The organism is bacterium (assembly GCA_016708025.1).
Taxonomy (GTDB): Bacteria; Zixibacteria; MSB-5A5; order GN15; family FEB-12; genus FEB-12.
Map to the genome: position 1 here is coordinate 1,326,183 of JADJGQ010000001.1, position 115,343 is coordinate 1,441,525.

Below are 115,343 nucleotides of genomic sequence, written 5' to 3' on the forward strand. Positions count from 1 at the left end.
AGACCAATTTCACAGAAGACCTCCAAGGTGTGTATCGTTTCGTCGGATGGCAGGAAAAGTTCGCCGACCATCTAATCCAGCCTGCAATATAGCGTATATCGGCTAATTGTCAACGAGTTACAGCGACAACGGGACCAGAATTGTCCATTAAAAAGGCGCCGTGACAAGTCACGACGCCTTCGAAGTTAAGCCAGAGTCTGGCATCCGATTACGGATTGCCGCAGATGATCGTCGGCGAACTTACGAAGTATGCTATCAGGCGAGTCAGATCGGAAAGGTCGACTGTTCCCGAACAGTCCGTATCTCCGACTCGATACTCCGGTAAAGGAGCCGGAGCGCCAAGAATCATATAATTGATCATCCATGAAAGATCAGTTAGGTCGAGTTTGCCGTCCCAGTTCATGTCACCATGATATCGCCAGATACGTAAAGTAACCGGTATCTGCTGCGGACCGGCAGGGTCAAGCGGCGCACTGACCTGGAAAGTGTCAACATACGTACCGAGAGTCAGATCGTCGATCGCCATGATCGCCTGGAACGCACCGGGAGTACTTCCGGAAGGCGGTGCAGCAGCCATCCAATCGATTTCTTCATCCACGGTCCAGGGCATGCATCCCTGATTCTCGTTACTTACAAATACCGAAATCGCCACCGGTCCCGTCTGCTCCTGTCGCGGGATGACAATAGATGTGCGCGAGAGCGCCATTGTCGCCGGTGCATTCTCATCAATCCTAGTGTACTTGAGGATCACCGTTCGCGGAGAGTTGTACGTGAAATCCGCCCAGACAATGATCGTATCGTAGTAGGTGCCTGGGGCAAGACTACCTCGCAGATCGGTTACTGAAAACGTGCGTGGGATATTTCCCTGCGCAGGGGTTACGGTGGCAAGGTCAGACTCGAAGTCGACATTCGCCATCTTTGGAGCATCTCCACCTAAATTACTTACCACAAACGTGGCCGAGGCTACCGGCCACTCATCAGTCGCACATCCATATGACGTAATTGAAACCGTGTCTGTAGAGACATGCAGCACGGCTGGGTTTTCGATTATCTTGAAATGAAAGATCACCGGATAAGGAGAGTTGATCGCCTCCGGCGAACTGACCCAGAGAGTATCGAAATATTCGTCGCCGACCGCACCACCCAGGACCTTGAAAGTCAGATGCACTGAGTCGGGCGCAGAGCCGCTCAGCGGTGTTACCGTGAACAGTCGGGTTGATGTCTCAGACAGTGTATATGTCATGCTTCCAACACCGGCATTGCGGATATAGATCGAACGCGGCTGCGCATTGTCAGGTGCATCTACAATGATATGATTGACCTGAGAATCAACTGCGATCATGGGCAGACTGGAACCCAGGGACAATTTCACCGGGATTCTGACCGGATCATTGGTCGCCGCCGGATCACTTACGACAATTGTGTCATAGAAATCACCAACTCCGAGTGCTGAGATGTCAGTTGAGACAGTCACCAGCGTCGAATCAATGCCGTTCGACGGACTGACTGCAAGCCAGGGGCCGGCCCAGGTCGAAGTCCAGTTGAGTGTCCCGCCCCCCGTGTTTTTGATGATCATTGTCTGCGAAGGCGGATTTGATCCACCGGTCAATCCGACAAAATTGAAAGATGATTTGTTCGTGGCAATCACCGGAGCGGGAGCTGCGATCGTCAGCGTCACCTTTTCATACAGCGGTGAATTGAAAGCGCCAGCCGATTGGACGGCGATCGAATCGACATACACTCCGGGAGCGAGGCCGGTAATATTCATCGTGACTGTGATAGTCCGCGGCGTGATCCCAGAAGATGGGGTTTTGACTATCCAGGGAGCATTTTCTACCAAAGTAAAGGCAAGATTGTCCCCCTGACCATCGCCGGTTGACGAAACCACAAACGTCTGTGCTGGCGGCGTTGAGCCGCCTTCGATGGCGCCAAAGCCAAGTGAATCGACCGAGAGCTCCAGAGCCGGAGCGTAGATCTCAAAACAGTAACCCGAGCCGGCCCGTTCACCGCCAACACCAGGGGAGTATGGCTGACCGGGAAGCCCCTGGAACTGGGGGTAGAAATCAACCAGGTTCTGGCCGACCCAAACCCATGTACCGCCCTCGAACCAGAGCGCGGAATCAAGGCAGATATGCTTGCCGGCGGCGCTCAGATCGCCGTCAAACCATGCGGTGATGGCAAAGACCGAATCGTTCCAGGTCGTAGGCATCTGCCGAGTAGCACGAGTCGGATTTCCGGCGGCAAGAAAGCCCAAGGTATCATCGGATCCGTTGCAGTCGAATTCGTTGAAGGCGTATGTGATATCGAAGAACGGTAAGAAGTATGCAGAGACGTCGTCGCTGGGATCGCCCGGCGTGCCGCCATCATCATTCGGTCCGATCGAATCTATAGTGGTGCTATCCCACGTCGCTCCATCGGGCGAAGACAATTTGAATCCGTTGGAGACGTTGCACTTTTGTCCGGTGGTGTTATTGTAATTGATTATGAACCGGAGATTGGCGCCGGCCTGGACCTGCGTGCCGCTGATCAATCCGTCGACCTGTCGGATGGAGACCACGCCCTGCTGCGCTTCGGCAACTCCTGCAATTAGCGCTACGAGCGCAACGGACAGGAAGAGATTCTTCCATGAAAACCGCATGTGTGTCACTCCGTGGTTTGGGTGAAAAAGAAGTAGACCTTTGACGGGTACATCTTCGCTATTCGTCCTGAACGAATCTATCTGTAAATGTGACTGAACGAAGGGACAGAGGCCGCCAATCCAATTCGTCGATTTGCCAGGCAACAATCGAGCCGCAGAGAATTCGTTGGCTGTTGCCTAATCGAATCTGGTGTACGTGCAGGAACTGCCCCGCCGAATATCCTCTTAATGCGAGCATGCGATGTCCCCGGATACCTCAACATCGCTACGGAATTGTATGGAAATGCGAACCTTTTCTATGGCAGCAATATACAGGCGTTCACACGCGGCTGTCAAGCAAAATGCGGAGAGGGAAAACCGGATTAACCAGAAGCTAACGGAGAATCTTGTGGGGATCGAGCTACTTTTTCTTACGACGAGCTGCGGCGGCGGCGGCAGCACGAGGTTTTTGACGGGCCGCTCTTTTCTTGCGGGACCGTGCGATCTCGCGGGCGAAGATCTTCTCTAATGTGTAGGTTGAAGGCTGGAAGTCAAGTAGGCAGAGTTCAAAGAGTTCGTCGACTCGTTCGATAAAGACGAATTTGGTCTTCCGGATTATCTCTCTCGGAAGATCCTTGACATCTTTCTCATTCTCTTTCGGCATTGCGATCTCAAATATCCCGGCGCGATAGGCGGCCGAGATCTTTTCCTTGATTCCGGCAACCGGCAGGACACGACCCCGCAGGGTTACCTCCCCGGTCAGCGCGATATCGTTGCGAATCGGCCGCTCCGACATCACCGAAGCTATCACCAGACAGACTGTTACACCGGCGGAAGGACCGTCCTTGGGAATGGCGCCAGACGGAAAGTGAATGTGAATATCATATTCATTGAAATCGTTGGTATCTATTCCCAGGATATCGGCCTTGGAGCGAACGTATGAGTGGGCGGCCTGAATCGATTCGCGCATCACATCGCCGAGCGATCCAGTAGTGATGATCTGCCCCTCCCCTTTCATCTTGAGCCCTTCGATGAACATCAGCTCCCCGCCAGCGCCGGTCCAGGCTAGTCCCGCGGCCGTGCCGATCTCCGGTTCCTTCTCCGCCTTTTCAGGGATAAAGATCGGAGTCCCAAGATAGGTGTCGAGGTTCTTCTCGTTGATCACCCAGGCTTGTTTGCTTTTTTCCGCCTTTTCCAGGGCGATCTTGCGGCAGATCTTTTCGATCTGCTGGGAGAAAACAAGCAGTCCGGCCTCTTGAGTGTAGCTGGAAATGAGGCGGCCAAGTGTTTTCTCGTTCATCCGAACCTGAGATTTAAGCAAGCCATGTCGCTTGAGCAAACGCGGTATAATATAGCGCCGGGCGATAACGATCTTCTCCCGCTCGATATAGCCGGGAAATTCGACGATCTCAAGTCGCGGCACAAACTGCTCGGGCAGTTCTTCAAATGAACGGACAGAGCAGATAAAAAAGACTTTGCTCAGGTCGAACGGCACGCCAACATAACTGTCGAGAAACCGGTTGTTGCGCCGGTTATCGATCGCCTCGAGCAGCCCCATATTGACCGAGCTGTCATTCTCGACATTGAAATAATCCAGATCCTCTATCAGCACAACCGGATCGCTGGCTCCAACCTCGCGCAAGGTACGAATGATCCGACCAGGAGTTGCACCCGGCCAGGTACGCGCGGTACCTTTGAGATCCGTGACTTCCGATATCCCGCCGACAGAGATCCGAACGAACTGCTTTCCAAGTGCCCGTGCAATCGCCTTGGCAAGTGAAGCTTTACCGGTCCCCGGAGCACCGACAAGGCAAAGAGTCGGGCCTTCGTCCGCTCCGCCAAGCAGTTTGCGAACCGAGAGTCGTTGCATGATCTGCTCTTTAAGCGCAGTCGGGCCGTAGTAGTCTGTCGAGAGAATATGCTCCACCTCAGCCATGGTGTAGTTTTCAGGAGAGGTCTTCCCCCATGGTAAGGTCAACAGCCATTCCAGATAATTCTTGGTAGTTCCAAATTCGGCCGTTGCCGGTGAGAGTTCGCTCAGGCGATCGATCTCGATGCGCGCGCGCGCAACCACTTCGGGAGGAAGCTGCGACGCTGCTTTGAGCGCCTTGCGCAAACGAGCCGCTTCTTTCTCCTCGGTCAGATCCTCACCCAGTTGTCGCTTGATCTCGAACAATTGCTGTTTCAGGAAGTAGCGGTGCTGTTCTTCCTCGATCCGCTTGCGGGCATTTTCGTTGATATTCAATACTGTGGTGACACGATGCATTTCGCCATGCAGCAGATTCAACAGCCGATCATAGCGAATCTCCAGACCGATGCTTTCCAGCAAGTCCTGTTTTGCCTGCAGGGAGAAATGGAACGACGATGCGATCCGGTCTGCAAGTGCTGATGGATCCTCGAGATTCATTTTGAGGACATTGAGAAGTTCCGGAGAATAGATCGGGTCGAGATGGGTGATCTCGCCGACAATCGTGATCGCGGCATCCATGCGTGATTTGATATTCTTGAGAACGAAAGTCGGCTGATCAATTCCCGTCACCGTGCCGATCAAAAACGGTTGTTCTTTGATGATGGCGGAGATCGAGGCCCGCTTGAGTCCTTCCAAAGTGACCAGCATTGAGCCGCCCGGACCTTCTTTGTGATCGACCACGCGCGCGAAGACGCCAACCTGATGAATGGGGGATTCGGTATTGGTATCTACTTCGGCGTGAGCATACGAGGCGACGAAGTCGCGTTTGGACGCAACACATTCTTCGACCAACGCGCGATTCTCAGGTCGTCCGATCTGGACAGTCAACATCATCCCCGGAAACAGTACCCCCGTCATGAGGGGTAGAATCGGGTACTCGTCGGAGGAGTCAGTCGTTACGACTGGCAGTCGGTGTCGTGCTCGAATTATCATAGTCATGCCGGTTGTACCACCATTATCGGAGCAATCCGATGATTCTCTATTAAAAGACCGGCATTTTGCGCCCAGTGTCAAAGGCAATTTATAACTCTATGGGCGCCAAGGGCTCCCTCCCCTTAGCAGGGAAGGGAGTTGCCGGGCATCGCCGCGACCGGATTGGCGCATAACTGCTGAACCTCGAAATCGGGATAATGACGAAGGTTCTGGTAGTTGATGCTGATCGAGCGCGGATCAATATCGAGCCGATAGTAACCGAGTCGATTGTTCTCAAAGACCTGCCAGTTCGACGGGTAACCGGCACCGATCTCTGACTTGAGCCGATAGAGATAGCGCGCTTGATTAAAGCCGGCCTCAAGATCCTCCTTGAAGATCCAGCCACTATCCCGACCGACTCGCGACCAGGCAAGTTTGGTCAGATACTTGAATGACTTGCCGGTCAGACGGACTGGGAATCCATTGATCCTGACCAGGTAGCGGTCTCCCTCGTAGGTCCCATCGATCTCGATCTGGTGTGGAACCGTACCGACCGACCCGAGTCCCGGCATAGTTCCCTTGATCTCAGACTGTTGTCTCAACATGGTCAATTCCTCCTGAAAAAGCGTTCCCCTGTCTCCAGGGAGTGTGAGTTTTTGTATATCAGCATGGTCAGCATCGAGGAGATCACCCAGATGGGTGAAGCCGGCTTTATGGAGCGCCAGAAAATCCGGCCGTTTTAGCAGATGCCCGAACTGGTCGTTGATCTCTTTCATCTCAACCGGAAGCCCGTTCCTCAGACTGAAGGCATGGCCGTGGAGCAGTTCGATCGACGGGTGCCCCGCCTCGCGGGCCTCGAGCAACGAGGTCAGGCCATTCACCAGATGTGATGCATTCTCCGCGAGAGAGATCACCTGACCGAGATGCATCTGATAGCGTTCTTCGATCTGCTGGGCCGAGGCGAGTCGACACCAGTCATCCAGCAACAGGGCTGCTTTGAGTGCGGCCGCAGTGCGGTAATCCAGCGGCTCGCGACGATGATTCTCCGGCAAGAGGAACCCGACTTCATCGAGTCCAAAATCAAACCGCTGATAGAGCATCTTGACCGGCAGATTCTCCCGATACTCCAGACGGGTCAGGATACCGGGCGGAAGGTTCCAGTCGGATGAACTGAGCGCCAGGGCGGTCCAGCCGAAAAGCGACTGAGGTATGTTCAGATCGAGCTGTTGCAGGAAATGATCTGCTTCGGCAACCGTCAGACCGGCGCGCACCACCGCCTGACCGAGCGAGGTCGCCCAGAGATGATCGCCGGAATCAGCGCAATCGATCAGGCCGCGTTGATGCAGATGGCCAAGTGAAGGTTCAAGTTCTAGCCTGGCATCGGGATGACGGGTGAAATAGAAGTTCTGCTTGAGCGAGTGAGTCAATTGCTCCAGACTCTCCCCTAACTTTGCCACCACCAGATGAAGCAGCCAGTCCTCGAGCGGCAGAGTCTGAAAAGCAGATTCAAATGGCTCGGCCGTGTCGTTATTGATATAGGCATCCCAGAGGATGTCACCATCAAAGCCGGACTCGGCCAGCACAATGGCACGGGCCGGGCGGTGGGTCTGACAGCCAAGGCGACCTGCCCGTCCGGTGATATTATCAAACTCCGCGCGTGAGATCGGCACCAGGCGGGGACGTCCGCCATACGCACCAGTCGTATATTTGACCGTCTCCAGATAGACCGTGTCGGCGGGGAGGTTGATCCCGAGCGCCAAGGTGGTGGTGGTAAAAAGGACCGATACCTCGCGGCGACGGAAAGCTCGCTCTACGGCCAGCCGTTGATCCGAAGAGAGATCCGAATTATGAAAAGCAACACCCCGTCCCAGGGCCTGCTTGAGTGAACGGACCAGATAAGAAGGTTCTTCATCGGCAAGTGCATCGAGCGCTTGTGTTGCGGACGGCCAATGCGAGGTCGCGGCCAGTCGCAACGCCATATCCACCGTATCACGCCGGGATTTCATAAAGACCAGCGTAGAACCGGTATCTTCGCGCAGTGACTTGAGGAACGCGGTGCGGGCTTCGGGCCCCTGTTCCAGACGAATGAACGGAAGTTGCTGGTCTTCCCCGCTGTTGTAGGAGCGCAGCCGTAACGCACCATCGGCTGCGACTCCACGCATCAACTCCACCGGTCGGGCGGTCTCACAGACCAGATCCGCGTCGAGCCAGCGAGCTAATTCTGTCGATGCTTCCCGACCGATCACCGCCGAAAGCGCCAGCAGGGTCGGACGATACGATGATGCCCGCAGTTTGGTCAGCAACCGTTCGAGCATCGCGCCACGGAACGGCTCGGCCAGCATCTGCAGTTCATCGATCACCACCAGCCCGATCGAGCGAAGCGTATCAAGCTGGGTAGCGAGCAACAGATCGAATTTCTCGTAGATGGCGATCGCGAGATGGAAATCACCGTCGAGGAATTTCCGGTCATTTTCCGGATGGTCGCCGGTGACGATCAGACAGGAAAGACCGAGCGCGCGATAACAGCCGCCGATCTGACGATATTTTTCTTCGGCCAGCGCTTTGAGGGGAAACAGCATCACCACTTTCTGACGCAACATGAGCGCCCGGGCCGCTGCCAACTCCGCGCAGAACGATTTGCCGGACGAGGTCGGCGCCGTGACGATCAGGTTCGGCATCCGCTGATCGGACTGCCGGTCGCCCAACAGACCGTGCTGGATCGCCTGGCGCTGTACCGGGAGCAACCGCTCCCCCTGACGTTGCCGCCAGAGGTCGAGGATCCGTCGCGGGATCCGATGTCTTTCCAGATCGCTCAATTGCATAGCCTGATTCTCCCCTATTGATTGGTTGCCCGAAACCGCTCATCCGGTGGTTATTCTCCACAACTCCCGTAGCCGCATGATGGGCAGCTCATACAGGTTCCAAGCCGGACCATGCCGAGCCCGCAATCCGGGCAGGTCCCGGCATTGGAATACCGGCAACTATCGCCCGAACGGCCGGCATTGGATTGCCAGATATGGCCGACAAAATCCGACCAGGCGGAAGCTTCAAAAAGCGGAGCGCTGATGTCGAGACTGCTGAGGACAGCAGCGTTGGGTTGACTGACAAATTCAGAACCATTCATCGGGTATTCCCTCTGCTGTGTAGGTTGATTGCTGTGAAACGAGTATACTGCACATTTGTGCAGTTGTCAAGAGGGAGGACGGAAAAAAAACAAAAAAGCCGAGCTATGGTCACAACCGAAAGGGCATTCACTTCCGCAATCCATTACTTATCAATCGTTTACTACAAACAGCCGAAAAACACCAGAATTCCCCCAGGCCGCCTCTCCCCTGAATCGTCAGTCCACCAAAAGCCGAACAACGCGCTCGCAACCGATGCCGACACAACACCAACATGGGCTACTAAGCTCTATTTTGAATTGACTTATCAGGCATTCACCATATTTTAAAGTGTATCCGCCAAAGTCTCGCAAAGTTGCCGGCCAGTCCGGGTAACCAAATCAAGGATTGAGGTTCGCATGAAGTCGCTGTCGCGTACGACATTTATCTCCTATTGCTTGTTACTGCTGATCGCCATACCGGCAGTACAAGGAATACCGATCAGTATCCTCAAAGACTCAGTCGCCATGAGCCAGATCAAGCCGGGTGGACGAACGGAGTCACCGGTTGACGCCACTGCAATGCTGGGGGCAGCCGCACCCGACAGTACCTTCTCGCTTTGTCTCCAAAGTACGATCACGCCGGATCAGAATTTCGGTGGCACCGACTGCTGGGGATGGGAAGATGTTGATGGCAAGGAGTACGCTATCATGGGGGTCGCAACCGGGATCGTTTTTGTCGATGCGCAAACGATGCAGGTAAAGGACCTGATCCCGGGACCACAAACGGGCTGCGGGTCAATTCGGTGGCGAGATATCAAGAATTACGGCAAATACTGCTACGCCGTCTCAGAGTGTGCCGGAACCAACCAGGGCATGATGATCATGGATATGAGTTTCCTGCCGGACAGTGTCAGATATATCGGAAGCTTTTCTACCGTCAGCGATATCCGCTGCCACAATATCTCGATAGACACGGCCAAAGGATATGCCTATCTGGTCAAACAGAACTACTCCGGCTTCCGGATCGTCCGACTGACCAATCCGACCGCACCGGTTGAGATCGGCACGGTGGTGACCGGAGATTGTCATGATGTTTTCGCGCGCAATGACACCGTCTGGGTCGCCGAGGGAACAATGGGAAGCTGGGCGATGTACGATCTGGCCAACAAAAACAGCCCGCAACTGATCACGCGCGTGCATGTTCCGAATCCGGGATATGTCCATAATATCTGGCCGACCGAAGATGGAAAGTATGCCGGCACGACCGAAGAGACCGCCAGTAAGACAGTGAAATTCTGGGATATCGAGGACCCGCTGAATGTCTTTCTGGCAGGCGAGTACCTCGCGCCGAGCGGCCTGTGCCACAATGTACATATGCAGTCAGGAATGGCGTTTATGTCGCACTATGAATCAGGCGTGGCCGTTGTTGACATGACCGATCCTTCACTGGCCGATGAAACCGCTCTGTTCGATACCTATGCGACCAGTGAAGCGGCACAGTTCAACGGTGCCTGGGGGGTCTTCCCACACACGCGCACCGGCAAGGTATACGCTTCCAACCTCGACGGTCGACTGTTTGTGTTTCTCAGTAGGACTGAACAACTCCTGGATACGCTGGAGGTATCATCGGTCTCTACCAACCCGGGTGAGCAGATCACGGTCGATATCAGTGTTGAGAACGATGTCTCTGCGCACGGCTTCGTTTTGCCGATCGATTGGACCGGCCCCTATGGACTCAGTTTTGATTCTGCCTCGACGTTTGGACTGCGCACCAGCTATTTCGAGGATTTCAATTATCTGGGGTACGATCTCGCCAACTCACGTATTGCGGTTGAAATGAAGGCGTCGTCATTTGGGACCTCGCCCGACCTTCCGCCAGGCTCCGGGCCGGTGCTTCGCCTCTATTTCACGGTTCCGCCTGGTGCCGCCGGTGACAGTAACCTGGTCAGATTGGCTCCCTATGCGGCGCCAAACACGATCTATCCGTCAATGATGACCCAGTGTTTCAACCTGCAAGTCCCCTTGCATGCGGGAAATGTGACGCTCGGTACAGGAAGTGGCTGTTGTATCAATCGACGCGGAAACGCCAACGGCTCGATCGGCGATGGTGTTGATCTCTCGGATCTCAGCACGATCATCTCTTTCCTGACTGTCTCAGGTTCGGGGATCGTCTTTCCCTGTGGCGACGAGGCGAATGTCGATGGTTCTGTAAATGGGCTGGTCGATCTAACGGACCTCAGTCTGATGATCTCCTACCTGACCGTGACGCCGCAGCCGGTTTTGCCGCTCTGTCCATGATTTATGCTTGTCGATCAGAGCGAAAGAGCCACCCCCATCGGGTGGCTCTTCTGTTAGGAGAGAGTCTTATCGATCGACCTTGAAATCAACTTTGTAGGTAACCCAGCACTTGACCGGAATTCCGTTCTGGACGCCCGGACTAAAGACGTTTTTATAGGCAGCGCGAACCGCCGCTTCATCGAGAATGGATGATCCGGAACTGACCAGTACCCGAGCATCGATCACTTTCCCCTCCTGATCCAACAACGCCTTGATGACGACTCGTCCTGTAGTGCCGGTGGCACGAGCGATACTGGGATAGACGGGCGTCTCCATATGGATCATCTGCGGGTAAACCTCCAGAACAACAAACGAATCGATATCCGGCAGGTAATCGTCCCCAAACAACGCCGTGGTATCGATACCTGAGCCATCGAAACCGGTATCCCCGGCGATATTATAATCGCTAAGGTCGTTTCGGCTCGGCAGCACTTCCTCCGGCTGGTCGTCATTCCAGGACGAATCAACGACAGCCACTATCTGATTGGTGATTGTCTGCTGCGGCGGCGGGGCAACCGGCTGTTGCGGTGCACGTGGCTGCTCCAGCGGTGGCGGATTGGGGAGTCTGATGATCGTCACCACCTTCTCCTCTTCCGGTCCAACGGGCAGGACTACCATTGTCTGCCCGAAGAGGGCATCAAGTGCCAGCGGTAGAGTAAGCGCCAGCGTCACGATCATCAGCAATCCGAGATGGCCGATCATCATGTTCCGCTGATAATGCGCTTTCAGTTCGAACGCGCCGTACGGCATGTTCCGCGAGTGGTTCAGGGTAAACATTGCGCACCTCCCGAAGTTAAAGCTGCCTCTTCCCTTCTTACCGGGGAGCAGGCTGAATCTTCCCTGATCGATGCATCATGGTGTTGGATGGTCCTCTTAATAAGAGGACGAGGCCAAGGGGAAAGATGTGGAGCGATCTGCGCAAAAAAAGAAACGGCGATAGTCAGGTTTGACTACCGCCGTGATACTTACGAAACGTAAACGATCAACTGTCGGTCAGCTTAAAGTCCACTTTGTAGGAGACCCAGCAGGCGACCGGCTTGCCGTTCTGAATACCCGGTTTGAACTTGTTTTTGTACGCCGCTTTAACCGCTTCTTCGTCCAGAGATTGCGTCCCGGACGTTTTGGCGACCTTAGCCTGACGCACATTCCCTTCCTTGTCAACCAGAGCCTGAACCCAAACCGTACCGGTCAAACCGGCGGTTTTGGCCAGGCGGGGATATTCCGGCTGTTGCTGGAAGATCATTTCCGGGAGGATCTCAACTGGCACGAATTCATCCGCTCCCGGGAGATATTCGTCTTCGTTGATGTCCACCACGATATTCTGATCTCCGTCGCCAGCAGTGACATCAGGGGCGACGATCTCGGCCAGTTCCTCACGTGTAGCGAGCTGGACCTCTTCGTCCTGTACTTCTTCGTCAGCGACCGGCTTCGGGATACCGACTTTGGGGGCCGCGACATTCGGGTTCTGGATCTTCACTTCCGGCGGGCGCTTGACCACGGTCGGAGGCGGACCCAGTTCCGCGATCGTCTTGATACGGACCTCGGCAACAGCGACGACATCTTCGTCAGCAGTCACCATCTTCCAGATCTGGATGCCGAGAATGATCAGGACGATCAGGGCGACGACTGAGCCAGTACCGACCAGAATATTGCGCTGGTACTTGGCCTTTAATTCGTACGCACCATAGGGCGACCAGAGGGCGTTGTTGGAGTATGAAGCCATTATAACTGACCTCGTGCTTGGGCAGCGAGCTGAGCGTCTATCATGATCTTATCATCCCGCTCTTCCCACTTACCCGTGGCATATCGATACGAGAACTTCTTGTCTTTCGGCAAGTCTTTCACGTCCACTTTCAGTTCTCTGGCCGTATACGCGTTCCAGGAACGTTCCAATAGATCGATCTCGTCAAGGATGTTGACCAGATCCTCATAGTTCGCCTGCCTGTTGATGAGCACCAGCGTGTTCAGCTTCGGATTATCCTGGTTCAATTTACGAAGCAGGTTACGAAGCGAATCGCTGTTGACGATATACGCCACCGAATCCGGTTTTTTGTCGGTACTCGGGATCAACTGCGGCAGGTTGGTCGGAGACTCGATCTTGGTGTTCCACCAGAAGCGCCCTTCGCTGTCGACACGAACGGTCAACAGGTTGGACTCTTTGACGACCGTCGTATCGTCGTCCGGCGTATCATCCTTGGGCGGGAGGTTGATCTCCATCGCCTGCGGCATCGCGAACACCGTCGAGACCATATAAAAAATCAGCAACAGAAAGGCGATATCCACCATCGGCGTCATATCGATACGGATACCGATACGGCGCTTCGGGCGTCTTAACCCCTTGTGTTTGCCTTTTTTCTCTCGTTGTACAACGTCACCGGCCATTTGGCCTCTTCTCCTCTCGGCAGTCCGTCCAGGTTATGGTCGGACTGGTAAAGGTCGCCTGCGATCAGGTCGTTTCTTGTTCAGTAATGATCAGGAATCGGGTCATATCCTTTTCCTGCATGGCGTCCATCACATCCTGCATCAGGCCAAAACTGGCCCGCTTGTCCGCTTTGACCACAACGAGCGCCCTGATGTTCTTGGCGCGGGCCCGGACCAGTTCGTTGCCGACATCGGCTGAAGAAACGGTCATGACGCGGCGGACATTCGAGACGATATCCTGGCCATCGATGTTGATCGTGCCTTTCTCAACATAATCGACGTAGACAGAGTCGTACTTGGTTACCGTGACATTGATAATATCTTTGTCCGGCAGCTCGATCTGCGAGTGTGACGACGGCAGTTCGACCGCCCGGGCTTCCGGTGGTTTGAACTGAGTAGTCGCCATATAGAAGATCAACAACAGGAAGGCGATATCGACCATGGGGGTCATGTCGATACGTATGCCAACTCTGCGCTTGGACATTATCAGGCACCTTCCTTAGCGCGGATGATCTGCATCACTTCGAAGGTCGCTTCGTCAGTGGTGTAGTTAAACGCGTCTACCTTATTAACAAAGAAGTTGTAGTAGAAGATTCCAAGAATACCGGAAATAAGACCGCCGGCCGTATTGACCAGAGCCTCGGAAATACCGGTGGCGAGTGCGTTGGCGTCGATCACGCCGCCTTCGACGTTACCGGTCGCGGCGAACGCACGGATCATTCCGATCGTCGTACCAAGTAGCCCGATCATCGTGGCGATCGATGCGATGGTTGACATGGCGATCAGGTTACGCTCAAGCAGTGGTCCTTCAAGGGCGTTGGCCTCTTCAATGGCCGTCTGGGTGAGCTGGATGCGCTTTTCAGCATTTAGCGTCTTGTCGGCGCGAACTTCGCGATACCGCTCAATGCCGGCGCGCAGGACGTTGGCAGTGGTGCCACGCTGCTTGTCGCAAGCGGCCAGGGCGCCGTCAAAGTCGTCGGACTGCAACAAAGTGATCAGTTTCTTGAAGAAAACCTGAACCGAGCTTTTCCCCTTGGCGTTGCCGTACAGGGACATGTAGCGCTCGATCACGAACACGATCAGCATGCAGAGCACCATGATCAGGATAACGACCAGCGGTCCACCCTTGTAGACTGAGTGCATGATGGTGCCTTCCGGCGCCGGTTTGAACACTCCATAAAAAAGCCCCAAGCCGACAGCCAGTGCCACCAGCGAGTTCAGCGTTACGAACATTGTCTGTTTAACCACGAGAACACATCCTCCAGTTATGAATACGCAATCAGATTTCTATACCTTTGAGCGCCATCAAAACAAACGCGCCAACCGTCAACACCAGTCCATAGCTGAGGACCGAAATGAAAACGTCGGGACCATAGCTGGTTCCCAGATTGGCGTAGCTGCTCGCTGCGCTCGATCCGTATCCTCCGCCCAAAAACGAGACGACCAGGGCCGCGACAAACAGGATCACCGGGACCCAATTCAGTCGCAGCAGCTTTTTGAGCTCCAAGGCGGTCTGGTCATTCAGCGCCTTCACCTTGAAGAGATTAATTAACATGTAAATGGGAAGAGCAATTGCGGAGAGAGCGAACAGCAGACCGAACAACCCGGTCAGCATCAGTCCAAAACCGCCACTGAAGACGGTGCCAAGTGAACCGAACGAGCCGATCCCGGTGGTCGTCTCTGTAATCCGCTCAACTTTCTTGCGAGGTTGCGCGGCATGCAGTACTTCGCCCCGCTCGTCATCAGCCTTGGCCACGGATGCCGTCGAGGTGGACTCGACCACCTTTTCCTGGTAGACCGTGAACCACGGAAGGAAAAGCGAAACGAGAATAACCAGCGATGCCAGCACCAATACCCATCGCTCATACCCCGAGATACGCTCGATCATGAGCGAGCAGTGTTCGCGCAGCCGTTCGCCGCGGGACCGTCGAGCGACAAGGTTGTCGACCAACTTGGTCTTCTCGGCTTCGGAGCTGAACAGGTCTCCCGGTTTTCCGGGGAAGACATCGAATCCAATATAATGGAAGCGGTCATCCACCGAAATACGGCGTTGAGCGGCGGGTTGTTTATCTTGGTCAGCCATTAAAACCCCTTACCGGTCTTCTTCCCTACGCAGGGAAATTAGAATTCATAGCGCGTGTCATCCTGGCCCTTCTGGGCATCTTTGTTGCCGGGCTGACACTGCAATACCTTGCCATACCAATCAAACGCGTTCTTGAAATCCGCTTTGGATGCCGCCTTGTCGGCTTTGGCTCGCTCGGCACCACGCGTGTGGTAGGCCTGGGCGATCCAGAGCACCAGACTGGCATCCTTGCAACCTCCCTGCGACTTGGAGATACATTCGTACGCGTCCAGTAGGTAGTCAAGGCTTCTAGAGATATTCTTCGGGCAACCAACCTCGCCACCGGCGAAATAAGCATAACCCAAAGAGCGTTTTGCGATACAATCTGTCGGATCAAGCTGGAGCAAATGCTCAAACTGCTTGATCCCTTCGGTGCAGTTTTTCAGAGAGAAGAGATAGGCCGTGCCAAGCATCTGCACGACCTTGGCATCTGTCGTATTGTATTTCAGGTAGCTCTCGAAATAGTCGGCCGCCACCTGATTCCAGTTGATATTGGGGTCGAAACTGATAACCTCGGTGGAAGCATACTGCGGCGAGGCGGCGCTGTCGGTTGTGGCCGAAGCGGTCTCATCAGCGTTGCTGTTGCCAGCCAACGCGAGGGCGCAGAGTCCGGCATTTTTGTAAATGCTGGAACCGGCGGAATCGATCCCCATGGCGATCCGCTTCTGATAGTAAAACATAGCTGGCTGCAGGCTCTTCAGCATATGGAAGGCAAAGGCGACATTCTGCACCACGCGGCGCTGTGCCTGTGAAGAGTCGATCTTCAGCACTTCCATGTAGTTTTCAATTGCGTGGGCGTAGTCAGGGGGCTTCTGATAATAGTAAGTGTCTCCCATGAAGGAGTACATTTCGGCTGGCGTCTGGGTGCCGACATAATCCGGGCCCTGCTGCGTGACCCATTCCTGATGCTTCTTAAGCATCTCGGCGCCCTTGTCAAACTGCTTGGCACCCCAAAGCGCCTTGCCATAATTGTAGTAAATATCTTTCGGGACATACGGAATCCCGAGCACGTCTTCAAAGTACTTCACTGCTTCTTCGAATCCGCTCAGGTTGAGATACGACATGGCGAGTTCGAAATAGGCGCGCACGGTGGCTGAGTCAGCCTTGGCGCCTGAAAGTTCGAGGTATCGTTTATAAGAACCAATCGCGTCTTTGAAACGATTCGTCTTGTCTTCGCGACTCCCACCCGCACTCATCGCGGCTTTGAAATAAATGCCGCCGGCACGATTCCACGCGGATGCGTGGAGCGAGTCTTTCTGGAGTACAACTTTGAGCTTCTCGATCGCGCAGGGGTAGTCTCTCATTTCGAGACAGGCTTCGGCCCAGTTATAGTAAACTTCGGTCCCGGCCGTGTCCTTTTCCAGAGCTTTTTCATATTCAGAGACGGCCAGTGACGGGATTCCCTGGCGGAAATTGGCGTTGCCAAGATGGATGTGATAGAGGGGGTTGTCGCCATCGACGAGAAGGGCCTGGCGAAACGCGCGGTCAGCTTCCTGGTAGTTCTTCTTGGCCATCATGACCATACCATAGCCGTCCTCAAGCAACCCCTTTTCCTTGTCCTTGGCTTTTTTGCGACCTTCATCCAGCAGTTTTTCGGCTCGATCCAGTTCTCCCAACTCAACAAGAGTACGACCAAGCGCATAGACGACTTCCACGTCTTTTTTCTTCTTTTCGTATGCCAGTTCGAGGAAGCCCTTGGCCCGTTCATATTGACCGAGCTTGAAGTAGATCTGACCGAGCAAACTATAATAGAGATGATAGGTTTTGTCGATTTCGATCTCTTTGGTCAACTGCGTGATGGCATTGGTGGTATCACCACGATCCAATGCATCGCGAATAGACTGTTTGATCTCCTGGGCCTGGGTGGTTGACCCCACCAACAGGACAGCCAAAAGCACGACAAACAGAGTTGTCCTAAGAGCGGAGGAGGAAAGAATTTTGTTCATGTGCGCATCTCTTTCAAGAATAGGCCAAAATATGGTTCTGCCATACCTTGTCAAGAGCTAAATTCCCCGGCTCCTGACTCTAACATGTTAGCAGTGCGTTTCTTCGAACGCTCAGCTACCTTTTCAATCTGGACCAGCAGGATGATGATCACTACTGCTCCGACAGGAACCAGAATGAGTCGCGAGATCAGGTCGCTGAAGATCAGGTACAAGTAACCGGCTGTGAAGATGTTCATCGCAGCCGACAATGTGTCAAGCCACCAGATAATTCGAGTCATCTTCTGTTTCCTTTCACTTATACCGCCCAGTTGTCCAAATCTTTCAGCAGGTGAGAGATGAGCACACGCTATCAGGCAATAAGTAAGTCAACATATATGCCGGAAATAGGTCTGGTGACCGCTTCTGAACACTAACTTATTTTGACGCAATCAGATATGGCGCAGATTTTATCACAATCGCATGCGTTCGCCTTCAGACAAAACGCAAGAATTGCGCGTGGATTTGATCAGTCGACGAATAAGACAGTTAAGTTGTTGAATGGTAACGCTGATTGCCGGCTACTTCGACTCGACCGAGTTTAGCCACGGAAACGAAATTCGTACGCTTGACTCGCTCTCAGGCCGAATTTCCACCGAACACTCGAATCTTCTCGGGCGACCATCAAAACCCACCGCTGGGTAGAATCGGAGCTCTTTCTCCAGAGCGAGCGCAAACGTGTAGAGACCAGACTCATTGGTGGGCGAGAGATAGGTCGATACTGAACCATCATCCTCGATTCGAATGCGAACCGCCAACGCGCTATTCCTGTACTTTTGAGGAAGCTTTTGAGAAATGATGATCTGGCTACGCGAGATTGGCAGTGGAGGGATCATTATGCCGACCGTATCCACCAACATCCTCAGGGTCATCCGATCATGAAGATCTGCATTGAGCGCCGATTCCGGGGTCCACGGTTTAGTGGGATAGTGCGATGTCGGTATAAACGTAACCAATAAGTACCCGGATCTGATGGCCGTTGAGTCCGGAGTCCACCCCTCCTTATAGGATCCATACTGCATAGCAGAGAGAATCTGGTGAGCAAATGATGGAAAATTGGTTTTCACTAATTTTGATCCAGTCATTCGGCCGGTATCATCGTATGTCAACGCTGCAAGTACAAATGGAAGGACACGGATTGTGTCCTTGGCTTTGAAAGCCGCATGATACCAGGGGAATCGGGCAATTGAAGGCAGAACAGCCCCTGAATGTTCCAGATTCTCTTGATAGAGAAGATGTTCTTTGATTCTGCCGGTGGTGTCTGTCGGAAAATCGAGCATGATCTGGCTATCCGGCAAGGCCACCGTCAGCCTGACCAGGAGGTCCATGACAGACTTCTTCCCCTCCAGTGCTCCTGGATTGAACGTGATTCGGCGAAAATAGCTGTTCAGGCGGTTTTGCCAATCACTGGTCGTCATCTGGTTTGTGCTGACCGACTGCACTTTCCCCTTTTTGTCTATTTTCAGCGTGAGCAAGTGAATTGGCTGCATGAAGCCGGTGAACAGAGAGTCAGTCGCCAAAGGAGGAGTTATTGACTTGGGATACGGTAACCTGATGCCCACATGCCCGCGATTGGCAGCCACCGATTCACCCGTATCCACAAAGGCGAATAGCGCCAGCACAATCGTGCAATAGAGAAGTCGGCTCAAATGGTTCAGGGTCATCTCAGGTTAAACGTTGCTGTCTGTCGGCTCAAAGATTATACTCGCGGCGAACGAAATCAAAGGTTTTTCATCGTGTCGATAGCCCGTCAGTTTTTCAAGAACATCATCACGTCGTGGGTAGCCTACGTTATCCGGCTGGCGCTGGGGTTCCTCTTTGTTCCCTACATTGCCACCGTTTTCGGCTCCGAGCGATATGGCGTCTGGGTGATCATCTTCCAGGCGATCAGTTATATCACTCTCTTTGATTTTGGGTTTGAGCGAGCGGTCATCCGGTTTGTCGCCAAATACTGGGCACAAGGAGATGAAGAAGCGGTCCGGCGGACGCTCTCAACTTCGCAGGGGCTCTTCCTGATGCTCGCGCCGGTGGTCTTGCTAGTAGTCGTAGCGGTCGCACTGGTGCTGTTCGATTTCCTCAATATTAGCGACAGTTCGATCCGCTCCGAAGGAACCATCGCGCTGGGGATCATCGGCTTCCTGCTGGCCACGCGATTTGCCCTTGGCGCGATCAATCATGCCCTGGCCGGCCTGCAGCGATTTGACATTCTCAATACCATTGATATTGTCGAAGAGATCCTTCGCTTTGGGTCAATGGCCTTGTTGCTGAGCCTTGGGTACGGAATGATCGGACTGGCGATCGCCATCCTCGGGGTGAATCTGCTTCGCCTGGCGGCGGGATGGTATTGGCTTCGCCGGGTGGAACCATCCGTTACCTGGAATCCACGGGAGTTCGATCGCGAGCGCTTCAAAGAGCTATTTCGCTATTCGAAAATGTCTTTTGGGATCACGCTCGCCTGGCTAGTGATCTTCAATTCCGATGCCATCCTGCTAGGGATGATTGCTTCAGCTAGCGCCGCAGGGATATACGCTCCCGCCGCGCAACTCATGCTTTACATGCGACATATCGTTAATGGCATCGGCATCCCGCTCACTCCTGCGATCTCACACCTTGAAGCCAAAGGACGCGATGAGGGGGTGGCGCGGACCTACCTGACCGGACTTAAGTATGTTTCGTACATCTCGTTTTTTCTTTCGTGCGGGGTCATCGTCTTCGCGCGATCGTTTGTCGCGCTCTGGCTCCCAACAGAATTTGCGCTGACCGGTGAAGTGATGGTGATCCTGGCGGTTGGGTCGGCAGTTTTCCTGCCGCAAATCATTGGCAACTCAATCCTGTTTGGGATCGAAAAGCATCGCTACCTCTTTTACGTGTTGGTTTGTGAGGCGGCCATGAAGATCGGGCTATCGCTGGTATTGATCCCGACCTATGGTGCCAAAGGGATGGCGATCGCCGCGGCGGCGCCACAATTCATCCTCTACCTCACACTCTATCCATACTTCATGGCCAAAGTGCTGGGACGGCCAATGCTCCAGATACTGGGGATAGCCACCCGCCCGGCGGCATTGGCACTGATCGTGACGGGCATTACCGCACTGGCGATGCGTATGCTTCTCCCCCCTGCAACCTGGCCGACATTTGTCATCGATGTTCTGGTGACCGGCGCGGTGGCACTGGCCTTCGGCTGGAGCTTCGTGGTTGAACGGAGTGAACGGGATAGACTGCTGTCAGCGATCAAGAACCGTTTCGGCAAGAACTGATATCGCCGGGTCGTCCGAGTCTATTCATCAAGCTTTTCCAATAAAAGACACCTGCAAAGAATTTCGAAACCTCCTGTCTGGATTCTCGTTTTTCATTCCAAAAGATCATTACTAGTCCAAAGGGAGAGAGGCTTTCTCAATGTCAGAACAGAACAAACAGGTAGTGCGAAAGTATGTTGAGGCGTTCAACCGCGGCGATCTTGATGGCGTTTGCGCCACCTTTGCGCCTGATGCTATAGTCTACGGCGTACTTGGATCAGGGGGGTTGGATATCGCCCGAAGTATCTGGCAGGAACTGATCACCGCCAACGGTATGCAATTACATATTGAGGCGATGTCGGCAGAAGGAGACACTGTCGCTGTTCGTTATACCGAACGCGGGAAATCGATCGGCTCCTTCCGAGGTTTGCCCGTTACCGGCAAAACCTATGAGATTGTAGCGATGGAGTGGTTCGAGATCCGGGGTGGGAAGACACAGAAACGTTGGGGTGCGCGGGATGCGATGACGATCGCGAAGCAGCTCGGGCTGCCGCTGTCGGCATAGTTCGGCGGATTCAAGAGGACATTCCGACAAAGAAAAACCGCCGGCTTTTACCGGCGGATTTCGTTTCTATTCAATCAGAAGATCGTCTTAGTAATTGTCGTGCAGCTCTTCGATAGCCGCAACGATCTTCTCGACATTCGGCAAGCAAGCCATGTCACCGTCGACACCGTATGCCACGCGGGCATCAATAGCCGTCAGCAACTTGACCGGAGCCTCAAGTGAGAAGAGTCCCTCTCCCTGCGTGATGATGGCAGAGATAGTTGCCGCTGCGCCGCCATGGAAGCGATCTTCGGTTACCACCAACACTTTGCCACACTCTTTGGCGGTTTTGATGATCGCGGCTTCATCGATCGGCTTGACTGTGCGAAGATCAACGATCCTGACATGGACCCCCTTCTCGCGAAGGATCTCTGCGGCCTTGCGGCACATCTGGAAGGTCGCACCGTAGGTGATAATACCGATATCGGTCGCATCTTCGTAGTAGGTCTTCGCCACGCCGAACGGAATCAGCTCATCGATACCGGGAAGGTTAGCCTCCATCGGTACCCCTTCCCAATCGCGGCGGTTATACAACGCCACCGACTCACAGAAGAGGACGGGCGCATCCGTCGCCCAGGCAGTCTTGAGCAGTCCGGCAGCATCGTAGGCGTTCGAGGGAACCGCGATCATCAGGCCGGGGATATTCATCCAAGTGCCAAGGTTACCTTCAGAATGCCAGAATGCTCCGGCTCCCTGCTTATAACCGCCGTACGTGGTACGGATAACCATCGGCATACCGAACAGCCCGCCGGAACGCTGATAGGTAGTCGCGATCTTGTCCTTCAACATCTGATAGGACGGAGACATATAGTCAAGGAACTGAATTTCGGGCATTGGGCGACGCCCCTGGTAGCAGTGACCGGCGGCGCGACCAAGAATACCGACTTCATCGAGCGGCGAGTTGAAGCAACGGCTGTTGCCGAACTCACGCTGGAGATTCTTGGAGACGAGGAACACGCCCCCCTTCCCCTTCAACTTCAACTGCTTCTCTTTCTCCTCGATCATGTGACCGGAGAAATCGGCGACATCCTCACCAAACATCAGCACATCTTCCGTCAGGGTGAAGATATCAAACAGCGTGTAGTTGATGGCGAACCGCATGGTCATCGGGCCGACATTTTCCGGAAGTTCCGCTGTCGTGAAATAGCCCTTGTCGTGATACTCTTTGAATTTGGCAACGCGGTCATACTTGGCAGCGTCGCGATATTTCTTCCAGGTCGCTTGCGCCGCATCGAAGTCGTACGCGTGGACCAGTCCCTGCACGAATTCCTGCGTCTTCGGCACGAATGTCGCAACAGCCTTGGCCGAGGTCTCGGAGATCTCGCGATCCAGCTCGTCCCAGATCTCACCGATCTCTTTGGGCGAGATAATGCCATCCTCGATCAGCGTATTGCAGGTTTTGAGAATGCAGTCATTGTAGGTATGCCAGTCCTGTTCGACCGGGTCCATGTAGAAAGACTGGTCGTCGGAACCGGAGTGTGAACCCTCGCGGGTCACCTTGATATTCATCAGAACCGGCCCTTTGGTACGAGCATACTCTGCCGCTTCAGCGGCCGCGGCCAGAGCCAACTTGATGTCGGTGCCATCCACATGCATGATCTTCAGGCCGAATCGCTGGTAACCCTCATACGGCGTTGACGGGTCGCCTTCAGGGAACTGCTCTTCAACCGAGACTGAGATGGCCCATCCGCAATTGTAGATACCGTATATGATGCTCGATTTGTAAAAGACCGAGTAAAAGACCGCGCGCCCGAATTCTGCTTCCGAGGTCGAACCCTCGCCGATACAGCAAAGCGTGACGGCATCTGCCGGATATGCGCCACCAGGGATTGGGGCGAGCTGGGAGATCGGGGTCGGATTCTTAATCGCGTCGGCCAAGCCGGCAGCTTCGATGGCGTGTGAGCCTGTAGGCGAAGCCTGCGGCAGAATGGCCATATCGGGGTAGCCCGGATGCGCCGGGATCTGCTGCCCTTTGTTCCGGGAGCGAGAATCGCCGATCGCCTCGAGCATCTTATCCCACAGAGTTGAGCCGCGATGAATATCAAATGCTTTATTGCGATAGTAGCCAAGGAAGGGATCGTTGGGGCGGAGATTGGAGGCAAAGGCAACATCCATCAATTCTTTGCCGCCACAACCGATGAAGAACCGGTTGTAACCCTTGCGCAAGAGGAGCTTCTCTTCCCGCTCCACGCGTCGGGCCGTCAACATCGAGCGGAGCATCTGCCTCAGTTCCGCCGGTGTTTTTCCGGAGTAGGCTTCCAACGGTTCATTTTCGCGGTGCTTTTTGGACGGCACCTTACCGTCGTAATTTTTGATCTTGTCGATCAGCGCAAGGACTTCCAACTGAAAACCTCCTTAAAGGTCTGAACTTACTTACGTATCGGTCGTAATTGGGATTGGTAGACCTCTGATGTAAACTTTCCGAGGGGCCGAACCCGCAAACGTCCGCCAAGATATAGTGCATCCGTTTCAAAAGGCAAACTCATTTTTGGGCGCTAAGTTCCTCTTTTTTTAGGGAGTTAGCCAAAAAAGCCGCATGTGCCTTTTGTCACATGGCTGGTTTTGCTTTTTTCCTTTCGGAAAACCGTCGTGTCTGGTAGATTCCCGCTTAGTAGACAATTAGTTAGCCGAAAGGATCAGGCTTCCATGAAACGTCCCTCCAGCACACTCCGTCGCCCCATCACCGCCGACGATCTGTTCAAACTGAAAGTCCTCACCGGGCAGGCGATCTCTCCTGACGAAAAGCATGTCGCCTATACGGTGGAGCAGGCCGAACTCGAAACCAACAAATACTTCACGAATATTCATATGCTCGATCTCGCCAGTGGACGGTCCGAGCAATTCACGCATGGCCAGCATGGCGATGGCAAACCGGTTTGGTCGCTGGACGGGACCCGTATTGCGTTCACCTCGACACGAGAGAAAAAGTCCGGTATCTACATCATGCCGGCCACAGGCGGTGCAGAAAAGAAAGTGTTCGAGGCCGAAGCGATGATCGGCGAACCGACCTGGCACCCGGATGGGAAACATCTGGTGCTCTGTCTGCGCTACAAGGACTCGCATTTTATCGCCGATGAAAAGAAGAAAAACGAGCCGCCGGTCTTCCGCCACATTACGCGACTCTTTTATCGACTGGACGGCCTCGGCTTCATGCCGCTCGATCCCTGGCAGATCTACGTCCTGAATATCGAAACCGGTATCCTTCGCAAATTGACCTCCGGAAAACGGGACAACCACTCCCCTGCCCTATCGCCTGACGGTAAGACGGTGGCATTTGTGTCGAATCGGGCGAAAGACCCCGATATCGACGGTTTGATGGATGACCTCTTTGTTATCCCGTTTACGGGCGGCAAAGAGCGGAAGATCGTCACTCCGGCTGGTCCGATCACTGGTCCATCGTTCTCCCCCAACGGCAAACTAATCGGGTATATCGGTCATGCCAATCCGAACGATGCCTGGGGAGTGACCAATTTCCACGTTTGGGTGGTCGGTTTGAGCGGCACACCCAAAGCGCGCGACCTAATGCCGAAATTCGATCGAATGGCGTATGACCAGTCAATCGCCGATCTGGCGGATGTTCACGAAGCAGCTCAGTTGTTCTGGTCGGGCGACGGTAAGCGGCTCTTTTTCCTCTCTTCGGATACCGGCACGACTAACCTGTACTATATCCCTGTCTCGGGCGGCAAGCCGACACGAATTTTCAAAGGTAAGTGTCACATCAAAGGGGTCTCGATCAATGGCGCTGGGCGTGTCGCCGCTTTCACCTATGCGGACCTTGAAACTCCGTGCGAGTTGATGACCTGTCCAACTCAATTTGGTGCAGAAGCCAAGGCTAAGAAACATACCGACCTCAACCCGCAATTGCGCACAACCATCAGGCTGGGAAATACCCGCGATGTGATGTTCAAATCGTTTGATGGGACTCAGGTACAGGGATTTCTGGTGACGCCACCCGGATTCAAACCTGGACGAAAATACCCGGCGATCCTTGAAGTACACGGCGGCCCACGCGTCCAGTATGCCTACACGTTCTTCCATGAAATGCAGCTTCTGGCGGCCAGTGGCTATGTGGTGTTCTACACCAATCCCCGGGGTGGATCCGGTCGTGGCGAGACCTGGGCAGACGCTATCGCCGGTGGGTGGGGTGATCTCGATTACAAAGACTGTATGGCGGCGGCAGACTACATGGAGAAACTGAAGTTTGTCGACAAAAAGCGGATCGGTGTGACTGGCGGTTCTTATGGTGGCTGGATGACTAACTGGATAATCGGTCATACCAATCGCTTCAAAGCGGCGGTCACCCAGCGATCGGTCACCGACCTGATCGCCATGACCGGTTCATCGGACATCGGCTACGCCCTAAACCGTGAGTTCAACGGCTACCCGTGGACCAATTACGAGAATTATGTCAAATGTTCGCCGATGTATTACCTCGAAAAGGTCAAGACTCCCGTATTAATATTGCATAATGAAAAGGACCTGCGCTGTCATATCGAGCAGGCCGAGCAGATGTTTGTAAAGCTCAAGGTGCTCGGGAAGACGGTTGAATTCGTTCGTTTCCCGGATGAACCGCACGGTCTCTCGCGGCACGGACGCCCGGACCGTCGAAAAGCCAGATTAGAATGGATCCTGAAGTGGTTTGATCGCTACCTGCGCTAATACGCAGGCAGACGGCACTATTCATATTTTGGGGGGAAGGGAGGCGTATGCGACTCATGGGAAAGTTGGCGCTCTGGTCAATGATGATCGGGGTGATCGGTCTGGCGTGCAGTTCCGACACCCCAGTTCAGCCGAATAACCCGACAGTTCGCAAATGGGTTGTGCAGACATCGGGAACGACTTTCAGCTCTCTATGGGGGACGTCACCCGACACCCTTTTCGCCCTCGACCAGACGGGAACAGTACAACAGTACGATGGGTCCGGCTGGCACGACACGGGACTTCGATCACCCTACCTTGTAAGTGCTATCTGGGGGACCAGCGCTGATGATGTCTTTGTCGTTGGTGAGGGTGGTACAATTGCGCACTACGACGGATCGCATTGGACCATGATGACGAGCAACACATTGCAGTCGCTGCGTGCTGTTTGGGGAACCTCGCCGAATAATGTCTATGCCGTCGGTGATGGCGTGATACTCAGATACGACGGACAGGATTGGACGACGGCAGCATCCGGTCTCGGAGTGCTGTTGTACGGGATATGGGGAAGTTCTGCGAATAACATCTTTGCGGTGGGTTCGAGCGGTTCAATTTTCCGCTGGAATGGCGCGAACTGGCTGCCGCAATCATCACCGACGACCAGCTCGCTTCGCGCTTTATGGGGTAGCTCAGGAAGCAACATCTGGGCAGTCGGTATACAGGGGACGATCATTCACTTTGATGGAATGAACTGGGATACGACCGCGTCGCAAACATCTTCTACACTCATGACCATATGGGGATCCGATTCAACCAATGTCTGGGCTTCCGGAAGCGATGGGTGGATCAGTCACTTCGACGGACTCGAGTGGCAGACCACATCGACCGGATATACAACCTTATTCCGCAAGGTCTTCGGGTTTGGCACCGACCATCTCTATCTTGCCGGAATGCACCATCTCATCATCGAACGTATCGGCACTGACTGGGTGCCTATGACGGCCCCTGGAGCATGGCAGAAACTCAATGCGGTATGGGGAATCTCTGGCACTGACATCACCGCAGTCGGAGATTACCAGGCAATCCGCCACTATGATGGCGCAACATGGGAAGAAACACACAACGGATTGGATGACTCGGCGTTTTTCTACGGAATTTGGGGAAGCTCTACTTCGAACCTCTACCTTGCCGGTGAATACAGGTCGGTATGGGAAAATGCCGGTTCCGGATGGTCGCCGCTGCTGACGGGGACTTTTGACTCGGTCACGTTTACCGATATATGGGGTCTTCCGACCGGCGAGTTGTATGTGGTCGGGAGTGGCGGAGTAATCCGCAAATACTCCGGTGGCGTTTGGGCGCCGCAAGCGAGCGGGACAGCAGTGCCTCTCCACTCCATCTGGGGAACATCCGCTTCCGATCTGTACGCGGTGGGTGACAACATGGTCTTGCACTTTGACGGAATGCAATGGACCGTCCCGCCTGGAGCGCCGCTTGAGCAGTACCGGGCGGTCTGGGGATTCGATAGCGGACCGCTTTTCATAGTCGGCGACGGCGGGCTGATAGTGCGTTACAGCGGCGGTGCCTGGAGTACACTTCCCAGTGGTTCATCCATGGATCTCTATGACATATTCGGTCGGAGTGCGAGCGACCTCTATGCGGTCGGCGAACAAGGGACTATTCTCCATTTCAATGGAAGTGTCTGGTCACCAATGGAAAGCTATGTAACTATCAGCTTAAATGGCGTCTGGGGAGATGAAAACGGGAAAGTCTGGGTAGTGGGAGATAACGGTCTGATCCTGCATCTGCCGTAAATTTGATTGGCGGTTCTTGTTTCTACTTCGAGGGAGCGGCTTGATTCCGCTTGAGCAGCCAGTGGCTTTTCAAAAAGAGGGTAGCTTCTTCGGGCGTGCGAAAAGTCTGCGAGAGCTCTTTCTGCCCCCCGGCAGTGAACATCTCATGAAGCTGGCGGAAAGTGCTTGGGTTGTTGAGCACGTACAGCGCCATCGCCAGGTTGTGTTTGCGGCACCAGTCCATATGCTTCCCGATCACTTCAATTACTCCTGGATAGGATGTCTTCCAGTTGCTCAGATCGATCAACTTGGCCCAGGGTTGTTCCAGGATCGGGGCTATCTCTTCTTTGAAATCCTCATGGTAGCTTTCCGCCGTAGTCGGTTTCCAGATGCCGTGGATCTTGACATAGATCACCGCGCTTTTGACGTCAAGATCAAATGAGTATTCCAGACTCCAGCCGGACATGCAGAAAATCCTCTACGAATGTGTATGGTCAAAAAAGGTGGCTGCTTCGCACCTCCGTAGGGAACGAAGCGCCTAATTCGAGCGACAGACCGGGCTCGTCACGCGATAAACCCGGCTATCAGAAGTAGTGGCAATGTAAGACTATAATACCTAAGTTGTCCAGTATTTTTTCTCTGGTTTAACCATTAGCGAAGCTTGATCGCAAACTGGGCAACCAACCGACGGCCCGGAGTCGGGTAATCACCGTCGGTCGTGACAAAACCGAACTGATCAGGGCGGCGACGGTCGGTCAGGTCATACCCTGTCAGGCTGAAGGTCGCCTGCTTACTAATTGCGTAGGCAAGGGTCGCACCCAGTTCATATACAGCATCGATGGATTTGGCTTCTCCGCCGTACAGCATGATCTCCCGGTCGGATGTATAGGAGAGATTGAATCCGGCCGAAAGTCGCGGGAACACGGTTCCACCCCAATCAGCTCGCCACTTAAGATCCGGGACGTAGTATGCGTTTACGTAGTCGCCGGGCAATGTGGTCTGCCTTGCCTGTTGATAGACCATGCCAAGCGTGGCCCAGTAATCCGCCGGCAAACGATAAGTGATAGATGCATCAATCCCGGAACTCCTGAAGCGACTGATATTCTGGGGAACCGAGCGAAAAATATTGGGGTCATATTGATATTGAATCAGGGATCTGACCTGCTGTGCGAATCCACTCATGCGCAATGTCATATTGCCGTTCAGTGCGTCATATTCAATCGAACCAACTACTGAATGTGAAGTTTCCGGTTCCAGGTCGGCTCTCCCCTGCACGTAGATTTCGTCGGCGAATTGATCAGCGATCGAGGGTAACCGGAAGGCATAACCATAGCCAAGCTTGAACCGGAGATACGGTTTGCTTGAGAACATGATTCCGGCGTTAAATGACGGCTGGGCCTTTCGATTATGGACAAACTGAACGCGGCCAGAGAGATCGTATTGATACGCCGCGCTCGGCATGATAACGGCCGAGCCCCAGAAGTCGATCTGCTCCTGACCCCGTGACCAGAAATTGAAGTTGGAATAATCATACTGATACGGAGCAAATGGGCCGACAGTATTGGTGCCAAAACTGCGGTCATCCGAAGTCGCACGAAGCGAACCTGAGAGAATATCCATCCCCAGAGAGGCTGTGACGATTTTGAAATGGTGCTGATATCTCCCGCTCAAGCCGGCCGAGCGTTTGTTGTAGATCGACCGAGAGTGAACATCGACCGAATCGACATTCAGGACGGAATCCGCGCCTTCGGGGGTGTAATAGGAGAACTGGTAGTTGTAGAGCGAATGGTAGTCGAGATTCTTCTTCTCCCAGAAAAGATCGACCTGGAGTTCACTGGACGGGTTCGGCGAATATCGATAAGTGAGATCGGCGGAGTAATTGTCGTCTTGTTGATGGTCGTTCAAACTGGACGCGTCTCTGTTGCCATAGACCGGGATGGCGACAGGATCCGGTACTGGACCGGGAGCGCCGAGCGAGTCCTCGAAATAGCGAGCCGACATGGACACACGATGGATACCACTGTGGCTGAGATAGTCGCTTCGAAGGCCAAAGAGTATCCTCTCTGAGCCGGCATTTGGACGATTGTTTTCCGCTTTGCTGAACTCGGCGAATCCGCCGATACCGATCGTTCCAAGCAACTTTGAGGCATCCAGTCGGTACTGTCGAAGGTCATGTTCACCATAGCGAGTGACAACGTCTACTCTGTCAACAAGGGCATTTCGACTGATCAGATTAATTACGCCACCAATAGCGTCTGCCCCATAAAATGCGGACTGTGGCCCTTTGAGCAGTTCGATCCGCTCAAATTCATCGGCACTGAAATCGGAAAGGTTAAAGCCCCCCAGGGAATAATCACGAACGACTCTCCCGTTATACAGCAGGAGCATGTGACGATTAAACGTCCCCCAGTTGGACAGAGTGGCAATGGAGCCGACTCCGCTGGTTTGACGGAGGTCAAGTCCAAAGCGGCCATCGAGTGATTGCTGCAGCGAGACATCAGTTGACAGTGTCTGGCGTGACAATGCGGTGGCGGGCCAGATCGCCTGTTTGGGGGATTGACCAAATCGATTCGCGGTGACGACAATCGAGTCAGTCAGCTCGGTTGGATCGTTTGCGGTTTCGGCAACGGCGTGAGTTCCCAGCGCGCTCAGCCATGCCATCGTCGCAATTAGTAAAATGCGCCTCATGGCATTACTCCCAAGTACCATTGGCGCGTGATATCTCCCGACAGCCCACGCTGTGGTACTTCGTAATGGATATGACTTCGGCAGGTTTCCTGGCTCTGGCTTCAGACCCCATCAAGCGCCTTCCACGACTTGCGTCGCGTGGCATACTACCTGATGAGTAGCCGATACAGTAGCGGGGCTGCGACGGATTCGCACCGTCTTCCCTATTACCCGTCCGGATGGACGGCACCGAAGCGATGTACAGATAATAAGGCCAATCCATTCCTTTCTGTCAAGCTTCTTGCCAGGGATTAATCTATTGCGTACCCTACTGGGTCTAAAGAGGGCTAAACTGGAGAGCGCGGAAGAAAGATCGGCGATATGAAAAGACTCATTATAATTGTCATTATTCTGGCGGCCGTGGGCGGCGGAACCTATTGGTGGCTCAATCGAAACACCGAAACCAAAGTGACTTTTCGGAAGGATGTGGTCGATCGGGGCGACCTGGTCGTGTCGATCTCAGCCACTGGCACCCTTAACGCGGTCACGACAGTGACTGTCGGCTCACAGGTTTCTGGAACGATCGCCAAGCTGTATGCCGATTTCAATTCGCCGGTGAAAGAGGGACAGCTTCTGGCTCAGCTTGACCCGACTTTTCTGCAGGCTAGTGTCAACGAGCAGCGGGCCAATACAGACCGTGCCAAAGCGCAATTCAACGAGGCCAAGCGGAATTTCGATCGATCGACCGAGTTGTCATCGCGTGGCCTGATCTCCCAAGCAGAGCTTGATGCCGCCACTACTTCGCTGGAATCCAGCAAAGCATCACTGCAACAAGCTGAGGCGGCCCTGGATCGCGCACAGGTCAATCTTCGCTATGCGACCATTCGCGCCCCCATAAGCGGCGTGGTGGTCTCTCGGAATGTGGACGTTGGCCAGACGGTCGCGGCCAGCCTTCAGGCACCTACTCTATTTACGATCGCCGAAGATATGTCACGGATGAAAGTCGAAGCGAGTATAGACGAAGCGGACATTGGTTCAGTCAAAGAAGCACAGCGCGTCACTTTCACTGTGGACTCCTATCCGGAAGAGCAGTTTGAGGGTCGGGTAAGTCAGATCCGTTTGGCGCCGGTAGAGGCTCAGAATGTTGTCACTTACACAGTGATCATTGATGTCAGCAATCCGGAACAGAAGCTGATGCCCGGAATGACGGCGACTGTTTCGATAGAAGTCGCCCGTCGCGATGCAGTGTTGCGGGTACCGCTTCAGGCCCTGCGCTTCACTCCTCCGGGGATGACTGCGCCAACAAGTGGACCGGGACGTCGCGGAACCGAAGACAAACGCGATAGTAGTGGTAATTCGTCGCAAGGAGGGCTTCAGGCGGCCAATCCATCACCGGATACAACTCAGACACAGAATCAAGCAACACGAGGTGAGCGTCGCCGTCCTCGCCGCGAAATGGGCGGTGGATCCGGCGATTCCTCGGCTGCTCCGAAGGAAATGCGCAGAGAGAAGCCAAAAGGGTCACGCGGATTCGTCTGGATCATGGAAAACGGCACACCCAAACCAATCCCGGTCTGGCGAGGTATTCAGAATCAGCGATATGCTGAGATCATAGAAGCACCGCTCAACGAAGGCGACACGATACTGATCGGCACGGTCTCAAATAATGCCAATGCTGCAGCCTCGCAAACGCAGACCAACCCGTTCATGCCACGAATGCCCGGCGGTCCCGGTTCAGGTGGCGGGAGAGGGCGATAGGCTAGCCATATGCATTTCGTAGAGATCATAAGAGCGGCTGTGGATTCACTGGTCCGCCACAAAACTCGGGCGCTTTTGACCATGCTCGGGATTGTCATCGGCGGTGCGGCGGTTGTTGCCATGGTAGCGGTCGGCAATGGCGCCCAGATAGCCGTTGAGTCTTCTATTGCCAGTCTGGGGACAAATGTCTTGATGGTCTTCCCCGGAGCTGGGTTCCAGGGTCCGGTTAGTATGGGAGCCGGTCAGGCGCAAAATTTGACGTTGGAGGATGTCGCCGCTATCAAAGAGCAATGTCCCGCGGTCGGTTATGTCTCACCGTCGAATCGAACCAATCGTCAGGTAGTCGCCGGTAATCTCAACTGGGCTACACAGATCCAGGGAGGCACACCCGAGTTTTTTGATATCCGAGACTGGCCACTCCAATCGGGAATGATACATACGGAACAAGATGAACGTGCTGCTACCAAAGTCTGCGTGATCGGCCAGACGATCGCGGAGAACCTGTACCCTGATCAGGATCCGATCGGCCAGACGATCCGGATCGGGAAACTTCCATTCAAAGTCATCGGTGTCCTCTCCCCAAAGGGACAGAATGCGATGGGACAGGATCAGGACGATATCATCGTCGCTCCGTTCTCCACTGTGCAAAAGAAAGTCCAGGGCTCTGACCGCGTGTCGATGATCATCCTCTCTGCGGTGACACCGGAGCAAATATCAGAGGCGCAGTCACAGGTGAGTGATCTCTTCCGCATCCGTCACCGGATCAGTGCGGGGCAGTCGGATGACTTCACGATCCGGACACAATCTGAGATCGCCGCAACTGCCGGTCAAACGACCAAGATCATGTCGGTATTGCTTGGTTCGATCGCCTCAGTATCGCTGCTGGTAGGCGGGATCGGCATCATGAATATCATGCTGGTGTCAGTGACGGAACGTACTCGCGAAATTGGCGTCCGTCGCTCACTCGGCGCACGCAAACGGGATATCCTGCAGCAGTTTTTGGTGGAGGCAATTCTGCTCTCCGTGTTTGGAGGGATACTAGGAATTGCGCTGGGAGTATTCATCTCTTCGCTAATATCTAAATTCGCCGGATGGCCTGTTGCTGTGACGGCCGATTCGGTGGTAGTAGCGTTTGTCTTTTCTGCGGCGGTCGGGTTATTTTTCGGCTTTTATCCCGCACGAAAGGCGGCAGTACTCAACCCGATTGACGCATTAAGATACGAGTGAGGTTTGTCTTGGCTATTCCAGCCAGACGAACTTGAAGAGCAGGACCGAAGCGGTGATCATCACGACACAATAGGCGACCAGTCCCTGGATCTCGGTGTAGATTTCGGCCAGCGGCTTTCCATCAAACACTTTCGTACTTGCGCCTACCAGGAGCAGCAGCAGCACCACAAGCACGGGGAAAGAGAGCACCGCGAACAGCGCTCCTTTCACCGCCACTTTGGCAATGATCGCTGCAATAACGGTAGTTGCACCACACAATCCGATCACCCCAAGCAATAACACGATAGTGAATGCCAAGAGATTGCCGGTTGGTGCATCGGTGAAGATGAAAAACATCGGGGTAATGATCACAGTCATGATCGCCAGGAGGGTGAAATTGAAAATCAGCTTCCCCCAATAGATCGCATCAGGTTCGGCGCGAAGTTTTAACACGAGGGCGGTTCCGGCCTCTTCTTCGCGCACGAAAACATGCGACAAGCCGGACATGGCGGAGAAAAACATGATGATCCAGAAAAGCGCGGCCAGAAGTTTCGACGGAAGACCAGCTTGTCCCAGTGAAAAGGAGACTACAACGAGGGTCGTCACGCCAAACATCAGAATAGCGTTCAGCGCGTAGCGGGAGCGCAACTCCAGCCGAAGGTCCTTGGCATAGACGGCAAACGCCTTACTGACTAACCCGACAGAGCTTCTGGGCAAACCCCTGCTCCTCCTTCTCATTGGTCGCAATCAAAATGATCGTTTTCGCGCGATACTCTTCCACGATCTCAAAGACAATTTTCTTGCCGGCGTCATCCAGATTCGAGGTCGGTTCGTCCAGAAAGAGAAACGCCGGTTCATTTAACAAAGCGACCGCATATTTCAGGCGCTGTTTCATGCCGGATGAATAGGACCCGACCGCATCCGGCCCTCTCCCCTCAAGGCCGACTCGTGTCAGAAGCGCATTGATCTCTTTCCCGGTGATATTCCCGCCCGATACCGTGGAGAAAAAGACCAGATTCTCTTCTGCCGTTAGGTTGTCATACAGATTGAGGTAAGGAGAAACCAGCGAGGTACAGGAGCGGACTTCCGAATCGGTCAACAATCGATCATTTTCGAAGTAACCGATCTTTCCTTTAGTGGGATGAAGCGCCGCCAGAAGCAGCATCAGAAGGGTCGATTTACCTGAACCATTGGCACCGACAATGGCCATGGAATCACCGGTGGAGAGCTCGAAATTGATATCATTGAGCACCTTGCGGTCACCGAACCGTTTGAAGAGATGCTCGACTGCCAGCCTGTACATGGGCGGCAATAAACGTCCGGAGTGCTGAATTGCCAAACAAAAAAAAGCCCGGGAGCAAACCCAGGCTAAAGGTGGACTTTGGAGAGTTCTATTTGCCTGCTTGCCCCAGCATTGCGTTCGGATGGTAGAGCCGGAAAACCGGGATGGCGTATCGCGTCCGGCCATCGTCATTCAACTCAATAGTGAATGCCTCTTCAAACTCAGTTTCAATATACTCTTTGCGAACAATTACCTGCCCCTCAATGCTCTTACCAGCCTTAATGACTGTAGGAATGTTGATCTCGAAACTCTTGAAGCTTGAATCAACCACCTGGATATTCAGATCAAATGCCGTGAAATTGGTCAATTTGAATGTCCCTTTGCGACGTACCTTCTCGCCAAATTGGGATACATCGACCTTCACCGGCTCCATCACGAGCGGACGAGCAGTCTCGGGTTTGACCAGCACCTCAGCATAAAACTGAATGACAGCGTTCTCGTTGGATCCCTCGATTTTCACCGCCGGTCGCTTGGTCATGTATCCAACAAAGGCGCGGGAATGGAAAATCAGATCGAGCGCCACGGAGTCACCGGGAGCAATAGTGGAATCCAACAACATGACGTTCGTACAGCCGCAGTCGGGAATTACATGGGAAATCTTGATCGGCTTGGGAGCGGTCGATTTGATCCAGAACCGCTTATTGGCTACCGCATGCTGCGGGATCTTCCCGAAATTGTGTGTTCCGGGCGAGATCACCAGCGGAAGTTCTGCCAGGACCGGGCTGGAAGCCAGCGCCAATGTAACAAAGAATGTCGCGAAGAGTATACGCTTCATCGAATAACCCTAATTGATGACACTAAACAGTCTGCTCCAGCGGACCTTGTCGAAGAAGTGCCCTACATTGAACAGAAAGACACGCGGCACCGACAAGGGATCACTTAACGTGACCGGAGGGGATGGATACTCGGAATCATCCCACGACCAATGGACCATCATCGCCTCCCCAAGGACCAGGTCTTTATGCACGGTCCCCCAGAAGCGGGAGTCGGAGGAATTGTCGCGGTTGTCCCCCATCATGAAATAATTGTCTCGAGGTACGACGAACGGACCAAAGTTGTCACGTGAGTTTTGGCCACCCGGTTTTCGGGGCTCCACTTCCCTGCTCGTGAACTTGGAGAATTCCGGATTCGGAAACGGCTGGCCATTGACCAGAAGTACCTTGTCCTTAACGAGAATGGTATCACCCGGCAACCCGACACACCGCTTGATATACTTGGTGGTCATGTCTCCGGGCCAGATGAAGATCACAACATCGCCGCGCTGCGGATCGCTAATGGCCGGCATACGCCAGTTTACCATCGGAACGCGGGCGCCATAGACGAATTTGTTGGCCAGAAGGAAATCCCCCACCAGAAGGGTATCTTCCATAGACGAAGTAGGTATCTTATAAGCCTCTACTACCGAGGTCTTAATGACCAGCGCCAGAACGATAGCTATAAAGAACTGCTTAACGTTGTCCCAGACAGCATCGCCGCGACCGTGACGGCGGGGAGTATCGTGGGTGGGGCGGGTCATCTTTTTAGTCTCTGCCATTCAGACTCCTGTTGGACGAGAGCATGCATCCTCTGCCTTATACGTGAAAACCGGCCATAAGTGCCAGTTTAGAATCCCTTGAACATACGCATGATGTCGTTGTATGTCACGAGGATAATCAGGCCGAACAGGAAGACCATACCCACCTGTTGGGCGATCGCCCGGGCCTTGACCGACAACGGTTCCCCGCGAAGTTTCTCGATCAGCAAAAAGACCAGATGGCCGCCATCAAGGATCGGGATCGGCAGGACATTCAGGACCGCAAGATTAACCGAGAGCAGTGCCATGAAGAAGAAGAGGCTGGAAGCCCCTTTCTCTGCTTCCTTTCCGGACTGCTTGGCGATAAAGAGCGGTCCGCCGATCATCTTCGGAGAGACCTGTCCGGTGACAAATTTCTTGACGAATTTGACCGTCTCCCAAACAATAACATGGGACATGACAAAGCCGGACTTCACCGATTCGAAAACGCCGTAGCTTTCCCGGCGTATCACTTTCTGTGAAAAGCCAATGACACCGATCGAGTCGATATTTCCCGCTTCATCCATGATCGGCTCGGCCTTGGTGGTGATTTGCGCGGTAATGGTGTCCGTACCTCTTACCCAGGCGAGGGTCAGCGGCTCGGCGACACGCCGATTGATTCCCAGCCGCAGTGAGTCGAAGCTACTCACCGGAGTACCATCGATCGCGATGATCTGGTCCCCTTCTTTCATTCCGGCGGCTGCCGCAGGACCGTCTGAGGCGACATTTCCGACCAGTACCCGTTCAGTGTCAAAGACCGGCTTGCCGCCGATCAGGTAGATCCCGATCATGATGACGATCGCGAGCAGATAATTCATGAATGGTCCGGCAAAGATCACCGCCGCCCGCTGGCCGATCGTCTTGGACATGAATTCTTCGGATGATCCGGTCGTTTCATCATCCGGATTTTCACCGATCATCTTCACGTAGCCGCCAAGCGGAATGATGCCAATACAGTAGGTCGTATCTCCCCACTTCTTGGCAAAGATATTCGGCGGGAATCCGAGTGAGAATTTCTCGACCTTGATCCCAACTCGCTTGGCCACCAGGAAGTGACCCAGCTCGTGGATGAAGATCAGGATACCAAGAACAAAAACGAAAGAAAGAATTGTCAGCATCGAACGGTCTCCAGAGATTTTCGCGCTATGGTCCTGGCCTCGGAATCGGCGGCCAGGATGTCAGCGATCGTTGGGTCGGCAATCGGGGCCAGAGTAGCGACCGTGGCCGAGACTACCTCATATATGTCGGTAAAACCGATAGCTCTATTCAGAAACGCCTCAACGGCTATTTCGTTGGCTGCATTATATACGGCAGGATGGGTCGATCCGGTTCCGGCAACTTCATAAGCCAGCCGCAATAATGGAAATCGTTCAAAATCTGGCCTGTCAAAGGTCAGATTCATCACCTGGGACCAATCCAGACGACCAAACTCCGAATTCACCCGGTCGGGCCAGAACAGTGCGTAACTGATTGGCAGGCGCATATCGGGCCGAGATAACTGCGCGATGACCGATGAATCTACAAACTCGACCATTGAATGAACCACCGACTGCGGGTGAATAACAACTTTAATTTTGGACGCCGAAACGCCGAAAAGCGTGACCGCCTCGATTATCTCCAGCCCCTTGTTGAGCATGGTAGCAGAGTCGATAGTGATCTTTGGCCCCATATTCCAAGTCGGATGACAGAGCGCTTGCTCGACCGTGATCCCCTTAAACTGCTCGATGGGCAATTCGCGAAATGGCCCGCCGGAGGCAGTCAATATCAGGTTGCGCACTTCCTCCCGCTTCCCTGCGAGCAACGATTGCCAGATTGCGGAATGTTCGGAGTCAATCGGCAGGATTCGCGCCTGGCCGGATTCGATTAACGGGCGGAAGATCGGACCACCTGCGACCAACGATTCCTTGTTGGCCAGCGCCAGCGGTATATGGTGCGTGACCGCTTCAAGCGATGCCCGCAATCCGGCGGCGCCAACTATCGCATTAACCACTAAGTCAACATCGGGCAAGCCAGCCAGGCTGACAACGGCATCGGCACCGATCAAGATCCGCACCGGTTCGCCGGCCACTGCCGCGGCCAGTTGCTTCGATTTCGATTCATCGACAAGACAAAGATACTCCGGGCGGAACTGTCGGTACTGCTCGACAAGCAATTCGACATTGCTATATGCGACCAGCGCCTTGATCTGGAACTGGCCGGGGTGCGCCTTGATGACATCCAGGCAGGATCTCCCGATCGAGCCAGTTGAACCAAGAAGGGATAATTTGCGGGGTTTCATCTCTGCCTTTGTAACGAGTCTCTCCGGTCGGAGTTCCGATTCAGTTCGGCAACCGGCGGTTATGGCGCAAAAGAGAACAGGCAGGTGGACTTATCCCCTGCCTGCACCACGAAAATTCGAGCTCGAACAGACTACTTCTTTTCTTCTTTCGGCTCTTCCTTTTTCTCGGCCAACGGTTTCCCCTCAGCATCCGAGAGATAGGCCTTGATGATCTTTACATCCTGGAGCGGACGGGATTTTTCGCCACCCATCGGTTGCGGGCCGACCGGCACTTTGCCGAGCGCATGCAGAACCTTGGACCCGTTGACCAGATGGCCAAAGACGGTGTATCCCTTATCGAGACCGGCCGCACGTCCTAGACAGATGAAGAACTGACATGAGGCAGAATTGGGGTCGGATGATCTGGCCATGGAGAGGGTTCCATCCACATGCGGAAGATCGCTGAATTCTGCTTTCAGGGTATAGCCGGCGTTGCCTGTACCGGTACCAGTCGGGTCGCCCCCCTGGATCATGAAACCATCGATGATACGATGAAACTTCACGTTGTTGTAAAAACCCTTCTTGGTCAGCGAAGCAAACGAGTCGGCGTGAGCCGGCGCTACATCGCGGTAAAGTTCAAGGGTCATGTTCCCCATGGTGGTTTCAAGGGTGACGAACTGATTCGCTTCATTGCGGATCGGGGTCTCGGTTTTGGCCATTTGTGAGTATCCTGTTTCGGCAAAGATGAGTGCCGCAGTTGCGACAAGTACTGTTTTGAACACGTTAGTCTCCTCTATTTTCTTACTTCTGTTATGTCTCGAATATACACGCCTGGCGCCCGTCGCGTCAAGCAGGTCAATTCAGCGCTGACGCTGCAAATTCGGTAACGAACTAACGCCCGGGACTGCTTCGACCAGATGCACTTCAAACACTTCACGCGCAGATTCGCTGGCATCGGTTGTGGTATAGGCAGTCAGCCCGAGACCGGGCCAGAAATACCGATAGGCCGCAGGTGGAGTCGGATCAAGTTCGGGTATCACTGCCCCATATTCTGTCAAAAGCGTCTGGACGGTCGATCCAATTCCCCACCCACTCTGAGTGGTGCCGCTGTAAATAGTATTGAGAATGACCCCGATTATCGGCTCGCTGTCTTGCGATGAACTATCATGGTTCAGGTCCGCGACAATGCCGACCACGCCGAGCTGCGACTCATAGTCAACGTAGTTGATCCAGGAATTGGGATCGGGAGTGTCTGCAAGTGGGCTGCCATTCATCTCTTTCACCGCACCGAAGGTGTCGCCGTTCCTGATATACTGTCCCTGAAAATCGACTCCGGGTGCGATCGTCGATGCCCTGACGTATAGGCTGATCGTGTCGTAACCAGGCACCATCGCGCGAATCGTGGCGTGTCCCAGTGTACCGGAAAAGTCATAGGTCAGAAGTGAGTTGCCAGCGGGGGCCGTCTGCAGTGATTCCGCTGAGATTGAACCGTCGCCTTCGAGTAGTTGGAACTTCATCCAGACCTTATAGAGATTGGCCGCCTGAAAGTCCCTGACTCGAAGTCTCATCTGTGGATTCTGTATGCTGGAGCCAAATTCGCCCATGAAATAGCTCCGACCGTCAACTGTCTGGATAACATACGGGACCTCGATCCGCAGGTTGAGTTGCGCGGTATCCGACCCGTAATTGTTGTAAGCCACCATTGTCAGATTACCATTCTGCGGAGGCTCATACCAGACAGTCCCTCCGGTGGCTGGGAGCAGTTTGGGGCCACCATTAACCTTTACCGAGTCGGCGCGCAGCGCAATCCAGGTCAATTGGGTAGAATCACCAACCACCAGCGTATCTTCAACGGCGATCAACTGAGTGATCGACGGAACCACACTATTCATAGAAACCGAAACTGTCGCTGAATCCTGGCCACCGGCATTGTACGCTCTGAGCGTGTATGTGGTCACCGAAGTCGGCTTCACGTACAGGCTTCCGGTTGTGGCAATAGTCATCTTCTGACCTGATGGATAGAGCTTGAGAGAATCCGCACGAACTACCACATAGCTAAGCAATACGGAATCACCCGGGGCAACATCGGATGGCGCGCCGGTGAATGTAGTGATATCCGGTTTGGTGACCGACGGCTGGTTCGGCTTATCCGAACTGCAACCCGCCAGGCATGCCACCAAAATGCCGAGAGCGAACAGGGTCAACAATGTGCGTGAGGAGAAGCTGTGTCTCACCGGCTATATCCTTGTTAAGGTCTGACGTAATACCGAAGAGCGACACCGATATTCAGATAATGCGGACGCTCTGAGGTCGACATGAAGTCGTAGCGATTCATTGAAACCAGGCTGACCTGCGAACCATCGGCATTCTGCGACAAACGCAGATCGAATCCAAAATTGAGTCCGGCCAACGCTTTCAGTTCACTGTCGTACTCAAAGTTGTCTTCTTCAAATCGGGGGGACATCAGTCCTGCCGCCACGCCAAGTCCGACATAGGGGGCAAACGGTGAAGAAGCGACATCGGTCAGATAGTAATTGATATTCAGATCGACATCATACTGGTTAAACGAGAGCCCCTCGGTCCCAGTGAAAAACTCGTCGATATCATCACTGAGCTCCATTTTGGTGAATCGGAATCCGACTCCCCAGCCAAGATGACCGGCACGGACCTGACCCAGGCCAACCCCCATGAAATAGGTTGATCCATAGAGATCTTCAGTATCATAATTGTAGTCGGGGCCGATCACGTTGACGAATTCCACCTCACCCACCGGCTTGGCATGCCCGGCAAAAACCTCCAAATAGTTGAGGCTCCGGCCGACTCTGGAGATGGCATCAGCCTCCGGGGCAACCGTGGCGACCACCAGGGCGGCCATCAAAACGAGGGTCAGAAGTCTGGACATATTGTCTCCCAAAGCGTTACAGACTAGTCTCAGTATATACAGTTGAGGCTCGCCTGTCAACCGCTGCGCGGTTTGAGGTTAGCCATATCTTTCTACCCGCAAGTACAGAAATTGACTACTTTTCCCGTCATTCTCCACCTTAGTTCTTTATATAAATATGACTTGCACCGATACAGGAAATGCCTATATAGGGTAGGCGAAAAAATGTTTGTTACATATTTCACAATTATGGACTGAGCTATGGCGAAATCAAAAATAGTCGTAATCGGCGCCGGAGTGATGGGGCAAGGCCTCGCTGAAGCGATTGCCACCAACGGCCACGATGTTACTCTGGTTGACCGCACCACCAAACTGGCGGAAAAGGGAATCAAGGGGATCGGCGAATCGATGGATCGCGAGATCAAGCGCTGGGGACTGACCAAATCAGACAAAAAGGCCATCCTCGCACGAATCACCGCATCCAGCGACCTTTCGGTTGCTGAAGATGCCGAGATCGTGCTTGAAGCGATCTATGAAGACCGCGAGAAAAAACGCGCCCTCTTTGAAAAATTGGATGCTATCTGCGGCCCCGACACAGTCATGATAACCAATACCGGCGTGCTGTCGGTCTCTGAGATCGCCGCGGCCACCGAGCGCCCGTAAAAAGTGATCGGTATGCACTTCCTTAATCCGGTCACCAAGATCCCGCTGGTGGAGATCGTCAAAGGGCTGAAAACCGATGAATTAACCTTCAAAAAGGCAGTAGAGTTTGCTCAGAGCCTCGAGAAAAAGTGGATCACGGTCAATGAATATCCCGGTTATGTGACCACCCGCATTATTGTGCCGCTACTGAACGAAGCGATGCATGTTCTCATGGAGGGAGTCGCCTCGGCTGAAGATATCGATGAGGCCATGAAACTCGGCTTCGGCTTTAATGTCGGACCGCTGGCGCTTGCCGATATGATGGGCCTCGACGTGGTCATGTCCTGGGAGATGAATCTGCTCAATGAGCTCTCCGACCATAAGTACAACCCGTGCCCGATCCTTCGCAAAATGGTTCGCGCCGGGCATCTCGGAGTCAAATCCGGCAAAGGATTCTTTGCCTATGATGCTGAAGGTAACCGCATTAACGGCCATAAGACGGTCGTGGAGGTGACAAAGTGAAGATATTGATCCTCAACTGCGGTTCATCCTCGGTCAAATATCAGTTGATCGACACTGATTCGCAAATAGCGCTGGCCAAAGGTCTGGTCTCGCGTATTGGAATGTCCGAATCAGTTCTTACGCACAAACCGTGGGACCGTCCGGAGATCAAAGTCTCGGCAGAAATACTCGACCATATCGTCGCGGTTGAATATGTCGTTTCGATGCTCCTCTCCCCCAATCATGGCGTTATCAAAGATAAGAACGAGATCGACGCGATCGGTCACCGAGTGGTGCATGGCGGCGAAGAATTCACTGACTCAGTCCTGATCACACCGGACCTGATGTCTACCCTTCGTTCGTTGATTGAATTGGCACCGTTGCACAACCCGCACAATATCCGCGGTATCAACGCTTGTCTCAAAACTATGCCGAAAGTGCCGCAGGTGGCGGTGTTTGATACGGCTTTCCACTGGCGGATGCCCCCCCACGCGTACATTTATGGCATTCCGTACGTTTTCTACAAACGGTATGCCATCCGCAGATATGGGTTCCATGGAACCTCCCACAAGTATGTATGCACCCGTGCAGCGCATATGCTCGGGAAACCGCAGGAAGAACTGAAGCTGATCACAGCGCATTTGGGGAATGGCGCCTCAATGGCCGCAGTCGACAAAGGCATCTCGGTTGACACTTCGATGGGGTTCACCCCGCTCGAAGGTCTTCTGATGGGGACTCGTTCCGGAGATCTTGATCCGGCGATCATCCTGCATATCATGGCGCGCGAAGAGCTGTCGCTGCACGAAGGCAACACCATGCTGAACAAGCATTCCGGCTTGGTCGGCATATCGGGTGTCTCCTCGGATATGCGCGAGATCATAGCCGCGGCCGATGGCGGCAACAGTAATGCCAAGCTGGCGCTCGATATCTTTTGCTATCGCATCAAGAAGTATATCGGCTCCTACTGGGCGGTACTGGGCGATCTGGACGCCCTTATCTTCACCGCCGGTGTCGGCGAAAACTCCTCGGTGGTCCGCGCTCTCTCCTGCTCTGGTATGGAGCGGATGGGAATTAAGATCGACGAGGCCAAAAACAATGCGGTCGGCGGAAAAGAGATGGATATCTCGACTCCGGACTCAAAGGTCCGCGTGCTGGTGATCCCGACCAACGAAGAGTTGGTGATCGCGCAGGATACGCAGCGGATCGTCGAAGAGAAGCTGAAGAAGTGATTTTTTCACCCCGCCGGTTAGGGTGGGGTACGGTTTCGATACATCAAGGGCCCCGTTCGGGGCCCTTTTCATTTAGTGATTGTCGATTGGCTTCTTACTTCGTTCCCGGGTCCCCGCCCTGTTCCGGAAGGTCTTGCGCTCGCCCGACTTCACAAGCACCAATCTGTAATCTTGAATCGCCAGCGTGTGACCTGCCGGGGTGGACTAACTGCCCTACTTCATCCCAAATCGCTTTTTCCTGGCAGTCAGGTCAACAAATTCAGCGATTCGCTTGGTGCGGGTCTCCGGGCGCTTCGCGAGGGTGATCCAGCGGAAGCACATCTGGCGGTACTTTTCCGTGAGTTTCTTGAAGTTTTCCGCAGCTTCTTTGTTTTCGGCCAATGCCTTCTTCAAGTCCGCCGGAACTGGGATCGGCGGGAGGTTGCGAATGGTGCTTGTATAGGTCGGTGAGTCGTCCTTCAGTGCCGCCTTTCCGGCATCGGTCATCATCCCTGCCTTCTCCATCCTGGCGAACCGTTCGCGATTCGGCACAGACCAGACCGACCCTTTGCGGCGCGGAGTAAAGCGATGAGCAAAGGAATCTTCGTCGATCCGCCGGACAGTCGTATCTATCCATCCAAAGCAGATTGCTTCTTCGACCGCCTCATCATGCGTTATCGATGGCTTCCCGGTGTGTCGTTTGTAATAAGCGAGCCAGACATCGGGGGCAGTCGCATGGTTCTTTTTAAGCCATGCGCGCCACTTGGCGCGGGTCGGACAATAGATTGGATCGGTCAACTTGGGAGCGCTCACCGTTTGACTAATCTCCCCTCATCATCCCGGTCAGCTATCCCCCACTTGGTGAGATTCCCCTCCGTCCGGAGGACTGGCAAAGCGTTTAACTTGGCCGAGATTTTTTGAGTTACCTCATCGAACCGTTCAATGTCGCTTCGGATGCGAACTTCCTGAGTCGGGCCCATGAGGTGCAAGGTCCGCTTGCGCTCTTTCGCCTGAAGTATCTCAGTATAGACTAACCGCCCACCTCCGAATAGGGCATGTTGTTCGATATAGCCGTCGCCAACGATCACGCGATAGCGGAGAAGCTGCAGGGCACCGAAAACGGAGAGAGCTATGAACGCCAGACCGTAGAGAATAGTTGGTGTCTTGTCGCTAGTTATCCCTTCATAGAGCCTCAGCCCTCCAAGTACCATTATGACTGCAAACAGCAGCAGATTGAGCCACCTGCGGCCGGGAGAATAGGTGACGGAGAGTTCGGTTGGGTTGTTGTACATTTGCTTTTCAAGCGCCCTTTCTAATGAATTTCGTCGGTAGGTGGACGGGTCGATCTTCTGATCGTTTCTATCTGGTCAGCGATGACCAATGCGCGCGCTCGTTGGATGCGCAACCTGCTTAATAAAACCATTAAACCAATCGCCGCTAAGTTGATTCCAAGCGCATTTGGCATTTCGGTAGTCTCTGCAGAGACTCTCAAAGAAGTAATTCCGTCAAATCCGAATCCAAAAATCTGCACGTTGAATCCCTGCTTGAGGAATCCGACCCAGGCGATGAATGGAAAATAAACGGCGTACGAAATGTGAGGACCTAGAACGCAGATCAGCTGTAAGCTAAGTAGCCAATAGGTGAGCTTATAGCCGCGAGGTTCGAATCTCCAAAGGGATGGAGCAGCGAGGACGATCAAGACAACAATGACTGAAAGGAGAATTAGCGATGGGACACTCGCCACAAAGTCATCCGGAACGTAGCTATTGGTCATGAATCGAGCTATCGCTAACAGCACTCCGGCGACCTCCAGGCCGACGATCACACGGATTCCCCTCTCTGCAATGGACAAATCTCCGGATCTAATGCTTATGGAGTCTTTTTGCGAAAACAGATTTCCAGCCAAGTGGACCCCTCCATTGAATTGAAGGCGGGAGAACGCGCTCCCGCCTTCCAAACTGCATCGTCTACAGATTCTTGATGATCGCGCTGGCGAAGCCCGAAGTCGGGACTTTCGTCGCGCCGGTCATCTGGCGTTCCAGATCGTACGTCACGGTCTTCTGACCGATCGTCTTCTCCAGCGCCTTTTCAATCGCGTCCGCTGATTCGCCCCAGCCCATATATCTGAGCATCAGCACCGCCGACAACAACAACGAACCGGGGTTCGCCATATCTTTGTCAGTGTACTTGGGAGCGGAACCGTGGGTCGCTTCGAACAGACCGATGAAATCGCCGATATTGGCGCCCGGCGCCATGCCGAGTCCGCCAACCTGCGCCGCGCAGGCATCGGAGAGATAGTCACCGTTCAGGTTCGGCGTGGCGAGCACGTCGTATTCTTCTGGACGGAGCAGTGCCTGCTGGAACATCGAATCAGCAATACGATCTTTGATGACGATCTTGCCGTTCGGCACCTTGCCGCCGAATTTGTCGAACTGGTCGGCCTCGGTGATGAACTTATCACCGAATTCCTTCTTGGCGACTTCGTAGCCCCAATCACGGAATGCGCCTTCGGTGTACTTCATGATATTCCCTTTGTGCACCAGGGTCACCGACGCGCGATTGTTGTCGATCGCGTAGGTGAGCGCTTTGCGCACGAGGCGTTTCGAGCCAGTCGCCGAGATCGGCTTGATACCGATACCGGAATCCGGGCGGATCGATGTCTTCATGGTTTTGTTCAACCAACCGATCACCTTGGCGACGTCCTTGGAGCCTTTCTTCCACTCGATACCGGCGTAGACATCCTCGGTATTTTCGCGGAAGATCACGATGTTCATCTTTTCCGGATGAACCACCGGCGAACCGACACCGGGGAAATAGCGGACCGGACGGACGCAGGCATAAAGGTTCATCACCTGGCGAAGGGTCACGTTAATGGAGCGGAAACCGCCGCCGATCGGCGTGGTGAGCGGTCCCTTGAGCGCGACGACATACTTCTTGATAGCGTCAATCGTCTCTTTCGGCAGAACTTCGCCGTACAGCTCGATCGCCCGCTCGCCGGCATATACGTCCATCCAGTTGACCTGGCGCTTGCCGCCGTAAGATTTCTGGACAGCAGCGTCGACCACGCGACGGGTTGCTTTCATGATGTCGCGGCCGATACCGTCACCCTCGATCACCGGGATGATCGGGTCGTTCGGCACGACCATCTTTTTGTTCTTTACCGTGATAGCTGAGCCTTTCGGCACCACGATATGTTTGTATTTCGAAGCCATTGGCTCTCCTCTTAGTACTTCAATACCTGAAGATGTTCTTTATACGTGGCGGCAGATTTCTGCAGCGCCTCAAGTTCGTTCTTGTCGAGCTTCAGTTCAAGGATCTTTTCGATGCCGTTGGCGCCGAGGACAACCGGCACGCCAATGTAGATATCCTTGATGCCATACTGGCCGGTCAACATCGCGGAGGCTGCCAGGGTACGCTTTTCATCAGAGAATACGGCTTTGACCATATCGACCGAGGCCGCCGCCGGAGCGTAGAATGCCGAGCCGGTCTTGAGGAGACGAACGATCTCGCCGCCGCCGTCAGCGGTACGGGCGCAGATAGCGTCGATCTTCTCTTTCGGCATCAGTTCTGCGATCGGCACGCCGCCAACTGTGGTGTAGCGCGGAAGCGGAACCATCGTGTCGCCATGACCGCCCAGCACCATCGCCTGGACATCCGTGACTGCACAGCCGAGCTCCATCGCGATAAACGTGCGGAAGCGGATAGAATCCAGCACGCCAGCCTGACCGAATACTTTGTTGGTCTTGAAGCCGGTGACCTTGAACATATGGAAAGTCATCAGGTCGAGCGGATTCGAAACGACAAGCACAAACGCATTCGGCGCATACTTCTTGATGTTCTCTGCGGCCATGCCGACTATCTCGGCATTCTTGATCAACAGATCTTCGCGGGTCATGCCGGGTTTACGGGCAAGTCCGGCGGTCATGACAACGATGTCAGCGCCTTTGATATCAGCGTAGTCATTGGAACCGGTGACACGGCTGTTGTAGCCGCGAACCGGACCGGCCTGAGTCAAGTCAAGAGCTTTGCCTTGTGGAATACCTTCGACGATATCAACCAGCACGATATCCGCGAAATTCGCTTCCGCGAGATACAGTGCGCATGACGCACCGACGTTACCAGCGCCGATGACGGCGATCTTCTTGTTCATATTACCTTCTCTCTTGTTGAAGCAGTGGATTGTATAGTGTCATTTGTAGACAGGACAGTGTGAGCGGCGTCATGGACGACCGCCACACGGGAATTTCCATTAAGTTTGCCGCCAAGATATTCGGCTATATCATCAATTGGATGATAATACACTGTACTGACGACCGAATCCGGCAGCTCCGACTTGAGACAAACGCGAATGCGACGCTGGTGTAGTACCATCCGAGTCAGCTTGTGTGAGCCGAAGCGGTAGACGCCGTCACCGGGACGATTGTTTGCTGAGTCCCAGCGAGCCGCTTCATTAAAGAAGAAATCGGAGCCGATCCCCTCTCTGCAGGCGGCAATATTGAGCAGCAAGCCGCCATCAACCACAGCCGCATGGCAATTCTCGACCGCCTTCTGAACCTGGTACAGGTTGTTATCGATCGGCGGAAGTACCTCGCACAACACAGCGTCATATGGCTCGGTGATTCGGTGGGCGTACATCTTCTCCGCGATCTCGACCGCTCTCGTGAAACTCTTCTCAAGCTCACCAATACAAACAGCGCCGATACGGTGTGAAACATCCGCCACAAGTTGAATCGATAGGATCTTGAGGTTGCTGACCATCGGAAGCAGCGACTGAAGGTGTTCCGCCACCGGATTGCCTTCCAGTTTCAACGGAGCTGCTTCGAGTGAATTCGCCATGTTGTGGTTTCGTTCGGTGGTCGCAATATCGCACAAACCGGGGAATATCCCCTTCCGCCCGCCTGTATATCCTGCAAAGTAATGCGGCTCGACTGATCCGATCACCACAATTCTCTCAAAATCAAGAGCCAGCTTGTTCACCAAGACCGATTGATCAAACGAGTCAACACCTACCTGCACCATTGAAGCTCTGTCCGTTGCGACATGGAAATGGAGCCGGGGGCGGACACGTTCGAGGAAGCGTCCAAAGATGGTTCGGTAGTGATCTTCGGTCGGTGGTTTGTGCGTGCCGGTGGCGATCAGGAAATGGGCGTGATCGACCACACCCGGATGCCGCTGCTCTATCCAACCCAGAACTTGTTCGGTGGGGGTATGGCGGAAGCCATCATTGACAACGAACAACAACGAAGAAGCGGAGAGGAATTGCTCCGCTCCGCTTCTATCACATTCAGCAACAAATTCTGAGTAACCGACCGGGGACTTGACATACGCCGGGGCAAAACTATCCACCGTCACAGACTTAGGCAGTGTGACTTGCAGATGCGACCCTCCATATGCCAACTGAATCTCCATGATCCACGTCAACCCAACATCCTATGTGATCCTCTGCCCTCTTTTATGGTGGTGGGCAAGCCACGCCAAAACGCTACTTCAGATCCGGGAAAAAGAAGGCGATCTCAACTTTCGCATTGTCATCCGAATCCGAGGCATGCACGGAGTTCTTTTCGATGTTTAAACCGATCTCCCAGCGAAGTGTCCCGCAGGCAGCCTTTTCAGGATTGGTGGCGCCGATCAGAGCGCGCGTATCATCCACCGCGTTCTCTTTTTCGAGTACCATCGGAACAACCAGCCCGGAAGTCATGAAGGCCACCAGGTCATTAAGGAATGGCTTCCCTTCATGCACGGCATAAAAGCGGCGGGCATCAGCCTCGGTCAGACGAAGCATCCGCAGCGCCACCAGTTTGAAGCGGGCTTTTTCCAGACGATTGATCACATGACCGATCAGGTTTCTATCGGTCGCGTCCGGCTTAACCATCAACAAAGTTCTCGTTTTCAAACAGGTCACCTCAAAAACAGAGTTAGTTATTTCTTCAACTTCGCGGCTTCACGGAAGCCGATCTCGATCGCTTTGCGATTTTTGTCTTCGGTTCCTTTCGGAGCGCGAGACAACACCGCTTCGGTCAGGGCCGCCCGGGAAACGCACCCGGTCAGTTCACCGATCGCGGCCAGGGCGATCACGTTGGCCACCATCACATGTCCGGCCTCTTCGCGAGCCAGGCGAGTGAACGGCAGACCATAATAATTCTCAGTCGGAACGTGCGTCACCAGTGTCGTATCGACGACCAGTGTGCCACCTTCCTTCAGATCTTCGTAGTACTTGTCCATTGCCTCCTGCGTCATCGCGAGGAGCATGTCGAGCTTCATCGCCTTGGGATAGAATATCTCATTCGATGAAATGACGACATCGGACTTGGAGGCACCGCCGCGGGCTTCCGGACCATACGACTGGGTCTGGACGACATTTCGTCCGTCACCGCCGCCGATCGCTTCGCCGAGGATCACGGCCGCGAGGATCATCCCCTGTCCACCAGAACCGGAGAGACGGACCTCAAAGCGGTCCTGCGGAATCTCGATCTTATCAAGCAGTTTGGCCATGATTACTTCCTCCCTGCCATTGCATCGACCATCCGCTGATATTCATCGCAGAACTCGGTTTTGACATTGTCTTCGTGCAGTTCACCGGTGATGATCTTCCCGCGAAGTTCCTCGGGCGTCATCGTTTTTGCCTTCGTCACTGGCACAGCCAGCTCCTTGAACATCTTGATCATGGAAACCGCATCCCCCTGCTTGTTGAGACGTCCGTAATAGGTATGGCAGTTGGACATAGCTTCAACCAGCGAGAAGCCGTTGTGTTGAATCGCCTTCATGATCAATTTCTCGAGCTGCGGCGCATGATGCACCGTCTGGCGTCCGACAAACGAGGCTCCCGCAGCCTGAGCAAGGGCGCAGGCATCAAAGGCCTTTTCGGCGTTCCCATACGGTGTGGTCGTCGAGAACGAACCAGCCGGCGTGGTCGGCGAACCCTGGCCACCGGTCATGCCGTAGATGTAATTATTGATCAGAATGCAGGTGATATCAATGTTGCGACGGCAGGCATGAATGAAATGGTTGCCGCCGATCGCGAGCGCGTCGCCGTCACCGGTGATGACGATAACCTTCATTTTAGGCTGGGCGAATTTGGCGCCGGTCGCAAACGCCAGCGCTCGACCATGCGTCGTATGCAGTGAATTGAAATCAAGATAGACCGGCATACGGCTGGTACAGCCGATCCCGGAGACCATGATCACCTCGTCCTTGTTCAGGCCCAGGTTATCGATCGCGCGGATCAAGGCGCTCATGACGATCCCGTTGCCGCATCCTGCACACCAGACAGAAGGGAACTTCTTCCGGGGACGAAGATACGACAGGATGACATCTGACTTATGTTTTTCGACGATAGTTGCCATTACATCACCTCTTCCACTTTCTGGAGCAACTGAAGCGGCGTCAGGATCTCTCCATCATATCGTTGCACCGTGTGGATCTCAATATCGCGCGGCAGGATGCGACGAACCTCGTGCACGATCTGCCCCATATTCAGCTCTGCTACAATCACCTTGCGACAACGGGCGCAGAGTTCGATCAGCTGTTTGTCAGGGAATGGCCAGATCGTGTAGAGCTGGATCGAGCCAACTTTTGCTCCCGCCTTGCGGGCAATAGCCGCCGCCTGCATCGAAGTACGTGCTACCGTGCCATACGAAATGAAGGCGATTTCGGCATCATCCATCATCTCGACGCGCAGTTTAGTGATCTCGTCAGTGTAATTCTCGATCTTGTTTCTCAGCTTCTCCAGCTTCGGGAAAATTTCGTCTGCGCGGTTGGTCGAGAATCCCATGGTGTCATGAGTCAGACCGGTCACGTTGTAGCGGTATCCCTCGCCGTAGGCCGGCATCGGCGAGACCAGATTAGGGGTCATCGCAAACGGCTCGAACTGATCGGGCGGTGCGGTCGGCTTGATCCGATTGATCACCTGATACTCGCCCGGTTCCGGGATAGTGACCATTTCACGCATATGTCCAAGCACTTCATCCAGCAGAATCGTCACCGGGGTCCGGAAACGCTCCGCCAGATTGAAAGCGCGAATGGTCTCGGTCAGAGTGTCATTGACCGACGATGGCGCAACGGCGATCGCCGTATAGTCACCGTGCGTACCCCAGCGAGCCTGCATCGTATCCGACTGGCTCACTTTGGTCGGTAATCCGGTCGATGGTCCACCACGCTGTACATTGACGATAACGCAGGGTGTTTCCGTCATATACGCGTAGCCGATATTTTCAAGCATCAGCGAAAAGCCGGGTCCGGAGGTTGCGGTCATCGCTTTGTGGCCGGTTATCGAACCGGCGATCACCGCGGCGATCGACGCGATCTCATCTTCCATCTGGATGAATCGTCCGCCGATCTTGGGAAGTTCACGCGCACTCCCTTCGGCCAATTCGGTCGAAGGAGTGATCGGGTATCCGGCAAAGAAGCGCATACCGGAATAGATCGCCCCTTGAACGCAGGCGATATTCCCTTGCATCAATTTTCGTTTATGGTCTGCCACAACTCGCCTCACTTATAATTCGAGGTTATGGCGAAATCGGGGCAATGCTCCCAGCAGATCGCGCATTGAATACAATCGGCCGGACGGGCGAGCACTGGTTTGCCGTCGCGGTCGGGTTCAAATACCTGCGTGGGACAGAAAGCGATACAGATATTGCACGCCTTGCACCACGACAGATTGATATTGAGCGGAGCCGGACCGTCCGTATAATCGAACTTGTTCTTCACCGGCTTTTTACCGGCGGCCGGTGTCGCTCCGATTGGTTCATCAGCCATCTCGTTACCTCTAGCGATTCATTGTGCGTTACACAACTACGACTCTTTTCTCTACTATTTACGCTTTTTCGGCAGAAGCGCAACTCTTTTAGTCCCTTTTTTCACAATCTTCGTTTTCGACGCTGTTTTTTTCGTTTTCAGTGCCGTCTTCGCCGTTTTGGGAGCCGATTTCCCCTTTTTCATAGCAGGTTTCGTCGACTTTTTAGTACGTTTTTTCATCAATTCGGTAAGAAGAATCGGTATCTCCGTCGGCGAAAACGCCACCGGAATGCCAACCTTGTTTAGTGCTTCTATCTTCTCTTTTGCAGTGCCACTGCCGCCGGAAATGATAGCTCCGGCATGCCCCATCCGCTTGCCGGGCGGTGCTGTCTGACCGGCAATAAATGATACGACCGGCTTGGTCACTTTCTTCTTGATGAATTCCGCAGCCATCTCTTCATCGGAACCACCTATCTCACCGAGCATGACAATCGCCTTGGTCTCATTGTCCGCCTGGAAAGCCTCGAGGCAGTCGATGAAGTTAGTGCCGTTGACCTGGTCACCGCCAATTCCAACGCACGTTGTCTGTCCCATGCCGGCCTGGGTCAGCGCCCAGATCGCTTCATAGGTCAAGGTCCCTGAACGCGAGACTACGCCGACATTCCCCTTCTTTATGATATTACCTGGGAGAATACCAACTTTGCTCAACTCAGGCGAAATGAGACCGGGGCAGTTCGGTCCGATCAGGCGGACGCCTTTCTGGCGAAGGTACGGCAGGACCTTCATCATGTCATTGGCTGGAACACCTTCGGTGATGCAGACGATCAGCTTTACACCGGCATCGGCCGCTTCGAAGATCGCATCAACCGAGAACGCCGGCGGAACATAAATGACCGAGCAATTGGCGCCGGTCGCCTTGACTGCTTCTTCCATCGTATTGAAGACCGGAATAGATCCGATCTTGGTACCACCCTTGCCGGGAGTAACTCCGCCGACAACATCGGTACCGTACTTCTTCATCTGTTCCGCGTGGAAGGAACCATCACGGCCGGTGATCCCCTGGACCACCACTTTCGTCTTTTTGTCTATGAATATTGCCATGGTTGACTCCTTATGCCTCCACTCCGGCCAAATTGATCGCTTTTTTTACCACTCCGTCAAGCGTATCCGCGGTCGGGAGTTTGTAGCTGGCCAGGATCTTTTGTGCTTCCTTTTCATTGGTGCCGGTAAGTCGAATAACGATCGGCACGCGCGGCTTCAATTCATTCAGAGCGGCGACAATCCCGTTGGCGACATCGTCGCACCGAGTAATACCGCCAAAGATATTGAAGAGGATCGCCTTCACATTCGGGTCGCTCAGAATGATCTGCATCGCTGTCACTACCTTTTGCGGATTGGATGAGCCACCAATATCCAGGAAGTTCGCCGGCTCTCCGCCATATCGTTTGACCAGATCCATCGTCGCCATCGCCAGTCCTGCGCCGTTGACGATGCAGCCGATATTACCATCAAGCTTGACAAACGAAAGGTCTGCTTCGCGAGCCTTCACTTCCGCCGGGTCTTCCGCATCCAGATCGCGCATTTCTGCGATCCTCTTCTGGCGGAACAGCCCGTTGTCGTCAACATTGAGTTTAGCGTCCAGAGCGATCACATTACCACCGGCAGTGGTTATGAGCGGGTTGATCTCAACAAGCGATGCATCATACTTCCAGAACAGACCGTACAGCTTCATGATGATGTCCGCTGCCTGACGGACCTGATTGATATCACGGTAAAGTTTGTAGGCCAGATTGCGGGCCTCAAAGACCTGTAGCCCACGGACCGGATCGACATACAGCTTGTGGATCTTCTCAGGGGTCTTGGCGGCTACTTCTTCAATGTCCACGCCGCCTGCAGCGGAGACCATGATGACCGGTCGCTTGGTGACGCGGTCAAGAATGATGCCGACATATGATTCCGAGAGTATGTCCTCGGCAACTGTGACCAGAACCTTTTTCACAGTCAATCCCTTGATATCCATACCCAGGATCTTCTGGGCCAGTACTCGGGCAGCTTCGGCGTTTTCGGCGAACTTGACGCCGCCGGCCTTGCCGCGACCGCCGACATGGACCTGTGCCTTCACCATGACAGCTTTGTTGAACTTTTCAGCGATGCTGAATGCTTCGGCAGGGGTAGTCGCAATCGACCCGCCCGGCACCGGAATACCGGCATCAGCAAACAGCTCCTTGGCCTGATACTCGTGGATCTTCATTCGTTACTATCCTTATCATGAATTGAATCTACAGTCCCATCTATAAGCTTCTGAAAATAGTCGCGAGCATACTGTTCAAGTATCTCGCGCCGATTATCTTCCGGATTATCCAGCACTCGCTCCATCAGGTGATTCAGCACCATTCCGACCGGCGGGCTGGGAAGAATATTGAACATAGTCATAATGTCGTTGCCGGAGAGCGCGAGATCACCAAGCCCAAAGGGGGGCTTTTTGGCCAACTCAGACTTGATCTCCGATTCAAACTGGTCGACATCCTCGGTCCTTCCTCCCATCCCCTGCCCGGCCACATCGGCCCGTCGCAGGTCAAGGAGATCCCAGATCAGGTCTGTCCCGACCTTTTTCACCAACCGTCGAAGTCCCTTGTCGGAGACTGCGGTCGTAAACATATGCCGCTCGACTAGCGTCGATACTTCTTTCGTCAGGTCATTGGAGAAGCGAAGTCTCCGCATGATATCGCGAGCGGATTTCGCTCCACCGATCTCATGCCCATAAAACGTCGCACGGTCCCCTTCGTCGGAGACGCGTCGATGTTGTGGCTTTCGTATATCATGGAATAGCGCCGCCAATCGAAGTCGCAACGACGGCTTGGCGGCATCGAGAACGTGCAAAGTATGCTCGAATACATCGTACTTGTGGTATGGTCCCGGTTGCGAGACGCCAACACAGGCTTCCAACTCCGGCAGGATATGCTTGAGCAAACCGGTTGTCTGCATAATCCTGAATCCATCAGAAGGTTTCTCTGCGCGCTCCAGAAGTTTCGTCAGCTCGTCAGCGATCCGTTCGGCAGAGACTGTCTTTATCAATTCCGCATGCTCGCGAATCGCTCGAAACGTCTCCGGCTCGATCATGAAATTGAACCGTGCGGCAAACTGCACCGCCCGCAACATGCGAAGTGGATCTTCCACAAACGACTGCGGCGAAGTCATCCGAATAGTGCGATTCTGCAGGTCAACCTGACCATGCAGTGGATCGACCAATTGCTCGTTCTCTAGCGATAAAGCCATCGCATTGATCGTGAAATCTCGGCGAATCAGGTCATCTTCGACCGGAATGTCCGGGTCGAACGAGACCTCAAAATCCTTGTGTCCGACACCGGTGGAATGCTCGCGGCGCGGCAGCGCGATATCAAACGTGTACTGATTTCCTTGACGGAATTGGGTAAACTTGATAACGCCGAAAGAACGGCCAACCAGGTCGACTCGTCCGTATTGTTTGAGAATGGACGTGAGAGCGTCGTAATGAATGCCTGTCACCAGATAGTCGCGGTCCTTGACGACCGTGCCTGCTTGCAGGAATCGGTCGCGCACCGCGCCACCAACTTCATAAATGCGACCCGCGCGTAAGATATCGTCGATCGCGTCCTGTGACAGTCTACACATACTCAATCTGGTACGATCCGTGTTCCTGCCTCGCCGACAACTGCCTTGCGGGCATTGCGGAACGAGGTGATAGTCACCATCTCGCCGCCATCTTCAATGAACTTGATAGCGGCAAGTATCTTCGGCCCCATTGAACCGGCCGGGAAGTGACCATCGGCGTAATATTTCTTCAACTCCGAGAGCTTTACATGCTCCAGTATCTTCTGGTCCGGTTTGTTGAAATTGATCGCGACATTGTCCACCGAGGTAAGGATCGACAATATACCTGCTCCGATCTCTTTCGCGAGTACAGCCGAGCCAAGGTCTTTGTCGATCACCGCATCCATACCTTCGAGCAGCCCGCGTTTGTCGATGAAAACCGGAATGCCACCACCGCCTCCGGCGATGACTATGGTGCCGCTGTCGACAAGCGTCTTGATCGTTCCCGCCTCAATCGCGGTCTGCGGCATCGGTGACGGCACCACTCGGCGCCAGCCGCGATTTCCATCCTGCTTCATCTGCCAGTCGCGCGTCTCAGAGAATATTTTAGCGTCCTCTTCGGTGTAAAACTGGCCAATGTACTTAGTGGGGTTCTTAACCGCCGGGTCATGTTCATCCACCAACATCTGGGTGATGATAGTGACCACGGGACGGTTGATCCCCTCGAGTTTCAGTCGATTCTGCAACGACTGCTCGATCATATACCCCATCCCCCCTTCGGTGTCTGCCACCAGCACACCCAGCGGAAGGATAGGCGCTTTGCCTCTGGCCAGTTCAACTCTCAAGAGACAGTTGCCGACCTGTGGTCCATTGCCGTGAGTCACGACAAGATGGTAACCGTCACGCGCCAACTCGATTATCCCATCAAGGGATGATCGCGTGTTGGCGAACTGATTGGCGATGGTATCTTCCTGGCCCGGTAAGGTGATCGCGTTGCCGCCCAGCGCGATGACAGCAGTCCTGCTTTTCGATTGCTTCGAGTTCACTGGTTATACGCCTGGATGAGCGGGCAATGATTGACCATTGCCCGCATCCCACATCCGTGTTAGCGCTTTTTCCCTTTCGCGCCGGCCTTTTTCGTCTTGAACCCGAATTTCTGGCTGAGTACGGTCTCAAGATTCGGCGTACCGATCTCCTGCAGACTGTAGAAAACGCGGGCTGTCGGCTTATTGATCTTCACCAGACGGCTCAGATCGATCGGCGTGGCGATCAACACCAGGTCGCACTTGGAACGATTGATCGTCGTCTCCAGATCTTTGACCTGCTTGTCACCATAACCCATCGCCGGAAGCAGTGTCCCGATATTCGGATACTTCGTAAACGTATCAGAGATCGACTGCACCGTGAACGGCCGTGGGTCGACCAGTTCTGAAGCGCCGTACTTCTCGGCCGCCACGACGCCGGCGCCGTAGGTCATTTCACCGTGTGTCAGGGTCGGGCCATCCTCGACCACCAACACTCGCTTGCCACGGATCAGCTCTGGCTTGTCGACTTCGATCGGCGAGGCGCCATCGATAACGATCGCATCCGGATTGTATTTGCGGATCGTCTCGCGAAGATAGGAGACATTCTCCGGCTCGGCAGAATCGATCTTGTTAATGAGAATACAGTCAGCCATCAGCAGATTGTTCTGACCGGGATAATAGCTGGTCTCATGGCCGGGGCGATGCGGATCAACCACGGTGATGTGAAAATCCGGGACATAAAACGGCATATCGTTGTTGCCGCCATCCCAGAGGACCACGTCGGCTTCTTTTTCAGCTTTGCGAATGATCTGCTCGTAATCAACACCGGCATATACCGTGACACCATTGACGATATGCGGTTCGTACTCTTCGCGCTCTTCGATCGTGCATTTGTGCTTATCAAGATCCTTAAGCGAGGCAAACCGCTGGCACGCCTGAGCCGCCAGGTCACCGTACGGCATGGGGTGGCGGATCGCCACGACCTTCTTGCCCATCGCCTGCAATACTTCTGCCACCCTGCGAGTGGTCTGCGATTTGCCGGAACCGGTACGAATGGCGCAGACCGCCACCACCGGCTTGGAGGATTTGATCATTGTCGGACGGCCACCTTCGAGCGCAAACCGAGCGCCGGTCGCCATCACATACGCGGCTTTCTCCATGACATACTGATAGGAAACATCGGAATACGAGAAAATGACCTCGTCAATTCCATGCTTCTTCACCAGCCCAAGCAGTTCCTTTTCGTCGTGGATCGGGATTCCCTTGGGATAGAGCTTTCCGGCGAGTGCCGCCGGGTAGCGGCGCCCGTCGATATCCGGGATCTGGGTCGCGGTGAAAGCAACGACCTCAACCGAGTCATTATCTCGGTAGAGCGTGTTGAAGTTATGGAAGTCGCGTCCGGCGGCTCCCATGATGATGATCTTTCTCTTTTTCGTCAGCATACTACTACTCCTGCTACTGGCTAAACGTTACCAAACTGTCAGTGGTCGGTCGAACAAGGCTGAGCGACCTAGATCGATGACGACTGCCAGATGTAACGGATCAGGTAGCAGGGGATCTGATGGTGCGAAGCGCCGATCATATCATTCCCTCACAGCTCTGGTCCGATACCACGTTCCCTGTTCCTATCGTAATCCTCTGTTTCCCGAATCAGTCCGCGTTGTCGATCTGTGCACGCTGGATCGTTCCGGAGAAATCAACATAGATCGACTTCCACTCGGAAAAGACATCGAGCGCCGCAGTCGCCGCTTCACGATGACCGTTACCCGTCTCCTTTGTCCCACCAAACGGCAGGTGTGTCTCGGCGCCGATCGTCGGGGCGTTGACATAGAAGATCCCGGTATAGACATCGCGCATGGCCACGTAGGCTTTGTTGACATCGCGAGTATAGATCGAGGCCGACAAGCCATACGGCGTATCATTGGCCAATTCGATCGCTTCTTCAAATGTGCTGAACGTACCCATACCGAGCACCGGCCCGAAGATCTCTTCTTTCCAGATCCGCATATTGCGAGTCACCCCTGAGAAAACGGTCGGCTGGACAAAGTACCCTTTGTCATACGCGCCGCCCGTAAGGCGATTGCCGCCACATTCCAGCTTGGCGCCATCCGCTTTGCCGATCTCTACATATTTCAGCACAGTCTCTAGCTGAGACTGGTTAACCACCGGACCCATCTGAACGGAATCCTCGAGGCCATTTCCAACTTTGATCCCCTTGGCTTTTTCAACCAACATGGCAGTGAATTTGGCCGCAATGTCCTTATGCATGATGACACGGCTGGTCGCAGTGCAACGCTGGCCGGAAGTACCAAACGCACCCCACAGAACGCCTTCAGCCGCCAGGCTGAGATCGGCATCTTCCATGATGATGATGACGTTTTTACCGCCCATCTCCAGACAGAGATGCTTGAATTTCGGCGCACACGCCACGGAGACTTTGCGACCGATCTCGGTCGAACCGGTAAAGGAGACGATCCGCACCCTATCGTCGTTCATCAACGCATCGCCGACCGACCCACCCGGACCAGTGACCATGTTGACGACACCAGGCGGCACTCCTTCTTCCTCACACGCCTTCATCAGATTGACAACCGACATTGGCGTATCAGTTGCCGGTTTGATGACGATGGTATTACCGCAAATCAGAGCGGGCATCATCTTCCAGGACGGAATCGCCATGGGGAAATTCCACGGCGTAATGAAGCCGCAGACGCCCACAGGCTGGCGGACCGTCATGTTAAACTTATTAGGAAGCTCCGAGGGAGTCGTCATGCCGAACAGGCGACGGCCTTCGCCCGCCATGTAATAGGTCATGTCAATCGCTTCCTGAACATCGCCGCGAGTTTCGATCAGGATCTTCCCCATCTCGCGGGTCATATCGCGGGAGTATTGTTCTTTGTTGGCTGTCAGCCGTGCAGCCACACGATACAATATCTCACCGCGCTTCGGCGCGGGGACCAGACGCCATTTCTTGTAAGCCTCTGATGCGGCATCTACCGCCGCCTTAACATCGGCGGGAGTTGATTTCTGGAAAATGCCGATCACGTCATCATGATTGGCAGGATTGAGATTCTCAAATGTTTGCCCGGAAGATGAAGCAACCCAGGCGCCGTTAATGTAATTCTTGTAAACAGTGACGCTGCTCATGGCGCACACTCCTATGCATCAATGTGTCATGGCCGGACGCTGCGCGTTGTGAATAATTTCACAGCGAATCGGCGGAAGCGCTAATATACCGCTTAATCGGTCGTTGTCAACCGCTTTCGGGATTCGTCACCCCCCTCTTTCTTCTTGTGGTATAGTATGTTACATCAGGCGTGAAGACTCTCGTCATCCGCCCTTTCGATAATTCTTTGCACTCGTCAACCTGGTCCCGTTCGGCGAATTTCCGTCGCCCCTCTTTCTCACTCGCCGTAATTCGTTCGCGAACTTAAGACTGCATGATGAGCGGTGAGTCCATTGTGGACTGATGAAGTCGAATCCAGTCATTTCTAATGGGAGCGCGAAATACTAATTGATGGAAACCGTTCCGCGAACGTGTATATTAGTGAAGGAACAGGAGGCGAAGTGACATTCTTGCTATTGGTTGGCTGGTTGAGTTTGCCATTGGCGCCACTCAATCCGGTCGCACAGGATACGATCGCGGCAATGAATCTACACGTGACGGCTGGGATCACCAGCCCGAATGGCATTGTCTCGGCCAGCCCGGAAATCTCCTTCAAGTATGAATTCCGTCCCGCGCACCCCCTGATCGTGCGTTCCGAAGTCGATTTTCGGTTTGGATCGGTCGGAACCAGATTCTGGCCCGATGGCAAAGAGCAACCGGCGATGTATCTCGAGGGGAATTATCGCACTGCCCTGCTGGCGGCCGACCTGCTCTACTATCGAGGAACGGATCATCTCACGGCCTACCTCGGCGTGGGCATAGTCCAGTCATTCAACGAATTTGATGCCGACCAGCTTTCGCGAGATATCCTGAAAAGCCAATATGACATAGATAAGATCGATATGTCGCAGAAGATCGGCTACCGATTCACGCTCGGGCTCCGCTTCAATCGCTCATACGCGTTTGAAGTGGCGATCACTCAGATGGAGCCACACTTTGTGTTTGGCAGAGATTATGGTGACGGAACTTATTCCAAAGAAGAGGTCCCGACCCAGTTCAGTTCGTTTCGCTTCACCTTTGGCTACCTCTGGGAACTCAAGTCGCTTTAGCCACTGGTTCGTTGGCCAGCGATCGCCAGAGATACAGACAGGCCACCGTCCGATACGGTTTCCACCTGACCGCAAACTTATCAAGCCGTTGGAGATTTCGTTTCCCGTACAACCGCATAACCGCGGTCTGAATCCCCTTATCTCCGGCCGCGAAGATATCCGATCTTCCCAAAACAAACATCAAGTACATTTGCGCTGACCACGGACCTATTCCCTTCACCTGCACCAGGTGTTCGGACACGTCATCATCGCACATCGATTCTATTCGCTTGAACGATACCACCCGTCCACTGACTTTCGCCGCCAGGTCGCGGACCGAGTTGGTTTTCGCCTGTGAAAGCCCAACCGATCGAAGTTGACTGTCCGTTAACTTTGCGATCTCACCGGGAGTAATTTTCCCTCTCGTCAATTCCTGCAACCGCTCGTAGATCCGCGCCGCCACAATCGTTGAGAGCTGTTGACCGACAATGATCCGGGTCATTGAGGCGAATCCGTGAGGCATGGTCCTGACCAGGCCGGGGCCGTGTTGCTCGATCAGCAGTTTCATGACCGGGTCTGTTGAGGCGAGAGATCTCTCCGCCTCAGTATAGGTCGGGGTGTGTTGTTTCGGCATGCAACAATGTAATCGCTACGTAATTCATAAACATCACTTTTTGCAGTCCATAATCGAGAATCCCGGCGAACCAATAGCCGGTTCACGGCGTTACAACGGGAAACCTCATTCATGGAAGGGATTTCAATGCAGATCAACTACTGGGTAATGGCTTTGGGCGGATATATGATCATCATGGGCATACTCGGGTTCATCCGGACCGGTTCGCCTACCGCGCTTTATATCAACGGCGGTATCGCCCTGGTCACTGTATTGATTGGCTATTTCTGGGGACGCAATCTTGGGGGCGTTCTGGGACCGGTTGCGATCGGCTGGGTAGCGCTCAACAGCGTCCTGCTCGGTTATATGACATTCAAGCGGATCGCAGCACATGCTGAAACCCGCGCCGGCTCAGAATTCATTTTCGGGTCGATGGCGGTTTTTGCGGTAATTGTGCTGATTCTGCTTATTCGCCATCGATTCAGCAGCTGATATCGCCCGCTCTGCGATCTTGTAGCGATCGAAGAATTCGCGTCGGAACGTATCGAACCGATGCTCTTCGATCGCTTTCCGTATACCGCGCATCAGGTTTTGCAGGAAGTAGCTGTTGTGATAGGTCGCCAGCACGAATCCAGTGATCTCCCGCTGATTGTACAGATGGCGGATATAGGCGCGACTATATCGCTTACAGACCTTGCAGTCGCAGTATGGATCGAGCGGTGACTCATCCCTGGCAAATTCAGCGTTTCGATAGACGATCTGCCCTTCCGAGGTAAACACATTCCCGGTCCGGGCATTTCTGGTCGGAAGGACACAATCAAACATGTCCACCCCGTACGACACCGCCATCAGGATATCTTCAGGATACCCAACTCCCATCAAGTAGCGAGGCTTGTCTCCCGGAAGATACTGGATCGTGTGCGCCAGCATCTCTTCCATCTCCTGCTTGCTCTCCCCCACTGACAAACCGCCGATAGCATTGCCGGGGAAATCAAGACTGACAATCTGTTCGGCCGAGACAGTTCGAAGATCCCTATAAACCGACCCCTGCACTATTCCGAAAAGGCTGATCTGCCGTCCTGATCTGGCAAGCAGATCCTGATGTTCGTCTTTGCATCGCTTCGCCCAATCAAACGTCCGGCGAACCCCTAGCTCCGCCAGATCATGATCAGCCGGGAACGGAACACACTGGTCGAACGCCATGATGATATCCGGCCCGATCGCATGCTCGATCTGCATCACCTTCTCGGGTGAAAAGAAATGGCGTGAACCGTCAATGTGCGATTGGAACTCCACCCCTTCGTCGCTGATCTTGGCTATATCTCGCAGCGAAAAGACCTGAAAGCCACCGGAGTCGGTCAAGGTCGGCTTATTCCAACCATTGAATTTGGCCAACCCTCCCATCTGTTCGATGATATCTGTTCCCGGGCGCAGATAGAGATGATAGGTATTTCCCAGAATGATCTCAGCACCAATTGAATCAAGATCCTCGGAGGTCAAGGCCTTGACCGAGGCCGAGGTCCCAACCGGCATGAAAACCGGCGTCTGCACATCCCCATGTGCGGTGTGCAAGACTCCGCGACGAGCTGAGCCATCGGTAGTGACGACTTCGTGAATGGCGTTCTTATCCAATGGCGATATCCAGTGCGGCTTGAATATCGGAAACTCCGAAGATCTCAACCGTCGGTTCTTGCACTTGCGATCGATTCGTCTGCGGTACGATCATAGTAGTAAATCCAAGCTTGGCGGCCTCGCTGACCCTTCGGTCGATCTGCGTAATACCGCGCACTTCTCCGGAAAGTCCAACCTCACCGACGATCATTGTTTTAGGGCGGACGGGACGATTCTGTAATGATGAAGCGACCGCGGTCAAGACGGCCAGATCCAGGGCCGGTTCGCCGATCCGAAGACCGCCGGCCACCGATGCAAACACGTCGTGCGCAGATACCGGCATCTCAAGTCGCTTTTCGAGAATTGCCAGCAGAAGCGCCAGCTTCTTGCTGTCGAGCCCGGAGGCCACCCGCTGTGGGGCGGCATAGGTCGCCCGAGTGACCAGCGCCTGCACTTCGACCAGAAGCGGGCGGTTCCCTTCCATCACACCGCATACGACCGACCCAGAACGGTGAGTGATATTTTCGGTCGTGAGAAAGAGCGAACTTGGGTTTTTTACTTCTTCCAGTCCCTGTTGCCCCATCTCAAACAACCCTATCTCAGCTACAGAGCCAAATCTGTTTTTTGTCGCCCGAAGCATCCGATAGAGATGCGCGTTGTCACCCTCAAAGTACACGACCGTGTCAACCATATGCTCGAGCACTTTTGGTCCCGCCACAAATCCCTCTTTGGTGACATGGCCGACCAGGAACAGCGCATTCCCTCTCCCCTTGGTCTGCGAAACAAGTTGATTGGCGCATTCCCTGATCTGGCCGATGGTCCCCGGCGGCGAATCAAACTGCGGCGCGCTGACTGTCTGGATCGAATCAACTATCACCACCCCAAAGTTCCCGGTCTCAATCGTTTCAGTGATCTCTTCGAGAGTCATGGTATTGATGACGGTGATATTTTCGCCGGTCACCCCAAGCCGAGTGGCGCGAATTTTGATCTGTGACAGAGATTCTTCGCCGGTCGCATACAGAACTGGAATCCCCTGAACCGAATATGCCTGCGCGGCCTGGAGTAGCAGGGTCGACTTGCCGATCCCGGGTTCGCCTCCAAGCAGGACAACCATTCCCGGCAGGAGCTGTCCGCCGATCACCCGGTCGAACTCGCTGATACCTGATCGGTAACCGGACATTGTGGTGCTGGAGATCTCAGCGATAGTCTGCCGTTCGACCAGAGTCGGACCGCTCTTCGCTTTTTTCCGCTCGGGGACGCGCTCTTCGATCAAAGCGTTCCAGGAACCACACTCGCGACACTGCCCTTGCCAACGAGTATGCTCTGCCCCGCACTGGGAACAAAAATAGGCAGTCTTTATCTTTTTGCCGATCACCTACGCCACCCGTATCGGTCCCTGCGCGGAACCGGAAATGAACTGTTGCAGAATCGGATTCGGGGTGTTTCGCACTTGATCGGGGGTACCATCGAATTCCACTTTGCCGTGATACAACATCACGATCCGGTCGGCGATCTTAAAGGCAGACCGCATGTCATGCGTCACTGTGATCGAGGTCACGTGCAATTTCTGATTCAATTCAACTATCAGGTCGTCGATCACGTCTGAGGTAACCGGATCGAGCCCGGAGGTCGGCTCGTCATAGAGCATTACATCGGGATTGGTTGCGATGGCTCGGGCCAGACCTATCCGTTTTCGCATGCCGCCCGACAATTCTGCCGGAAGTTTCCCCTTGGTGGCGGACATTCCGACCATTTCCAACTTCTCATTGACTATTTCGTCGATCTGCTCGGGCGTGAACTGGCGCGACTCCAGCAAACCAAGTCCAACATTCTCGGCGACAGTCATCGAATCAAGCAAAGCGGCTCCCTGAAACAACATGCCGAACCGTCGACGCATCGTCACCAATTCATCGGAATCGAATTGCCCTATGTCATTTCCTTCGAAAAGGATTCTCCCTGAATCCGGCTCAATGAGGCGAATGAGATGTTTGAGCATGACAGATTTTCCACTGCCGGACAATCCGATAACGCAGATCGATTCCCCTGCCCGCACCTGGAGATCGACACCGTCAAGAACTCGCAGGTATCCGAACGACTTGACGACTTGCTCAAATTGTATAAGTACTTCGCTCATATCAGATCCGGAACAATAAGATCGTAAACAGGAAATCCAGTACCAGAACCAGGACCATTGAAATGACCACCGAACGTGTAGTTGCCTCTCCGACCCCCTCTGCACCACCCTTTGTCCTGAACCCTTCGAAACAGGCGACCAATCCGATCACCAGACCGAATACCCCTGCCTTGAATAGACCGTTTACCAGATCCATGACACGGAAGGAGCTGCGGAATCCGTTGAGGTAGGTTTCGGAGGAGACGTCGACTCCCACGACAGACACGATCAATCCGCCAATGATCGCCACAAAGTCGGCAAAAATAACCAGCAATGGCACCATCAGCATGCAGGAAAGTACGCGCGGCATCATCAGATAGCGATTTGGGCTGATCCCCATCGCATCCAGGGCATCGATCTGCTCGGTGACCTTCATGGTCCCGAGTTCAGCGGTTATACCCGCTCCGACGCGCCCCGCAAAAACTAGCGTCGACAACACCGGGCCCAATTCAATTATGACGGCCTTGCCAACTGCCTGCCCCAGATAACGCAGCGGTGCTCCAATGAACTTGAACTGATAGGCCGCCTGCCAGGCGGAGACTGCTCCAACGAAGATCGCGATGATAACGATCAGCGGGAGCGACATCACACCGATCGAGTACATCTGCTCGAACAGAACGCGCATGGAGCGCGGAATATCTTTGAGATGAATGATAAACCGGGCGAACAGGAGACTGATGCCGCCGATCCATGAAACGATCGTGACACTCCGTCGTCCGATCGTGATCAACCCTCTTTGCGGTTCCATCAGACCGATAACTCCCTAAAACGGTGTGTCGGAACCCTGCACAGGATCGACATCAGCCGGCAACTCCCTGTAGCCTGCGGCGAGGTTCTCAAACCGGGCAAACTCCTTAACAAAAGCCATCCGCGCAGTTCCGGTCGGACCGTTACGCTGCTTGGCGACAATGATTTCGGCCGTACCGATCTTGTCGGCGTTTTTGGGGTCGCGGCGCTCATCATCATTAAGATAGTACTCCGGACGATAAACGAACATCACAACGTCGGCATCCTGCTCGATCGCTCCGGATTCTCGAAGGTCCGCAAGCTGCGGGCGCTTGTCGCCGCCGCGATGCTCCACCATACGGGAAAGCTGCGAGCAAGCGATCACCGGCAATTGTAACTCTTTCGCCAGGGCCTTCATGCTTCGCGAAATGACCGAAATCTCCTGCTGCCGGTTCTCTGAGCGGCCCGAGGCATGCATCATCTGAATATAGTCTACAATGATCAACGAGAGGTGCGGGAATTGAGCCTTAAGCCGTCTGGCTTTGGCCCGCATTTGCAGCGAGGTCAACGAAGCGGAGTCATCAATAAAGATATCCATCTGCGACAGCGCGTTGCCGTGCTTTGTCAACTGGGCGAACTCGGCATCCGTGAGCTTGCGCGAGCGAAGTTTCTGCTGGCTGATCTTGGCGCGTCCGCACAGCATACGCAAAGCGAGTTGCTCCTTGGACATTTCGACCGAGAAGATCGCCACCCCCTTCTTGACCTTCTCGTTCGATGCAATACTTTCTGCGATGTTGACCGCGAGCGCCGATTTCCCCATGGACGGTCGCCCGGCGACCACAACGAAGTCACCGTTGTGCAAGCCCTGGGTCATCAGATCCAGCTCGGAGTAACCGGTCATCACTCCCTCGAGAGCGCCATCGTCGGACTGGAACCGTTCAATCTGCTCGAACGAATGGTGAACCAGTTGTTTGAGCGGGACAAAGCCCTGGCGGAGCCGGCTCTCGGAGATGCGGAAGATATTGGCTTCCGCCGCATCCAAGAGATCTTCCACCGGATTCTCGGAAACGTAAGCCGAACGGGATATCTCGTTGGATGTCTCTATCAATCGGCGGAGGAGCGATTTATCAAGGACGATCGTTGCATAAGCCAGGACATTCGCGGTCGAGGCCACCGATTCGGCAAGCTCCACAAGATAGACGCGACCACCTGCCTTCTCGAGCTGATTATCGCTCTGCATCACGTTGGCGACAGTCGTTATGTCGCACGGCTCGGAACGGTTGTACAGCTCCAGCATCGATTTGTAGATGATCCGGTGGCGCGGCGAATAAAAGTGCTCTTCTGAGTCGATCACTCCGATCACCTGGTGGATCGCTTCGTCATCCTTTAGGATCGAACCCAGCAGCGCCTGTTCGGCATCGCCCGATTGCGGCGGCTGAAGATGTTGTACGTCTTTATCTGGTCTGGCCTGAAATGCCATAGTGCTTACAGTTCCGGTTACAGTTGGTCGTACCTGGCCTTGAGCATTTTCATATCTTCCCATGTCTCCTTCTTGTACTCAGGGAAGCGAAGGAGCGCCGCCGGGTGATAGGTCACCAGCATCGGGATCCCATGATAATCTAGCCAGGATTTGCGCAATTTACTCAGTGGCGTCGTGGTCTGCAAGAGCGATTGCACAGCGATTCTGCCGAGGCAGCAGATCAGCTTCGGCTGAATAATACGAATTTGTTCGTGCAAGTAAGGCAAACACTCCGCTACTTCGTTCGGCTGGGGATCCCGGTTATTGGGTGGCCGACACTTGAGGATATTGGCGATATAGATCTCCTGACGCGACAACTGGATTGCTGCCAGGATCTTGTCGAGCAGCTTGCCGGCGGCCCCGACAAATGGCTCACCCTGTTGATCTTCCTGTGCTCCCGGGGCCTCACCGATAAACAGCAATTTCGCTTTCGGACTCCCCACGCCGTACACAAATTTGGTGCGCGTTTTTCCGAGCGGGCATTTCTGGCATCCATTGATCGCGTCATAGTGCTCGTCAATGGTCCCATATGAGGCAAGACCGAGCGGAATCGTTATATCATCACGGACGACTGTCTTGGCCATCCTGGCGTTTTCCTCCGTTGAAAGTAAAATCCGTTGTGGCAAGGCTTGGGCCACTTCACTTGCTTCGCTTGACTGTGCCACCAACGGAGGCGACACCGGGCTGATCGCACGACTGAGGATAATCTCTTTAGTGCCTAGTTCGATCTGCGCCTTAAACGCTCGTCGAACGAGTTCGAGTATCTCCTGGGGATTGTCAGCCACGCTGATTAGTCTTTGCCGAAGATGGTCCGACTGCAAGCAAGTCGGCGACTCGTGCGATTAGTCGCGCCGCAACCTCGAATTTAGGCATGATCGGCCAGATTTCCGGTGCCTGCTCGGGCGAAAGGATCATCACCTGATTAGTGTCATGATCAAAGCCTGCCCCTTCGGTCCGCGGATTGTTGACAACGATCAGATCAAGCTTTTTCTCAATCAGTTTCTTCAGTCCGTTCGCTTCGGCATTTTCTGTCTCGAGGGCAAAACCGATTACTTTCTGGTCGGACCGTCGCTTAGACGCGACCTCTTTCAGTATATCCGTGGTCGGAGTCAGGTTGATCTGGAGTTTCTCCCCCGTGCGCTTGATCTTCTGATCAGCCGCATCAGTCGGTGTAAAATCCGATGGCGCAGCCGCCATGATCAGGCAATCGGTCGATCCGAACTCACGCTTGACGGCATCGGCCATCTCTTTGGTCGTCTCAATAGAGATCGTGCGAATTCCGGCGGGAAGTGACATATGAGTGGGTCCGGAGATCAACGTGACCTCTGCGCCGGCATCGCGCGCGGCTTCGGCAATCGCATACCCCATCTTTCCTGATGAACGATTGGAAATGTATCGGACTGGGTCGATCGCTTCCCGGCAGGGACCCGCCGTCACCAGCACTTTTCTACCGGCCAAACTTCCAGAGCGTCGCTTCGCTTCGGATTCGAGAAAAAGTTTCACCTGCTCAAATATCTCGAGTGGCTCCAGCATGCGACCTATACCGAACTGCTTTTCGGCCATTTCGCCTTCAGCCGGGCCAATAAACTGATACCCGAGTTCCACTAACGCGCGCACATTTCGTTGAGTGATCGGATTGTGCCACATCCCGGGGTTCATTGCCGGAGCGATGATCACCGGCGCCGGTGTCGCACAAACGATAGTGGTCAGCAGATCATCAGATACTCCCGAAGCAGTCTTGCCGATGAAGTTGGCAGTTGCCGGAGCGATCACCATCAGGTCTGCCCAGCGAGCCAACTCAATATGGCGGGTGGCGATCTCATCACGCTCCGCCCACATATCGGTATAAACCGGATTCCGCGAAGTTGCCGCCAGTGTCATTGGCGTAACAAACTTGGTCGCATTGGCTGTCATAATGACCCGGACTTCCGCCCCAGCCTTGATCAGCGAGCGAACCAGGTATGGCACCTTATAGCAGGCAATGCCGCCGGTCATTCCGACGATAATTTTCTTGCCGGATAGTGACATGTCAGTTAATGGTCAGGGTTGGATCGATCTTTGGATCAAATAGTGCCAGCGATTCCATCTCGTTGAGCTCGTTGAACAGGACGGCCGCGGTCACCAGTTTTATCTGTTCCAGGTCAACGCGCTGAGGCGAGACAGAAAACGCCCGTTCAAGTACCGTCTCAAACTGCTCGTCATCAATAACCGAAAGCGCCACCAGCTTCACCAGGAAACCGTACGCTTCGGGGCTCAACTGCAACCGCTCGTATTGCGTCAAAACGCGATTGGAATGATGTTCTTCCGGGAATTGGGCGAAAAAGGGTTCGTCACTATGCTCAAAACGGTCGATCACCCAGGAGTAGGCGGACGAGATCTCAGTATCTGAATAGCCCATGCTCTGCAGATCTGGCGTGAGATCATCCATACTCGGAAGCATCCCCTGATTCTCCCGCATATGATCGATCAGATAAACGACAATTTCCAGAACTCTGTTACCCATCAGCCCTTCTCGTCTTTTCCCCCAACGGTGGTAAGATAGACGAGAAGTCTGGACCGGTCAATGACAGACTATCGTGGACAGCCAAATTTACCGGGGCCGCTTATTCCATAATTGGCCAGTCGGGGAGCTGAATTTCCGCGGCTGGTAAGTTGTTGTAGCCGGAGAAAATGCACTCCACGTCGATTTTTTCCGCCAATTTCATGAACAGCGCCTTGGGACGCGGAATATCATACTCATCCAGCAAGAGCTGGAATTGGGTACGAATCGTTACCATTTCTCTCCCCTGCTCGGAAGTCCTTCGCACCGTCATTTTGGCGGACAACTCACGTTTCACCCCGTGAATGTAAAACCATCCTCGGACCGTTCCACTATCTGACCTTCCATTTTCCAATCTGGCCAATCCATCAACTCGGGTTAGCTCAAAAAAGGCGAATGGGTACTTCTCGGTGTGCAAATGGCGCTCTCGCATGTGCTCATCGCGAGTGTCGATCCCGGTTTTGAGCGTGCGCAAATCCACTCTGAGAATTCCGATCATACTTGAGTCGAGACGTCCCGGATCACAGGAAAAGTAGCCGTCGATCGAAGCTGTCTTGCCTTCGATGAATTCCAGCTTGGCTGTAGACCGGAAATAGACCGAGTCCCCCCCGGCGGTCGCGTCGAGGCGAAAATCCGTTCCTTTGGCCGCAGATCCGGCCAGGAAACAGATTGACAGCATGACTATAAGTTTTTGCATTCTACCTGCCTTTGACAAGATTCGGGTACACTGTACCGGTCTTGCATCAATTGTCCGGCGCCCCGCCGTTGATCCAGTCGCGGATCTTCTCCTGATCGCTGGTTGGAACATAGGGCCCGCCCGGAGGCATCCTCAGTTCGAACTGCGGCGAACTGGTTGTCTTGAAGTACAGGCTGCTCGCCGCGGCATCCCCTGGCACGACAATCGGGCCATGCGAACCAGAACCGTGCAGCACCGCGTGGTATGTCGCTGATCCGAGATTCAGCCCCCCTTCAGCGGAAGTGCCACCGTGGCAACCGGCGATTGCACACCGCAAAACCAATACCGGCTGAATATCGGCAGCAAAACTAGGCACATCGTCGTTCTCGATCGTCCCGAGTGCGTTGCCATCGAAGAGCGCTCCATTAACCACATTGGATATCGTCACAGTGAATGTCTCTTCAGGTTCAAACAGGTTGTCCTCCACAGTTGGGACCTTGATAATGAGCTTGGTGGAACCGGGCAAGATCGTATCCTTCCCCGACTCCGCCACAAAGTCCGAGGTAGCCAGTGCGGTCCCACCGGAGACCGCATAATCAAGAATGAGTGGGAGTATGCCTGGCTTGTTCAAGACGACCTCGAACGAAGCTGTATCCCCTTCAACCACGCTGCTGTCGCGTACCAAAACAATGGGGACACCGTCATCATCAAGCACGAAACAAGACGCTTCCGCCTCGACGACAACTGCATTACTTGCACTCAGGATTCGGACCACGAATTGTTCGATCGGCTCGATCTGATCATCCTGGAGTAGTTCGATTCCGACATGAACATGATCTTCGTGATGCCCGGCTCCATCGGTGGCCTCGATAGTGACCGTATCTGTCCTGGCGATGAAATCCTGGCCGGCGGTTGCACTAGATCCGACAAAGGTGTATATGACCGTCACCGGCCGCGGCGCTTCAAAGCTCAGTTCGATCTCGCATTGTGCGATACCACCCTCAGTGGTAGTGTCACCATGAACAGACAGTTCCGGCACCGGTATCGCGGGCGGACTTCCCAGATCAGCGCAACCATACAGCAACGCCAGCCCCGCGCAAATGATCAATAGACACAGTTTTCTGTTCATTGCTCAATACCCGACATGGAATTGGACGAACACTTCGTCCTCGCCATCCCGCAACCCGCGTGTGTAATTGGTGTACGATGGCCGGATCTGGACGAACGGCACTGGATAGAAATCCACCGAAAACCGCAAAAACTCATCTACGCCGGTTTCGAGGCGACGGTTACCATCGAAGAAGTTATATTCACCGATCAGATAAAGCCCGTACTCCAACCGCGTGATCAGGCTTCCGTACACAACCACCTGATCGTTTCCCTTGCCAACGACATCAATCTCCCCCATCGCGGTGAAACGGTCATACGCAATACCGCCATATGCTGACTTGGCATGTGGATAGAGACCAAAACTGTCCGGGCCGATCTCATCGGTCAATCGGTATGACCCACCCATCAGATAGCTGAACGGACCAATTGTCCCCGGCCGATAGATGTTGAAATTGAACAGCTTCTGTTCGTTCGGATTAAACGCCTCAGCGATCAGATTTACCTCGGCGTACTCCGCCGATAGCGATACACCATCGAGGTACGTCTCCGGACCATTCCCGGTTTGGGAACGTATGAACGCATTGTGGTCATCCACATGCAGACCAAACGACGGAAGGAATGTTCCGAATTTCGCCGAGTACTTGTTATCCGCAAAAGTAGCCAGTGCGTAGTTCTCGGTGACGCCACTGGCGCCGAACCGAAGATGATAAAACATCCCCTTGATCGGCTCGACCGTCACGAATCCATCCGTCTGCATCCGAAATATCCGACCATCCTCAAGCGCCAGGTAGCGCATATCAAAACCGAGAACAAGCAATTCCCCCACCCGCGGCTTCCGATACTGTGCCGCCAGATGCTTCTTGGTACTCGGAAGCGTCAACTCATTGAATGCGGTTGTGAAATTCCCATACTCGGTCCTGGCTCCCCCACCGGCTGGCGAGAAATGGCAGTTTTTGCATGGCTCGGCATGCTCGACTGTCAGGCGCGGGTAGCTCCAAAGTGATGCTGCCGTCAACAGGATGAGGATCGACAATGGGATGGCGAATGGTCGTTTCATTGCAGCACTTTCAGTTGGCGGCGGACGGTTGGTTTAATGGTTCAGGCAATAGACAACCTGCCCGCATGCTATTACAGAGGAAACGCAGGCTGGGGTCGTACAGCCTGCGTCGATTTATTAACTGGAGAAATACCGAATTGATGACTGACAGGGTCAATGCTTGAAATGGCGTATCCCGGTGAAGACCATGGCAATTCCTAGCCGGTCGGCGGTGGCAATCACCTCGTCATCCCCTTTCGAACCACCCGGCTGGATCACTGCGGCGACTCCCGCCTCCGCCGCCACTTCGAGCCCATCCGGCATCGGGAAAAAGGCATCCGATGCCAGCACCGCCCCTTTGGCTCTCTCCCCCGCTCGTTTTACCGCCAGGAAGCTGGAATCGACCCGAGAGGTTTGCCCCATGCCTATCCCGACCGTGGCATTCTCTTTGGCGATCACGATAGCATTGGATTTGGTATGCTTCACTACGCGCCAGGCAAACAGCAACGAGGTCAACTGCGCCGGAGTTGGCGCCAATTTGGTCGCCGTCTGTAGAGTCTTGGGGTCGAGTTGGTGATCATCGGCGGTCTGCGCCAAAAGCCCACCCTGAATATATCGATAGCTGACCATCCCCTGCTTACGACCAGAGGCTATTTCCGGCAATGCCAACAGACGACGGGTCTTCTTTTTGACCAGAAGTTCCAACGCATCAGGAGCAAAGCCCGGCGCCAGCATACACTCAACAAACGGGGTCTCATGCAGCAGCTTGGCTGTCTCCAGATCAACGATCTTGTTCAGCCCGATGATCGATCCATAGGCCGAAAGCGGGTCCGATTCGTACGCCTTGGCGTACGCTTCTGTCAATGTTTTCGCCTGCGCCGCTCCACATGGATTGGCATGCTTGAGAATACAGGCAAACGGCTCACTAAACTCCAACAACAGATCAAGACAGGCGTCCAGATCACCGTAGTTGTTGTACGACAGCTCTTTCCCGGCCAGCACCTGGGCATGCAACAGGGTAGGCGCAGGATACGACGCATCGGAATATAGAGACGCTTCCTGATGCGGATTCTCACCATACCGAAGCGGCGATGCTTTTCGATATTCCAACTTTATCACATCGGGGAAATGCTCCGCATTTCGCTGAATCGGCGCCGTACTGTCGAGAGCGAACCAGTTGGCAACCGCTCGATCGTAGTCGGCCGTCAGCGCATAGGCGCGCCCGGCACAACGTCGACGGAATTCAAATGAAGTCGTCCCATCATTCTGCTTCATCTCTTCCAGCAGTTCACCATAATCCGTAGGATCAGCCACCACCGTCACCGAATCGAAATTCTTGGCCGCCGCACGGATCATCGAAGGACCGCCAATATCGATATTTTCGATGATCTCTTCCTCGGTCGCATTAGGCTTGGCTACGGTTTGCTTGAACGGGTAGAGATTGACCACTACCAGATCGATGCCGCGATAATCTGCCGCCTGCATCTGCTCCACATCTTCGACCACATGCCGACGGTACAGAATTCCGGCATGGATCTTGGGGTGTAGCGTTTTGACGCGCCCCCCCAGTATTTCCGGTGACCCGGTGAAGGTCGAAACTGAAATGGCATGGATCCCGGCGTCGCGAAGAGTCTTCAGCGTACCGCCGGTTGAAAGTATCTCAACTCCCAATTTATCGAGAGCCAAACCCAATTCAACAATGCCGGTTTTGTCGGAAACCGACACCAGCGCCCGCTTGATCTTAATTGTGTCCATTGCGTGTCTACTTGCCCGTCAGAAGACGTTGTGCCTCGCGATATCGCGCTGCCGATGCCCGCACGACTTCTTCGGGAAGCGAAGGCGCCGGCGGCTTTTTATTCCATCCAGTCGATTCGAGATAATCCCGGATCGGCTGCTTGTCAAACGATGGCTGGCTCTTTGCCAACCTCATACTTATCTACCGGCCAGAATCGGCTGGAATCCGGCGAGAGAACCTCGTCGATCAGGATAAACTTGTCGTTTTTGAACCCAAATTCAAACTTGGTGTCGGCGATAATGATCCCCTTGGTCAGGGCATAGTCAGCTGCGGTCTGATAAACCGCCAGCGACTTGTCGCGGCAGAGTGCCGCGGTATCTTTGCCAACAATCTCAATCATCTGCTCGTAGCTGATATTCTCATCATGCCCGTCGTCATTCTTTGACGATGGCGTAAAGAGCGGTTCGGGCAGTTTCTCCGATTCCCGGAGGGTCGGCGCAAACGTGAATCCATGCACGACATTCGATCCGGCTTTGCGGGCAGCCTGCAGCTCTTTCCACATCGAGCCGGAGATATAGCCGCGCACGATGCACTCCGCGTCGACCCGGTCCGCCTTGACGACGATCATAGAACGCCCTTCAAGCTGGTCGCGGTAAGGTCGGAGCTTCACCGGATATTCATCGACATTGGCGGTCACCAGATGGTTGTCGACGACATCTTTCAGCAGATCGAACCAGAATAGCGACGTCTGGTTCAGAACTTTTCCTTTGCCCGGAATACCGTTCTGCATGACCACATCAAAGGCCGAGATCCGGTCGGACGCGATAAAGAGAAGGGTCTCCCCCAGATCATAAATGTCGCGCACTTTGCCACGACGGATCAGCGGATACTCTTTGATATCGGTGGTCAATACCACGTTGTCGGCGGCGGCATTACTCATGAATGCTATACTCTCCTTTAATAAGTTTCTGTAACGCTTTCGGGTAAATGAGATGTTCCTGCTGCAAAACACGCGCAGCTAGTGTATCAGGTGTATCACCCTCCAGAACAGGGACCCGAACCTGCTCCAGAATGCGGCCGTGATCGTAGATCTCGTCGGCCAAATGAACAGTACAACCTGACTCTTTCTCTTTAGCGGCCAGGACCGCTTCGTGCACAAAGTGACCGTACATCCCCGGCCCACCGTATTGTGGGAGTATCCCCGGATGGATATTCACCACCCGATTGGGAAATGCCTTGAGGACGGCGCTCGGCATCAACTTGAGGTACCCGGCCATGACGACATAGTCTATCTGCCGCTTCTTCAGGTGCGCCACCAGATCGCCACCGGCTTCCGAGGGAGTCCCGTATTCTTTCGCATTGAATAACGAAGTATCGATCCCTTGCTCTTTCGCTCGGTCAAGCCCCAGCGCCTTCCTGGTATTCGAGACGACCCAGACCACATCAGCATCCAGCTCATTTCGCTTCGATGCATCAATGATCGCCTGCATATCCGATCCCTTGCCGGAGATGAAGACCGCAAGCCGCGCGCGTTTTGATTCCGGCATCAATTATCCAGCTTCTCTTTCAGCAATCGGTTGACCATTTCGGGATTCGCCTGACCCTTGGTCGCTTTCATCACCTGCCCGACAAAAAAGCCAAACACACTTGCTTTGCCGGCACGGTACTGTTTGACGCTATCCGGGCTCGATGCTATCACCTGCTCGATGATCGGAATGATCGCGGAATCATCGGAGATCTGCACTAATCCCTTTTCTTTGATAATAACCGATGGTGCCTGGCCCGTTTTCACCATCTCGGCAAAAACCGTCTTGGCGATCTTGCCCGAGATCTCTCCCGACGAAATCTTGTTCACCAGTTCGGCAAGCATATCGGGACGAATTCTGGTCGTGGCGATATCATCCCCCGACTCATTCAGCACTGCCAGCAGTTCCACTTGCAGCCAGTTGGCGGCACCAACACCATCTTTCGTGTGACGCATCATCTCTTCGTAATAATCTGCCAGTGCTCGGCTGTCGGTCAAGACCTGAGCATCGTATTCACGAATGCCGTACTGTGCGACCATCCGCCTTGCCTTGGCTTCCGCAAGTTCCGGCAGGTTCTTGCGAGTTTCGTCTATCCATGTATCGCTGATGATCAGATTGACCAGATCCGGCTCAGGGAAATAGCGGTAATCATGCGACTCCTCTTTGCCGCGCATCGCCTCAGCGGTTTGCTTCTTTTCGTTCCAAAGAAGTGTCTCCTGGACAACTTCGCCACCCGACTTGATCAATTTGATCTGACGGTCTATCTCATATTTCAGGGCCCGCTCAACCCCTTTGAAGCTGTTCATGTTTTTCAGCTCGGTGCGGGTACCGAATTTCTCCTGCCCGACCGGACGAACAGAGACATTCGCATCACAGCGCAAATGCCCCTTTTCCATATCGCCGGAACAGACGCCGAGATACTGCACGATCTGTTTCAGTTTGGTCAAATAGCCATACGCTTCTTCGGGAGAACGAATATCTGCGTGAGAGACGATTTCGATCAATGGTGTGCCGCACCGGTTGAGGTCGACCTTGGTATACGCGCTGCCATCTTCGGGATGCATCAATTTGCCGGCATCTTCTTCGAGATGTATGCGAATCAGGCGGACCGTCTTCTCTTCCCCTGAATCAAGCCGAAAGCTGATCACTCCACCCTCGCCGATTGGGCGGTCAAACTGCGAGATCTGGTACCCTTTGGGGAGGTCAGGATAGAAGTAATTCTTGCGGGCAAAGACCGAACGGTTCTGGACATTTCCGTCCGTGGCGAGGATCATCTTAATGGCAAATTCTGCCGCCCGTCTGTTCATCACCGGCAATGCGCCAGGGAGTCCAAGACAGACTGGGCAGGTCCGGCTATTCGGTTCTGCGCCGTATTCCACTTTGCAGGAACAGAAGATCTTGGATTCGGTCTGCAATTGCGCGTGAACCTCGAGTCCGATAACCGGCTCGAAGCCGTCGATGACTGCCACTCTGCTTCTTATCCTCCTGAAAGCCGGAAATATATCGGGTCGCACCCGGAGGTCAAGCGATTCCGGAACCCACTTAACTTATAATCAGAACCAGACTTGGAGCATGTGCAGCTCTTCTCGTAGTTGGCTGGCCGAACGGAAATGAATGAAGTGGATCCCCGACCGTTCTACTGCCTCGCGATATGCGACCGTATCGTCGATAAAGACGATCTCCTCCGCACGCATCCCACAGCGGTCTATCAACTTCTGGAAAATCGCCGGTTCCGGCTTCCGCGCCCCGAGCTCGTACGACATCAGGATGAAATCGAATAGATCCCGGTGGTGAAGTCGACTCTCCATATCATGTTCCCACTCGCAGTTATTGGAAAGCATCCCGAGCAAGTACTTCCCCTGGAGCTGTCGAACGATCCGCAGAGATTCGGGCATCGGATGAAACATCCCCACAAACATCTCGTGCAGATCGGCATCAGAATGCGCAATCCCACCCGCCAGTCGAAACGCCTCCCAATACTGAGACTCGCTAATCTCCCCGCGTTCGAACTCAGCTATGCGGGATTCCCACGCGGCCTCCGCCTTCTCTGGCGAAATACCGAGATGTGTGGAAAAGTGCTCCAGTGACTGACGATAATTGTAGGTATACAACACACCGCCGAAATCAATCACCACTGCCCGGATCGGGGTCGTTAGGCGCGGCATGTTGGTCAGTGCCCCAGACATAGCAGGAACGAATCGAGGTGATTGTCGAACAGAATGGGATCTTCGAGATTTATCAAGTGGCCGATATTGGGGAACTCGACCAGTCGCGATCCCGCAATATGCTTGTGTAAGACGTGAGAGAGGGGGACAAAAACCTTATCCAGCTCTCCGATCATGATACAGGTTGGCACGGTGATCTGATGAACATGGTCGGTGTCGACCTGAGTTCGGTACTTGCCGCGCATCGGGTCTTTCCAGATCTCCCCGGTGTGGTCATCGATCATCTGCCCAACCAGTTCCGCGACATGCGCACGCGGTCCCTTCAGCCACGAAAGTGTCATCTCTTTCCATGACTCCTTGGCCGCCTCAAGCGACACTTCGCGGGCCAATCGGTCGAATTTCTGGTACTTTCTCCCGATATCGTACCCCGAGGCCCCCGTGCTGATCAGCGAAAGCGACGCCAGCCTATCCTGATGTTCCAGCGCATATCCTATCGCGGTCGAGCCCCCCATCGAAAGTCCAACCAAGTGTATTCGATTGAGGCCCACAGCATCAAAGAACTTGTGAAGATCCTCCACCCGCTCGAAACGTCCATACCGGCCGGGCACAGCATCTGATTTCCCGTGGCCCAACGCGTCGACTAAGATCACGCGATAGTGTGTCTTGAAGAATTCCGCCTGGGCATACCAGGAGCGACGGTCCAGCGTGAAACCGTGCAGGAAGACAAGCGGATCTCCCTCGCCATACTCCTCGTAAAACATCCGGTAGCCGCCAAGGTCTGCGTATGGCATAAATTACTTCAACTTCTCCAGAATGTGTGCCGCTTGAAAGAGCGAGAGTTCATCCAGATAACGTCCCATAAATTGCACGCCGATCGGGCGTCCGTCTGAGGACATTCCGTGCGGCACCGATATCGCCGGGTGGCCGGTCAAACTTGCGGTGACCGTATAAACATCGGAAAGATACATCGCCAGCGGATCGCTCACCTTCTCCCCCAGTTTGAATGGCGGGGTCGGCGAGGTCGGACAGATGATCAAATCGCACCTCTCGAATGCGCGTTCAACTTCGCGGCGAAGCAGCTCTCTCACTTTGGAAGCTTTGATATAATACGCATCGTAATAGCCCGAGGAAAGCGTGTATGTCCCAAGCATGATCCGTCGTTTGACCTCACGTCCAAACCCTTTGGCACGCGTGTCGCTGTACATTTCGGCGAGTGACTTGTCGCCGGACTCGCGAATCCCGTATTTCACGCCATCAAAACGGGCAAGGTTGGCCGAGGCTTCGGCACATGCAACAACATAGTAGACCGCGATCCCTTTGTCGGTCGATGGCAGTGAGACATCGACAATCGTGTGCCCGGCTTTCTTGAGAGCGGTAATCGCATCCTGCACCACCTGATTGACCTCGCGGTCCAGACCCGCCGGGAAATACTCTTTGGGTATGCCGATCCGGAATTTCCTGTCGGACTTGATCATCTTTGGGTAATCGGGATGGTCAAACGCCACCGAAGTCGAATCGCGACGGTCTCGCCCTGCCACCGCCTGATAAACCAGCGCGATATCTTCTGCGTTGCGAGCTAGCGGTGAGATCTGGTCAGTCGACGAAGCAAACGCCACCAGTCCATATCGCGAGATACTTCCATAAGACGGCTTCAGGCCGAGAATCCCGCAGAACGAGGCCGGCTGTCTGACTGATCCGCCGGTCTCGGAGCCGAACGCAAGCGGGACTATCCCCTGCGCCACCGCGGCCGCCGATCCACCAGATGATCCACCCGGCGCAAGGTCTTTTCGCACTGGATTGTGCACCGGCCCGAAATAGCTGTTCTCATTGGATGACCCCATCGCGAACTCATCCATATTGGTTTTGCCGATAATCACAGCCCCTTCGGCGATCAGGCGTGTGACCAGGGTAGCATCGTATGGCGGCGTATATCCTTCGAGAATGTGCGACCCACAGGTGCACGGGTAGTCGGTGTAGGAAATATTATCCTTGATGGCAATCGGCACTCCCGCCAAACTCCCCACCGTCCGCTTGCTCATCACGCACGCATCTACTTCCGCCGCCTGTTTCAGCGCCTTTTCTTCGCAAATGGTGATAAAGGCGTTCAGCTCTTTCCCTTCGGTCTTGGCGAGACGGATCGCTTCCTTGGCGATCTCGACAGCACTGAGCTTTCCCGATGCAACCGAATTGGCTATCTCCGAAGCGGTGAGAGATTTGTAATCAGACATGGGGGGAATATAGGGATACGGATTGCAGAATCAAGCACCTATAGAAATGAAGCTTGGTGGTTCACCATTTCACTATCGTCCTAAACTCCTGTCGAATGAAGTAGCGGGAACTATCGAATCTCTCCCTGAACGAAGTGTAATGATACAAAGTGGGCACACTTACCTGCAACGGCAACGACGCATTCTGAATTGCGTCGTAGAAGACCGTATCAGTTGCGAAGGGCGTGCGGCTTGGAAAGATGATTAATCCCCAATCAGGTCGAAATACGGTAGGCAGGTCATCCATTTTCCGATCCGGGAAACGCTCGCCCGTCTGATCATTAAACTGGTCGAGCCCCAATATCTGCAAATAGTTTTGAGCGACAGACCCGACTCGCAGATAATCCACCGCGGAGTCGGTTGATTCAGTCCCCAGTTCGCCAAAGAAGACTCTTGTATTCAGTTCAGCAGCAGAGGCCCCACGGGGGATGAAGTAGCAATTCCGCCAAACCAGATCCCACGCGGGATGTGTCGGATTCATAGCCCCGTATCCACGAATGGACTTGAGCCTAATCGTGTCAGCTACGAGGCTGCCAATCTCGAACGTGTCAAGTATGTTGTTCGAAGCGTCTCGTCTCTCTACAAGCATCCACAAACCAAGTCCATAGTCTCGGCGTGAACTATTGAAAACCACGTAGTGTCTATTGCCCGTCGGTTCATCGAACCACTGCAGTTGGTCATTCGGTATCTTCTCCGCCCTGCTATAAAAATCCGTAGCAGCTAAAGGGCTGTCAGGGTGATTCAGGAACAGGGCTGAAAACAAAAGGGAACCATCTTCCGGACGTACAATTATTCTCTGCTCGAAGGCGCTAAGGTCCACTATCTTGTCATTAGGGCTAAGGTATCCAGGCTGCATAACATCGTAGATACGGCCTTCCGCATAATCAAAATCGCGGAAGTAAACAGTATCGATGAGTGTGTCGATCCCGTGTTCTACAATAGGGTTGTCGGAATCACAGGTCGGCAGCGTGCTCAGAAGACAAACGCACATCAAGACCGAAACAAGTACGCGGCGAGCCATGGGATATCCCCCAAGAGAAAGTTGATTATCCTGCGTTAATATACATCGAATAGTCCACTATTGCAATCACCGTTTCCTACAACAAAAAACAGGCCCCTCTCAGGGCCTGTCATTATCAATATCCGAATTGACTAATTACAGCATCTTCTGATACATATCAGTCTCGTACTGACTGACATGAATGCGATACTGATCCCATTCCATCTTTTTGTTCTCGATCAGCTTGTTGAACACATGCTCGCCAAGCGCTTCCTTGACCAGCTTCGATCCCTCAGCCAGCGCAATCGCCTGTTCGAGCGAACCCGGCAGAGTGTCGATCTTCAGCTTGTCCTTCTGAGCCTGAGTCATCTCGAAAATGTTCTCTTCGATCGGACCCGGCAGATTGTACTTCCCTTCGATCCCTTTCAGGCCAGCGGCCAGAATCAGGGCAAACGACAGGTACGGGTTGGCGGACGGATCCGGCGAGCGAAGCTCGATACGGGTGGCGCGCTCTTTGCCAACGCGGTACATCGGCACACGGACCAGACTCGAGCGGTTACGACGGCCCCAGCCGACATAAACCGGAGCTTCATATCCCGGCACTAACCGCTTGTAGGAGTTAACCCACTGGTTCAGGATGAGTGTGATCTCGCGGACATGGGTCAGCACACCGGCCATAAACTGGCGTGCCGTCTCGGAGAGAAGGAAGTCACCTTTGGGGTCGAAAAAGAGGTTCTTGTCACCTTTGAAGAGAGAGACGTGGCAGTGCATGCCTGAGCCGTTCTCGCCAAAGATCGGCTTCGGCATGAAGCTGGCGTAGACGCCGTTCTCCATGGCGATCTCTTTGACCACAAACTTGTAGACCTGGGCGAAATCAGCCATCACCAGTGCTTCCTGGTACTTCAGGTCGATCTCGTGCTGGCTGGGGGCTACCTCGTGGTGCGAGCATTCAACCGCGATATCCATCATTTCGAGTGCCGCGACGGTCTTCTTGCGAAGTTGCGTGCCGACATCAACCAGTTCATAGTCGAAATACCCGGCATCATCCAGGGTCTTCGGCTCATGCTGGTTCTCGAAATAGAAGTATTCCAACTCCGGACCAACATACATGGTCCAGCCCTTTTCTTTGACTTTGGCGAGCTGACGTTTCAGCACATAGCGCGGGTCGCCTTCGTAGGGAGTCCCATCGGGATTCTGAATGTCGCAGAACATCATGGCGACTTTTTCTCCCGCGATCTCCCAGGGGATAACGCGGAAAGTGAGCGGATCAGGCATCGCCATCAGATCGGATTCATCAATACGGGCGAAACCTTCGACGGATGAACCGTCAAAGCCCTGTCCTTCTTCGAGGACCTGCTCGAACTCCGAGCGGGTGATCGACATCCCTTTGATCTTTCCCAGGATGTCGGTAAAACAAAGCCTGATATAGCGCACGCCGGCTTCGTCAATTAAACGAAGGACGTCTTCTTTGGTTTTGGTCATGGACGTTGCTCCTGCCTGAAGTGTGGGTTCTGGAAAGGCGGAAATTTATATGCTTAAATCGGGAATGCAAGACTAAAGTGCAGCGATTTGCTGTCCAAATTTAGAGCAATCTGGCCCACATTTGACTGCCGGGCAGTGACTTTGTGAAAACCATTCACAAGCGGGCGATTCTCTCAGGGATTCCCTTACATCCAACTACTGAATCCCGTAGGACAAACGTCGGGCCAGTCTTCCGCAGGCCCCCATCAGGCCCAGCCGCGCCACCAGCGAGGTCACCTTGCCAAAGCGGCGGTAGCCTAGGTTGAAGAGAAGATATGGGATTCGCCTCTTCCCCGGCCCCGGAAGCCGCTTGAGAATCGAAGGGAGTGAGTAGAACTGGCGGTAGATTCCAAGATACCCTTCCTGGAGCTGCTCAGGAGTCATATTCCGAGGACGAAAAACCACTTTCGACGTGTTGTAATGCGTCGGCTCATTGTCAAGCATCCTCCCTTCCTCGACCAACCGCTGATGCAACCGCGTCCCGGGATAGGGCGTCAGTATATGACCGGTCATTGTCTCGACCTTATTCCTGACCAGCCAGTCAAGGGTTTGTGGAAAAACTTCCGGATGGTCTTCATCAAAGCCAAACACCATGCTGGCGTTGACCATGATATCGCGGTCGTGCAGGGTCTGGATCAACCCCTCAAATCTCTCCACCTTGTTCTGAGATTTGTTGACTCCGGCGACAGATGCGCCGTTGATCGATTCAAACCCGATGAAAAGGGAGCGACACCCCGACTCGGCCATCTCGTCTATGAGATCCGTGTGGTTCATGATATTGGTCGAGACAGCCGCATGCCAGGTGAGATTCATTGACTTTGCCGCCCGAACGAAGTTTCGCGCCCACTGCAAATTACCGATGAAATTGTCATCAATGAACATCACCTGTCGAGTCGGTAACTTTCGAATTTCAGCCAGTACCTCAGCAAGGGGCCGGTTTCGATAGCAGTTATGCACGTAGTCACAGCTATTGTAGCAAAAATCGCACTCGAAAGGACAGCCGCGGCTCGCACAAACTATACATGAATAGAGATACCGATCGCGCTGGATCAGGTGCCAGGCAGGCATCGGCGTTTTCGAAGGATCCGCTGGATGATCACTGAAATACTTCGCTCTCAATCTACCCGCGGCCGCGTCATTGACGATTGTCGCCCAGAGATCCTCTGCCTCACCAATACAGACTGCATCCGCATGGACAGAAGCTTCATCGGGACATGCGCTGGCGTGGATTCCACCCAGGACAACCGGAATGCCGCGACTGCGATAATGGTCAGCCAGACTGTACGCTCTCCCGGAAGTATCGATATTGACGGAGATGCCAACCAGAGACGGCGAGTCATCCAGATCCAAGTTTCCAGCGTTCTCATCCTCGATCGTGACACGATGTTCACTCGGAGTGAGAGATGCCAGCACCAACAGAGAAATCGAAGGGGAAAGCAGACGTTTGTATTCAGAATCCATCGGCCGCAGACTCATCCGCGGCGATATCAGTTTGATCCACACTTTGGCTCCCTGGCGGTAGATGATTTTCTCATTCTACCGCTAAGGTGATGGATTGTTCCTCAAAAGTGGATTGAACAGGAGATTAGCACATCGCTCACTCTTCGAGCGAAAGAGTGATCCTGGCGCGGTCTGGCTTGAGCTGCCTCGTCTTCACCCCTGACAGCTGGAAGATCTTCTGGGCGGCAATGAACTTCTCGTCATGGGCGTATTTGTCCGACAGATAGACTACTTCCCTGATCCCGACCTGGATGATCAGTTTGGCGCACTCGTTGCACGGGTAGAGCGACACATACATGATCGCGCCATCCATATCCGGCTTGTTCGAGGCATTGGTGATCGCGTTCATCTCGGCGTGGCAAACATAGGCGTATTTGGTGTCGAGAAACTTCCCTTCCCGCGCCCAGGGGAGTTCATCATCGGAACAACCGACCGGGAATCCGTTATAGCCAATTCCGATGATCCGCTTGTTTTTGTTCACGATACAGGCGCCGACCTGGGTTCCCGGGTCTTTGGAGCGAAGGGCGGAAAGCTGGGCAACCGCCATAAAGTAATCATCCCAGCTCAGATAGTCGGTTCGTTTGTTGGTCATGGCGGGAGTATAGGGGGTGCCGGGAGAATCGTCAAGCCTCCGATGGACAATCAAGCTCTTGACTAACCGGCAGCGCAGAACCTACCTTGAAACCGGGACTCTCAACACGGAAAGACTTGGGGACTCGAGGCTATCCATGAAATTACGCGCCTTCTTCGCAGCTTTGGTCACAGCGAGTGCAATCACCGCGGTAACTGCGCAATGCAAACCCATCACTCTCAAGACGCCATCCGATTCGGTCAGAATCATTTTCGGTGATATCGACCAGTGGGTGAAATTCGACCCCTTGAAAAATCCGGATACCTCGCGCCTGAACATGCAGCATGACCTCATCCTCCTTTCGGAGGTGGACTCGCTTTTTGTCCCTCGCTCTGAGACACCGGTCGAAATTCAGTTCCAATTGAACTCCAGGACGCACACTGAGATCTTCCTATTTGTCATACCGCCCGACGTGTCTAAGTTTGAATTACTGAAACAGTATCCTGCGTACAGGTCAGACTCAGTTTCTGAGTCACTGTCGCCCATTTATCCCAGATCGCCGGACTCGATATTGGCTAAGTTGCGCGAGAAGTATCATCTCGACAGCCTTGCCGGGACAGGTTCGACCTCAGAGCGCGCCATCAGACTCCTAATATGGGTACACAATTCTATACGCCACGACGGCAACCGCGAAGGACCAACTGGAGCGACTCTCGAAAGAATGGCCAAAGCAATCGACTCCGGGGCGACCATGAATTGCGCCGGTCTGGCTCAAACACTCGCGGAGTTCTATTGCGCATTGGGGTTCACAGCTCGCGCGGTGGTTGGACTTCCGTTTGATACCTCTGATCACGAATGCCATCAATGGACCGAGGTCTGGTCGGATCAAGATCAGAAATGGCTGTTTTTTGACCCGACCAATAACAGTTACTTCATCGATCCACTGGGGAAACCAATGCAGATCACGGAGGTGCGACAGGAATTGGCATTGGGTGATCCGTCTCTTCGAGATGAGTTCATTCGCATCAACGATGACTTCAATTGGAATGGTCAGCCCTTGGACAAAGATCAATATCTCAACTACATGACAAAAAACCTCTTCCGATTCAGAACCTGGGCCTATCCATCAATCGACCCCAGCGCGAGCTGGGTTATTGAGTTGGTACCGATAGGATACGCGATTTTCCCAATGGGGATTGAGGTGAGTGGTGGGGTCACCTGGTTTCGGACGAACGATATCTCTCTCTTCTGGATGCCACCTAACCTGAAACGAGGACACTAATGTCACGCTCGTCACTTGTCGCACTCCTGCTTGCATTCTTATGCCTGCCTCTGCAGAGCATGGCGCAGGAGAGACCGATCCTTCTCCTTTACGCTTTCGCCGAGGAAGGGAAAACTGTCGCTGCCTCCATGACTGTCACCGACCGCGACACTGTGCTTGGCCGCGAAGTACTCATCGGCAGTGCCTCCGGTCAGCGAATCGTTCTGGCGGAGACCGGTGTTGGCATGACCAATGCCGCCATGACGACCCAAGCGATGATCGACCGCTATTCCCCGCGCTGCCTCCTATTGACTGGTATCGCCGGCGGAATAGATACCTCGGTGCATATTGGTGATATCACGGCTCCCTCGGTCTGGATAGAACATGATTACGGATATCTTGGCGGAGCTGGGTTTGATGCGGACAGCATCAAGTATTTCGATGCGGCGCTCGGCCGACTTACCCGATCCACAGAATTTAATGCCGATGATTCGCTATTGGCGGTCGCCAGACAGATCATCGTCGATTCGCTCTCGTTCATGCTGATCGGTGAGCGAAAACCGTCCTTTCAGATCGGTGGAACCGGTGTCAGCGGCAATCAGTTCATCGACAACATCGAACACCGACAGTGGCTGAACAAGGAGTTTGCCGCCCTGGTAACCGATATGGAATCGGCCGCTGTGGCGCAGGTCTGCGCCGTCAACGGCCTTCCATTTTTGATCTTTCGCTCCGCTTCGGACCTGGCAGGCGGATCAGGTTCATCCACCGCCGACACAGAGATCGATCAGTTCTTCAAGGTCGCCGCCCATAATTCATCGCTGGTAGTGTTGGCGATGCTTCGGCAGCTCCAGCAGTGACAAACTACTTTGAAGCATCCGGACTTTTTGGCGCAGCAGACTTGTCTGAAAGTACGAAATTGACTTTGTAGGTGACCCAGACAGGGACCGGCTTCCCCTTGGCCAGGGCTGGCTTGTACGTACATTGTAACGCCGCATCAAGCGCGGATCTTTGGAACGACTCAGCCGCGCCTTCGGCCTTGTGGATAGTTGCCTTGAGCACAGTGCCAGTTCGCCCAATCAACGCCTGCACCCACACGGTAGCCTCGACTCCTTCTCTTTCTGCTCTTTTGGGTAGACTGGGCTCGCCGAATGGATCATCTCCGGCATAACCTCAACCTCCATGAAGGTGTCGGATTTCAGATCGATGTCCGCTGAATCCGCCGCGTTCAGTGAAGCAGCCTTGACGGAAATAGGTTCACTTTCTGCCGCACACACCGTTACTCCGCATGCAGCGAGGGTTAACACCAACGCCACACCCGCCAGCATCCCAGCAATTCGAATGATGTGATCTCTCATAACACGCTCCTCCTTTATCTTACAATTGTTCTATCATTTTATCTGATCCGAGCCAACGACCTCGACAGCCGGCATCACATAGAGGTATTCCACTCGCTCAGTTGCGACTAGTTTCCCGGAAACAGCTTGTCTTTCGGTCGGATCTGGTTCTTCTCTCAACAGCAAAACAGTGAGAGCCACCAGGCAGAGCAGTGCGGCCGCAACGATCGGAAGCGGTACCGCCACCCGGGTAAGCCAGATCGGTCGTGTTCTTGTTCTGGAATGTGATTCGAATATCTCCGACACTTTGTGATCAAGGCTGACCGGCGGTTCTATCTGATCACCTCGCATGGCCGCCTTAGCCTGGGTCATGGTACTGATATACGTCCGACATTCCTTGCATGTCGCCAGGTGAGCAAAGACAACATCTTCATCCCCCGCCGCAAGCTCCCCGTCCAGCAGCATATCCAACTGTGTTTGTATCTCAACGCACTTCATGGCGCTCCTCCTTTCTCATGTCCGATCTCAACAGCTCGCACAGCTTCTTGCGTGCCTGGTGGAGTCTGAATCTGACCGTGGCTTCACTCACCCCGGTCACTTCGGAGATCGACCGGTAGGACATATCCTGATATTCTCTCAAGATGATCACTTCCCGCATTTCCGGAGAAAGTCGTCTCAGCCCCCCTTCCACCACTCGCGCAAGGTTTGAACCGATCTCGGGAGACTGATTTTCCGGATCTGCCAATTGGATGTCATTCCTCTCCGACTCCAGCGGTGCCACTCTCCCACGCTCCTCCAGTATCCGATGGCACCGATGCCCCGCCACCGTCAGCAACCACCCGGCCAGACTTTCCGGCTCCCTGATCTGTTGCTGGCGCTGTAACAGGGTGAGAAAGACGTGCTGGACCACATCTTCCGCCGTATCGCTATCCCCCAACATTCGCAGGCAGTAACCGTACAGCCTTCGTTTGTTGCGGTGGTAGATCTCCTCGAATGCCCGGCGGTCACCATCGTGCACGGCGAGGAGGAGTTCAGCGTTCGACCGCTCCATGATCCTCCAGACGAAATTGCCTTACTGATAATATAGAGCGATGAGAAGCCGGAAATGTTAGATGAATTATTGAAGAGGACGTAGATTGACTCGCCAAGCGAGACGATTTCAATCTCGTATAGATGATGCCCTAATGGTTGGAAATGCGAGTTCTCGAGGTCATCTCTACCGCATGATAACCGCGCGGGTCGAGTCGAACATCAGTAGCTCTTCAGCACTGTACTTGCCGAAAAGCTCCTGGTACCCCATATCCCCCTTGTCGGCAAATGAGATCCGATAGATCGCATGGATGGAGGCGCCATCCAGTCGTTTGCTCTGGGGCCATCTGAACTCGCGAGGTTTGAGCTGGCTCGTGATCACCTGCACTCGCACGTCACCAAAAGGGTTCTCCATCGGGTCGTACACGGTGTCTGTGATCGCTTCTGTCGTGTCGTTCGGATTACGACGCGCACAGAGTGAATCGACATAAAACTCGATCAACGAGCTGTCATCGGTGATGACCACGGTCATATCATACAGGCAAAACGGATTGATTGCGCCGCTGATGACCGCCGTAGTCGGGTCGACCACCATCCCCCGCTTCATGATCTCATGCGAAACCGCCCAGGCGGCGACCTGAAGCGAGACCGGTACGCGGCCCAGCGCCTCGGGATAGACCATCAGAGAATCTCGCTTGAATATCGGCCCCGGACGGTCCCGGGCGATCAGATTTGTGGCATTAAGTACGATGAACAGAACAGTCAGACCAAGAATTCTATATCGCATTTGTCGCCTCAGGAACTCCTTATTCAGTTTCATTAATGCAAACGGCGAGAGTGTTCTGCAATTATACAACTCCCGCCGTCAATTCTTCGGTTTTCGTGCACTATTTCTTCGGCGTGTTCCCCGTCAGATAGTCCTTAAATGCCCCTAACAGATCAATCGGGACCGGGAAGATTAGCGTGCTGTTCTTCTCGGCAGATACTTCAACCAGCGTCTGCAGGTAACGCAACTGCATCGCATTTGGCGCAGTCGACATTACGTTGGCCGCATCCGCCAGCTTTTGCGAAGCCTGGAATTCACCCTCGGCATGGATGACTTTCGAGCGGCGTTCGCGCTCAGCCTCTGCCTGACGAGCCATCGCACGGGTCATTTCCGGCGCCAGATCGACATTTTTGACCTCGACCACGGAAACCTTGACTCCCCATGGTTCAGTCTGACCATCGATGATCTTCTGCAGTTCGACATTGATCTTTTCGCGGTTGGCCAGAAGGTCATCCAACTCGACCTGACCAAGCACCGAGCGAAGAGTCGTCTGAGCGATCTGGTTGGTCGCTTCAAAGAAATTCGCCACCGAAACCACCGCCTTATTGGGGTCGACCACCTGGAAATAAAGCACCGCGTTGACTTTGATCGAAACGTTGTCGCGCGTGATGACATCCTGTGGCGGGACATCATACGTGATCGTCCTGAGATCGATCCGCATCATTTTATCGATGATCGGGATCAGGATGATCAGCCCCGGCCCCTTGGCGCCGATCAGTCGCCCGAGACGGAAAATGACTCCTCGTTCATATTCACGCAGAATCTTGAGCATGTTGAACAGAAGCATCAACACGAAGAAGGCGGCTATTGCCACCGGCAGAAAACTAAGATTTGGTCCTTCCATAAGACTCTCCTCCGTTATGAAATATGCTTGCGAACTTTCAGAGTAAGACTTTCCACCGCCACTACTTCAACTTTGTCACCGATATTTAGGGCTTCGTCAGCGGTCACTTTCCAGAGTGCACCTTCTATATAGACGAATCCATCGCTGTGCATTGTCCCCTGTCGTCCGATCATCGCAGACTGTCCTGAGAATGGTTTGGCCATCCGCGCCTTGTAGACGACATAAAACGCCGCCGCCATCGTGATGCCTATCAGTGACACCACGGTGATGAGGATCGATTTGGAGACCCGAAGGCTCGGATCGACTGCATCGATCAGCATCAGCCCCCCAAGGAAGAGAGCTATCACTCCCCCGACCGTCAATAGCCCATGACTGACCACTTTGATCTCCGCGATAAACAAGATGATCGCCAGTACAATCAGCGCAGCGCCTGCCCAATTGATCGGGAGCGTCTGGAACGAATAAAACGCGAGAATCAGCGCGATCACGCCAACTACACCCGGCAGGATTGACCCGGGATTGTACAATTCCAGCACGATCCCCAGCCCACCAATCGAGAAAAGAATAAAGGCGATATCCGGCTGGGTCAGCAGCTCGAGAAGTTTATAGGCAAATGAGATCTTTATCGTTTCGGTCCGCACATTGGTGAGGTTCATCGTCACCTTGCCGGACGGAAGCTCGGTCTCGCGGCCATTGATCTGGCGAAGCAAGTCTTCATAGTTCTCAGCCCGAATATCGATCACATTCGAATCCAGCGCTTCTTTGTCGGTGATCGAAACCGACTGCCTCACCGCCTGCTCTGCCCAGGTTGCATTGCGGCCGCGCTTGTCGGCGAATCCTTTGATCTGGGCCGCCGCATCATTGGTGATCTTCTCATTCATGATGGAGTCGACCTCCTGGCCGCCTCCTGCTACCGGATGTGCCGCGCCGATATTGGTCGATGGAGCCATTGCCGCAAAATGCGCCGCATAGGTCATGTAAACTCCGGCCGACCCCGCCCGCGCGCCCGATGGCGCTATGTAGATACAGATCGGTACCGGGCTATTGAGGAATCGCTTGGTAATCGACCAGGTCGGCTTGGTGAATCCGCCCGGCGTATCGAGATAGATCACCAATAGCGAAGCATTCTCTTTTACCGCTTTCTCGATTGCATCTTCGATTCGATCATCCGTCACCGCACCGATAGTGCCGTCAATGTCCAATCGGATCACGACCGAAGAACCGCCGCTGCGAATGAGCGAATCAATCCCTGGACGAGTTGCTCTGGCGCTGTCATCTGATTTCCGGATCGATGAATCGACCTGCGTCAGGACAGACTCGATAGGCGCATAATACCCCGGCTGTGCATTGACCGGTTCGGCAATGATCAGCTTGAGTGAAAACGATATGATGGGGCCTAAAATAAGAAATCCGAATAAGATCAGGAGAAGTTTTTGTTTCATGGCACGTCCTTTCCCCTTTCCGGTAATATCAATGCCGCCACCCGTGATGTCAACCTAAATACTTGTGATTGAACAGATTATTCAATGACATTCGAGGTCGACTTATCGCCAATCCTTGCCCGATCTTGAGTATACCAGCTTGCCGTCAAGGACCGTAGCCTCGACTGCCAGATCGTACAACTTCGATGCTGCTATGCGGGTTGGATCATCCGCCAGGACGGTAAAATCTGCCGGGTAACCGGGCAACAGATACCCGCGCTCATGTTCCTGACCGCATGCGATCGCAGGCCCGACAGTAAACCGATAGAGCGCTTCCGCCGCAGTTATCTTCTGCTCCGGATAGAGTCTGTCTGTTGACCCTTGACGAGCCCTTCGCACCGCTGCCGCAATCCCCGCCAGCGGGTCAAGCGGTTCAATAGGCGCATCGGACCCAAACGCCAGGTCGATCCCCTTGTCAATCAGTGTGCGAAAAACATACGCATCCTTGCCACGCTCTCCCCAGTATTTGCGGACTATTCCAATATCTGATGGGCAGTGTGATGGCTGCATCGATGCTACCACTCGCAATCTCTTCACTCGTGCAATATCCGATCGTCGAACCAATTGCAGATGTTCTATCCGGTTGCGTGCGCCGAAGTCCGGAAGAGGAATTGATGCAAACGCATCGAGCACATTCGACACTGCCTTGTCGCCGATCGCATGCACTGCCGCAGGTAAATTCAGACGACGAGCTTCACGGATCAACTTCACCATCTCTTTGGTCGAGGTAACTTCGATGCCATAGTTGTTTTTTGAACCGATATACTTTTTGAAGCACAGGGCGGTCTGGCTCCCCAGTGCGCCATCAGCAAATATCTTTACCCCGGCAATTCGGAAAAACGGCGTCCCCATCCCGTAGTACACTTTGTTGCGCACAAGCTGTGGCAAGAGTGCCGCACCGGGATAGTAGTTGATGCGGAGACCGATTTTCCCTGCCGCCGCAAGCTCCATATAATACTGGTACCCATCCGGTCCATCGAAAGAATGTATCCCTGTCACTCCTTTGCGATAGGCGTAGTCGAGGGCCTGCTGATAGCGACGGTCAACCTCCTTGCGCGATGGCTTTCCGATCTTCTGCCAGACCGGATCGTAGCCTCTGTTTTCACGCAAAATACCACTGGGCAAACCATCGGCGTGTCGCTCTATCGTCCCACCCTCAGGATTTTGCGTCTTAGGGCCGATCCCGGCGATTTCGAGCGCTTTGCTGTTCACCCAAGCCGAGTGCATATCTTTGGAAAATATAAACGCCGGTCGTCCTCCCGTGACCGCATCGAGCATCTCGCGGTCCGGCTCGACCCGCTTGGTGAACCGATCGGGAGAATAGCCGTCGCCAACTATCCACTCTCCTTTAGGCTGTTTGGCTGAATACTCTTTGATTCGGGCGAGACACTTCTCAATCGTAGGCAGACCATCCAGTTGTACCCGACCCAGCGAAAGCGCAAAATAATAGAAGTGCGTGTGGGCATCCACGAGACCCGGAACGATCGTTTTCCCCTTTAGATTTACACGAGCATAACTCCGAAAATCCGGATCCTTCTCCAGCGAATTCCCAACCGCTATGATCCGATCCCGTGAAATGGCCATCGAATCAACGACCTGGTAGTCGGCCTGAATATGAATGCGGCCGTTATAGAAAAGCATCTTCGTTGTCAAATTGTGCTCCCTTGATACGCAGATCTCCCTGCCGTTCGGTCAATTTGAGTCGGTCCGCTTCTTCGAGGATCGGGATCGCATATTTCCGGCTGAAACCGAAACGATCTCGAAGGTCTGTCACGGCGAACGATCCGACGCTATTCAGTCGCTCCCTGACGAATTGAACGACCTCTCGCCAGACCTCATGTATGATCAAGAACTCGGCGCCACATTTGTGTGCTTCACGCGATTCGATGATATAACGGATCGCTTCCTGATAGTGTTTCCCCTGTGATGCAAACGACTGCAGTGTAGGCGGCGCATATGGCTCGCCGGTCAATGCCGCAATGATCTTATCATGCGCCTCTTTGTACATCCCTTTCAGGGTCACACCTCGACCGACGATATCATAAAAATCGGAGACTCGGGTCATTTCGCCGGTTGCTGTCAGGTAAGTCGTCAACAACTCCACAGTCGACTGATCGTGATCCAGACGATCAACCAATTGACCTATGGTGATCCCTTTCAGGTGTGGCTGATCTTTCAGGAACTGCGCAATCGACTCTTTGAGGCTCGCTACCTCGCGCTTCAACAGATCTACCTGGTACCACCAATTCTGAAAGCGAGCCACTTTTCCTTCCGCCGCCAGCACAACCAGTTCCTGTGAGGCTTCTGCTTCAGAGATATCTGCTTCCCGTAGAAACGTCTCGGCGGGTGCAAGGATCCGCTTGGCTAACTCTGAAAGCACCAGACTATTCGCTGTCCCGGCTCTTCTTGTCTGGAGGTAGTGCAAGCGAGTGAGTTCTTTCCTGCGCGGGAAAACTGCCAGATGATCGAGTATCATCCCGCCTCCCAGCGTCACCATCGGTGTAGGAAGACGCAGGATCAAGCGATCAAACACCAGGCCGTAAACTGGTTCGTCTGGTCGAAAGAACGCGATCCCCTCCTCTCCCGGAAGGATCGCTTCCTGATCAAACAGCCGGATCTCCCCTTCAACTTCTGTTGTCCCGACAATCATCAGCACTCGCCGACGATCTTCGATCGGCACCGGCGCAGTGGGAAGGGTCTGCACCGAAAGAGCTAAGACCGGATGATCCTTGAAAAACGTAAGGTCAAGGCGATCGGAGATCACTCCACCGCGCACGAGCTCAGACCGATCGGTCCCTGTCAACGAGACCGCGGTTCGTGAGCCAGGATTAACCACGCCAACATCTTCATTGTGAGACTGCAACGAGCGAATTTTCGCTTGCCCAGATCCCGGCCAGACTGAGACGGTCTGTCCAACCGACAGCGCCCCTCCCCTGAGCGTCCCTGTCACTACTCCCCCTATACCCTGTCGAACAAATGTCCTATCCACAAAAAGTCTTGCCTTGCCGATATCCTTACGAGAGGAGACTATACCGGGAAGCGTGTTAAGATGTGTTTTGAGGAGTTCAAATCCTGCTCCGGTAGTGGCGGAGAGCCGGAAGATCGGTGCGCTGGAAAGAAAGGACCCGGACAGCCGAGACCGAATCTCCTTCTCGAGTAACTCAAGCCAATCTTCTTCCACCAGATCGCACTTGTTCAGGGCGACCATCCCATATTTGACTCCTAATAGCTTGACGATCTGAAAGTGCTCTTCGCTTTGTGGCATCCACCCATCATCAGCGGCAATGACCAGCATTACGGCGTCGATCCCCCCTGCCCCGGCGATCATATTCTTGACGAATCGCTCGTGCCCCGGCACATCAACAAAAGCGATACTCTGATTGTCAGGGGTTTGGTAGAAGGCAAAACCGAGGTCGATTGTCATCCCGCGAGCTTGCTCTTCGGGTAAGCGGTCGGGATCGGTGCCGGTCAGTCGCTTGACAATCGAGGACTTGCCGTGGTCGATATGCCCTGCTGTGCCGATCACCAGCATCGGTCAGCCTCCAAGTACAGTGCGGATTGCCGAAAGTAAAGACGGATAGTCTGACAGCGGAATCGCCTTGAGGTCAAGGATGAGGCGATCTTCCTCAATACGGCAGATGATCGGTGGGTCATTGCGACGAAACGCCACGAGTAGTCGCTCTGCCTTGTGCTCTTTAGAGAAGCAGACTGCGACTGACGGAATCTCTTTCTCAGGTAACGCACCTCCGCCAAGAAAGACTTTGGAGGCTTCAACACTGACACCAGCCGGATTGCCGACATCGCGTACCAACGATTTCCCTCGCTGGTACAATTCCGCGTCCGGCACTGCCAGAAACTGCCATAGCGGGATATCTGTCGCCTGCGTGCCATTGAGGTAAGTCGCCAGCAATCGCTCTACCACCGCAAAGACGACCTTATCCACCCGCATCGTGCGGAAGAGCGGGTTTTTCTTGACCGATTTGATCAACGACGCCCTCCCGACAATCAGACCGGCCTGCACTCCGCCCAACAGCTTGTCACCGGAAAAACAGGTCAGGTCTGCTCCGGAACGAACAGACTGCTGAACCGTCGGCTCGGCATATCCCATGATCGAATACGTATCGACAAAAACACCACTGCCAAGATCATTCACCACCGGAATGTTCTTCTGTTTGCCAAGTGTCACCAGTTCTCTCAGGGGAACTTCCTCGGAGAACCCGCTCTGCACAAAATTGCTCTTGTGTACTTTGAGGATAAGGGCGGTCTGGTCATCGATATGCGATGCATAGTCCGCGACTGTCGTGATGTTGGTCGTCCCAACCTCGACCAGCTTGGCGCCCGCCCTCTTTAGAATATCCGGAATTCGGAAACCACCGCCGATCTGCACCAACTCCCCTCGCGAAATGAGCACATTCTTGCGGTTGGCAAGGCTATTGAGAATGAGAAAGAGCGCGGCCGCACAATTATTGACGATCGTTCCTGCCTCAGCCTCAGAAAGCTCCGCCAGATATCTTTCGCATCCCTCGCCACGGTCCCCTCGTGCGCCGGTCCGAAGGTCAAACTCGACATTACAGTAACCGGTCAAGGTTTCCTTAAGCTGCGCAAATACTGCATCTGGAAACGGCGCCCGTCCCAGATTGGTATGAACCAGAATACCGGTCGCGTTGATCACGCGACGGATCTCCGCCCCTTTCGCCACTGCCAGTGCCTTGTCGATCTCCTTGAACATCGCATCCACGGATATCGGTTTCTTCGACTCTATTAATTTTTCTTTGAGTGCGGCGACAGTCTGCTTGATGATCGTCGAGGCTACCGGTCGGGGGAGCCCGGCAATAGCATTCGCCAGTCGCTCGCTCTGGAGAATCTCTTCGATTGCCGGAAAATCTCTCGGTTGCTGGATCATTGCTTCGGCCATAGTGAGCTGTTGTAAGCTATTTCAGCGAGCAGCCTTCCCGTTTGCGCCAGGGACTCCGCGGAGCAGTTCTCGGGAAGATCTTTCTCTGTATGCCAATGGGTATAATCGAAATCGATCAGCACAATGGCGGGCACCCCGCCGGCATTGATCGGAAGATGATCATCTATTACCGTATGCCTGACCATATCCTGATACCCGGCGAGATTCAGTCGTTTCGCTGTCGACCAGACCATATCATTCAAAGGCTGATTAAACCGCTGAGAATACCCCTCCCGAAAGATCTGCAGATCCTTATCACCGATCAGGTCGATTACTATTCCGAACCGATATTTGCCGTGGATCCCCTGACGCGCGAAATGCTGCGAGCCAAGCAGATAGTACGCATGGTCCCCCTCCTCTCCCCAATCCTCTCCGTCCACCAATAACAACTCAACATCACATGCCGGAGGATTCGCGGCAAACAGATTGGCCAGCTCCATTAAGACTGCCGCCCCGGAGGCACCATCATTGGCACCGGGCAGTGAATCCGTGCGTCGTGTTGGATCGGAGTGTCGGTCGGTGCGCGGTCGACTGTCATAGTGGGCAACAAACAGGAGTGGCGGAAGATTCGGGTCAATTCCCTTAGCCCGCGCCAGTATATTCACCAACGGCTTTTCGGTGCCTGAGTAGGGGTCATAGAAGGTCGTCACTTGGGAATCGACCTTCAACCCCAATTGCCGGAAGTGGCTGTAGAAGTACTCCTGGGCAAGTTGCCAGGGGATCGATCCGGGAACGCGTGGTCCAAACGCCACCTGTTCTTCCAGGTAACGAAACGCGCGCGCGCTGTCGAATGGCGGCGGTTCAACGTGCGTGGCACTACATCCGAGCGCCAGCCCGATGGCCAATAGGGTGATTATTCGTTTCACGAAGAGAATGTCTATCCTGGCGGCGGAAGTGTCAACCCAAAAAGCGGTTAGAAGCGGATCTCCGCCCAGATCTGGAGCATCCGCACATGGCTCTTGCGAGTCCCATCCTTGGTGTCCTGCCAGGTCCCAGTCAGTCCTCCCTTGATCTGGGTGCTGAAATCGTACGAAATGACGGGGGTGATCATCATGTCGGACTTGTCCGCAGAACTCTGCAGATCGTTCTCCCCGATCGCCGACTTCGACTCGCTTTTGGTATGACGCACGTTCAGCTCAAGGTTCATCGTCGAAGTGATCTTCATCTTGCCGAAGAACGGAAGCTTTAGACCGCCGGGAGAGCGGAACGAATAGCGACTGGTAACAGTGATACTCCGCTGAGTGGATTCCGTCTTACTGGTTATGTCCCCGGTCGATTGGTTATAGCGAGTACCTTTTTTCTTATCCAGTCCGTAGGTGGCGGAGAGTGATAACGAGCGGAATAGTTTGAAATTCACCCCTAACAGCGGGTTGAAATCTTCTGATTCGCTCTCCGAGAGCAACTTCCCAAGACTAAGGTTCATTTCTTCCGTCGTCTCGCGGCTGTAGCCGAATCGAGGGGCAAAGACATCGATGAACTTGTTCACCGGCCCTTTGATCAGAGGAAGGGTCTTGAATTTCCCGATTGTCACATCCAGGTCGGGCCAACTGGTGGAGGTCCGCTCCGCACGATCGCCTATTTTGACCAGGTCTCGGCTGATCGTCCTGCGGAAACGCACTTTGGTGGACAGCCCGCCGAGGAATTTGAATCCGGAATTTGCTTCATAGTTCTTTGTTTCGCGAGATTCAGGATTGCGGGATTCCCGAATGGTCTCTACATCGGCGTCCAGTTCCACACCAAGACGATATATCCAGCCCGGACGCGTCAACATACCTGGCACCGATGCAGTGTAGCCGCGGCCATACTTGTACTGAACTGGTTCGATCCAGGAGGTAAGGAAGCGGACTCCCGCAAATGGAAGATCGATCAAACTCCGATCCGACTTCTTCCCTGTCTTGGCGGGTTTCTGCTTCCCCCCGAGTTTCTTGAGATCTTCAGCTCGATATCCTTTGGCCCGTTCGCTCGCACTCATCTGCGGCTGATTTCCCCCTCCTTTACTCGCCCCCTTTTTGGTCATGGAAAACATATCCGTATGCCGCCACGTACCCCCGACAGACCAGCTCCGATTCAAATCCCCCTTACGAGTCTTCGATGTCCGCTCGTAGTTGTCCGAATAGGTCGCCGTGTAACCGAATGCCGTCCCCAGCCAGGCGAATATTTTCGGATCATAATTCCCCGAGAAGTTCTGGGAGTAATATGTCTGCAGACCGAGGCGGAACTCCTTCATCCCGATCTTGACAATGTCACTATTGGTCAGATCGTTTTTGGTAGTAAATGAGTAGTTGACACCCAAATTCTCAAAGAGCTTGTATGCGAGGTCCATGCCACCGTCAAAATCGCGCTGGAGCGAAGTGGTCCGTTTCAGGTTGGCATCATCCGAAATACTGATCTGGCGATTAAAAGTCCCTCGCCAGCGCCACTGATATGGGAAGAATGAGATCCGCGTATCCTTCAAATCTCGTAACAGCGGAATTGACTTGGTCCACTTGAGCGGCTCGATCGCCGGTGGTTTCTGCCACGACATGTCAAATGAACCCGCAAGATTGTAGTTCTCGCCAAAACTGTATGGCCGGGTCACATCGCTACGATTTGACCGGCTGTACGAGAAGTTCAGCTGCTGGCGGTTCAGGAAGAGATTGAACAGCGGGTTCCCTCCCTTATAACGGAACTGCTCGGATGCACGGAATCCACGCGTTATCGAGGTCACGCGCTCTTCCTCGCGAACATCCGCCGGCAACACGATATCAGAATTCGTCCGCAATAGCGGTAACTGGGTTGCCTTGGAGTAATTGAACCCTACCGGCAAGGACGCATTCCATGACCGGGGAAGGAACATATGCATATTCAGGCTGACGCCATACGAATAGCTCTCGTCCTCTGAACCGCCACCCAGGTTGTCCGAGGATCCACCGCGAGTGGTGGCGGATATGCCGCGGAAATACGGATTCTTGTTTTCCCACTGAAAATTGTAGCTTCCCACATCCGCAAGGTTGCCAACAACATCCAGTCGCACCGCTTGCCCAACATCTTTACGGACATTGGTCACGCGCAACTCGTCCAACCAGATCTCACCATTCGCCTTTTCAGTGCTGTCTTTGTTCAGGATACCCGCCGCCATCCACTGGATCTGGTTGATATTCGGATTCCCTTTGATCCGATAATTGCCGACTGTCGAATCGACTTGGCTTAAGGTTGCCCCCTTCGGCAACGCCTTCTGGAACCCATCTTTCAGACCAGTCAGTTCAGCGAAATTGATTTTCACATGATTGCCGGCATCCCATCCTGGACGTATCATTGTTCGATATTCATAGAAATTCTTTTCGTCTGTTCCCAGACGGTAGAAAAAGAGGATCGAGTCGGCTGGAAGTTCGTTCGCTTTGTTGCCGCCATGGACATACATCTCCAGTGCGCCATAGCCGGAATAGCGGTCAATCGACGGGAGCTTTTTCACGGCCATACAGGTGTCACCCACCAAAACATTCTCGAATACCAGCCCGAGACCTTTTTGTGTCTCCGTCACATTGCTGGTCTGGTCCTGATAGGCTTCCACCCCTGGAGGAGGCACAAATGTCCCCTCATCTTCACTCAGCGATGCCACCACAAACTTGGCGGTGTCATCTCGTCCTCGTTTCAGTATCGTTGTGTCGCGCCAGTTAGATTGCACAAAATACCAGGCACCAACTTCAACCGTGTCCCATCTATCGGCAAACTCATCGGACTCGAACCAGACTCGGGCGTGGGTGACGTTGGCCCAGTCGGCCGGAAGGCCCGAACTTGGCGCCACAATAGTATCCAACATCGATGAATCACGTATTGGAATGCGGAAAGTCATCCAGCCGCTGTCGTTTCGCGAGTTCGGCACGTAGAAGCCGGTATCCGACTGATCACTCAGGTCGATCGTGTAGGAGAAATATGCGTTGGTCGTGACAAAGTTTGTGGTAGTCAATTGCTCGGCATCAGGTGTCGCCAAATTGACGATATCATCGATATTTCCTTCTGTGCCGTTCAGGAAATCGTAAAACCGAGGGTCAGTGTCCTCGTCAAATTGTGTTGGATTACAGCTCGGTAGAGGGCATTTCCCCGCCCCGTCACCGCCAGCTGCGGTGTACCAGTTGTCACCCGATGGATCGGGATTGGTCGTTGCATTGTAATTGTCTTCCAGCGGGTCAGCTTTGCCGTCGTAACCAAGATCCTCCTCTGCTTCCAACTGCCCATTCTCCAGCAACCCGGCCGACCCATCCTCTTTATTGGGAGCATCATTTCCGTCGATATCTTCGGAGATCACGCCAAAATCGAAATGCAGTTTGCCGCGATCCCCCTTAACACGTACCTCGAAAAGCTGAACCCGATAGGCGTCGATTCCGGCGAAATAAGTCATCACACCGCCAAATGACGGTCCGGGAAGAGTGTCGACGACATTCGTGTCGGCGATCTGGGGAGTACCGCGGGGCCGCCAGATCATACGGAACGTATTGACAGACCCCTGTCCTTGACGAATATCTCGATCGTAAATCTCCTGCAGGGGCCGGCCGCCTAGCGGATTGTGCCACAGCAATTTCGCGCGCGTGTGATCCAGCGACAATTGCTTCGGCATCGAAGACATGGTCCAGCCGCCGCGTCCCATCGGAAGATTCAACTGCTCCAATGCTGACTCAAAATCATCGATATAAGCGACATTGTCAACGTTGGGATTCGGGCGAGACTCTGCAAACTCCCCGGAGATCGTCATAGTCGAGGGGGCCTCTGTCCGGATCAAGGGGAGCGCATTGAGCGCCTTGGTCAGGAAGTGCGGGTACAACTTGAGCGTGCCGTCGAAATCCATCACCGTCATCGTTGCAGTTTCCTGACCAACTCGTGGCTTGCGATCCTGCGCCTTGTCTGTCTTGTACAGAAGCGTGGAGCCGATCCTGAATTCATCGCTGAAACTATACTCCCCGCGAAGACCAAACAGGCTCTTCTTCTGAATCGCCAGGAATGGTGCATACTCGAAGTCGACTGTCACTTTGGCATTAGGGTCGAGTGCCTCAGGCGACAGTAACGTGATCGTCCCGAAATCATACTGAATACTGTAATCCGGACCGCGGGTCAGTACCTTACCGTCAGCCACCACTCGTTCGGATCCCTCGATGATATTTGCCCGGTTCAACCGGATAATAGAACCACGACTGCGACTGGAATACTCGATGTAGTACTTTGAATTCTCAGTCTTCTCCTTGGTGGAGAGGTAATCATATAGGTTTGGTGATCTGTCCTCGAGTGCAGGTGTCACCGCCTCATTGTCATCCTTAAAGGTCGTATCGGAATTGAAAGGTTCGCGATCGGGGAAAATGATAAGTCCCCACTCGGATTCGAATACATCTCGAAGATCGTCGATCTGGTCGTCCGGTACCTTGGCGCCGCTTCGGTTATACTGGTCAAGCCCGAGAAGAGTCAGGTAATTCTCAGACACCGCCCCGGCGGATTGTTGATAATCGATCGCGTCGGCAGTCCCTTCATTCCCCACTGGCCCCTTGAGAATCCTCATGTTCAAATCGGCGGCCTGGGCTCCCTTGGGAATGGAATACACATTCCTCCAAACCAACGGCCAGGTGGGATGCCGGGGATTGGTCGCCAAACCAGAAGGACGGAGCATTTTCAGGACCAGGGTGTCATTGCTCTGGTCACCGATCGTATCGGTTCTAAGCAGCGAGTCCGCATCATTGCGGCGTTCTATCACCATCCAGATACCGACCAGGTAATCGCGACGCGCAGAATTGAAATGGACATAATGTCGGTTGCGAACGGGATCATCAAACCAATCAAAAAGGGTCTGATCTATCTGTTCAACCTTCTGCGTAACCTGGAAATCGTCCGGAGTTATTTTCGGGTCGATCCTGACAATTGCGGTCGGAAGACTCGCGCCATCTTCAGGACGAACAAACGTACGCCCTTCGTATACCAGAAGGTTCGTGACGCGGTCATTCTTGCTGAATTCTTCCGCCAGTCCGAGATCATAAATACGCCCTTCGGCATAATCAAAATCTCGAATGCGAGTCGCTGATTCTTCGCCTGACGCGGAGATCGATGACCGCTCTGTCGACCCCTTCTCCTGCGACACAATACCGATCAGGCGCAATGCACCGATCTGGGCCTCGGCTTTCAGACCAAACAACCCCTGAATTCGCGCGGAGTAGCCGACAAACTTGGTGTTGGGGAGTTGTAGATTGGTGTTACCCGCCTCGATCGACTTCAAAATGTCGTCGTCATCCCCCTTGTACCGGATCTGTAACCGGTTAGAGAGCGGGATATCGGTTTGACTGTCCTCCGAAACAAACACGGATATCTTCGAACCGATCGTCCCCTCAATATCAAACCGATATATCTGATCCATGTTGAGAGAAGGGAATTTGCTCTTCCCCACCAGATCTGCCTGGACGCCATCGGTCCATTGCGAACGCCCGGAGAAACTGATCCGTCGGAATCCTGATACCCGAAGGTTACCGCCGCCTTCGCCAAACACTGAGCTAAGTCGCTTCGGAAGGGCGATCCCAACTGAGATCCCTTCTCGCCCCCCTCTTTCACGAGCGGCATTCTCGAGAGACTGCTTGCTGAGATTGCTGAATCCCAGGCGGACTTTACGGCGAAGCCGATACTGCATAAACTCGCCGGCGTCTACCGCTACCGGGACTAGCGTCATTCCCGGATAATATTCCGTGCTGAAGCTGATCGTGCTGCTGTCGTACGATGATCCGGTCACTTTCGGAGTACGTAACAGCAGAGTCGAAAATGGTTCTATGGAGAGTGGTGGATTGGCCGCGGAAAAGACCTGCGGGCGGCCATCATACCCTGAGACTACCTGCGGAGGATTATCGAATTTGCCCTGGAATCCTATCCCTTGCCCCTCCGCCATCGGCGATAATGCCATAACGACAGCCAATAGCAGACCGGCAAAAGACAGATGTCGTCTGAATCGAATCAAAAACACTTAGTTTAGCGCTACCTGCAAAAATTCAGTTCGTTAAAAACGGGTCGATATGAATCCTCCTATGCCTGGGCTAAAACTTGCCAAGTTGCTGGACTTCTTCCTGCAACTCAATGCCAAAGCGCTCTTTAACACGGGCTTTCAATATATCGGCTAATTCGCGAATATCTCGCGAGGTCGCCGTCCCCGAATTGACGATTATATTGGCGTGCCGCTCAAATACTTTTGCCCCCCCCACCGCCATCTGCTTTGCCCCCACTTCCTCCAGAAGTCGCCCAGCAGGCAATTTACCATATTTCTCCCGAGAATCGGGGATATTTTTGAAGAAACATCCCGCCGACATCCCGTCATTGGGGTGCTTCCCGTCACGCTGCGAAAGGATATCAGCCACCGTAGCGGCGATGGAATCCCGGTTTCCCGATGCCAGCCTGAGCCGAAGGTCTACCACCACCTCGTGCGTCACCTTCAGGTACGAATCTCGATAGCCAAATCTGCAATATTCCGGACCGACAGTCTTAAGCGAACCGCCATGATCAACTAAGGTGACGTTTTCTATCTTGTTTCCGATCTCCCCGCCAAATGCGCCTGCATTCCCGTAAACCGCTCCTCCTACCGAGCCCCAGATTCCGGCAGCGAACTCCATTCCCGTCAATGAGCTTTCGGTCGCGAAATTGACCAGCGCCATCAGCTCTTCACCCGCCCCGCATTCGATAAGAGTCGGCTCAAGTAGCCGGAGACCTACCACATCAACCTTGATCACCAGTCCATCGTAGCCGGCATCAGAAACCAACAAATTGGTCCCACCGCCCAGAACAAAATAAGGGATCTGGAGCCGCTTGGCCGCTTCGATCGCCCTGGTCACTTCAGTGCCTGAACGGGCCGACACAAAGTACTTTGCCCTGCCGCCGGTCCTGTAGCTAGTCAATGGCGCCAGTTCGCGGGCGAACTCAAGATTGGGTCCAAACGCACCCAAAAGGGTCGCGATCGGGAGGGAGGGTGTCGTAGCAGTTTGGTCAGTCATCATTCTTCTCAAAAATATAGCGGGGTTGCCGCCCAAAATCAAGGTTAGATGGCGATTTACTGGGTTTCTGTGCCGCCCGTTTGGTCCACAGTTTATACCCGCTCCCCGGCCAGGAAAACTAAAATTTGCTGGAAACATCGGCTTTATGAATTATCGGCTGATTCGGGCGATGAATTTGGGGTAGATTTCGACGACTCCGGCGCCCCCTTTTCCTTCGCCAGCTCATCCACAAAGTTCATCCGCAACTCATACAGCAGATGATCGACCATCCGCTTTTCATCCTGGTTGAGATTCCCCCTGGTCTTACGCTCGATCATCTCGAGCATATCAACGGTGTTTTTGGCCATCGCCAGATCGCGCTCCACCTTCCCGGTTATCGGATTGGCCAGCTTTCCCATCTGTTGCATGGCCGCCGCCTGCAGTGAAAGCACCAACTGGTAAAACTGGATATCGATCTCTTGCTCGGAACTCATAGCGCTCATCCTCCGCCTAACTGTATTTGCCGCTGTTCGGCGCTGGTCTTGAGGAACTGATATAATCCTTTATACGGCCTGTCAAGCTTGGCGGGGTCATGAAAGAGCTGCTCGAGAAGCGTTCGCGAAGCCTCCAGCAAGTCCCGATCCTTTGTCAGATTCGCCGCCCTCAATTCGGGTGCTCCGGACTGCCGGACCCCGAATAGCTCGCCCGGGCCCCGAAGCTGCAGGTCCGCTTCGGCGATCTGAAACCCATTGGTGTTGGCCGCAAAGTACTCCAGCCGTTGCTGGGCGATATCGGACAGTGGTCCGTGCGCGATCGCTATGACTGTCGACTGCTTCTCCCCTCGGCCAACGCGTCCCCGAAGTTGGTGCAATTGCGCCAGCCCGAACCGCTCGGCATGCTCAATCACCATTAACGTTGCGTTCGGATTATCCAAGCCAACCTCGATTACCGTCGTCGCCATCAAGAGATCGATCTCCCCCTTGCGGAAACGAAGCAGAACATCGTCCCGTTCTTTCGGCTTGATCCGGCCATGCACCATGCCGAGCTTCAGATCGCGGAAAAAGGTCAGCGCCAGTTCCGCATAGGCATCTTCCACATTCTCCAGATCACTCTGCTCGGACTTCTCAATCAGCGGATAAATGACATACCCCTGGCCATGCGCTTTGACCTGCTCATGCACATACTCGAATATTTTGGGGCGGGCCTCATCGAGCCGCCAGACAGTTCGAATCGGCTTGCGACCGGGCGGCAGATCTTCAATTGTGGAAATATCCAGATCACCATAAAGCGTCAGGGCAAGCGTCCGCGGTATCGGCGTCGCGGTCATCACCAGCAGGTCCGGTGAATCCCCTTTGGCAAAGAGCTTCCCGCGCTGTTCGACTCCGAATCGATGTTGTTCGTCAATAATCACTAGCCCAAGCCGCTCGAACGAGACATAGTCGTAAATCAGCGCATGCGTACCGAACAGGACATCAATCTGACCCTCCGCGCATTTCCTGGCGACCGCTTTTCGTTGGGGAGCGCTCAGTGTGGATGTCAGTATGCCCGCCTCCACCCCGACCTGGGCCAGCGGACCGGCCCAGTTGCGGAAGTGCTGTTCTGCCAGGATTTCCGTTGGCGCCATGAAGGCAACCTGCAATCTGTTCTCTGCGGCATAAAGCGCGGCGAGCACGGCGACGACAGTCTTGCCGCAACCGACATCCCCCTGCAATAGCCGGGACATCGGTGTCCGTTTGGCGAGATCGACGAAGATCTCCCGCGTCACTTTCTTCTGACCATCGGTCAGCTCATACGGCAACGACTCTTTGAACTGTGTCAGCTTGGCGCTCGGTTCAGCATACGATTGCCCCTTTTGCGCCGATTTCTTCTTCCCCAGATTCTGAAACACGACAAATTGCAGCCCCAGCAATTCATCAAACGCCAACCGTCTCCGGCTGGTCTCAATCTCGTCGCGATTCTCGGGATAGTGGATCCCCCGGATCGCGTCATGCAAGTTCGGTAATCCGATCTTACTCTGCTCTTCCGGCGGGAGCTGATCCGGCATCTTCTCTCTAAGATGCTCAAAAATGTAGGTGGTAAGCTGACGGATCCCCTTGCTGGAAAGCCCCAGCTTGGTCATGGCTGCAGTTTGCGGGTAAACCGGGATTATCCGCCCGGCATGGATCATCCGATCAGTGTTCTCTTCCAGCCGTTCCAGGTCCGGATGGACCATCTGTAAGCCCATGAAATCGGTGATCGTTCCGGTAGCGGCAAAAACCATCCCCTTCTTGAAATACCGCTCCCAATACCGGATTGCCGCAAACCAGAGCAGTGAGATCGCCCCGGTATCGTCCTGGAGCATCACTTCGTAACGGGGCTTTTTTCCGCGCAGGACGCCATGCGCTTTGACTTCGCCAATGATGGTCGCATTTTCGCCGATACGGAGCCGATTGATCGGGACAACATTCGTCCGATCGAGATAATGCCGTGGAAGGTACGCAAGGAGGTCGCGGACCGTGGACAGGCCGTGGTGGGCTAATGCCTCTCCCCGTTTTGGTCCTACCCCCTTTACAAATTGAAGCGGCGAGTCAAGCTTAAGGTCCGGCATGACGGTAAGATGGCAGCCTCAACTTGAAGGGTCAATTACTTTTGGCGGCGACTTTACCAATTGCCTATTTTACCGGCATCCCGATCCTCTCAAAATTGGAGCTCCAGTATATTCGCACGGCCTTTCCCAGAATGAGTTCGGACGATACGGGTCCCCAGAATCTCGAATCAGAGCTATTGTCCCGGTTGTCCCCCAAAAAATAGTAATATCCGTCCGGGATTATGAATGGCTCCATATTGTCCCTGGTGGGTTTAATGCCGTCCGGAGACTTCTGTGTATTGGCATCCACATGTTTCACTGTCGCAGCAGTAACTTCGGGCCTTCCGTTAATAAACAACTGTTTGTCTACCATGCTCACTGTATCACCAGGCAGGCCCACACACCGCTTGACAAACTTGGTGACATTGTCTCCCGGCCAGACAAAAACGATGACATCCCCACGCTGTGGTGTTTTCGTCAAATAGTACGACTGATCTGCTAAGAAACGGTCTCCCACTTGCAAGGCATCTTCCATGGACGAAGCTGGTACCGTGTAGGCATGATATTTGGTCCCCAAGGGGACAGCGAAAGGAGCGAGAAAAACCCACGCTACCACTATGATTATGAATATTGCGGAATTGAACGGTAACTGAAGTATTGATATCTGGCGTGCCCGAATAATGACGTGGACCAAAGGTATGATCCAGAGGAGCAAGATCAGCACAGCCACCAGAAGTGGTCCAAAAACTCCCCAATTCACGGATGCCAAAAGCAAAATGGCCAGATTCAATAACAGGACCACCGAGATCCAGACCACGGCCGCCTGCTTGTACAGCCCAAGATAAAGATGCCCCAACCCGGGTACCAGGACTGCCAGAAGACCAGCTAACCATGCTTTTGGCTTGGCAACCTGACCCTGAATTGCTTCACTCTCCGGCTTTTCGATTCCGTCTGACATGAAAAACCTCCCAAGCGCTGAATCGCATCATGCAATTCAACAGAAAATGGAAGGTCAAACAGCCAGTGGCAATCTAAAAGAGAGCCGGTACGGCGATTACTGCACTGTCACGGTACCCGTCATCCCGGCATGGACCGTGCAATGGTACCCGAAACTCCCTGCAGCATTGAAGATATGCTGGTAGGTCTGATCATTCGACAGCAACGGGCTGTCAAGTTCAGTACCGGTGTTCGAAGTGACCGTGTGCTGGATGCCATCGCGGTTGGTCCAAAGGACCGTGTCTCCAACCTCAATGGTCAAAGTGGATGGGCTGAAACTACTTCCCTGGATGGCCACTTGCTTGAAATGCGGTCGGCTGGTGCCGCCACCCGAACCGGTCGGCCCGTCATCGCTGCTGCACCCGACGGCAATAACAACCATCGACGCAAGCATCGCCCACATGATCCTCAGCCTTACTTTCTCCATAACGTACTCCTTAAGGGTGCAATTGAGGTTTAGCCCGGTACAGCGTACCCTTTGGAGCACAGAGGCCAACTCCCCTTCGGTTCGTACAGCAACTTGCCAATTTCTGTCAACTGACGTATTATCCGGCCGGAAGCGGATGTCGTCTGGTGGCGGTCCCGGCCTTCAAAGCCGAGTGGGGGGCAATCGCATTGTCCCTGGTGGGTTCGATTCCCACCCCTTCCGCCAAATGACGCCCAATCATTTCGCGTTGACTGAGGACTGGCTTGTACGCCAGGCGTGGGTCCGCCTGCTCTTGATCGGTGCCCGTATTGACCGATGGAAGCGCTTGGATTGTTCGAGTCGAGTTTTTCTGAAATCTTATATTGATGCCACCGGCATCTTCTGCGGGTCATCCACCAGCATATGCTCTTTGATCGTGTATGCCTCGGCGTACTGAACCTTCACCAACTGCCCCAGTTCGCGTGCCCGCGTCCGCATCAGATCGTAAATATTGACCCCCGGCGAAAAGACATTCCGCTGATCGTCTGACTGTGCCGGTGCCAACCCCGGCGCAAATTTGTCAAGCATCAACCGTGATTCAAATGTCGGGAATTGCGACTTGTAGGCCGACACCGCCTGGCACTTCTGCTCCATCTCATCCGAGATATCGACCATAAACGAATAATCGAAATTGCGGAAGTACGACACATAAAGGATCTTCCTCGGACGATTCGGTTCCCCCTCCAGCGGCACCTTCTTCAGGCCGGCCAGAAACGATGCATCATATCCCAGACGAGTACAGGCGAGATGATCCGGATGGCGCTGCTCCCAATGCGGAAGGATTACCATTTCCGCCTTGCAGTCCCGCACCACTTGCGCGATCTTCAGTTTGTTCTCCTGATTGAACTCCACAGCAGCATCGGTCAATCCAAGATTCCCCCGCCAGGTCAGCCCCATTATCCGGGCCGCCTCAGCCGCTTCCGATGCCCGGTCATGCTCATCCCCGTGAGTCCCGGCCTCGCCGCGGGTCAAGTCGAGCACCCCGACCGCTCTCCCCTTCTTCGCCATTTTGATCAGCAAACCACCGCAGGTTATCTCAACATCATCCGGATGCGCCGCTATTGCCAGAACATCCAGTTTTGGTGCGTTGCTTCGATTATTTCCCATTGATCACTTCATGATAGAATTGTTCGTATTGATTGACGATCTTCTCCGCGCTGAAGCGTCGGAGTGCGCTCTCGGCAGCCGATCGTTTGAATTCGTTCAATCTGTTTTTGTCACGCAACAGCGCGATCCCGGCCCGAGCCATCGACACCGTGTCTCCTACCGGCAGCAGGAAACCGTTACGATAATCTTCCACCACTTCAACCAGACCGGTACCCGAAGTCCCCACGACCGGAACGCCGCAGGCCAGCGCTTCAAGTGCCGCCAAGCCGAAAGACTCCTCTTCAGACGGAAGAAGGAACAGATCGGCGCACGGCAGCACTGCTTCAACCCGGCTCTGGTTACCCAGGAAGATCACCTTATCCTGGAGTCCTCGTTTGTTGATCTGTCGTCGGACCAGCACGGTGTCAGGGCCCTCGCCAACCAGCAGTAACTTGGCCGGAAGTTCGTTTTTGATCTTCTCAAATATGTCGATCACATCCATCGCCCGCTTGACCGGCCGGAAATTCGAGACGTGCGCGATCAGGAATTCGTTGTCATTGGCAAACTCGGAACGCTGGCACTGGTTCGGACTTGGCTTAAATCGAACTTCATCGAAGAAGTTGTGTACCACACGAATAGGCTTCGTCACTTTGAAAACGTCCATCGTCTCTTCGGCCAGGTAATTCGAGACCGCCGTGACTCCATCGGACATATTAATAGAGAAACGCGTGATATCGTAAAACGACGGATCCGATCCAACCAGCGTGATATCGGTTCCGTGCAAGGTCGTTATCACTTTGGGAACTCTCGCGCCATCGGCGATCAATAACTGTTTTGCAAGATATGCCGATGTTGCATGCGGTATTGCATAGTGCACGTGCAGCACTTCAAGGTCGTACGCTTTGGAGACATCCGCCATCTTTGAGGCCAGCGCCAATGAATAGGGCGGCTGTTTGAACAACGGATACGCGGTTGTTTCCACCCCATGGTAGAACACGTTGGTCTGATATTTATCCAGGCGGAAGGGCAGCGCATATGAAATGAAATGGACATGATGTCCGCGCAATGCCAGTTGTTGCCCAAGTTCAGTAGCCACGATCCCTGAACCGCCGGCAACCGGATAACAGGTTATTCCAATATTCATTTAGTCTGTGTACTCCGACAGTGAAATGAGCTGATGTGCTGATTGATCCGGGTCAAGTCGTTCGAAAAGGAATGATACCACCCCGGGGCCGTATTTGGCAATGAAATAGCTGATATTGAGAGAACGGTCCTGCAAGCTTCGATTCGGATAGAGCGCGTGCCAGAGCCGGTAAAGTCGATCCCTGACCTCTTTCGATTTCCGTTTGTGTGCTCCGAAGACTTTCCCCTCAAATGCCTTGATCGAGAAATCGATCTTCCCCGCCGTTTGCTGGGCAAATTCCTTTAGCGAAGGATCAAATTGCAGCGATTTGTCGCTGAACTTCTCAAACCTGCCGAACAGATCCGCTCTGAGTTGCTGGAACTCTCGCTCAATATCCTCCGGGAAATCTTTCGCCATCACCCGGTTGATCACCTGCTCAATATCTCCAGCCAGCTCTTCGAAACTGATCTCGGCCTGGGCCATTACTTTTTCGTGCCGCTTCTCCACCAGGGTGGCCGTTGGCCGAGCCGTGTGTACCGGCGTTGGAAGCCTGAACATCTCAAACAACGGATTGATCTGCGCAAAATAGGCGATCTCCGAAGGTCCCCCCATCTGGGCAAGCGTCGGGAAAAGGAACGACTGCATGATCGGTCTGGTCAAAACATCGGGTGAAAAGCACTCCGGCGACTCTTCTATCTTCGCCAATAGTTCGTCTTTGCTGAATGAATACTCCCCCGCCTGAAAACGCCCATCACGGTGAACTATCGGCCATCTCCCCTTCTGGTGATAGAACAGATGAATCGCCTGTTCATTCTTTTCCACCTGGAGATGATATGAGGCCCGTTCAATTCGACGGTTCGTGCTCCCCATCAGTTGATGTAGCTCATCCTGCCGTTCGACTATCTCGGCAAAAAGCGGTTTCGCCAGTCGTTTGGCAGCTGGGTCCGCCGGGGAGAACAGAACCAGACCATAATCGGCTGTCAGTTGTGCCATTAGCCTGCCGAATGCCACAACGACATTAGCGCCATCCTGATAGTTGACGGCCAACTGATCGTAGAGGGATTCCGTGAAGTCAGACTCGCCCAAAGTTTCGCGAATCAGTCCATGCATCGCTTGAATCGCCTCTGGGTTCCCGAGTGTTATCTCCGACACTGGCACCGGATACTCCGGCATGACCGGGTATTCCACCCGAACCAGTTCTCCATCGCGATTCAGCAGGTAGGTGTGGTTGATCTCCGCAAAATCATGGTCATCGGCGGCAATCCAGAAAACCGGCACGACCTTTCGACCCAGCTCTTCCGATCGTCTTTTTCGCGGCCTTGACGGTTGCCAGCGCCTTGATAATCGAGAAAAGCGGCCCGCCAAACAGCCCCGCTTGTTGTCCAGCAAAACTGCAGACAGTCGTAGGCTCAGCCAGGAATTGGATATTTTCGAGTGTTTTCGCCGATGCCCCAAATGCCTGATTTTGCCTCATCAGCAAATCTATCAGTTGCGGCCGATTGAACGAAGTCTGATCCAAATAACCAGCCGTTTGCCGGTATCCCGGCGACACGAACAGGTCACTGGCCGGCGCATGGCCGGCCAGGAAATCTAAGTATAAGTTGGAGAATCCGAACGCTTTAGAAGGGCCTATCAGTCTGACTGTCAATTACCACTCCTTCAACTTTGATCTGCCGGGCTTTCGGAATTTCCTTCCGCTTGAAAAGCCCAACGAAGTCGTCGACCAATGTATACATTACCGGAACAACGACCAAGGTCAAAAGTGTCGAAGAAATAATACCACCGATTACAGCCCGGGCCATGGAGAGACGAAGCTCCGCGCCTGGCCCTAATCCAAGGGCCAACGGGGCCATACCGAAGACCATGGCAAAGGTCGTCATCAGGATCGGGCGTAGCCGGATCGGTCCGGCCTTTAAGATAGCCTCGGTTCGACCCATCCCCTCACCTCGTTGCTGTTTGACAAAGTCGATGAGCAAAATGGCATTTTTGGTCACCAGCCCCATCAACAAAACTATACCGATCATCGACATGATCGAAAATGACTGCCCGAGCAATGCCGGTATGGCGCCAACCATCGATAGCGGCAGTGACAACATGATCGACAACGGATCAAAGAACGATTCATATTGCGAAGCCAACAACAAATAGATGAAAATGATCGCCAGGATCAGTGACTTCACAATATTCTGGAACGACTCATTCATGATCTCCTGCTCGCCGACCGTCCCCACAAAGTAGCCCGGCGGCACCTGCAACGTGGCAACTTCCGTCATGATTGCCGAAGTCACGGTTCCGGCAAAAGCGTCCGACGCGACATTGGCGTTTACCTTGATCTCTCGCTGCCGGTCATATCGATTGTACTGGCCGATCGCCGCGCTCTTCTCCAACTGACCGACTCGATTCAGTGGTACGAGAAACGTCTTGGTGCCAGGAATCTCTTTGTTACTCGCGACCAGAATGCGACCGATATCGTCCGCCGAAGTTCGAAATGGCTCGTCCAAACGAATGCGGACATCGTACTCCTCTGTCCCTTCCTTAAAGCGAGTCACTACGTCTCCCTCGACAAGGGCACGAACCGTCATCGGTATGGTGGCCAGACTCAGACCCAGATCTTCCGCCAGTTTGCGGTCGATCCGTATCTGGAACTCCGGTTTCCCCTTCTCCTGCGTGTCATCGATATCTATTGCGCCAGGGGCCCGGTAAAATATCTGTTTCAGTTCAGCGGAAATGCGGGTCAATTCGCTCAGATCTTCTCCGCGAACGGAGATCTCGATAGATTTGTCACCGCCTCCTTCGCTCTCGCCCCGGCTAACCGAAGTCTTGATCCCGGGGATTGGCGCTATCAGAACACGCACAGAGTCCATGAGTCTGCGCGCAGATATTTCGCGTTCAGTCACTGAAGAGAGATTGAACAGAATACGCCCATCGGTAACCGGATTATTCCCTGAGCCAATTGTTACGTATGAGGCAATCACTTCAGGGATCGAGTTGCGCACGGCAGCCTCGATCTGAGCGGCTCGCTCCGATGTATCATGCAGGGTCGTTCCGGGAGGAGTCTGGAAAGTCACTGCCATCTTTGATTGGTCGGTCTCGGTCATGAATTCGACACCAATGACCGTGGCTAGGTACATCGAGCCAACAAAAGACAGAATCGCTATCAGCATCACCAGCCAACGGTGTCGGAGCGATGATGCCAGCAGGCTTTCGTATTTTGGTTTGAACCAGTCAAACGCCCGATTCCAGTAGTTGAGCAGATTGAAGATCCGCCCCCAGATCCGCGCAAGTAGCCCCTTTCCGCGTGGATTATACGCCGCCTCTTCCTCCCCTTCACGAAGCCAGCGCGAAGACAACATCGGCGTCAGCGTAAGCGCCACGAACAGCGAAATCACGACAGCAAATGCGACCGTCATACCGAACTGATAGAAAAACCGTCCGATGAGCCCTTCCATGAAGGCAACCGGCACAAAGACGACAACGATCGAAAAGGTGGTCGCCATGACCGCCAGGCCGATCTCTTTGGTCGCATCCATCGCCGCTTTGATCGGTGATTTTCCCATATGTATGTGGCGGTAGATATTCTCCATCACCACGATCGCGTCATCAATCAATATACCGACCGCCAGCGATAGCCCCAATAAAGTCAGCACGTTGATCGTGAATCCCAGCAGCTTCATGATGGTGAATGTCGCCACCAGGGAGATCGGGATCGACAGACCGGCTATAATGGTCGGCCGCAGATCCAACAAGAAAAGGAATATCACGATCACGGCCAGCAACATACCGTACTGGATATTGAACAATATCTCATGGATCGAGTCCTTGATGAAGGTCGAGTTATCCTCCACCTTGGACATCTTGATA

100 protein-coding genes, 1 tRNA gene, 2 pseudogenes and 1 riboswitch (2 of these 104 cut by a window edge) are annotated in these 115,343 nt (G+C 53.9%); of the genes and pseudogenes, 15 read left to right on the forward strand and 88 right to left on the reverse strand.

Features of this window, described 5'->3' with window-relative positions:
• The 5 genes from IPH75_05755 to IPH75_05775 all read right to left on the reverse strand — a co-directional run.
• A protein-coding gene (locus tag IPH75_05755; protein MBK7141565.1) for a putative Ig domain-containing protein crosses the window boundary here: on the reverse strand, positions 1-13 show its 5' portion. 2,219 nt of this gene lie to the left of the window's left edge; the window shows 13 of its 2,232 coding nt (coding positions 1-13); its start codon is at positions 11-13; the stop codon falls past the left edge of the window.
• A 195-nt stretch (positions 14-208) separates the two neighbouring features.
• Positions 209-2,638 carry a hypothetical protein gene (locus IPH75_05760; protein ID MBK7141566.1) on the reverse strand — a complete coding sequence of 810 codons (2,430 nt, stop codon included), beginning with the start codon at positions 2,636-2,638 and terminating at the stop codon, positions 209-211.
• A 400-nt stretch (positions 2,639-3,038) separates the two neighbouring features.
• The gene (lon, locus tag IPH75_05765; GenBank protein MBK7141567.1) at positions 3,039-5,444 is read right to left on the reverse strand and encodes an endopeptidase La; all 2,406 of its coding nucleotides are present in this window, start codon (positions 5,442-5,444) and stop codon (positions 3,039-3,041) included.
• A gap of 197 nt (positions 5,445-5,641) precedes the next feature.
• On the reverse strand, positions 5,642-8,320 hold the full coding sequence (locus IPH75_05770; GenBank protein MBK7141568.1) for a DEAD/DEAH box helicase: 2,679 nt from the start codon (positions 8,318-8,320) through the stop codon (positions 5,642-5,644).
• A gap of 50 nt (positions 8,321-8,370) precedes the next feature.
• Complete coding sequence (locus tag IPH75_05775) at positions 8,371-8,622, reverse strand: hypothetical protein (GenBank protein MBK7141569.1); 252 nt, start codon at positions 8,620-8,622, stop codon at positions 8,371-8,373.
• Positions 8,623-9,018: 396 nt separating this feature from the next.
• Between IPH75_05775 and IPH75_05780 the strand changes: the two genes are divergently transcribed.
• Entirely contained in the window at positions 9,019-10,899 is a 1,881-nt protein-coding gene (locus IPH75_05780; GenBank protein ID MBK7141570.1) for a choice-of-anchor B family protein, read from the forward strand.
• Positions 10,900-10,965: 66 nt separating this feature from the next.
• Here the strand turns inward: IPH75_05780 and IPH75_05785 are convergent, their stop codons facing one another.
• The 9 genes from IPH75_05785 to IPH75_05825 all read right to left on the reverse strand — a co-directional run bounded on the left by IPH75_05785 (position 10,966) and on the right by IPH75_05825 (position 19,127).
• On the reverse strand, positions 10,966-11,715 hold the full coding sequence (locus tag IPH75_05785) for an energy transducer TonB (protein ID MBK7141571.1): 750 nt from the start codon (positions 11,713-11,715) through the stop codon (positions 10,966-10,968).
• Positions 11,716-11,920: 205 nt separating this feature from the next.
• Positions 11,921-12,661 carry an energy transducer TonB gene (locus tag IPH75_05790; protein ID MBK7141572.1) on the reverse strand — a complete coding sequence of 247 codons (741 nt, stop codon included), beginning with the start codon at positions 12,659-12,661 and terminating at the stop codon, positions 11,921-11,923.
• On the reverse strand, positions 12,661-13,320 hold the full coding sequence (locus tag IPH75_05795) for a biopolymer transporter ExbD (GenBank protein MBK7141573.1): 660 nt from the start codon (positions 13,318-13,320) through the stop codon (positions 12,661-12,663). The genes IPH75_05790 and IPH75_05795 overlap by 1 nt, the downstream gene beginning before the upstream one ends.
• Before the next feature lie 64 nt (positions 13,321-13,384).
• Positions 13,385-13,843 (reverse strand): biopolymer transporter ExbD, encoded by a 459-nt coding sequence (locus tag IPH75_05800; protein ID MBK7141574.1) that lies wholly within the window; start codon positions 13,841-13,843, stop codon positions 13,385-13,387.
• A gap of 2 nt (positions 13,844-13,845) precedes the next feature.
• A complete protein-coding gene (locus tag IPH75_05805) occupies positions 13,846-14,607 on the reverse strand; it encodes a MotA/TolQ/ExbB proton channel family protein (protein MBK7141575.1) in 762 nt (253 codons plus the stop codon).
• A gap of 31 nt (positions 14,608-14,638) precedes the next feature.
• Positions 14,639-15,442: a hypothetical protein gene (locus tag IPH75_05810; GenBank protein MBK7141576.1), complete on the reverse strand. Its 804-nt coding sequence runs from the start codon at positions 15,440-15,442 to the stop codon at positions 14,639-14,641.
• Positions 15,443-15,480: 38 nt separating this feature from the next.
• Positions 15,481-17,427, reverse strand: a complete 1,947-nt coding sequence (locus IPH75_05815; protein ID MBK7141577.1) for a tetratricopeptide repeat protein — start codon at positions 17,425-17,427, stop codon at positions 15,481-15,483.
• A gap of 50 nt (positions 17,428-17,477) precedes the next feature.
• Positions 17,478-17,705 (reverse strand): hypothetical protein, encoded by a 228-nt coding sequence (locus IPH75_05820; GenBank protein ID MBK7141578.1) that lies wholly within the window; start codon positions 17,703-17,705, stop codon positions 17,478-17,480.
• A 279-nt stretch (positions 17,706-17,984) separates the two neighbouring features.
• A complete protein-coding gene (locus IPH75_05825) occupies positions 17,985-19,127 on the reverse strand; it encodes a hypothetical protein (protein MBK7141579.1) in 1,143 nt (380 codons plus the stop codon).
• Between the two features lie 72 nt (positions 19,128-19,199).
• Here IPH75_05825 and IPH75_05830 point away from each other — a divergent pair, with 72 nt between their 5' ends.
• Both IPH75_05830 and IPH75_05835 read left to right on the forward strand, forming a co-directional pair.
• Positions 19,200-20,720 carry a polysaccharide biosynthesis protein gene (locus IPH75_05830; protein ID MBK7141580.1) on the forward strand — a complete coding sequence of 507 codons (1,521 nt, stop codon included), beginning with the start codon at positions 19,200-19,202 and terminating at the stop codon, positions 20,718-20,720.
• 139 nt (positions 20,721-20,859) lie between these two features.
• On the forward strand, positions 20,860-21,264 hold the full coding sequence (locus IPH75_05835; GenBank protein ID MBK7141581.1) for an ester cyclase: 405 nt from the start codon (positions 20,860-20,862) through the stop codon (positions 21,262-21,264).
• Between the two features lie 87 nt (positions 21,265-21,351).
• Here IPH75_05835 and IPH75_05840 read toward each other — a convergent pair whose 3' ends face one another.
• On the reverse strand, positions 21,352-23,646 hold the full coding sequence (locus tag IPH75_05840) for a hypothetical protein (GenBank protein ID MBK7141582.1): 2,295 nt from the start codon (positions 23,644-23,646) through the stop codon (positions 21,352-21,354).
• Positions 23,647-23,949: 303 nt separating this feature from the next.
• Here IPH75_05840 and IPH75_05845 point away from each other — a divergent pair, with 303 nt between their 5' ends.
• Positions 23,950-25,962 carry a S9 family peptidase gene (locus IPH75_05845; protein ID MBK7141583.1) on the forward strand — a complete coding sequence of 671 codons (2,013 nt, stop codon included), beginning with the start codon at positions 23,950-23,952 and terminating at the stop codon, positions 25,960-25,962.
• Between the two features lie 47 nt (positions 25,963-26,009).
• Entirely contained in the window at positions 26,010-27,752 is a 1,743-nt protein-coding gene (locus IPH75_05850) for a hypothetical protein (protein MBK7141584.1), read from the forward strand.
• A gap of 22 nt (positions 27,753-27,774) precedes the next feature.
• Here the strand turns inward: IPH75_05850 and IPH75_05855 are convergent, their stop codons facing one another.
• Together IPH75_05855 and IPH75_05860 are read right to left on the reverse strand one after the other, a co-directional pair.
• Positions 27,775-28,197 carry a hypothetical protein gene (locus IPH75_05855; protein ID MBK7141585.1) on the reverse strand — a complete coding sequence of 141 codons (423 nt, stop codon included), beginning with the start codon at positions 28,195-28,197 and terminating at the stop codon, positions 27,775-27,777.
• Between the two features lie 185 nt (positions 28,198-28,382).
• On the reverse strand, positions 28,383-30,419 hold the full coding sequence (locus IPH75_05860; GenBank protein MBK7141586.1) for a TonB-dependent receptor: 2,037 nt from the start codon (positions 30,417-30,419) through the stop codon (positions 28,383-28,385).
• Between the two features lie 61 nt (positions 30,420-30,480).
• Positions 30,481-30,667: riboswitch (cobalamin riboswitch) on the reverse strand.
• Positions 30,668-30,779: 112 nt separating this feature from the next.
• Between IPH75_05860 and IPH75_05865 the strand changes: the two genes are divergently transcribed.
• Both IPH75_05865 and IPH75_05870 read left to right on the forward strand, forming a co-directional pair.
• Positions 30,780-32,156: an efflux RND transporter periplasmic adaptor subunit gene (locus IPH75_05865; protein ID MBK7141587.1), complete on the forward strand. Its 1,377-nt coding sequence runs from the start codon at positions 30,780-30,782 to the stop codon at positions 32,154-32,156.
• Positions 32,157-32,165: 9 nt separating this feature from the next.
• Positions 32,166-33,383 carry an ABC transporter permease gene (locus tag IPH75_05870; protein MBK7141588.1) on the forward strand — a complete coding sequence of 406 codons (1,218 nt, stop codon included), beginning with the start codon at positions 32,166-32,168 and terminating at the stop codon, positions 33,381-33,383.
• A gap of 12 nt (positions 33,384-33,395) precedes the next feature.
• Here the strand turns inward: IPH75_05870 and IPH75_05875 are convergent, their stop codons facing one another.
• From IPH75_05875 to IPH75_05915, 9 genes are all read right to left on the reverse strand, one after another.
• On the reverse strand, positions 33,396-34,079 hold the full coding sequence (locus tag IPH75_05875; GenBank protein ID MBK7141589.1) for a heme exporter protein CcmB: 684 nt from the start codon (positions 34,077-34,079) through the stop codon (positions 33,396-33,398).
• Positions 34,048-34,665, reverse strand: a complete 618-nt coding sequence (locus IPH75_05880) for an ABC transporter ATP-binding protein (protein MBK7141590.1) — start codon at positions 34,663-34,665, stop codon at positions 34,048-34,050. The genes IPH75_05875 and IPH75_05880 overlap by 32 nt, the downstream gene beginning before the upstream one ends.
• Before the next feature lie 88 nt (positions 34,666-34,753).
• On the reverse strand, positions 34,754-35,479 hold the full coding sequence (locus tag IPH75_05885; protein ID MBK7141591.1) for a DUF1573 domain-containing protein: 726 nt from the start codon (positions 35,477-35,479) through the stop codon (positions 34,754-34,756).
• A 9-nt stretch (positions 35,480-35,488) separates the two neighbouring features.
• Complete coding sequence (gene lepB / locus IPH75_05890; GenBank protein ID MBK7141592.1) at positions 35,489-36,220, reverse strand: signal peptidase I; 732 nt, start codon at positions 36,218-36,220, stop codon at positions 35,489-35,491.
• Positions 36,221-36,306: 86 nt separating this feature from the next.
• A complete protein-coding gene (gene rseP, locus IPH75_05895) occupies positions 36,307-37,374 on the reverse strand; it encodes an RIP metalloprotease RseP (protein ID MBK7141593.1) in 1,068 nt (355 codons plus the stop codon).
• Positions 37,368-38,534: a 1-deoxy-D-xylulose-5-phosphate reductoisomerase gene (locus IPH75_05900; GenBank protein ID MBK7141594.1), complete on the reverse strand. Its 1,167-nt coding sequence runs from the start codon at positions 38,532-38,534 to the stop codon at positions 37,368-37,370. Before IPH75_05900 ends, rseP begins: the two co-directional genes overlap by 7 nt.
• Positions 38,535-38,665: 131 nt before the next feature.
• Positions 38,666-39,232: a peptidylprolyl isomerase gene (locus IPH75_05905; protein MBK7141595.1), complete on the reverse strand. Its 567-nt coding sequence runs from the start codon at positions 39,230-39,232 to the stop codon at positions 38,666-38,668.
• Between the two features lie 141 nt (positions 39,233-39,373).
• On the reverse strand, positions 39,374-40,747 hold the full coding sequence (locus IPH75_05910; GenBank protein MBK7141596.1) for a hypothetical protein: 1,374 nt from the start codon (positions 40,745-40,747) through the stop codon (positions 39,374-39,376).
• 14 nt (positions 40,748-40,761) lie between these two features.
• The gene (locus tag IPH75_05915; protein ID MBK7141597.1) at positions 40,762-41,415 is read right to left on the reverse strand and encodes a hypothetical protein; all 654 of its coding nucleotides are present in this window, start codon (positions 41,413-41,415) and stop codon (positions 40,762-40,764) included.
• A gap of 240 nt (positions 41,416-41,655) precedes the next feature.
• On the opposite strand from IPH75_05915, the gene IPH75_05920 reads away from it, so the two are divergent.
• From IPH75_05920 to IPH75_05930, 3 genes are read left to right on the forward strand one after another with little or no spacing between them, the layout of a single operon-like run.
• A complete protein-coding gene (locus tag IPH75_05920) occupies positions 41,656-42,057 on the forward strand; it encodes an NAD(P)-binding domain-containing protein (protein ID MBK7141598.1) in 402 nt (133 codons plus the stop codon).
• A 12-nt stretch (positions 42,058-42,069) separates the two neighbouring features.
• Positions 42,070-42,558, forward strand: coding sequence for a hypothetical protein (locus IPH75_05925; GenBank protein ID MBK7141599.1), 489 nt, complete (start codon positions 42,070-42,072; stop codon positions 42,556-42,558).
• Positions 42,555-43,766: an acetate kinase gene (locus tag IPH75_05930; GenBank protein ID MBK7141600.1), complete on the forward strand. Its 1,212-nt coding sequence runs from the start codon at positions 42,555-42,557 to the stop codon at positions 43,764-43,766. The genes IPH75_05925 and IPH75_05930 overlap by 4 nt, the downstream gene beginning before the upstream one ends.
• A gap of 213 nt (positions 43,767-43,979) precedes the next feature.
• Here the strand turns inward: IPH75_05930 and IPH75_05935 are convergent, their stop codons facing one another.
• The 17 genes from IPH75_05935 to IPH75_06015 form a co-directional block, all read right to left on the reverse strand.
• Positions 43,980-44,558, reverse strand: a complete 579-nt coding sequence (locus IPH75_05935; protein MBK7141601.1) for a YdeI/OmpD-associated family protein — start codon at positions 44,556-44,558, stop codon at positions 43,980-43,982.
• On the reverse strand, positions 44,555-45,037 hold the full coding sequence (locus IPH75_05940) for a hypothetical protein (GenBank protein ID MBK7141602.1): 483 nt from the start codon (positions 45,035-45,037) through the stop codon (positions 44,555-44,557). Before IPH75_05940 ends, IPH75_05935 begins: the two co-directional genes overlap by 4 nt.
• A 20-nt stretch (positions 45,038-45,057) precedes the next feature.
• Complete coding sequence (locus IPH75_05945) at positions 45,058-45,651, reverse strand: hypothetical protein (GenBank protein MBK7141603.1); 594 nt, start codon at positions 45,649-45,651, stop codon at positions 45,058-45,060.
• Positions 45,652-45,712: 61 nt separating this feature from the next.
• Positions 45,713-46,957 carry an isocitrate dehydrogenase (NADP(+)) gene (gene icd, locus IPH75_05950; GenBank protein MBK7141604.1) on the reverse strand — a complete coding sequence of 415 codons (1,245 nt, stop codon included), beginning with the start codon at positions 46,955-46,957 and terminating at the stop codon, positions 45,713-45,715.
• 11 nt (positions 46,958-46,968) lie between these two features.
• Positions 46,969-47,895 (reverse strand): malate dehydrogenase, encoded by a 927-nt coding sequence (mdh, locus tag IPH75_05955; protein ID MBK7141605.1) that lies wholly within the window; start codon positions 47,893-47,895, stop codon positions 46,969-46,971.
• Positions 47,892-49,166 (reverse strand): DUF2088 domain-containing protein, encoded by a 1,275-nt coding sequence (locus tag IPH75_05960; GenBank protein MBK7141606.1) that lies wholly within the window; start codon positions 49,164-49,166, stop codon positions 47,892-47,894. The genes mdh and IPH75_05960 overlap by 4 nt, the downstream gene beginning before the upstream one ends.
• A 61-nt stretch (positions 49,167-49,227) precedes the next feature.
• Positions 49,228-49,617 (reverse strand): nucleoside-diphosphate kinase, encoded by a 390-nt coding sequence (gene ndk / locus IPH75_05965; GenBank protein MBK7141607.1) that lies wholly within the window; start codon positions 49,615-49,617, stop codon positions 49,228-49,230.
• Positions 49,618-49,664: 47 nt separating this feature from the next.
• Positions 49,665-50,237 carry a 2-oxoacid:acceptor oxidoreductase family protein gene (locus IPH75_05970; GenBank protein MBK7141608.1) on the reverse strand — a complete coding sequence of 191 codons (573 nt, stop codon included), beginning with the start codon at positions 50,235-50,237 and terminating at the stop codon, positions 49,665-49,667.
• 2 nt (positions 50,238-50,239) lie between these two features.
• Positions 50,240-51,088 (reverse strand): 2-oxoacid:ferredoxin oxidoreductase subunit beta, encoded by an 849-nt coding sequence (locus IPH75_05975; protein ID MBK7141609.1) that lies wholly within the window; start codon positions 51,086-51,088, stop codon positions 50,240-50,242.
• Positions 51,088-52,200 (reverse strand): 2-oxoacid:acceptor oxidoreductase subunit alpha, encoded by a 1,113-nt coding sequence (locus IPH75_05980; GenBank protein MBK7141610.1) that lies wholly within the window; start codon positions 52,198-52,200, stop codon positions 51,088-51,090. The genes IPH75_05975 and IPH75_05980 overlap by 1 nt, the downstream gene beginning before the upstream one ends.
• A gap of 32 nt (positions 52,201-52,232) precedes the next feature.
• Positions 52,233-52,499 (reverse strand): 4Fe-4S binding protein, encoded by a 267-nt coding sequence (locus IPH75_05985; GenBank protein ID MBK7141611.1) that lies wholly within the window; start codon positions 52,497-52,499, stop codon positions 52,233-52,235.
• Between the two features lie 54 nt (positions 52,500-52,553).
• A complete protein-coding gene (gene sucD, locus IPH75_05990) occupies positions 52,554-53,579 on the reverse strand; it encodes a succinate--CoA ligase subunit alpha (GenBank protein MBK7141612.1) in 1,026 nt (341 codons plus the stop codon).
• A 10-nt stretch (positions 53,580-53,589) separates the two neighbouring features.
• Positions 53,590-54,729 (reverse strand): ADP-forming succinate--CoA ligase subunit beta, encoded by a 1,140-nt coding sequence (gene sucC / locus IPH75_05995; GenBank protein MBK7141613.1) that lies wholly within the window; start codon positions 54,727-54,729, stop codon positions 53,590-53,592.
• Positions 54,726-56,129: an HDIG domain-containing protein gene (locus IPH75_06000; GenBank protein MBK7141614.1), complete on the reverse strand. Its 1,404-nt coding sequence runs from the start codon at positions 56,127-56,129 to the stop codon at positions 54,726-54,728. The genes sucC and IPH75_06000 overlap by 4 nt, the downstream gene beginning before the upstream one ends.
• Positions 56,130-56,131: 2 nt before the next feature.
• Positions 56,132-57,094, reverse strand: a complete 963-nt coding sequence (gene arcC / locus IPH75_06005) for a carbamate kinase (GenBank protein ID MBK7141615.1) — start codon at positions 57,092-57,094, stop codon at positions 56,132-56,134.
• Positions 57,095-57,153: 59 nt separating this feature from the next.
• Positions 57,154-58,515: a GTPase gene (locus IPH75_06010; protein MBK7141616.1), complete on the reverse strand. Its 1,362-nt coding sequence runs from the start codon at positions 58,513-58,515 to the stop codon at positions 57,154-57,156.
• A gap of 208 nt (positions 58,516-58,723) precedes the next feature.
• On the reverse strand, positions 58,724-60,220 hold the full coding sequence (locus tag IPH75_06015) for an aldehyde dehydrogenase family protein (protein ID MBK7141617.1): 1,497 nt from the start codon (positions 60,218-60,220) through the stop codon (positions 58,724-58,726).
• A 420-nt stretch (positions 60,221-60,640) separates the two neighbouring features.
• Between IPH75_06015 and IPH75_06020 the strand changes: the two genes are divergently transcribed.
• Entirely contained in the window at positions 60,641-61,288 is a 648-nt protein-coding gene (locus IPH75_06020) for a hypothetical protein (GenBank protein ID MBK7141618.1), read from the forward strand.
• On the opposite strand, the gene IPH75_06025 is transcribed toward IPH75_06020, so the two are convergent.
• Positions 61,275-61,901 carry a DNA-3-methyladenine glycosylase 2 family protein gene (locus IPH75_06025; GenBank protein ID MBK7141619.1) on the reverse strand — a complete coding sequence of 209 codons (627 nt, stop codon included), beginning with the start codon at positions 61,899-61,901 and terminating at the stop codon, positions 61,275-61,277. The genes IPH75_06020 and IPH75_06025 overlap by 14 nt on opposite strands.
• Positions 61,902-62,012: 111 nt before the next feature.
• Here IPH75_06025 and IPH75_06030 point away from each other — a divergent pair, with 111 nt between their 5' ends.
• The gene (locus IPH75_06030; GenBank protein ID MBK7141620.1) at positions 62,013-62,372 is read left to right on the forward strand and encodes a hypothetical protein; all 360 of its coding nucleotides are present in this window, start codon (positions 62,013-62,015) and stop codon (positions 62,370-62,372) included.
• On the opposite strand, the gene tgt is transcribed toward IPH75_06030, so the two are convergent.
• From tgt to IPH75_06140, 22 genes and pseudogenes are all read right to left on the reverse strand, one after another.
• Complete coding sequence (gene tgt / locus IPH75_06035; protein ID MBK7141621.1) at positions 62,292-63,512, reverse strand: tRNA guanosine(34) transglycosylase Tgt; 1,221 nt, start codon at positions 63,510-63,512, stop codon at positions 62,292-62,294. The genes IPH75_06030 and tgt overlap by 81 nt on opposite strands.
• Positions 63,505-64,863: a DNA repair protein RadA gene (radA, locus tag IPH75_06040; GenBank protein MBK7141622.1), complete on the reverse strand. Its 1,359-nt coding sequence runs from the start codon at positions 64,861-64,863 to the stop codon at positions 63,505-63,507. The genes tgt and radA overlap by 8 nt, the downstream gene beginning before the upstream one ends.
• Positions 64,864-64,866: 3 nt before the next feature.
• Positions 64,867-65,625, reverse strand: coding sequence for an ABC transporter ATP-binding protein (locus IPH75_06045; protein ID MBK7141623.1), 759 nt, complete (start codon positions 65,623-65,625; stop codon positions 64,867-64,869).
• A gap of 1 nt (position 65,626) precedes the next feature.
• Positions 65,627-66,289: an ABC transporter permease gene (locus tag IPH75_06050; protein ID MBK7141624.1), complete on the reverse strand. Its 663-nt coding sequence runs from the start codon at positions 66,287-66,289 to the stop codon at positions 65,627-65,629.
• Positions 66,290-66,427: 138 nt separating this feature from the next.
• A complete protein-coding gene (dnaB, locus tag IPH75_06055; GenBank protein MBK7141625.1) occupies positions 66,428-67,870 on the reverse strand; it encodes a replicative DNA helicase in 1,443 nt (480 codons plus the stop codon).
• Positions 67,871-67,887: 17 nt separating this feature from the next.
• On the reverse strand, positions 67,888-68,493 hold the full coding sequence (locus IPH75_06060; protein ID MBK7141626.1) for a uracil-DNA glycosylase: 606 nt from the start codon (positions 68,491-68,493) through the stop codon (positions 67,888-67,890).
• A gap of 193 nt (positions 68,494-68,686) precedes the next feature.
• Entirely contained in the window at positions 68,687-69,937 is a 1,251-nt protein-coding gene (gene coaBC / locus IPH75_06065) for a bifunctional phosphopantothenoylcysteine decarboxylase/phosphopantothenate--cysteine ligase CoaBC (GenBank protein MBK7141627.1), read from the reverse strand.
• A 1-nt stretch (position 69,938) separates the two neighbouring features.
• The gene (locus IPH75_06070) at positions 69,939-70,412 is read right to left on the reverse strand and encodes a DUF494 family protein (GenBank protein ID MBK7141628.1); all 474 of its coding nucleotides are present in this window, start codon (positions 70,410-70,412) and stop codon (positions 69,939-69,941) included.
• A 100-nt stretch (positions 70,413-70,512) separates the two neighbouring features.
• The gene (locus tag IPH75_06075) at positions 70,513-71,145 is read right to left on the reverse strand and encodes a YceI family protein (protein MBK7141629.1); all 633 of its coding nucleotides are present in this window, start codon (positions 71,143-71,145) and stop codon (positions 70,513-70,515) included.
• Positions 71,146-71,191: 46 nt separating this feature from the next.
• On the reverse strand, positions 71,192-72,253 hold the full coding sequence (locus tag IPH75_06080; GenBank protein ID MBK7141630.1) for a hypothetical protein: 1,062 nt from the start codon (positions 72,251-72,253) through the stop codon (positions 71,192-71,194).
• 3 nt (positions 72,254-72,256) lie between these two features.
• Positions 72,257-73,291 (reverse strand): hypothetical protein, encoded by a 1,035-nt coding sequence (locus IPH75_06085; protein ID MBK7141631.1) that lies wholly within the window; start codon positions 73,289-73,291, stop codon positions 72,257-72,259.
• Positions 73,292-73,444: 153 nt separating this feature from the next.
• Positions 73,445-75,016, reverse strand: a complete 1,572-nt coding sequence (gene purH, locus IPH75_06090) for a bifunctional phosphoribosylaminoimidazolecarboxamide formyltransferase/IMP cyclohydrolase (GenBank protein MBK7141632.1) — start codon at positions 75,014-75,016, stop codon at positions 73,445-73,447.
• 16 nt (positions 75,017-75,032) lie between these two features.
• Positions 75,033-75,945, reverse strand: a pseudogene (locus IPH75_06095) (phosphoribosylaminoimidazolesuccinocarboxamide synthase).
• Positions 75,938-76,552, reverse strand: coding sequence for a phosphoribosylglycinamide formyltransferase (gene purN / locus IPH75_06100; GenBank protein ID MBK7141633.1), 615 nt, complete (start codon positions 76,550-76,552; stop codon positions 75,938-75,940). Before purN ends, IPH75_06095 begins: the two are co-directional and overlap by 8 nt.
• Positions 76,552-77,991, reverse strand: a complete 1,440-nt coding sequence (gatB, locus tag IPH75_06105; protein MBK7141634.1) for an Asp-tRNA(Asn)/Glu-tRNA(Gln) amidotransferase subunit GatB — start codon at positions 77,989-77,991, stop codon at positions 76,552-76,554. The genes purN and gatB overlap by 1 nt, the downstream gene beginning before the upstream one ends.
• Before the next feature lie 93 nt (positions 77,992-78,084).
• On the reverse strand, positions 78,085-78,717 hold the full coding sequence (locus IPH75_06110; GenBank protein ID MBK7141635.1) for an HAD family phosphatase: 633 nt from the start codon (positions 78,715-78,717) through the stop codon (positions 78,085-78,087).
• Positions 78,702-79,487, reverse strand: coding sequence for an alpha/beta hydrolase (locus tag IPH75_06115; protein MBK7141636.1), 786 nt, complete (start codon positions 79,485-79,487; stop codon positions 78,702-78,704). Before IPH75_06115 ends, IPH75_06110 begins: the two co-directional genes overlap by 16 nt.
• Before the next feature lie 3 nt (positions 79,488-79,490).
• Positions 79,491-80,924, reverse strand: a complete 1,434-nt coding sequence (gene gatA, locus IPH75_06120; protein ID MBK7141637.1) for an Asp-tRNA(Asn)/Glu-tRNA(Gln) amidotransferase subunit GatA — start codon at positions 80,922-80,924, stop codon at positions 79,491-79,493.
• Between the two features lie 61 nt (positions 80,925-80,985).
• A complete protein-coding gene (locus IPH75_06125; GenBank protein ID MBK7141638.1) occupies positions 80,986-81,984 on the reverse strand; it encodes a hypothetical protein in 999 nt (332 codons plus the stop codon).
• A 135-nt stretch (positions 81,985-82,119) separates the two neighbouring features.
• Entirely contained in the window at positions 82,120-83,445 is a 1,326-nt protein-coding gene (gene glnA, locus IPH75_06130; protein ID MBK7141639.1) for a type I glutamate--ammonia ligase, read from the reverse strand.
• Positions 83,446-83,640: 195 nt separating this feature from the next.
• Positions 83,641-84,987 (reverse strand): B12-binding domain-containing radical SAM protein, encoded by a 1,347-nt coding sequence (locus tag IPH75_06135; GenBank protein MBK7141640.1) that lies wholly within the window; start codon positions 84,985-84,987, stop codon positions 83,641-83,643.
• A 94-nt stretch (positions 84,988-85,081) separates the two neighbouring features.
• Entirely contained in the window at positions 85,082-85,576 is a 495-nt protein-coding gene (locus IPH75_06140; GenBank protein MBK7141641.1) for a dCMP deaminase family protein, read from the reverse strand.
• A 136-nt stretch (positions 85,577-85,712) separates the two neighbouring features.
• On the opposite strand from IPH75_06140, the gene IPH75_06145 reads away from it, so the two are divergent.
• Both IPH75_06145 and mtnN read left to right on the forward strand, forming a co-directional pair.
• Positions 85,713-86,837 carry a transglutaminase domain-containing protein gene (locus IPH75_06145; protein MBK7141642.1) on the forward strand — a complete coding sequence of 375 codons (1,125 nt, stop codon included), beginning with the start codon at positions 85,713-85,715 and terminating at the stop codon, positions 86,835-86,837.
• Positions 86,837-87,673: a 5'-methylthioadenosine/S-adenosylhomocysteine nucleosidase gene (mtnN, locus tag IPH75_06150; protein MBK7141643.1), complete on the forward strand. Its 837-nt coding sequence runs from the start codon at positions 86,837-86,839 to the stop codon at positions 87,671-87,673. Before IPH75_06145 ends, mtnN begins: the two co-directional genes overlap by 1 nt.
• Before the next feature lie 4 nt (positions 87,674-87,677).
• On the opposite strand, the pseudogene IPH75_06155 reads toward mtnN, so the two are convergent.
• The 17 genes and pseudogenes from IPH75_06155 to IPH75_06235 form a co-directional block, all read right to left on the reverse strand.
• Positions 87,678-87,959, reverse strand: a pseudogene (locus IPH75_06155) (energy transducer TonB).
• Complete coding sequence (locus tag IPH75_06160) at positions 87,893-88,171, reverse strand: hypothetical protein (GenBank protein ID MBK7141644.1); 279 nt, start codon at positions 88,169-88,171, stop codon at positions 87,893-87,895. Before IPH75_06160 ends, IPH75_06155 begins: the two are co-directional and overlap by 67 nt.
• A gap of 33 nt (positions 88,172-88,204) precedes the next feature.
• Positions 88,205-88,648 (reverse strand): zf-HC2 domain-containing protein, encoded by a 444-nt coding sequence (locus IPH75_06165; GenBank protein MBK7141645.1) that lies wholly within the window; start codon positions 88,646-88,648, stop codon positions 88,205-88,207.
• Positions 88,635-89,201: an RNA polymerase sigma factor gene (locus IPH75_06170; protein ID MBK7141646.1), complete on the reverse strand. Its 567-nt coding sequence runs from the start codon at positions 89,199-89,201 to the stop codon at positions 88,635-88,637. The genes IPH75_06165 and IPH75_06170 overlap by 14 nt, the downstream gene beginning before the upstream one ends.
• A gap of 165 nt (positions 89,202-89,366) precedes the next feature.
• The gene (locus IPH75_06175; protein MBK7141647.1) at positions 89,367-89,966 is read right to left on the reverse strand and encodes a hypothetical protein; all 600 of its coding nucleotides are present in this window, start codon (positions 89,964-89,966) and stop codon (positions 89,367-89,369) included.
• 100 nt (positions 89,967-90,066) lie between these two features.
• Positions 90,067-90,849, reverse strand: a complete 783-nt coding sequence (locus IPH75_06180) for a slipin family protein (protein MBK7141648.1) — start codon at positions 90,847-90,849, stop codon at positions 90,067-90,069.
• 14 nt (positions 90,850-90,863) lie between these two features.
• On the reverse strand, positions 90,864-92,291 hold the full coding sequence (locus IPH75_06185; protein MBK7141649.1) for a nodulation protein NfeD: 1,428 nt from the start codon (positions 92,289-92,291) through the stop codon (positions 90,864-90,866).
• A 102-nt stretch (positions 92,292-92,393) separates the two neighbouring features.
• Positions 92,394-93,983, reverse strand: a complete 1,590-nt coding sequence (locus IPH75_06190; GenBank protein ID MBK7141650.1) for an amidohydrolase — start codon at positions 93,981-93,983, stop codon at positions 92,394-92,396.
• Complete coding sequence (gene selB, locus IPH75_06195) at positions 93,958-95,862, reverse strand: selenocysteine-specific translation elongation factor (protein MBK7141651.1); 1,905 nt, start codon at positions 95,860-95,862, stop codon at positions 93,958-93,960. The genes IPH75_06190 and selB overlap by 26 nt, the downstream gene beginning before the upstream one ends.
• A 3-nt stretch (positions 95,863-95,865) precedes the next feature.
• Positions 95,866-97,245, reverse strand: coding sequence for an L-seryl-tRNA(Sec) selenium transferase (selA, locus tag IPH75_06200; GenBank protein MBK7141652.1), 1,380 nt, complete (start codon positions 97,243-97,245; stop codon positions 95,866-95,868).
• Positions 97,230-98,150, reverse strand: coding sequence for a M28 family peptidase (locus IPH75_06205; GenBank protein MBK7141653.1), 921 nt, complete (start codon positions 98,148-98,150; stop codon positions 97,230-97,232). Before IPH75_06205 ends, selA begins: the two co-directional genes overlap by 16 nt.
• A 47-nt stretch (positions 98,151-98,197) precedes the next feature.
• Positions 98,198-104,242, reverse strand: coding sequence for a cell surface protein SprA (gene sprA / locus IPH75_06210; protein MBK7141654.1), 6,045 nt, complete (start codon positions 104,240-104,242; stop codon positions 98,198-98,200).
• Positions 104,243-104,318: 76 nt separating this feature from the next.
• A complete protein-coding gene (gene murB / locus IPH75_06215; GenBank protein ID MBK7141655.1) occupies positions 104,319-105,269 on the reverse strand; it encodes a UDP-N-acetylmuramate dehydrogenase in 951 nt (316 codons plus the stop codon).
• Between the two features lie 140 nt (positions 105,270-105,409).
• The gene (locus IPH75_06220) at positions 105,410-105,739 is read right to left on the reverse strand and encodes a DUF1844 domain-containing protein (protein MBK7141656.1); all 330 of its coding nucleotides are present in this window, start codon (positions 105,737-105,739) and stop codon (positions 105,410-105,412) included.
• Between the two features lie 5 nt (positions 105,740-105,744).
• Positions 105,745-107,832: an ATP-dependent DNA helicase RecG gene (gene recG, locus IPH75_06225; protein MBK7141657.1), complete on the reverse strand. Its 2,088-nt coding sequence runs from the start codon at positions 107,830-107,832 to the stop codon at positions 105,745-105,747.
• 64 nt (positions 107,833-107,896) lie between these two features.
• Positions 107,897-108,769 (reverse strand): signal peptidase I, encoded by an 873-nt coding sequence (gene lepB / locus IPH75_06230; protein MBK7141658.1) that lies wholly within the window; start codon positions 108,767-108,769, stop codon positions 107,897-107,899.
• Between the two features lie 96 nt (positions 108,770-108,865).
• Entirely contained in the window at positions 108,866-109,234 is a 369-nt protein-coding gene (locus IPH75_06235) for a hypothetical protein (protein MBK7141659.1), read from the reverse strand.
• Positions 109,235-109,362: 128 nt separating this feature from the next.
• On the opposite strand from IPH75_06235, the gene IPH75_06240 reads away from it, so the two are divergent.
• A tRNA-Sec gene (locus IPH75_06240) sits at positions 109,363-109,459 on the forward strand.
• A 132-nt stretch (positions 109,460-109,591) separates the two neighbouring features.
• Here the strand turns inward: IPH75_06240 and bshB1 are convergent.
• The 5 genes in view from bshB1 to IPH75_06265 are tightly spaced (each overlapping or abutting the next) and all read right to left on the reverse strand, a layout consistent with a single transcriptional unit that may run on beyond the window.
• Positions 109,592-110,380 carry a bacillithiol biosynthesis deacetylase BshB1 gene (gene bshB1, locus IPH75_06245; protein MBK7141660.1) on the reverse strand — a complete coding sequence of 263 codons (789 nt, stop codon included), beginning with the start codon at positions 110,378-110,380 and terminating at the stop codon, positions 109,592-109,594.
• Positions 110,370-111,503 carry an N-acetyl-alpha-D-glucosaminyl L-malate synthase BshA gene (gene bshA / locus IPH75_06250; GenBank protein ID MBK7141661.1) on the reverse strand — a complete coding sequence of 378 codons (1,134 nt, stop codon included), beginning with the start codon at positions 111,501-111,503 and terminating at the stop codon, positions 110,370-110,372. The genes bshB1 and bshA overlap by 11 nt, the downstream gene beginning before the upstream one ends.
• Positions 111,504-112,760 carry a bacillithiol biosynthesis cysteine-adding enzyme BshC gene (gene bshC, locus IPH75_06255; protein MBK7141662.1) on the reverse strand — a complete coding sequence of 419 codons (1,257 nt, stop codon included), beginning with the start codon at positions 112,758-112,760 and terminating at the stop codon, positions 111,504-111,506.
• Positions 112,732-113,130 carry a bacillithiol biosynthesis BshC gene (gene bshC / locus IPH75_06260; GenBank protein MBK7141663.1) on the reverse strand — a complete coding sequence of 133 codons (399 nt, stop codon included), beginning with the start codon at positions 113,128-113,130 and terminating at the stop codon, positions 112,732-112,734. The genes bshC (IPH75_06255) and bshC (IPH75_06260) overlap by 29 nt, the downstream gene beginning before the upstream one ends.
• A protein-coding gene (locus IPH75_06265; GenBank protein MBK7141664.1) for an efflux RND transporter permease subunit crosses the window boundary here: on the reverse strand, positions 113,102-115,343 show its 3' portion. Its footprint extends 935 nt past the window's final position; 2,242 of the gene's 3,177 nt are visible here — the last part of the coding sequence; the start codon falls outside the window, past its right edge — the gene reads right to left on this strand; its stop codon occupies positions 113,102-113,104. The genes bshC (IPH75_06260) and IPH75_06265 overlap by 29 nt, the downstream gene beginning before the upstream one ends.

Coding starts and splice junctions, on each gene's coding strand:
- IPH75_05760 (MBK7141566.1), bottom strand. CDS start 2,638: ATGCGGTTTTCATGGAAGAATCTCTTCCTGTCCGTTGCGCTCGTAGCG.
- lon (MBK7141567.1), bottom strand. CDS start 5,444: ATGACGGGGGTACTGTTTCCGGGGATGATGTTGACTGTCCAGATCGGA.
- IPH75_05770 (MBK7141568.1), bottom strand. CDS start 8,320: ATGCAATTGAGCGATCTGGAAAGACATCGGATCCCGCGACGGATCCTC.
- IPH75_05775 (MBK7141569.1), bottom strand. CDS start 8,622: ATGAATGGTTCTGAATTTGTCAGTCAACCCAACGCTGCTGTCCTCAGC.
- IPH75_05780 (MBK7141570.1), top strand. CDS start 9,019: ATGAAGTCGCTGTCGCGTACGACATTTATCTCCTATTGCTTGTTACTG.
- IPH75_05785 (MBK7141571.1), bottom strand. CDS start 11,715: ATGTTTACCCTGAACCACTCGCGGAACATGCCGTACGGCGCGTTCGAA.
- IPH75_05790 (MBK7141572.1), bottom strand. CDS start 12,661: ATGGCTTCATACTCCAACAACGCCCTCTGGTCGCCCTATGGTGCGTAC.
- IPH75_05795 (MBK7141573.1), bottom strand. CDS start 13,320: ATGGCCGGTGACGTTGTACAACGAGAGAAAAAAGGCAAACACAAGGGG.
- IPH75_05800 (MBK7141574.1), bottom strand. CDS start 13,843: ATGTCCAAGCGCAGAGTTGGCATACGTATCGACATGACCCCCATGGTC.
- IPH75_05810 (MBK7141576.1), bottom strand. CDS start 15,442: ATGGCTGACCAAGATAAACAACCCGCCGCTCAACGCCGTATTTCGGTG.
- IPH75_05815 (MBK7141577.1), bottom strand. CDS start 17,427: ATGAACAAAATTCTTTCCTCCTCCGCTCTTAGGACAACTCTGTTTGTC.
- IPH75_05820 (MBK7141578.1), bottom strand. CDS start 17,705: ATGACTCGAATTATCTGGTGGCTTGACACATTGTCGGCTGCGATGAAC.
- IPH75_05825 (MBK7141579.1), bottom strand. CDS start 19,127: ATGACCCTGAACCATTTGAGCCGACTTCTCTATTGCACGATTGTGCTG.
- IPH75_05835 (MBK7141581.1), top strand. CDS start 20,860: ATGTCAGAACAGAACAAACAGGTAGTGCGAAAGTATGTTGAGGCGTTC.
- IPH75_05845 (MBK7141583.1), top strand. CDS start 23,950: ATGAAACGTCCCTCCAGCACACTCCGTCGCCCCATCACCGCCGACGAT.
- IPH75_05850 (MBK7141584.1), top strand. CDS start 26,010: ATGCGACTCATGGGAAAGTTGGCGCTCTGGTCAATGATGATCGGGGTG.
- IPH75_05855 (MBK7141585.1), bottom strand. CDS start 28,197: ATGTCCGGCTGGAGTCTGGAATACTCATTTGATCTTGACGTCAAAAGC.
- IPH75_05860 (MBK7141586.1), bottom strand. CDS start 30,419: ATGAGGCGCATTTTACTAATTGCGACGATGGCATGGCTGAGCGCGCTG.
- IPH75_05865 (MBK7141587.1), top strand. CDS start 30,780: ATGAAAAGACTCATTATAATTGTCATTATTCTGGCGGCCGTGGGCGGC.
- IPH75_05870 (MBK7141588.1), top strand. CDS start 32,166: ATGCATTTCGTAGAGATCATAAGAGCGGCTGTGGATTCACTGGTCCGC.
- IPH75_05880 (MBK7141590.1), bottom strand. CDS start 34,665: ATGTACAGGCTGGCAGTCGAGCATCTCTTCAAACGGTTCGGTGACCGC.
- IPH75_05885 (MBK7141591.1), bottom strand. CDS start 35,479: ATGAAGCGTATACTCTTCGCGACATTCTTTGTTACATTGGCGCTGGCT.
- lepB (MBK7141592.1), bottom strand. CDS start 36,220: ATGACCCGCCCCACCCACGATACTCCCCGCCGTCACGGTCGCGGCGAT.
- rseP (MBK7141593.1), bottom strand. CDS start 37,374: ATGCTGACAATTCTTTCTTTCGTTTTTGTTCTTGGTATCCTGATCTTC.
- IPH75_05900 (MBK7141594.1), bottom strand. CDS start 38,534: ATGAAACCCCGCAAATTATCCCTTCTTGGTTCAACTGGCTCGATCGGG.
- IPH75_05905 (MBK7141595.1), bottom strand. CDS start 39,232: ATGGCCAAAACCGAGACCCCGATCCGCAATGAAGCGAATCAGTTCGTC.
- IPH75_05915 (MBK7141597.1), bottom strand. CDS start 41,415: ATGTCCAGACTTCTGACCCTCGTTTTGATGGCCGCCCTGGTGGTCGCC.
- IPH75_05920 (MBK7141598.1), top strand. CDS start 41,656: ATGGCGAAATCAAAAATAGTCGTAATCGGCGCCGGAGTGATGGGGCAA.
- IPH75_05925 (MBK7141599.1), top strand. CDS start 42,070: ATGCACTTCCTTAATCCGGTCACCAAGATCCCGCTGGTGGAGATCGTC.
- IPH75_05940 (MBK7141602.1), bottom strand. CDS start 45,037: ATGTACAACAACCCAACCGAACTCTCCGTCACCTATTCTCCCGGCCGC.
- icd (MBK7141604.1), bottom strand. CDS start 46,957: ATGGCTTCGAAATACAAACATATCGTGGTGCCGAAAGGCTCAGCTATC.
- mdh (MBK7141605.1), bottom strand. CDS start 47,895: ATGAACAAGAAGATCGCCGTCATCGGCGCTGGTAACGTCGGTGCGTCA.
- ndk (MBK7141607.1), bottom strand. CDS start 49,617: ATGGTTAAGCCGGACGCGACCGATAGAAACCTGATCGGTCATGTGATC.
- IPH75_05970 (MBK7141608.1), bottom strand. CDS start 50,237: ATGGCCAAACTGCTTGATAAGATCGAGATTCCGCAGGACCGCTTTGAG.
- IPH75_05975 (MBK7141609.1), bottom strand. CDS start 51,088: ATGGCAACTATCGTCGAAAAACATAAGTCAGATGTCATCCTGTCGTAT.
- IPH75_05980 (MBK7141610.1), bottom strand. CDS start 52,200: ATGCAAGGGAATATCGCCTGCGTTCAAGGGGCGATCTATTCCGGTATG.
- IPH75_05985 (MBK7141611.1), bottom strand. CDS start 52,499: ATGGCTGATGAACCAATCGGAGCGACACCGGCCGCCGGTAAAAAGCCG.
- sucD (MBK7141612.1), bottom strand. CDS start 53,579: ATGGCAATATTCATAGACAAAAAGACGAAAGTGGTGGTCCAGGGGATC.
- sucC (MBK7141613.1), bottom strand. CDS start 54,729: ATGAAGATCCACGAGTATCAGGCCAAGGAGCTGTTTGCTGATGCCGGT.
- IPH75_06000 (MBK7141614.1), bottom strand. CDS start 56,129: ATGTGTAGACTGTCACAGGACGCGATCGACGATATCTTACGCGCGGGT.
- IPH75_06010 (MBK7141616.1), bottom strand. CDS start 58,515: ATGCTGACGAAAAAGAGAAAGATCATCATCATGGGAGCCGCCGGACGC.
- IPH75_06015 (MBK7141617.1), bottom strand. CDS start 60,220: ATGAGCAGCGTCACTGTTTACAAGAATTACATTAACGGCGCCTGGGTT.
- IPH75_06025 (MBK7141619.1), bottom strand. CDS start 61,901: ATGCCGAAACAACACACCCCGACCTATACTGAGGCGGAGAGATCTCTC.
- IPH75_06030 (MBK7141620.1), top strand. CDS start 62,013: ATGGAAGGGATTTCAATGCAGATCAACTACTGGGTAATGGCTTTGGGC.
- IPH75_06045 (MBK7141623.1), bottom strand. CDS start 65,625: ATGAGCGAAGTACTTATACAATTTGAGCAAGTCGTCAAGTCGTTCGGA.
- IPH75_06050 (MBK7141624.1), bottom strand. CDS start 66,289: ATGCGCGTTCTGTTCGAGCAGATGTACTCGATCGGTGTGATGTCGCTC.
- dnaB (MBK7141625.1), bottom strand. CDS start 67,870: ATGGCATTTCAGGCCAGACCAGATAAAGACGTACAACATCTTCAGCCG.
- IPH75_06060 (MBK7141626.1), bottom strand. CDS start 68,493: ATGGCCAAGACAGTCGTCCGTGATGATATAACGATTCCGCTCGGTCTT.
- coaBC (MBK7141627.1), bottom strand. CDS start 69,937: ATGTCACTATCCGGCAAGAAAATTATCGTCGGAATGACCGGCGGCATT.
- IPH75_06070 (MBK7141628.1), bottom strand. CDS start 70,412: ATGGGTAACAGAGTTCTGGAAATTGTCGTTTATCTGATCGATCATATG.
- IPH75_06075 (MBK7141629.1), bottom strand. CDS start 71,145: ATGCAAAAACTTATAGTCATGCTGTCAATCTGTTTCCTGGCCGGATCT.
- IPH75_06080 (MBK7141630.1), bottom strand. CDS start 72,253: ATGAACAGAAAACTGTGTCTATTGATCATTTGCGCGGGGCTGGCGTTG.
- IPH75_06085 (MBK7141631.1), bottom strand. CDS start 73,291: ATGAAACGACCATTCGCCATCCCATTGTCGATCCTCATCCTGTTGACG.
- purN (MBK7141633.1), bottom strand. CDS start 76,552: ATGCCGGAATCAAAACGCGCGCGGCTTGCGGTCTTCATCTCCGGCAAG.
- IPH75_06110 (MBK7141635.1), bottom strand. CDS start 78,717: ATGTCTGGGGCACTGACCAACATGCCGCGCCTAACGACCCCGATCCGG.
- IPH75_06115 (MBK7141636.1), bottom strand. CDS start 79,487: ATGCCATACGCAGACCTTGGCGGCTACCGGATGTTTTACGAGGAGTAT.
- gatA (MBK7141637.1), bottom strand. CDS start 80,924: ATGTCTGATTACAAATCTCTCACCGCTTCGGAGATAGCCAATTCGGTT.
- IPH75_06125 (MBK7141638.1), bottom strand. CDS start 81,984: ATGGCTCGCCGCGTACTTGTTTCGGTCTTGATGTGCGTTTGTCTTCTG.
- glnA (MBK7141639.1), bottom strand. CDS start 83,445: ATGACCAAAACCAAAGAAGACGTCCTTCGTTTAATTGACGAAGCCGGC.
- IPH75_06140 (MBK7141641.1), bottom strand. CDS start 85,576: ATGACCAACAAACGAACCGACTATCTGAGCTGGGATGATTACTTTATG.
- IPH75_06145 (MBK7141642.1), top strand. CDS start 85,713: ATGAAATTACGCGCCTTCTTCGCAGCTTTGGTCACAGCGAGTGCAATC.
- mtnN (MBK7141643.1), top strand. CDS start 86,837: ATGTCACGCTCGTCACTTGTCGCACTCCTGCTTGCATTCTTATGCCTG.
- IPH75_06160 (MBK7141644.1), bottom strand. CDS start 88,171: ATGAGAGATCACATCATTCGAATTGCTGGGATGCTGGCGGGTGTGGCG.
- IPH75_06165 (MBK7141645.1), bottom strand. CDS start 88,648: ATGAAGTGCGTTGAGATACAAACACAGTTGGATATGCTGCTGGACGGG.
- IPH75_06170 (MBK7141646.1), bottom strand. CDS start 89,201: ATGGAGCGGTCGAACGCTGAACTCCTCCTCGCCGTGCACGATGGTGAC.
- IPH75_06175 (MBK7141647.1), bottom strand. CDS start 89,966: ATGCGATATAGAATTCTTGGTCTGACTGTTCTGTTCATCGTACTTAAT.
- IPH75_06180 (MBK7141648.1), bottom strand. CDS start 90,849: ATGGAAGGACCAAATCTTAGTTTTCTGCCGGTGGCAATAGCCGCCTTC.
- IPH75_06185 (MBK7141649.1), bottom strand. CDS start 92,291: ATGAAACAAAAACTTCTCCTGATCTTATTCGGATTTCTTATTTTAGGC.
- selB (MBK7141651.1), bottom strand. CDS start 95,862: ATGCTGGTGATCGGCACAGCAGGGCATATCGACCACGGCAAGTCCTCG.
- selA (MBK7141652.1), bottom strand. CDS start 97,245: ATGGCCGAAGCAATGATCCAGCAACCGAGAGATTTTCCGGCAATCGAA.
- murB (MBK7141655.1), bottom strand. CDS start 105,269: ATGATGACTGACCAAACTGCTACGACACCCTCCCTCCCGATCGCGACC.
- IPH75_06220 (MBK7141656.1), bottom strand. CDS start 105,739: ATGAGTTCCGAGCAAGAGATCGATATCCAGTTTTACCAGTTGGTGCTT.
- recG (MBK7141657.1), bottom strand. CDS start 107,832: ATGCCGGACCTTAAGCTTGACTCGCCGCTTCAATTTGTAAAGGGGGTA.
- lepB (MBK7141658.1), bottom strand. CDS start 108,769: ATGTCAGACGGAATCGAAAAGCCGGAGAGTGAAGCAATTCAGGGTCAG.
- IPH75_06235 (MBK7141659.1), bottom strand. CDS start 109,234: ATGGAGAAAGTAAGGCTGAGGATCATGTGGGCGATGCTTGCGTCGATG.
- bshB1 (MBK7141660.1), bottom strand. CDS start 110,380: ATGGGAAATAATCGAAGCAACGCACCAAAACTGGATGTTCTGGCAATA.
- bshA (MBK7141661.1), bottom strand. CDS start 111,503: ATGAATATTGGAATAACCTGTTATCCGGTTGCCGGCGGTTCAGGGATC.